The 113,873-nt window shown below is 63.1% G+C and carries 101 protein-coding genes and 1 riboswitch (1 of these 102 cut by a window edge); of the genes, 50 read left to right on the top strand and 51 right to left on the bottom strand.

The window, feature by feature from the left end; genetic code table 11:
- The first annotated feature begins 103 nt into the window (after nucleotides 1-103).
- The 12 genes from NKH73_RS01015 (at nucleotide 104) to NKH73_RS00960 (ending at nucleotide 17,534) form a co-directional block, all read left to right on the top strand.
- Nucleotides 104-1,885, top strand: a complete 1,782-nt coding sequence (locus tag NKH73_RS01015; protein ID WP_352926805.1) for a sensor histidine kinase — start codon at nucleotides 104-106, stop codon at nucleotides 1,883-1,885.
- A gap of 155 nt (nucleotides 1,886-2,040) precedes the next feature.
- On the top strand, nucleotides 2,041-2,502 hold the full coding sequence (locus NKH73_RS01010) for an HPr kinase/phosphorylase (protein WP_352926803.1): 462 nt from the start codon (nucleotides 2,041-2,043) through the stop codon (nucleotides 2,500-2,502).
- 164 nt (nucleotides 2,503-2,666) lie between these two features.
- Nucleotides 2,667-3,068 carry a PTS sugar transporter subunit IIA gene (locus tag NKH73_RS01005; protein ID WP_029347440.1) on the top strand — a complete coding sequence of 134 codons (402 nt, stop codon included), beginning with the start codon at nucleotides 2,667-2,669 and terminating at the stop codon, nucleotides 3,066-3,068.
- On the top strand, nucleotides 3,065-3,361 hold the full coding sequence (locus tag NKH73_RS01000; RefSeq protein ID WP_352926798.1) for an HPr family phosphocarrier protein: 297 nt from the start codon (nucleotides 3,065-3,067) through the stop codon (nucleotides 3,359-3,361). Before NKH73_RS01005 ends, NKH73_RS01000 begins: the two co-directional genes overlap by 4 nt.
- A 197-nt stretch (nucleotides 3,362-3,558) precedes the next feature.
- The gene (gene ahcY / locus NKH73_RS00995; protein WP_352926795.1) at nucleotides 3,559-4,959 is read left to right on the top strand and encodes an adenosylhomocysteinase; all 1,401 of its coding nucleotides are present in this window, start codon (nucleotides 3,559-3,561) and stop codon (nucleotides 4,957-4,959) included.
- Nucleotides 4,960-5,147: 188 nt separating this feature from the next.
- Nucleotides 5,148-7,712, top strand: coding sequence for a sensor histidine kinase (locus tag NKH73_RS00990; RefSeq protein WP_352926793.1), 2,565 nt, complete (start codon nucleotides 5,148-5,150; stop codon nucleotides 7,710-7,712).
- Nucleotides 7,713-7,720: 8 nt separating this feature from the next.
- Nucleotides 7,721-9,232: a tRNA (adenosine(37)-N6)-threonylcarbamoyltransferase complex ATPase subunit type 1 TsaE gene (gene tsaE / locus NKH73_RS00985; RefSeq protein ID WP_352926789.1), complete on the top strand. Its 1,512-nt coding sequence runs from the start codon at nucleotides 7,721-7,723 to the stop codon at nucleotides 9,230-9,232.
- Nucleotides 9,229-9,999, top strand: coding sequence for a nucleotidyltransferase family protein (locus NKH73_RS00980; RefSeq protein ID WP_352926787.1), 771 nt, complete (start codon nucleotides 9,229-9,231; stop codon nucleotides 9,997-9,999). Before tsaE ends, NKH73_RS00980 begins: the two co-directional genes overlap by 4 nt.
- Nucleotides 9,996-13,115 (top strand): double-strand break repair protein AddB, encoded by a 3,120-nt coding sequence (gene addB, locus NKH73_RS00975; RefSeq protein ID WP_352926784.1) that lies wholly within the window; start codon nucleotides 9,996-9,998, stop codon nucleotides 13,113-13,115. Before NKH73_RS00980 ends, addB begins: the two co-directional genes overlap by 4 nt.
- On the top strand, nucleotides 13,112-16,624 hold the full coding sequence (gene addA, locus NKH73_RS00970; RefSeq protein ID WP_352926781.1) for a double-strand break repair helicase AddA: 3,513 nt from the start codon (nucleotides 13,112-13,114) through the stop codon (nucleotides 16,622-16,624). Before addB ends, addA begins: the two co-directional genes overlap by 4 nt.
- Before the next feature lie 74 nt (nucleotides 16,625-16,698).
- On the top strand, nucleotides 16,699-17,022 hold the full coding sequence (gene trxA, locus NKH73_RS00965; RefSeq protein ID WP_027152031.1) for a thioredoxin: 324 nt from the start codon (nucleotides 16,699-16,701) through the stop codon (nucleotides 17,020-17,022).
- A gap of 230 nt (nucleotides 17,023-17,252) precedes the next feature.
- Nucleotides 17,253-17,534: a cupin domain-containing protein gene (locus NKH73_RS00960; RefSeq protein ID WP_352926777.1), complete on the top strand. Its 282-nt coding sequence runs from the start codon at nucleotides 17,253-17,255 to the stop codon at nucleotides 17,532-17,534.
- Nucleotides 17,535-17,576: 42 nt separating this feature from the next.
- Here the strand turns inward: NKH73_RS00960 and NKH73_RS00955 are convergent, their stop codons facing one another.
- From NKH73_RS00955 to NKH73_RS00930, 6 genes are all read right to left on the bottom strand, one after another.
- On the bottom strand, nucleotides 17,577-17,996 hold the full coding sequence (locus tag NKH73_RS00955; RefSeq protein ID WP_352926774.1) for a VOC family protein: 420 nt from the start codon (nucleotides 17,994-17,996) through the stop codon (nucleotides 17,577-17,579).
- A 62-nt stretch (nucleotides 17,997-18,058) separates the two neighbouring features.
- Nucleotides 18,059-19,384 carry a bifunctional folylpolyglutamate synthase/dihydrofolate synthase gene (locus NKH73_RS00950; RefSeq protein ID WP_352926771.1) on the bottom strand — a complete coding sequence of 442 codons (1,326 nt, stop codon included), beginning with the start codon at nucleotides 19,382-19,384 and terminating at the stop codon, nucleotides 18,059-18,061.
- Between the two features lie 62 nt (nucleotides 19,385-19,446).
- Nucleotides 19,447-20,373, bottom strand: a complete 927-nt coding sequence (gene accD, locus NKH73_RS00945; RefSeq protein WP_352926768.1) for an acetyl-CoA carboxylase, carboxyltransferase subunit beta — start codon at nucleotides 20,371-20,373, stop codon at nucleotides 19,447-19,449.
- Nucleotides 20,374-20,470: 97 nt separating this feature from the next.
- Entirely contained in the window at nucleotides 20,471-21,310 is an 840-nt protein-coding gene (gene trpA / locus NKH73_RS00940; protein WP_352926766.1) for a tryptophan synthase subunit alpha, read from the bottom strand.
- A 2-nt stretch (nucleotides 21,311-21,312) separates the two neighbouring features.
- The gene (gene trpB, locus NKH73_RS00935; RefSeq protein WP_352926763.1) at nucleotides 21,313-22,563 is read right to left on the bottom strand and encodes a tryptophan synthase subunit beta; all 1,251 of its coding nucleotides are present in this window, start codon (nucleotides 22,561-22,563) and stop codon (nucleotides 21,313-21,315) included.
- 87 nt (nucleotides 22,564-22,650) lie between these two features.
- A complete protein-coding gene (locus tag NKH73_RS00930) occupies nucleotides 22,651-23,310 on the bottom strand; it encodes a phosphoribosylanthranilate isomerase (RefSeq protein WP_352927643.1) in 660 nt (219 codons plus the stop codon).
- A gap of 108 nt (nucleotides 23,311-23,418) precedes the next feature.
- Between NKH73_RS00930 and NKH73_RS00925 the strand changes: the two genes are divergently transcribed.
- Nucleotides 23,419-23,637, top strand: a complete 219-nt coding sequence (locus tag NKH73_RS00925; RefSeq protein ID WP_352926760.1) for a hypothetical protein — start codon at nucleotides 23,419-23,421, stop codon at nucleotides 23,635-23,637.
- A 39-nt stretch (nucleotides 23,638-23,676) separates the two neighbouring features.
- Here NKH73_RS00925 and NKH73_RS00920 read toward each other — a convergent pair whose 3' ends face one another.
- The 4 genes from NKH73_RS00920 to NKH73_RS00905 form a co-directional block, all read right to left on the bottom strand.
- The gene (locus NKH73_RS00920; RefSeq protein WP_095484457.1) at nucleotides 23,677-24,435 is read right to left on the bottom strand and encodes a M48 family metallopeptidase; all 759 of its coding nucleotides are present in this window, start codon (nucleotides 24,433-24,435) and stop codon (nucleotides 23,677-23,679) included.
- 98 nt (nucleotides 24,436-24,533) lie between these two features.
- Nucleotides 24,534-25,022, bottom strand: a complete 489-nt coding sequence (locus NKH73_RS00915) for a DUF2852 domain-containing protein (protein WP_352926756.1) — start codon at nucleotides 25,020-25,022, stop codon at nucleotides 24,534-24,536.
- A gap of 116 nt (nucleotides 25,023-25,138) precedes the next feature.
- Complete coding sequence (locus tag NKH73_RS00910) at nucleotides 25,139-26,281, bottom strand: benzoate/H(+) symporter BenE family transporter (RefSeq protein ID WP_352926753.1); 1,143 nt, start codon at nucleotides 26,279-26,281, stop codon at nucleotides 25,139-25,141.
- Between the two features lie 4 nt (nucleotides 26,282-26,285).
- A complete protein-coding gene (locus NKH73_RS00905; protein ID WP_352926750.1) occupies nucleotides 26,286-27,050 on the bottom strand; it encodes an alpha/beta hydrolase in 765 nt (254 codons plus the stop codon).
- A gap of 214 nt (nucleotides 27,051-27,264) precedes the next feature.
- On the opposite strand from NKH73_RS00905, the gene infC reads away from it, so the two are divergent.
- The 7 genes from infC to pheT all read left to right on the top strand — a co-directional run bounded on the left by infC (nucleotide 27,265) and on the right by pheT (nucleotide 33,765).
- Nucleotides 27,265-27,801, top strand: a complete 537-nt coding sequence (infC, locus tag NKH73_RS00900) for a translation initiation factor IF-3 (protein ID WP_095484453.1) — start codon at nucleotides 27,265-27,267, stop codon at nucleotides 27,799-27,801.
- A gap of 196 nt (nucleotides 27,802-27,997) precedes the next feature.
- A complete protein-coding gene (locus NKH73_RS00895; protein WP_352926747.1) occupies nucleotides 27,998-28,597 on the top strand; it encodes a methyltransferase family protein in 600 nt (199 codons plus the stop codon).
- A gap of 326 nt (nucleotides 28,598-28,923) precedes the next feature.
- Nucleotides 28,924-29,127 carry a 50S ribosomal protein L35 gene (gene rpmI / locus NKH73_RS00890; RefSeq protein ID WP_006201248.1) on the top strand — a complete coding sequence of 68 codons (204 nt, stop codon included), beginning with the start codon at nucleotides 28,924-28,926 and terminating at the stop codon, nucleotides 29,125-29,127.
- A 149-nt stretch (nucleotides 29,128-29,276) separates the two neighbouring features.
- On the top strand, nucleotides 29,277-29,678 hold the full coding sequence (rplT, locus tag NKH73_RS00885) for a 50S ribosomal protein L20 (RefSeq protein WP_006201247.1): 402 nt from the start codon (nucleotides 29,277-29,279) through the stop codon (nucleotides 29,676-29,678).
- Between the two features lie 141 nt (nucleotides 29,679-29,819).
- Nucleotides 29,820-30,908, top strand: coding sequence for a phenylalanine--tRNA ligase subunit alpha (gene pheS / locus NKH73_RS00880; protein WP_352926744.1), 1,089 nt, complete (start codon nucleotides 29,820-29,822; stop codon nucleotides 30,906-30,908).
- Entirely contained in the window at nucleotides 30,905-31,360 is a 456-nt protein-coding gene (locus tag NKH73_RS00875; protein ID WP_352926742.1) for a GFA family protein, read from the top strand. Before pheS ends, NKH73_RS00875 begins: the two co-directional genes overlap by 4 nt.
- A complete protein-coding gene (gene pheT / locus NKH73_RS00870) occupies nucleotides 31,357-33,765 on the top strand; it encodes a phenylalanine--tRNA ligase subunit beta (protein ID WP_352926739.1) in 2,409 nt (802 codons plus the stop codon). The genes NKH73_RS00875 and pheT overlap by 4 nt, the downstream gene beginning before the upstream one ends.
- 57 nt (nucleotides 33,766-33,822) lie before the next feature.
- Here pheT and NKH73_RS00865 read toward each other — a convergent pair whose 3' ends face one another.
- Complete coding sequence (locus NKH73_RS00865; protein WP_352926736.1) at nucleotides 33,823-34,818, bottom strand: aldo/keto reductase; 996 nt, start codon at nucleotides 34,816-34,818, stop codon at nucleotides 33,823-33,825.
- A gap of 96 nt (nucleotides 34,819-34,914) precedes the next feature.
- On the opposite strand from NKH73_RS00865, the gene NKH73_RS00860 reads away from it, so the two are divergent.
- The 3 genes from NKH73_RS00860 (at nucleotide 34,915) to NKH73_RS00850 (ending at nucleotide 38,631) form a co-directional block, all read left to right on the top strand.
- Nucleotides 34,915-35,805, top strand: a complete 891-nt coding sequence (locus tag NKH73_RS00860; protein ID WP_352926733.1) for a LysR family transcriptional regulator — start codon at nucleotides 34,915-34,917, stop codon at nucleotides 35,803-35,805.
- Between the two features lie 154 nt (nucleotides 35,806-35,959).
- Nucleotides 35,960-36,946 (top strand): Gfo/Idh/MocA family protein, encoded by a 987-nt coding sequence (locus NKH73_RS00855; protein ID WP_352926730.1) that lies wholly within the window; start codon nucleotides 35,960-35,962, stop codon nucleotides 36,944-36,946.
- 26 nt (nucleotides 36,947-36,972) lie between these two features.
- The gene (locus NKH73_RS00850; protein WP_352926727.1) at nucleotides 36,973-38,631 is read left to right on the top strand and encodes an FAD-binding dehydrogenase; all 1,659 of its coding nucleotides are present in this window, start codon (nucleotides 36,973-36,975) and stop codon (nucleotides 38,629-38,631) included.
- Nucleotides 38,632-38,705: 74 nt separating this feature from the next.
- Here NKH73_RS00850 and NKH73_RS00845 read toward each other — a convergent pair whose 3' ends face one another.
- A complete protein-coding gene (locus NKH73_RS00845; RefSeq protein WP_352926724.1) occupies nucleotides 38,706-39,443 on the bottom strand; it encodes a GntR family transcriptional regulator in 738 nt (245 codons plus the stop codon).
- Nucleotides 39,444-39,554: 111 nt separating this feature from the next.
- Between NKH73_RS00845 and NKH73_RS00840 the strand changes: the two genes are divergently transcribed.
- The 3 genes from NKH73_RS00840 to NKH73_RS00830 all read left to right on the top strand — a co-directional run bounded on the left by NKH73_RS00840 (nucleotide 39,555) and on the right by NKH73_RS00830 (nucleotide 41,714).
- Entirely contained in the window at nucleotides 39,555-40,091 is a 537-nt protein-coding gene (locus tag NKH73_RS00840) for an autotransporter (RefSeq protein WP_352926721.1), read from the top strand.
- Nucleotides 40,092-40,550: 459 nt separating this feature from the next.
- Nucleotides 40,551-41,288, top strand: a complete 738-nt coding sequence (locus tag NKH73_RS00835; RefSeq protein ID WP_352926718.1) for a DUF899 domain-containing protein — start codon at nucleotides 40,551-40,553, stop codon at nucleotides 41,286-41,288.
- A 144-nt stretch (nucleotides 41,289-41,432) separates the two neighbouring features.
- Nucleotides 41,433-41,714 (top strand): hypothetical protein, encoded by a 282-nt coding sequence (locus NKH73_RS00830; RefSeq protein WP_352926715.1) that lies wholly within the window; start codon nucleotides 41,433-41,435, stop codon nucleotides 41,712-41,714.
- Nucleotides 41,715-41,806: 92 nt separating this feature from the next.
- Here the strand turns inward: NKH73_RS00830 and NKH73_RS00825 are convergent, their stop codons facing one another.
- From NKH73_RS00825 to bcoG, 7 genes are read right to left on the bottom strand one after another with little or no spacing between them, the layout of a single operon-like run.
- A complete protein-coding gene (locus NKH73_RS00825; RefSeq protein WP_352926712.1) occupies nucleotides 41,807-42,748 on the bottom strand; it encodes an alpha/beta hydrolase in 942 nt (313 codons plus the stop codon).
- A gap of 46 nt (nucleotides 42,749-42,794) precedes the next feature.
- Nucleotides 42,795-43,577 (bottom strand): carnitinyl-CoA dehydratase, encoded by a 783-nt coding sequence (locus NKH73_RS00820; protein ID WP_352926709.1) that lies wholly within the window; start codon nucleotides 43,575-43,577, stop codon nucleotides 42,795-42,797.
- The gene (locus NKH73_RS00815) at nucleotides 43,570-45,648 is read right to left on the bottom strand and encodes an acetate--CoA ligase family protein (RefSeq protein WP_352926707.1); all 2,079 of its coding nucleotides are present in this window, start codon (nucleotides 45,646-45,648) and stop codon (nucleotides 43,570-43,572) included. The genes NKH73_RS00820 and NKH73_RS00815 overlap by 8 nt, the downstream gene beginning before the upstream one ends.
- 3 nt (nucleotides 45,649-45,651) lie before the next feature.
- Nucleotides 45,652-46,815, bottom strand: a complete 1,164-nt coding sequence (locus NKH73_RS00810) for an acyl-CoA dehydrogenase family protein (protein WP_352926704.1) — start codon at nucleotides 46,813-46,815, stop codon at nucleotides 45,652-45,654.
- Between the two features lie 4 nt (nucleotides 46,816-46,819).
- On the bottom strand, nucleotides 46,820-47,917 hold the full coding sequence (locus tag NKH73_RS00805; protein WP_352926701.1) for a carnitine 3-dehydrogenase: 1,098 nt from the start codon (nucleotides 47,915-47,917) through the stop codon (nucleotides 46,820-46,822).
- Entirely contained in the window at nucleotides 47,914-48,543 is a 630-nt protein-coding gene (locus NKH73_RS00800; RefSeq protein WP_352926700.1) for an HD domain-containing protein, read from the bottom strand. The genes NKH73_RS00805 and NKH73_RS00800 overlap by 4 nt, the downstream gene beginning before the upstream one ends.
- 28 nt (nucleotides 48,544-48,571) lie before the next feature.
- Nucleotides 48,572-49,483, bottom strand: coding sequence for a 3-dehydrocarnitine:acetyl-CoA trimethylamine transferase BcoG (gene bcoG, locus NKH73_RS00795; RefSeq protein WP_352926698.1), 912 nt, complete (start codon nucleotides 49,481-49,483; stop codon nucleotides 48,572-48,574).
- Nucleotides 49,484-49,609: 126 nt separating this feature from the next.
- On the opposite strand from bcoG, the gene NKH73_RS00790 reads away from it, so the two are divergent.
- Nucleotides 49,610-50,590, top strand: a complete 981-nt coding sequence (locus tag NKH73_RS00790) for a GlxA family transcriptional regulator (RefSeq protein ID WP_352926695.1) — start codon at nucleotides 49,610-49,612, stop codon at nucleotides 50,588-50,590.
- Between the two features lie 6 nt (nucleotides 50,591-50,596).
- Here NKH73_RS00790 and NKH73_RS00785 read toward each other — a convergent pair whose 3' ends face one another.
- Entirely contained in the window at nucleotides 50,597-50,806 is a 210-nt protein-coding gene (locus NKH73_RS00785; RefSeq protein WP_352926692.1) for a hypothetical protein, read from the bottom strand.
- A gap of 185 nt (nucleotides 50,807-50,991) precedes the next feature.
- Complete coding sequence (gene xylA, locus NKH73_RS00780) at nucleotides 50,992-52,317, bottom strand: xylose isomerase (RefSeq protein WP_352926689.1); 1,326 nt, start codon at nucleotides 52,315-52,317, stop codon at nucleotides 50,992-50,994.
- Between the two features lie 113 nt (nucleotides 52,318-52,430).
- Here xylA and NKH73_RS00775 point away from each other — a divergent pair, with 113 nt between their 5' ends.
- On the top strand, nucleotides 52,431-52,793 hold the full coding sequence (locus NKH73_RS00775) for a nuclear transport factor 2 family protein (protein WP_352926685.1): 363 nt from the start codon (nucleotides 52,431-52,433) through the stop codon (nucleotides 52,791-52,793).
- A 38-nt stretch (nucleotides 52,794-52,831) separates the two neighbouring features.
- Here the strand turns inward: NKH73_RS00775 and xylB are convergent, their stop codons facing one another.
- Both xylB and NKH73_RS00765 read right to left on the bottom strand, forming a co-directional pair.
- A complete protein-coding gene (gene xylB / locus NKH73_RS00770; RefSeq protein ID WP_352926682.1) occupies nucleotides 52,832-54,286 on the bottom strand; it encodes a xylulokinase in 1,455 nt (484 codons plus the stop codon).
- Nucleotides 54,287-54,367: 81 nt separating this feature from the next.
- Nucleotides 54,368-55,690 (bottom strand): tetratricopeptide repeat protein, encoded by a 1,323-nt coding sequence (locus tag NKH73_RS00765; RefSeq protein ID WP_352926679.1) that lies wholly within the window; start codon nucleotides 55,688-55,690, stop codon nucleotides 54,368-54,370.
- Between the two features lie 226 nt (nucleotides 55,691-55,916).
- Between NKH73_RS00765 and NKH73_RS00760 the strand changes: the two genes are divergently transcribed.
- Nucleotides 55,917-58,757, top strand: coding sequence for an autotransporter family protein (locus tag NKH73_RS00760; protein WP_352926676.1), 2,841 nt, complete (start codon nucleotides 55,917-55,919; stop codon nucleotides 58,755-58,757).
- Between the two features lie 87 nt (nucleotides 58,758-58,844).
- Here the strand turns inward: NKH73_RS00760 and NKH73_RS00755 are convergent, their stop codons facing one another.
- Nucleotides 58,845-59,468 carry a LysE family translocator gene (locus tag NKH73_RS00755; protein WP_352926673.1) on the bottom strand — a complete coding sequence of 208 codons (624 nt, stop codon included), beginning with the start codon at nucleotides 59,466-59,468 and terminating at the stop codon, nucleotides 58,845-58,847.
- A 204-nt stretch (nucleotides 59,469-59,672) separates the two neighbouring features.
- On the opposite strand from NKH73_RS00755, the gene NKH73_RS00750 reads away from it, so the two are divergent.
- The 7 genes from NKH73_RS00750 (at nucleotide 59,673) to NKH73_RS00720 (ending at nucleotide 67,099) form a co-directional block, all read left to right on the top strand.
- Nucleotides 59,673-60,446, top strand: a complete 774-nt coding sequence (locus NKH73_RS00750; RefSeq protein WP_352926671.1) for a L,D-transpeptidase — start codon at nucleotides 59,673-59,675, stop codon at nucleotides 60,444-60,446.
- A gap of 98 nt (nucleotides 60,447-60,544) precedes the next feature.
- The gene (locus tag NKH73_RS00745) at nucleotides 60,545-61,711 is read left to right on the top strand and encodes a diphosphate--fructose-6-phosphate 1-phosphotransferase (protein WP_352926668.1); all 1,167 of its coding nucleotides are present in this window, start codon (nucleotides 60,545-60,547) and stop codon (nucleotides 61,709-61,711) included.
- A gap of 16 nt (nucleotides 61,712-61,727) precedes the next feature.
- Nucleotides 61,728-62,453 carry an MBL fold metallo-hydrolase gene (locus NKH73_RS00740; RefSeq protein WP_352926665.1) on the top strand — a complete coding sequence of 242 codons (726 nt, stop codon included), beginning with the start codon at nucleotides 61,728-61,730 and terminating at the stop codon, nucleotides 62,451-62,453.
- 427 nt (nucleotides 62,454-62,880) lie between these two features.
- On the top strand, nucleotides 62,881-64,416 hold the full coding sequence (locus NKH73_RS00735) for a DegQ family serine endoprotease (protein WP_352926663.1): 1,536 nt from the start codon (nucleotides 62,881-62,883) through the stop codon (nucleotides 64,414-64,416).
- Nucleotides 64,417-64,642: 226 nt separating this feature from the next.
- Entirely contained in the window at nucleotides 64,643-65,452 is an 810-nt protein-coding gene (locus tag NKH73_RS00730) for a class I SAM-dependent methyltransferase (RefSeq protein ID WP_352926660.1), read from the top strand.
- Nucleotides 65,453-65,744: 292 nt separating this feature from the next.
- Nucleotides 65,745-66,356 carry a molybdopterin-dependent oxidoreductase gene (locus NKH73_RS00725; protein WP_352926658.1) on the top strand — a complete coding sequence of 204 codons (612 nt, stop codon included), beginning with the start codon at nucleotides 65,745-65,747 and terminating at the stop codon, nucleotides 66,354-66,356.
- Entirely contained in the window at nucleotides 66,353-67,099 is a 747-nt protein-coding gene (locus NKH73_RS00720) for an FAD-binding oxidoreductase (RefSeq protein WP_352926655.1), read from the top strand. Before NKH73_RS00725 ends, NKH73_RS00720 begins: the two co-directional genes overlap by 4 nt.
- A gap of 88 nt (nucleotides 67,100-67,187) precedes the next feature.
- Here NKH73_RS00720 and NKH73_RS00715 read toward each other — a convergent pair whose 3' ends face one another.
- Together NKH73_RS00715 and NKH73_RS00710 are read right to left on the bottom strand one after the other, a co-directional pair.
- On the bottom strand, nucleotides 67,188-68,303 hold the full coding sequence (locus NKH73_RS00715; protein ID WP_352927640.1) for an FAD-binding oxidoreductase: 1,116 nt from the start codon (nucleotides 68,301-68,303) through the stop codon (nucleotides 67,188-67,190).
- 25 nt (nucleotides 68,304-68,328) lie between these two features.
- The gene (locus NKH73_RS00710) at nucleotides 68,329-69,576 is read right to left on the bottom strand and encodes an aromatic ring-hydroxylating oxygenase subunit alpha (RefSeq protein WP_352926652.1); all 1,248 of its coding nucleotides are present in this window, start codon (nucleotides 69,574-69,576) and stop codon (nucleotides 68,329-68,331) included.
- 215 nt (nucleotides 69,577-69,791) lie between these two features.
- Nucleotides 69,792-69,993, bottom strand: a riboswitch (cobalamin riboswitch).
- Nucleotides 69,994-70,500: 507 nt separating this feature from the next.
- On the opposite strand from NKH73_RS00710, the gene NKH73_RS00705 reads away from it, so the two are divergent.
- The 3 genes from NKH73_RS00705 to NKH73_RS00695 all read left to right on the top strand — a co-directional run bounded on the left by NKH73_RS00705 (nucleotide 70,501) and on the right by NKH73_RS00695 (nucleotide 71,331).
- Nucleotides 70,501-70,716, top strand: coding sequence for a DUF680 domain-containing protein (locus tag NKH73_RS00705; protein WP_352926649.1), 216 nt, complete (start codon nucleotides 70,501-70,503; stop codon nucleotides 70,714-70,716).
- Nucleotides 70,717-70,802: 86 nt separating this feature from the next.
- Nucleotides 70,803-71,024: a DUF680 domain-containing protein gene (locus tag NKH73_RS00700; RefSeq protein ID WP_352926646.1), complete on the top strand. Its 222-nt coding sequence runs from the start codon at nucleotides 70,803-70,805 to the stop codon at nucleotides 71,022-71,024.
- Nucleotides 71,025-71,094: 70 nt separating this feature from the next.
- Nucleotides 71,095-71,331 (top strand): DUF680 domain-containing protein, encoded by a 237-nt coding sequence (locus NKH73_RS00695; RefSeq protein ID WP_352926643.1) that lies wholly within the window; start codon nucleotides 71,095-71,097, stop codon nucleotides 71,329-71,331.
- Nucleotides 71,332-71,529: 198 nt separating this feature from the next.
- Here the strand turns inward: NKH73_RS00695 and NKH73_RS00690 are convergent, their stop codons facing one another.
- The 5 genes from NKH73_RS00690 to NKH73_RS00670 all read right to left on the bottom strand — a co-directional run bounded on the left by NKH73_RS00690 (nucleotide 71,530) and on the right by NKH73_RS00670 (nucleotide 78,096).
- Nucleotides 71,530-72,642 (bottom strand): ABC transporter ATP-binding protein, encoded by a 1,113-nt coding sequence (locus NKH73_RS00690; protein ID WP_352926641.1) that lies wholly within the window; start codon nucleotides 72,640-72,642, stop codon nucleotides 71,530-71,532.
- A 24-nt stretch (nucleotides 72,643-72,666) separates the two neighbouring features.
- On the bottom strand, nucleotides 72,667-74,331 hold the full coding sequence (gene bglA, locus NKH73_RS00685; protein ID WP_352926638.1) for a beta-galactosidase BglA: 1,665 nt from the start codon (nucleotides 74,329-74,331) through the stop codon (nucleotides 72,667-72,669).
- Nucleotides 74,332-74,335: 4 nt separating this feature from the next.
- A complete protein-coding gene (locus NKH73_RS00680) occupies nucleotides 74,336-75,490 on the bottom strand; it encodes a carbohydrate ABC transporter permease (RefSeq protein WP_352926635.1) in 1,155 nt (384 codons plus the stop codon).
- Between the two features lies 1 nt (nucleotide 75,491).
- On the bottom strand, nucleotides 75,492-76,505 hold the full coding sequence (locus NKH73_RS00675; protein WP_352926632.1) for a carbohydrate ABC transporter permease: 1,014 nt from the start codon (nucleotides 76,503-76,505) through the stop codon (nucleotides 75,492-75,494).
- 235 nt (nucleotides 76,506-76,740) lie between these two features.
- Nucleotides 76,741-78,096 carry an ABC transporter substrate-binding protein gene (locus NKH73_RS00670; RefSeq protein WP_352926629.1) on the bottom strand — a complete coding sequence of 452 codons (1,356 nt, stop codon included), beginning with the start codon at nucleotides 78,094-78,096 and terminating at the stop codon, nucleotides 76,741-76,743.
- Nucleotides 78,097-78,458: 362 nt separating this feature from the next.
- Here NKH73_RS00670 and NKH73_RS00665 point away from each other — a divergent pair, with 362 nt between their 5' ends.
- Entirely contained in the window at nucleotides 78,459-79,490 is a 1,032-nt protein-coding gene (locus tag NKH73_RS00665; protein ID WP_352926626.1) for a substrate-binding domain-containing protein, read from the top strand.
- A 164-nt stretch (nucleotides 79,491-79,654) separates the two neighbouring features.
- On the opposite strand, the gene NKH73_RS00660 is transcribed toward NKH73_RS00665, so the two are convergent.
- The 11 genes from NKH73_RS00660 to puuE all read right to left on the bottom strand — a co-directional run bounded on the left by NKH73_RS00660 (nucleotide 79,655) and on the right by puuE (nucleotide 91,146).
- Complete coding sequence (locus NKH73_RS00660; RefSeq protein ID WP_352926623.1) at nucleotides 79,655-81,307, bottom strand: ABC transporter ATP-binding protein; 1,653 nt, start codon at nucleotides 81,305-81,307, stop codon at nucleotides 79,655-79,657.
- Nucleotides 81,307-82,131, bottom strand: coding sequence for an ABC transporter permease (locus NKH73_RS00655; RefSeq protein WP_352926621.1), 825 nt, complete (start codon nucleotides 82,129-82,131; stop codon nucleotides 81,307-81,309). Before NKH73_RS00655 ends, NKH73_RS00660 begins: the two co-directional genes overlap by 1 nt.
- A 9-nt stretch (nucleotides 82,132-82,140) precedes the next feature.
- Complete coding sequence (locus NKH73_RS00650; protein WP_352926619.1) at nucleotides 82,141-83,100, bottom strand: ABC transporter permease; 960 nt, start codon at nucleotides 83,098-83,100, stop codon at nucleotides 82,141-82,143.
- Nucleotides 83,101-83,116: 16 nt separating this feature from the next.
- A complete protein-coding gene (locus NKH73_RS00645) occupies nucleotides 83,117-84,706 on the bottom strand; it encodes an ABC transporter substrate-binding protein (protein ID WP_352926616.1) in 1,590 nt (529 codons plus the stop codon).
- Between the two features lie 155 nt (nucleotides 84,707-84,861).
- Complete coding sequence (locus NKH73_RS00640; protein WP_352926613.1) at nucleotides 84,862-86,847, bottom strand: CocE/NonD family hydrolase; 1,986 nt, start codon at nucleotides 86,845-86,847, stop codon at nucleotides 84,862-84,864.
- Nucleotides 86,848-86,934: 87 nt separating this feature from the next.
- Nucleotides 86,935-87,354, bottom strand: a complete 420-nt coding sequence (locus NKH73_RS00635; RefSeq protein ID WP_352926610.1) for a type II toxin-antitoxin system MqsA family antitoxin — start codon at nucleotides 87,352-87,354, stop codon at nucleotides 86,935-86,937.
- Nucleotides 87,355-87,356: 2 nt separating this feature from the next.
- A complete protein-coding gene (locus tag NKH73_RS00630) occupies nucleotides 87,357-87,662 on the bottom strand; it encodes a type II toxin-antitoxin system MqsR family toxin (protein WP_352926608.1) in 306 nt (101 codons plus the stop codon).
- 63 nt (nucleotides 87,663-87,725) lie between these two features.
- Entirely contained in the window at nucleotides 87,726-88,319 is a 594-nt protein-coding gene (locus NKH73_RS00625) for a nucleoside deaminase (protein ID WP_352926605.1), read from the bottom strand.
- Nucleotides 88,319-88,822: an ureidoglycolate lyase gene (locus NKH73_RS00620; RefSeq protein ID WP_352926602.1), complete on the bottom strand. Its 504-nt coding sequence runs from the start codon at nucleotides 88,820-88,822 to the stop codon at nucleotides 88,319-88,321. The genes NKH73_RS00625 and NKH73_RS00620 overlap by 1 nt, the downstream gene beginning before the upstream one ends.
- Complete coding sequence (locus NKH73_RS00615; protein ID WP_352926599.1) at nucleotides 88,819-89,682, bottom strand: bifunctional allantoicase/(S)-ureidoglycine aminohydrolase; 864 nt, start codon at nucleotides 89,680-89,682, stop codon at nucleotides 88,819-88,821. Before NKH73_RS00615 ends, NKH73_RS00620 begins: the two co-directional genes overlap by 4 nt.
- A gap of 30 nt (nucleotides 89,683-89,712) precedes the next feature.
- Nucleotides 89,713-91,146, bottom strand: a complete 1,434-nt coding sequence (gene puuE, locus NKH73_RS00610) for an allantoinase PuuE (protein WP_352926596.1) — start codon at nucleotides 91,144-91,146, stop codon at nucleotides 89,713-89,715.
- 192 nt (nucleotides 91,147-91,338) lie between these two features.
- On the opposite strand from puuE, the gene uraH reads away from it, so the two are divergent.
- The 4 genes from uraH to xdhC all read left to right on the top strand — a co-directional run bounded on the left by uraH (nucleotide 91,339) and on the right by xdhC (nucleotide 96,673).
- A complete protein-coding gene (uraH, locus tag NKH73_RS00605; RefSeq protein ID WP_352926593.1) occupies nucleotides 91,339-91,713 on the top strand; it encodes a hydroxyisourate hydrolase in 375 nt (124 codons plus the stop codon).
- Nucleotides 91,714-91,716: 3 nt separating this feature from the next.
- Nucleotides 91,717-93,198, top strand: coding sequence for a xanthine dehydrogenase small subunit (gene xdhA / locus NKH73_RS00600; RefSeq protein WP_352926590.1), 1,482 nt, complete (start codon nucleotides 91,717-91,719; stop codon nucleotides 93,196-93,198).
- Nucleotides 93,198-95,546, top strand: coding sequence for a xanthine dehydrogenase molybdopterin binding subunit (gene xdhB / locus NKH73_RS00595; protein WP_352926588.1), 2,349 nt, complete (start codon nucleotides 93,198-93,200; stop codon nucleotides 95,544-95,546). Before xdhA ends, xdhB begins: the two co-directional genes overlap by 1 nt.
- A gap of 62 nt (nucleotides 95,547-95,608) precedes the next feature.
- Nucleotides 95,609-96,673 (top strand): xanthine dehydrogenase accessory protein XdhC, encoded by a 1,065-nt coding sequence (gene xdhC / locus NKH73_RS00590; RefSeq protein ID WP_352926585.1) that lies wholly within the window; start codon nucleotides 95,609-95,611, stop codon nucleotides 96,671-96,673.
- Nucleotides 96,674-96,734: 61 nt separating this feature from the next.
- Here xdhC and NKH73_RS00585 read toward each other — a convergent pair whose 3' ends face one another.
- From NKH73_RS00585 to NKH73_RS00575, 3 genes are all read right to left on the bottom strand, one after another.
- The gene (locus NKH73_RS00585; protein WP_352926583.1) at nucleotides 96,735-97,994 is read right to left on the bottom strand and encodes an LLM class flavin-dependent oxidoreductase; all 1,260 of its coding nucleotides are present in this window, start codon (nucleotides 97,992-97,994) and stop codon (nucleotides 96,735-96,737) included.
- On the bottom strand, nucleotides 97,991-99,007 hold the full coding sequence (locus NKH73_RS00580) for an LLM class flavin-dependent oxidoreductase (RefSeq protein WP_352926580.1): 1,017 nt from the start codon (nucleotides 99,005-99,007) through the stop codon (nucleotides 97,991-97,993). The genes NKH73_RS00585 and NKH73_RS00580 overlap by 4 nt, the downstream gene beginning before the upstream one ends.
- Before the next feature lie 76 nt (nucleotides 99,008-99,083).
- Nucleotides 99,084-100,004, bottom strand: coding sequence for a LysR family transcriptional regulator (locus NKH73_RS00575; protein WP_352926577.1), 921 nt, complete (start codon nucleotides 100,002-100,004; stop codon nucleotides 99,084-99,086).
- Nucleotides 100,005-100,144: 140 nt separating this feature from the next.
- Here NKH73_RS00575 and NKH73_RS00570 point away from each other — a divergent pair, with 140 nt between their 5' ends.
- The 5 genes from NKH73_RS00570 (at nucleotide 100,145) to NKH73_RS00550 (ending at nucleotide 105,253) form a co-directional block, all read left to right on the top strand.
- Nucleotides 100,145-101,362, top strand: a complete 1,218-nt coding sequence (locus NKH73_RS00570; protein ID WP_352926575.1) for a urate hydroxylase PuuD — start codon at nucleotides 100,145-100,147, stop codon at nucleotides 101,360-101,362.
- A 2-nt stretch (nucleotides 101,363-101,364) separates the two neighbouring features.
- Nucleotides 101,365-102,675 carry a guanine deaminase gene (gene guaD, locus NKH73_RS00565; RefSeq protein ID WP_352926572.1) on the top strand — a complete coding sequence of 437 codons (1,311 nt, stop codon included), beginning with the start codon at nucleotides 101,365-101,367 and terminating at the stop codon, nucleotides 102,673-102,675.
- Between the two features lie 31 nt (nucleotides 102,676-102,706).
- Entirely contained in the window at nucleotides 102,707-103,426 is a 720-nt protein-coding gene (locus NKH73_RS00560; RefSeq protein ID WP_352926571.1) for an aspartate/glutamate racemase family protein, read from the top strand.
- 67 nt (nucleotides 103,427-103,493) lie between these two features.
- Nucleotides 103,494-103,991 carry a heme-degrading domain-containing protein gene (locus tag NKH73_RS00555; protein ID WP_352926568.1) on the top strand — a complete coding sequence of 166 codons (498 nt, stop codon included), beginning with the start codon at nucleotides 103,494-103,496 and terminating at the stop codon, nucleotides 103,989-103,991.
- A complete protein-coding gene (locus NKH73_RS00550; protein WP_352926565.1) occupies nucleotides 103,988-105,253 on the top strand; it encodes a glycerate kinase type-2 family protein in 1,266 nt (421 codons plus the stop codon). Before NKH73_RS00555 ends, NKH73_RS00550 begins: the two co-directional genes overlap by 4 nt.
- 2 nt (nucleotides 105,254-105,255) lie before the next feature.
- Here the strand turns inward: NKH73_RS00550 and NKH73_RS00545 are convergent, their stop codons facing one another.
- The 6 genes from NKH73_RS00545 to NKH73_RS00520 form a co-directional block, all read right to left on the bottom strand.
- The gene (locus NKH73_RS00545) at nucleotides 105,256-106,719 is read right to left on the bottom strand and encodes a UdgX family uracil-DNA binding protein (protein WP_352926562.1); all 1,464 of its coding nucleotides are present in this window, start codon (nucleotides 106,717-106,719) and stop codon (nucleotides 105,256-105,258) included.
- Between the two features lie 2 nt (nucleotides 106,720-106,721).
- On the bottom strand, nucleotides 106,722-107,957 hold the full coding sequence (locus tag NKH73_RS00540; protein ID WP_352926560.1) for a putative DNA modification/repair radical SAM protein: 1,236 nt from the start codon (nucleotides 107,955-107,957) through the stop codon (nucleotides 106,722-106,724).
- A gap of 95 nt (nucleotides 107,958-108,052) precedes the next feature.
- Entirely contained in the window at nucleotides 108,053-109,474 is a 1,422-nt protein-coding gene (locus NKH73_RS00535; RefSeq protein ID WP_352926557.1) for a glutamine synthetase family protein, read from the bottom strand.
- 13 nt (nucleotides 109,475-109,487) lie between these two features.
- The gene (locus NKH73_RS00530; RefSeq protein WP_352926555.1) at nucleotides 109,488-110,870 is read right to left on the bottom strand and encodes an aspartate aminotransferase family protein; all 1,383 of its coding nucleotides are present in this window, start codon (nucleotides 110,868-110,870) and stop codon (nucleotides 109,488-109,490) included.
- A 102-nt stretch (nucleotides 110,871-110,972) separates the two neighbouring features.
- Nucleotides 110,973-111,947, bottom strand: coding sequence for a WD40 repeat domain-containing protein (locus NKH73_RS00525; RefSeq protein ID WP_352926553.1), 975 nt, complete (start codon nucleotides 111,945-111,947; stop codon nucleotides 110,973-110,975).
- Between the two features lie 226 nt (nucleotides 111,948-112,173).
- Nucleotides 112,174-113,241: a CobW family GTP-binding protein gene (locus tag NKH73_RS00520; RefSeq protein WP_352926550.1), complete on the bottom strand. Its 1,068-nt coding sequence runs from the start codon at nucleotides 113,239-113,241 to the stop codon at nucleotides 112,174-112,176.
- A 192-nt stretch (nucleotides 113,242-113,433) separates the two neighbouring features.
- Here NKH73_RS00520 and NKH73_RS00515 point away from each other — a divergent pair, with 192 nt between their 5' ends.
- Nucleotides 113,434-113,873 carry the 5' portion of an intradiol ring-cleavage dioxygenase gene (locus NKH73_RS00515; protein ID WP_352926548.1) on the top strand. The gene runs 292 nt beyond the window's last position, so only the first 440 of its 732 coding nucleotides appear in the window; it begins with the start codon at nucleotides 113,434-113,436; its stop codon lies off the right edge, out of view.

The following is a 113,873-nucleotide window of genomic DNA, read 5'->3' as shown; positions in this document are numbered from 1 at the left end:
AGTGAATGGTGAATAGTGCGCGGGTCCTTTATGGATCTGGTCTATCTTAGGCCCCCTTTTTCCATTCACCATTTACCATTCACCAGACAGGGGCTGCTATTCGATGGCAGTGGACGTAGAGCGAGTGAGACGGACGGGCGCGCGGCGCCCGTCGCGGATTCTGCCCGCATTCCTGTCCAGGATTACGGTGCCGATGCGCCGCTTCCTCGGCCACCATATCTTTTCCAGCCTGACGCGGCGCATTCTCTTCCTCAACCTCGCCGGCCTGGCCGTCCTGGTCACCGGCATTCTCTATCTCAACACGTTCCGCGACGGGCTGATCGACGCCCGCGTCGAGAGCCTGATGACCCAGGGCGAGATCATTGCCGGCGCGATTGCGGCGTCGGCGACAGTCGAGACCGATTCGATCAGCATCGATCCGGAAAAACTGCTGGAACTGCAGGCCGGCGAAAGCTTGGGACCCGGCTCCGATCAGCTCGACAATCTGGATTTCCCGATCAATCCGGAGCGCGTCGCGCCGGTGCTCAGGCGGTTGATTTCGCCGACGCGGACGCGCGCCCGCATCTATGACCGCGACGCCAATCTGCTGCTCGATTCCCGTCATCTCTATTCGCGCGGCCAGATCCTTCGCTACGACCTGCCGCCAGTCGACGCTGAGGAGCCCGATCTCCTGGAGCGTATCCAGAAGTTCGTCTTCGACTTCTTCCGCAACACCGCTCTGCCGGTCTATCGTGAACAGCCGGGCGGCAATGGCGCTGCATTTCCGGAGGTGGTCAAGGCGCTTACCGGCAGCCCGTCGACCATCGTGCGGATATCAGAACAGGGCGAGCAGATCGTTTCGGTCGCCGTGCCGATCCAGCGCTTCCGCGCCGTCCTCGGCGTGCTGATGCTGTCGACGGAAGGCGGCGACATCGACAAGATCGTCGCGGCCGAGCGCAAGGCCATCCTGCGTGTCTTCGGCATTGCCGCCCTTGTCACCGCAATCCTATCGATGCTGCTCGCCTCGACCATCGCCAACCCGCTGCGCCGGCTGTCGGCGGCGGCGGTCAGGGTGCGGCGCGGCGTCAAGAACCGCGAGGAAATCCCTGATTTCTCGGACCGGCAGGACGAGATCGGCAATCTGTCGATCGCCGTGCGTGACATGACCAATGCGCTCTACGCCCGCATCGAGGCGATCGAAAGTTTCGCAGCCGACGTCTCCCACGAGTTGAAGAACCCGCTGACCTCGCTACGCAGCGCTGTAGAGACCCTGCCGCTGGCCAAGAACGACAATTCGCGCAGCCGGCTGATGGATATCATCCAGCACGACGTCAGGCGGCTGGACCGCCTTATCACCGACATTTCCGATGCTTCCCGTCTTGACGCCGAGCTCGCGCGGGAAGACGCAGGAACGGTAGACCTCAAGAAATTCGTCACTGATCTGGTCGACGTTTCGCGCACGGCCACGCGCAACAAGAAGACGGTCGAGATCGAGTTCAAGGTCGCCAAGCCGCCACAGGGCGTCAAAGGCTACTTCGTCGCCGGCCATGATCTGAGGATCGGCCAGGTCATCACCAATCTGATCGAGAATGCCCGCTCCTTCGTTCCTGAAGAGCGCGGCCACATCACTATCTCGCTGGCGCGCGTCGGCAAGTTCAACATCATCACCGTTGACGACAACGGTCCCGGTATAAGGGCCGACAACATCGACCGGATCTTCGAACGCTTCTACACCGACCGGCCGGCCGGCGAGGCATTCGGCCAGAATTCCGGCCTTGGCCTGTCGATCAGCAGGCAGATCGTCGAAGCCCATGGCGGCACGCTGACCGCCGAGAACATCCCGGGCACCAAACCCGGCGAGATCAAGGGTGCGCGCTTCGTCGTGACACTGCCGGCGGAAGACTAAGCATGGTCCCGAAAACTGGGAACCGGTTTTCCGACAAGATCATACCTCAACCAAAAGGCATGGTCCCGAAAAGTGGGAACCGGTTTTCGGACAAGATCATGCCTCAACCAAAAGGCATAGTCCCGAAAAGTGGGAACCGGTTTTCGGACAAGATCATGCCTCAACCAATTGTGCAGGCTGAGAACATTCACGGCACGGCGATCCTGATCGGCGAGCGTGGCGTCCTCATCACGGGAGCGTCCGGCTCGGGCAAGACGACGCTGGCGCTCGCCCTCATCGATCATTGTCGCCAGCATGGATTGTTTTCACGGCTGATCGGCGACGACAGGCTGCTCGCTGCCGATCACGCGGGGCGGCTTGTCTGCAAGGTGCCCACTACCATCGCCGGCCTCGCCGAGGTGCCTGGATTCGGTCCGCGGCCATTGTCGTTCGAGCCCGGCGGCGTGATCGATCTTCATGTCCGGTTGGTGCCGGCAAGCGAGATGGCCCGCTTCCAGGAAGATGTCAGCGAGCCCGTCGCCGGCGTGCTGGTGCCTCGAATTGATCTCGCCGAACGCAACGTTCCCGTCGCCTTGCTGGCCATGACAGCGCGGCTGTCGATCGCGCCGTTTTTATGATCCGGTTCCGGTTTTTTGCTGCAATGCGTCAAAATGGCCTAGGCCTATGCAATTTTGGACTTGTCAACGCGTCCCGCGTCGACAAGATAGCGCTCCCGCCGCCTGGAATGGCCGGCGAGCACGAAATACGCCTATAATGCGGCGATGACGGGAGCCACCAAAGAATGATCGGACTCGTGCTTGTAACGCACGGTCAACTGGCCGCCGAATTCCGCCATGCCGTGGAACATGTCGTCGGGCCACAAGACAGTTTCGAGACCGTGGCGATCGGTGCCGATGACGATATGGAGCAGCGCCGCAGCGACATCGTCGACGCCGTTGCCCGTGTCGACACCGGGGCGGGCGTCATCGTGTTGACCGACATGTTCGGCGGCACGCCCTCCAATCTCGCCATATCGGTGATGGAATCGGGTCGAACCGAGGTCATTGCCGGCATGAACCTGCCGATGTTGATCAAGCTGTCCAGCATTCGCAAGGGCGACAATATGAGCGCAGCGCTGGACGAGGCGCAGGCAGCCGGCCGTAAGTACATCAATGTCGCCAGCCAGCTTCTGAGCAGCAAATGAACGCGTTGTCGACCAAGAAGGGTGACATCGTCCGGGAGTTTCCAATCGTCAACCAGCGCGGGTTGCATGCCCGCGCCTCGGCGAAGTTCGTTCAGGTCGCCAGCGGCTTCGACGCCTCCGTCGAGGTCGAGAAGGACGGCGTCAAGGTCGGCGGCACCTCGATCATGGGCCTGATGATGCTGGCGGCGAGCCCCGGCTATTCGATCCGCGTCACCGCCAGCGGCCCGGAGGCCGAGCAGGTGATCGACGCGCTCGAGAAACTGGTCGCTTCCCGCTTCGGCGAGGAAGCCTGACAGCTGGAGCTGCCGCGCCCCTTTGGACGCTAGCACTTTCGGGTCGATGCGCCTCTGAAGACATGCACGGATAAAGATTTCTTTATATCCCATTGTCGTCCGAGCGGCGATCTGCTAGTCAGGCCGGCAACTCGCGCCCTTCGACACGCCTTTGGCGCGGGCGCATCCCGAAGACAATTCTTGATCGGAGCACTGCCATGACGGGTAGCAAAGACTATTTGGTCGCCGACATCTCGCTTGCCGACTGGGGCCGCAAGGAGATCGAGATCGCCGAAACCGAAATGCCGGGCCTGATGGCCTGCCGCGAGGAATTCGGCAAGGCACAGCCGCTCAAGGGCGCGCGCATCACCGGCTCGCTGCACATGACCATCCAGACCGCGGTGCTGATTGAAACGCTGAAGGCGCTCGGTGCCGACATCCGCTGGGCCTCCTGCAACATCTTCTCGACCCAGGACCATGCGGCCGCGGCCATCGCCGAGGCCGGCATTCCGGTCTTCGCCGTCAAGGGCGAGACACTCGAGGACTACTGGGTCTACACCGACAAGATCTTCCAGTGGGCCGATGGCGGCACTTCCAACATGATCCTCGACGACGGCGGCGACGCCACCATGTACATCCTGATCGGCGCGCGTGCCGAAGCCGGCGAGGATGTGCTCTCCAATCCGGGCAGCGAGGAGGAAGAAATCCTGTTTGCCCAGATCAAGAAGCGCATGGCGGCTTCACCGGGGTTCTTCATCAAGCAGAAGGAAGCGATCCGCGGCGTCACCGAAGAGACGACGACCGGCGTCAACCGGCTCTATCAGCTGCAGAAGAAGGGCCTGCTGCCGTTCCCGGCGATCAACGTCAACGATAGCGTGACCAAGTCGAAATTCGACAACAAATATGGCTGCAAGGAATCGCTGGTCGACGGCATCCGCCGCGGCACCGACACGATGATGGCCGGCAAGGTCGCGGTCGTTTGCGGCTATGGCGACGTCGGCAAGGGTTCTTCCGCTTCGCTCAAGGGCGCCGGCGCCCGTGTCAAGGTGACCGAGGTCGATCCGATCTGCGCGTTGCAGGCGGCGATGGATGGTTTCGAAGTCGTCACGCTTGAGGATGCAGCACCGACGGCCGACATCATCATCACCACCACCGGCAACAAGGATGTCGTCACCATCGACCACATGCGGGCGATGAAGGACATGGTAATCGTCGGCAATATCGGTCACTTCGACAACGAGATCCAGGTGGCGTCGCTGCGCAATCTGAAGTGGACCAACATCAAGCCTCAGGTCGACATGATCACCTTCCCGGACGGCAAACGGATGATCCTGTTGTCCGAAGGCCGCCTGCTCAATCTCGGCAACGCCACCGGCCATCCGAGCTTCGTCATGTCTGCGTCCTTCACCAATCAGGTGCTGGCGCAGATCGAGCTCTACACCAAGCCCGGCCAGTACGAGAACCAGGTCTATGTCCTGCCCAAGCATCTCGATGAAAAGGTCGCGCGCCTGCATCTCGACAAGCTCGGCGCCCGGCTCACCGAACTGTCCGGCGAGCAGGCCGCCTATATCGGCGTGACCCCGCAGGGACCGTTCAAGCCGGAACACTACCGCTATTAACCACGGCGGAAATTACTACTAGATATTGATGCCGGGCGATTGACTTTTCGCCCGGCTTTATTTTTGCGCTGAATGATTCTTCACGCCGATTCGCGCAAGCGCTATGGTGCTGATTCGCGGGTTCGGGGACGAGGGCCGACGCCCGCATTAGGGCGGTCTTGCATTCAGGCGGCGAAGAGGACCAGGACATGCCGGGGGATTACCCGCCTTGCGCGGGACAGGCCGTTTCCGGCGGCCGCAACGATTCAGGTGCCACCGGTTCCGCTGCCAGAGGCGGGAGCCCTCTATGGCGCGCTGGCACTCGCATCGGGAAATTGCTTGCTTCGTCCGCGCTCGCCGGTCCGCTGTTCGGCTTGGCGGCACATGCTGAAACCGTTGCTGCGCAAAAAGCCGGGTTTTCGGTGAGCACGGTTGAGGTCATGCAACTGGCCATGTTTGTCGGTGTCATGGGCGCGGCACTTGTCTCGGCTATTTTCCTGATCCGCGAAAGAGCGCGCACCGCCGCTCAGAACGTCGAACTCAGAGCCCGTTTGGCCGACGTCAACGCTGCGCTGCGGCGCTCCGAGGCGTTGCTCAATCTGCGTGACCAGCGTGTTATCGTATGGGCCTCGGAAAACAAGAAGCCCGAGCTCGTCGGGACACTGCCGGTCGAGAGCGGCGCCCCGGAAGACCGTGCCGCCTTCCTCGCCTTCGGCCGTTGGCTGATGCCGCGCTCGGCGGCGGCGCTCGAACATGCCGTGACTGGACTGCGGGACAAAGCGAAGTCATTCGATCTCGTCATCGAATCGCAGATTGGTGCGCCGCTCGAAGTGCACGGGCGCAAGAGCGCAGCACACGTGCTTGTACGCTTCGTCTCGCTTTCTGAAACGCAGCGAAGCGAGGCCAGGCTGAGGATCGAGAACCAGCGCCTCGCCGCCGACCACGATACCATGATCGGCCTGCTCGACGCGCTCGGCATGCCGTCATGGCTGCGCACGGCCGACGGGCGGCTGAAATGGGTCAACCGCGCCTATGCCAAGGCAGTCGAAGCGGAAAGCGCCGAGGCGGCAGTCCGCGACGCGAAGGAATTCCTCGGCGGCCAGGCACGCGACGCGATCGCCGCGCAGCACAAGTCGCATCCGGTCTTCGAGCAGGCGCTTTCCACCGTCATTGAAGGCGACCGTCGCATGTTCGCGGTGACCGACTTTGCCGGCGCCGACGGTTCGGCGGGTCTTGCCTGCGACACCAGCGCCATCGAAACGATCCGTAGCGAATATGAGCGGACGGTGCGCAGCCATGCCGACACGCTCGATCAGCTCAACACCGCCGTGGCGATTTTCGATGCTGACGAAAAGCTGCGGTTCTTCAACCAGGCGTTCCAGAAACTATGGGGTCTCGACAGCGGTTTTCTGCACAGCGCTCCGGACAACGCCTTGCTGCTTGACCGGCTGCGCAGCGAAGGCAAGATCGCCGAGCAGCCCGAATGGCGGCGCTGGAAGGAGAGCCTGCTTGGCGCCTATCGCGCGGTCGAATCGCAGGAGCATTGGTGGCATCTGCCGGACGGCAAGACCATCCGTGTCGTCGCCAATCCGCAGCCCAAGGGCGGCGTCACCTGGGTGTTCGAGAACCTGACCGAAAAGATGGACTTGGAAAGCCGCTACCAAACCGCGGTGCGGGTCCAGGGCGAGACGCTCGACAATCTTGCCGAAGGCGTGGCCGTGTTCGGCCCGGACGGAAGGCTCAGATTGTCAAACCCGGCATTCGCCGCACTTTGGGGACTGGACACCGACGCCGCCAAGCCCACCGTCCACGTCTCGACGATCCGCGATCTTTGCGACCGGCGTGCCGCCGACAGTCCCTGGGGCGGGTTCGTTGCCGCCATCACCGGTTTCGACGATGAGCGCCGCGACCGCCACGGCCAGACCGAATTGAACAACGGCACCGTACTGCGCTACGCGATGATCCCGCTGCCCAACGGGCAGGTGATGATGACCTTCGTCGACGTCACCGACAGCGTCAATGTCGAGCGGGCGCTGAAGGACAAGAACGAGGCACTGGAAAAATCCGATCAGCTCAAAAACGAGTTCGTGCAGCACGTCTCCTACGAATTGCGCTCGCCGCTGACCAACATCATCGGCTTCACCGAGCTTCTCTCGCTGCCGTCGACCGGGCCGTTGAGCCAGAAGCAGCGCGAATATGTCGAGCATGTCGGCTCGTCTTCCTCGGTCCTGCTCACCATCGTCAACGACATCCTCGACCTGGCGACGGTGGATGCCGGGATCATGCAGCTCGATATCTCCGAAGTGCATGTCGACCGGACCATCGCCGCCGCCGCCGAACTTGTCGCCGACCGGCTGGAGGAGCATGCGATCAGGCTTAAGATCGACGCGGCCGCCGCGCCGAAGACCTTCCATGGTGACGAGACCCGCATCCGCCAGATTCTCTATAATCTCTTGAGCAACGCCGCCAATTATGCGCCCGAGGCGAGCACCATCACGCTCGCCTGCCGCCAGCTTGCCGAAGGCGTCGAATTCTCCGTTCATGACGATGGTCCCGGCATGCCGCCGGACCTGCTCGATTCGGTGTTCCGTCGTTTCGAACCGCGCACCAATGGCGGCCGCCGGCGCGGCGCCGGCCTCGGCCTGTCGATCGTCAAGAGCTTTGTCGAGCTGCATGGCGGCAGCGTCCGCATCGAGACCGGCAAGGACAAGGGCACCACGGTCATTTGTGCCTTTCCCGATACGCCGTCCGGCATCCGCGCGGCGGCCGAGTAGCGCGTTCGATGGCAGGCGTGGTGCTGGAGCGTTTTCTCGCCGACGAGGCTGCGACCGCAAGGCTGGGCGAGGATCTGGCCATGTCGCTGCGCCCCGGCGACGTGCTGGCGCTCAAAGGCGATCTCGGCGCCGGCAAGTCGAGTTTGGCGCGGGCGCTGATCAGGGCAATGACCGACGATGCCGGTCTCGACGTGCCGAGCCCGACCTTCACGCTCGTCCAGAGCTATGAGGCGCGTGTTCCCGTGCATCATTTCGACCTCTATCGCCTGTCCTCGGCATCCGAACTGGACGAACTGGGTTTCGACGAGGCACTGGCGCAAGGCGCTGCCCTGGTCGAATGGCCGGAACGGGCAGAGGACTATTTGCCAGGGACTTCAGTGCTGATCGAACTGATCCACCAGGGCGACGGGCGCCTGGCGAGATTATCGGGACAAGGCGCTGCCTTCGAGCGCGCGGCGCGATCGCTGGCGATGCGCGATTTCCTGGATGAGGCCGGCTGGGGTGAAGCGCAGAGACGATACTTTATCGGCGACGCCTCGGCCCGCTCCTATGAGATCGTCTCGCTGGCCGGCTTGCCGCCGCGCGTGTTGATGAATTCGCCGCGGCTGGTGCTCGGGCCGCCGGTCCGCGACGGCAAGCCCTATGCGGTGATCGCCCACACGGCGCAATCCGTCTCGGCCTTCGTCGCCATCGACCGCGCGCTGCGGGCCGGCGGCGTGAGCGTCCCGGAGATCCACGCGCAGGACCTGGACCAGGGCTTTCTTCTGCTGGAACATCTCGGCTCGGAGGGATTTCTCGGCCAGCGGGGTCAGCCGGTGGCCGCACGCTATGCGGCGGCGGCCGAACTGCTTGCCATGATGCATGGCAAAACATGGCCCGATCGCATTGAGGCCGCGCCCGGCGTCTTTCACGACGTGCCGCCTTTCGACCGTGACGCCATGATGATCGAAGCCGAATTGCTGCTCGACTGGTATGTGCCGGCAATATCGAGCGGACCGGCAAGCGATGCCTTGCGCGCCGGCTATAACAGCGAATGGAATGCGGTCCTCGACCGGCTGGAAGGGCGCGAATACACGCTCATGCTGCGCGACTTTCATTCGCCCAACATTATCTGGCGCGTCAATCGTACCGGTCACGACCGCCTTGGGATCGTCGATGTCCAGGACGCGCTGGTCGGTCCGTCCGCCTATGACCTCGCCTCGCTTGCCACGGATGCGCGCGTCACGGTTTCGCCTGAGATCGAGAAGCGGACGCTCGAAGCCTATATCGCCGCTCGCCATAAGGCTGGCGCCTTTGACGAAGACGAATTCGTCGAGACCTATGCGATCATGGCCGTGCAGCGCAATTCGAAGATACTCGGCATTTTCGTTCGGCTCGAAAAGCGCGACGGCAAGCCCTATTATCTAAAACACCTGCCGCGCATTCGCGATTATCTTCGGCGGGCGCTGGCGCATCCGGCGTTGGCAAGCCTCCGGGATTTCTACATCGCCCACGGCTTGCTGGAGGAGCGGGCGCTGTGACGGCGCACCCCAAAACCGCGATGGTGCTCGCCGCCGGGCTTGGCAAGCGCATGCGGCCAATCACCGATACGATGCCGAAACCGCTGGTCAAGATATCGGGCAAGACATTGCTCGACTGGGGCCTGGACAGCCTGGCCGAGGCAGGCGTCACCAAGGCTGTCGTCAATGTCCATTATTTCCCCGGGCAGATCGTCTCGCATGTCGCCGGGCGCGATGCGCCGAAGGTGGTCATATCGGACGAAAGCGAAGCACTGCTCGATTCCGCCGGCGGTATTGTCCATGCCTTGCCGGAATTGGGGGAACGACCCTTCTATACCGTCAACGCCGACACGTTCTGGATCGATGCCGGTTCGCCAAACCTTGCTCGTCTCGCCCTTGCATGGGATGCGACGAAAATGGATATTCTGCTGATGCTCGCAGATATCAAGTCAGCAACCGGACACAGCGGCGGTACCGATTTCCTGATGGCGCCGGACGGCGCCTTGCGGCGTTCGAAGGGCGATCCGGCGGGCCTGATTTACGCAGGTGCGGCCATTGTCCATCCGCGCCTTTTTAGGGATGCGCCGGCCGGGCCGCATTCGCTCAACGCCTATTTCGATGCCGCCATTGCCACTGGGCGCCTGTTCGGCATGGCGATGCAGGGCCATTGGATCACCGTCGGCACGCCCGACGCCATTCCGCTTGCGGAAGCCGCCGTCGCCGCCGCCCTTGCTCAGTCGCCCACCGCTCCTGCCGAGTTGACCACCACTCCTACCGAGTTGAAATGAGCGGCTCTCGCCGCGTTTTCTCGATCCCGCCCGGAGCGCCGTTCCTGCCGACGCTGGCCGAGGCCCTGCTGTCGGGGCGGCTCGTTTCGGGCTTCCGGTTCGATGGCGACCCGCTCGCATTGGCCGACGCCACCATCTACGTGCCGACGCGCCGCGCTGCGCGGGCGCTGCGCGGCGTCTTCGTCGACCGTCTCGGTGGCCGCTCGGCGATCCTGCCGGTCATCCGCCCGCTTGGCGAGTTCGACGAGGACGAAGCTGCATTCGAGGCCGACGCATCGGCGGCGATCGATCTCGCGCCGCCGATCGCCGCGATCGAGCGGCTGCTGCTGCTGGCGCCGCTGGTGCGCGCCTGGAAGCGCCGCCTGCCGGCCCATGTCGCAGCACTTTTCGACGAGGAGATCGTTGTGCCGGCCTCCGCCGCCGACGCCATCTGGCTGGCGCGCGACCTGGCCCGGCTGATGGACGAGATCGAGACCGAAGGCACGGACTGGACCAGGCTCGCCGATCTGGTGACCGGCAATCTCGCCGGCTGGTGGCAAGTGACGCTCGACTTCCTGAGCATCGTCACCGAAAACTGGCCAGATATGCTCGAAGAACGTAACCGCTCCAACCCCGCCGCGCATCGCAATGCGCTGATCAGGCTGGAAGCGGCGCGGCTGAAGCGCAACCCGCCCACCGGGCCGGTGATCGCCGCCGGCTCCACCGGATCGATCCCGGCCACGGCGGAATTGCTTGCCGTGATCGCCGGCCTGCCCGGCGGCGCCGTCGTGCTGCCCGGCCTCGACACGACGCTGGACGAGCCGTCCTGCCAGGCAATCGCGGCGCCCGGCGCGCGGCCTGCCTTGCTTGGCCATCCGCAATACGGCCTGGCAAAACTGGTCGGCAAAATCGGCGTGCTGCGCGGCGATGTCGAGGAGATCGCAATTGCCGAAAGGCCGCTCGCGCTACGCGCCGCACTTGTCGGCGAGGCGCTGCGGCCGGCCGAAACCACCGAGTTGTGGACGCGAACGCGGCTCCGCTTTACAGCCCGAGACATCACTGACGCCTTGGCCGACGTGACGCTTCTCGAAGCCGCCGGCGAGCGCGACGAAGCCGTGGCGATCGCCGTCGCGCTCAAACGCGCCGTCGAGCAGCCTGGTCGGCGCGCAGCACTCGTCACCGGCGACCGCGCCCTGGCGCGGCGCGTTTCGGTCGAGCTGTTGCGCTTCGGCGTCGTCGCCGACGATTCTGGCGGCACGCCGCTCATCAACACGCCAGCCGCCAGCCTGCTCAGGTTGGTGCTTCAGGCCGCCTTCCGCCCCGGCGATCCGGTCGCCCTGCTGTCGCTGCTCAAGCATCCCTTGCTTGGCCTCGGCATGGAGCGCGCAAGCGTCCGTCATGCGGCGGAGATCATCGAACTGGTGGCGCTGCGCGGCGGTACCGGCCGCCCCGACATAGCATCGCTGCCGGAGCTCTTCGAGGCCCGCCTCACCGGCCTGGGCAGCACCCGGCCGCCCTTCTGGTTCTCCCGCCTGACCGTGCGAAACATCGAAGGCGCCCGCGAATTGCTCGTCCGCCTTGCCGCGGCACTGGCGCCGCTGATTGCCTTTCGCAGTCAAGCCGAAGCCGATCTTGCCGAATTGACCCGGGCCAGTGTCGTCGTGCTTGAAAGCCTGGGCCGCACTACGGACGGCAGCGTGAGCGAACTCTATGCGGGTGATGCCGGCGAGAAACTTGCCGAGCTCTTGCGTGGGCTGGTCGCCGCCTCGGTGTCGTTCTCCTTCGCGGCTGACGAATGGCCCGATGTGATGGAGGCGCTGATCGCGCCTGAGACGGTCAAGCCGGCACAAGGCACCGACAGGAACATTGCCATTTGGGGCGCGCTGGAAGCCCGGTTGCAGAACGTCGACACGCTGGTCGTCGGCGGGCTCAACGAAGGCGTGTGGCCGCGCAAGCCGGAAAGCGACCGCTTCATGTCGCGGCTGATGAAGACCGGCATCGATCTCGAACCGCCCGAACGGCGCATCGGCCTGGCCGCCCATGATTTCCAGATGGCGATGGGCGCGAAGAAAGTGGTGCTGGCGCGCTCTGCCCGCTCCGGCGACGCGCCCGCTGTGCCGTCGCGCTGGCTGCAGCGCCTCCTGACCTTCATCGGCAAGGATCATGCGGCGGTGCTACGGCTGCGCGGCGATGAAGTCCTGTCCTGGGCACGTGCGCTCGATGCCGGCGAAAGAAGAGATTTTGCGCCCCGGCCGCAGCCGAAGCCGCCGCTGACGGTGCGGCCGCAGCATTTCTCCGTCACTGAAATCGAGACGCTGCGCCGCGATCCTTACGCGATCTACGCCAGGAGGATTCTCGGCCTGATGCCGCTCGATCCGGTCATCCGCGACCCGGGCGCCGCCGAGCGCGGCACGCTGTTCCACGCCATCCTGCATCTTTTTTCGCGCACGGTCGCCGATCCGCTTGTGCCGGAGGCGCTGGACGGTCTCATCGCCGCCGGCCGCGCATGCTTTGCCGAGGCGGCTCTTCCTCCCGATGTCGAGGCAGTATGGTGGCCGCGCTTTGAAAAGCTCGCCGCCGGCATCGTGGAATGGGAGCGCGGCCGCGCCTCCGCCGTGACGATGCGGTATGCCGAGGAGCGCGCCGAGAAAACCGGCGTCGGCGGGTCCGGCGTGACGCTGTCGGGCTACGCCGATCGCGTCGACCTGCTGGCCGGCGGCATGGCCGACATCCTGGACTACAAGACCGGCTCCTCGCCATCCAAGGCGCAGGCCCATACGCTGCTTTCGCCGCAACTGGCGCTCGAAGGGGCGCTGCTCAGGCGCGGCGCCTTCAAGGGGCTTGGCCCGCGCGAGCCGTCGCAACTGGCCTTCATCAGGCTGAAGCCGAATGGCGAAGTGTTCGAGGAATCCATCCTCGAACACAACCGCAAGCCGCGAACCGCCGCCGATCTCGCCGAGGAGGCCTGGGCGCGGCTCGAAAAACTGCTGATCCACTATGCCGACCCGGCGACCTTCTATCTGTCGCGCGCGCTGCCCTTCCGCGAGGGCGAGACCGATGGCGACTACGACCATCTCGCCCGTGTGCTCGAATGGTCCGCCGGCGGCGACGCCGACGACGAGGGAGGGGAGGCATGAAGAAGGCCTATCCCATCCCGACCGACACCGCCGCCAGCCAGGCAAGTGCCTCCGACCCGCAAAACTCCGCCTGGGTGTCGGCCAATGCCGGATCGGGCAAGACCCATGTGCTGGCCCAGCGCGTCATCCGGCTCCTGCTTCGCGGCACCGATCCGTCGAAGATCCTGTGCCTGACCTATACCCGCGCCGCCGCCGCCAATATGTCGAACCGGGTGTTTTCGACTTTGTCGGAATGGACAGCGCTTGACGACGCTGAACTGGCGACAAGGATCGAGGCGCTGGACGGCCGACAGCCCGATCGCGAAACCATGCGCCGCGCGCGCCGGCTGTTTGCCGAGGCGCTGGAAACGCCGGGCGGGCTGAAGATCCAGACCATCCATGCCTTCTGCGAATCGGTGCTGCACCAGTTCCCGCTGGAAGCCAACATACCGGCCCATTTCGAAATGCTCGATCCGCAGATGGAGGCGTCGCTCTTCGCCGCCGCCCGCCGTGAAATGATCTCGGGCACGGCCGCCGGCGATGCCGGGCTGGCCGAGGCCTTCGCCACCATTCTGGAACGCGGCGGCGAACACGGGCTCGACGCATTGCTGGCCGAGATCGTGCGCAAGCGCGACGGTTTGCGCGCCTTCATAAGTGCGGCCGGCGGCGATGGCTTCCGGGCGCTGTTCGACGAGTTCAGGTTTCGCGCTGGCCAGACCGCCGAAGGCCTGGCGGCGTCCGTCTGGCCGCTGCCGGGCTTCCTGCCGGATTATTTCATCACCTTTGCCCGCGCCGCCGAAGCCGCCGATGCCCGCCTCGTGCTGAACAATCTTCTGCCCTATGCGCGTCTTGCCTTCGCCGAGGATGATCCGGTTCGCCGGCTGCAATTGCTGGCAAAAGCCTTTCTGCGGGCGGATGGCGAGCCTTATGAGCCGGCAAAGACCTTCAAGAAGGCACTGCTCGACCGGTTGCCGGATCTTGCCGAGCGCTATCTGGCAGCGGCCGATGCGATCCTCGAAATCTCCGACCGGCTGGCCTTGTTCAGGATGCTGGAGGGCACGCGCGCCGCGCTGACCATCGCCGACTGGCTGATCGCCCGTTACGAGCACCTCAAGCGTGCCCGCGGCTTCCTCGACTTCAACGATCTCATCACCCGAACGGTCAATCTTCTGGCGCGGCCTGATGCCGGCCCATGGGTGCAATACAAGCTCGACCAGGGCATCGACCATATCCTGCTCGATGAGGCGCAGGACACAAGTCCGGACCAATGGGAAGTGGTGAAGCGGCTGGCGGAAGAGTTCTTTGCCGGGCTCGGCGCGCGCGACAATGTTCACCGCACGGTCTTTGCCGTCGGCGACGAAAAGCAGTCGATCTATTCCTTTCAAGGCGCGGCGCCCGATTCCTTCGCCGACTCAAGGCTGCTGTTTTCCGGAAGGGTGCGCGATGCCAACGCCGCTTTCGCCGACCTCAAGCTGACCTGGTCCTTCCGCTCGACCGACGACGTGCTTGCGGCGGTGGACCGTGTCTTTGCCGACCCGATCGTGCGGCGCGGCATCAGCCATGATCCCGACCCGCTGAACCACAGGGCGATCCGCACCGATGCGCCGGGCTATGTCGAGGTCTGGCCGTCGATCGGTGCAGACGTCGTCGATGAACCCGACGACTGGACGCAAGCCGTCGACCACGCTCGTGCGCCGGCGGTGCGCGTTGCCGAAAACGTGGCGGCGACCATTGCCGGCTGGATCGGCGCCGGCGAGATCATCGAAGGCCGCGGCAAGAAGCTTCGACCCGGCGATGTCCTGGTGCTGGTGCGCAAGCGCGATCGTTTCGTCCATGCGCTGACGCGCGCGCTGAAGCGCCGCGACATCCCGGTCGCCGGCGCCGACCGGCTCAGCCTGCCCGGCCATATCGCGGTGAAGGACCTGGTCGCGCTCGGCCACTTTCTCATCCAGCCCGAGGATGATCTGTCGCTGGCCGCCGTGCTGCGCAGCCCGATTTTCGATGTTTCGGAAGAGATGCTTTTTGCGCTCGCGGGCGAGCGGCCGTCCGGTCTCTCGCTGATAGCTTCGCTGCGCAGGCAGGCCGGCGAAAGCGCTGCCTTGGCCGCAATCATTGCCCAACTCGACACATGGTCTGATGAAGTCGCCTTCAAGCCGGTGTTCGAATTCTATGCCGGGGCTCTCGCCCGCGACGGCCTGCGCAAGAAAATGATCGCGCGGCTCGGGCCGGAGGCCGGCGACATCCTCGACGAGTTCCTGAGCTTTTGCCTGGCCGAGGAACGGACCGGCCTGCCGGGACTGGAATCGTTCCTGTCGACGCTGGAAAATGCCGGCCCCGAGATCAAGCGCGAAATGGACCAGACCCGCGACGAGGTTCGGGTCATGACCGTGCATGCCGCCAAGGGCCTGGAGGCGCCTGTCGTGTTCCTGGTAGACGGCGGTTCCGCCCCGTTCAGCGACCAGCATCTGCCGAGACTGATGCCGTTCGATGGCTCGGGCGACCATTGGGACGGCAAGGGCTATCTCTGGCGCTCGTCCAGCGATGTCGCAAATGGATTTTCGCGGGCCGCCTCGGTCCGTGCTCGCGAACTTGCCGATGACGAATATCGTCGGCTGCTCTATGTCGGCATGACCCGCGCCGAGGACCGGCTGATCGTCTGCGGCTATCACGGCAAGCGGGCGCCGAATGCCGGCACCTGGCATTCGATCGTCAGCCGCGCGCTGGTCGGCGCTCCCGAAAGCGCTGCACGGCAGCACCCTGCCACCGGCGAGACGGTGCATCGGTTTCACGTGACAAAATTGCCGCCGGTCGCACATGCGGCTGCCGAGGAGGCGGCGCAGACGCAACAGTTCGAGCCGTTGCCGAAGAGCCTGTTCCAACCCTTGCCGCCGTTCGAGGACCTGCCGCGGCCGCTGTCGCCGTCCGGCGCCTCGGCGTTGATCGACGAGGCCAAGGAAGCCGTGATCGACACCGGCTCGCCGGTGCTGGACACCGAGGCGGAGCCCGGCTTTGCCGTGATGCGCGGATTGGCGCTGCACAAATTGCTGCAGATGCTGCCCGGCATTGCCGAGGCCGAACGCCGGGATGCCGCGGAGCGCTATCTCAGGCGCGCCGGCGCGCAATGGCCTGATGCCGAGCGCGACAAGGCCCTGGCCTCGGTGGCGGCAATCCTTGCCGACAGCCGCTTCGCGCCACTGTTTGCAGCATCGTCGCGCGCCGAAGTTGCGATCATGGGCAGCCTGGAGGTGACCGGCAAATTACGCTCCATCTCCGGCAAGATTGACCGGCTGGCGGTCACATCAGGCAAGGTGTCGATCGTCGACTACAAGACCAACCGGCCGGCGCCTGCAAGCTTGGCAGACGTTCCGCCAGCCTACGTTCTGCAACTCGCGCTCTATCGCGCGCTGCTCAAGCCACTTTACCCCGGCCATGAGGTCTCCGCGGCGCTGCTGTTCACGGAAGCGCCACGGCTGATCGAGCTGCCACCGGCGGCCATGGACGATGCTCTTGCCCGACTCACGGGAGCGTGACACAACAGCTGCTTGAAGAAGGGCACGATCACCACCACATTTGGTGCGACAATAACTCTCGAAAGGATTTTCGCATGGCCACCGTCAAGGTCGACAAGAGCAATTTCCAGACTGATGTGCTTGACGCCAAGGAGCCGGTCGTGGTCGATTTCTGGGCGGAATGGTGCGGCCCGTGCAAGATGATCGCGCCGGCGCTGGAAGACATCGCCATCGAACTCGGCAGCAAGGTGAAGATCGCCAAGCTCAATATCGACGAGAATCCCGAGCTGGCCGCGCAGTTTGGGGTGCGCTCGATCCCGACGCTGATGATCTTCAAGGGCGGCGAAATGGCAGACATGAAGGTCGGCGCAGCCCCCAAGACGGCGCTGTCGCACTGGATCAACGGCAATCTCGCCTGATCCGACCCGAAATTCCGCAGACAAGCCCGGCCATCGCGCCGGGCTTTTCTTTGGCGTTATCGCTCAACGCCTCTGGCCCTCGCGCGCGATGCCTCCATGTCTTCTGCTTAGAGCAATTCTAGGAAAAGTGCGTAGCGGTTTTCCGTTCGGAATTGCGTAAAAACAAACACTTAGAGCGGGTCAGCGTTTCTATCAAAGCTGAACCGCTCTAGGAAAGACAGGAGAACCCCATGACCGGATCCGCCAAGGCCACCGTCTTCATCGACAATGAACGCGTCATCGTCACCGAATACCGTTTCCAGCCGGGCGACAACACCGGCTGGCATCGCCATGGCCATGACTATGTCATCGTGCCGTTGATGGACGGCAGGCTGAAGATCGTGACCAAGGACGGCGAATCCTTCGCCGAGATGAAGCAGGGAGCGCCCTATTTCCGCAAGGAAGGCGTCGAGCACGACGTCATCAGCGCCAATGAAAGCGAATACGCCTTTATCGAGATCGAGCTGAAGTAATCCACCAAGGTCGTCTCAGGCCGCCATAGGCTGGAGGCGCGCTCACCAATCCGCGATACGATCGCCTCCGACGAATTGTGCACTTTTCTCAGTATATTCAAACAGTTCTATCTTCACGTCGTTAGGATCGCGAATCCACGCTTGGTAGGTATCATCGCACGCGTGTTTCTTTGACGTGACAGCAACTCCTTTCGACCTTACGTGGGCGATCGCTGCGTCAATGTCTTCCACTTCAAGGCAGAAGTGGTTGATCTGGTTCAAGTCGCTATAGCTGGCCCCTTCTTTCTGGAACACCTCGACGTGACTGCGGCTGCCGCAATTGAGGTAGAAACCAAAGATCTTCCCGTCGCGCAGGAAATTGAACTGAGTGTCCATGCCGAGGACGTCCCGATAGAAGCTTCGCGTCACTTCGAGGTCATTCGCGAAGATGCAAACGTGAGCGAGCTGCTTTACCTTAATCATGACTGGCTCCTCGCGGTGATCGGACAATGTCCGGCGTCATCGTGGCCTGGTGAACGCACGCCTCAAACCGGCGGCGTGCCGTTTTCGGCCAGGACCGCGCCGGCCAGATAGAGCGAACCGCCGATCAGGATGCGCGGCGGTGGTCCGTCCCATGTGTCGCGCAGCAGCATCAGCGCATTGGCAACGGAGCTCACCGGTTCAGCCGACAGGCCAGCCTCGACGGCGCGGACCGCCAGTTCGTCATTTGGCACGCTAGCCTCGCTGAGGCTCACCGGGACCGTGTAGACATGCCGCACCAGACCTTTGAAGGCGCGGAAATAACCGCTCTGGTCCTTGGTGTTGATCATGCCGGAAATCAGGAACAGCGGCCGTGGGTTCTTTTCCTCCTGTTCGGCCAGCGCCTCGGCGACGACCACGCCGGCGCCCGGATTGTGGCCGCCGTCGAGCCAGATGTCGGCGCCCGCCGGCGCCAGTTCCGTCAGCCTGCCTGGCGGCAATTTTTGCATCCGCCCCGGCCAGGCGACGTTGGCCATCGCCTTGTCGGCGACGCGATGGCTGATCTCGAAGCCCGCCGCCTTGACCGCCGCAATCGCCGCCGCCGCATTGGCGAACTGATGGCGCCCCGGCAGCCGCGGTGGCGACAGGTCCATCAATCCGTCTTCGTCCTGATAGACCATGCGGCCGTTTTCCTCGAAGGCCAAGAAATCCTGGCCATAGACGAAGGCGGGACAGTCGAGCCGTTCGGCGGTTTCGATAAGCACCTGAAGCGCCGTCTCGCTTTCCTGCGCGCCGATGACCACCGGGCAACCGCCTTTGATGATGCCGGCCTTTTCGGCAGCGATCAGTTCGACACGGTCGCCGAGAAAGGATTCGTGGTCGAGCGAGACCGGCATGATCACCGACACCGCGGGCTCGGTGATGACGTTGGTGGCGTCGAAGCGGCCGCCGAGGCCAACCTCGATGATGACGGCATCTGCCGGATGTTCGGAAAACAGCAGGAAGGTGACGGCGGTGAGGATTTCGAAGACGGTGATCGTCTCGCCTTCATTGGCCTTGGCGACGCGGGCGATGGCGTCGGCGAAGACATGATCCTCGACCAGCCTGCCGCCGCCTTCGGCGGCCAGCCGGTAGCGCTCATGCCAGTTCACCAGATGTGGCGATGTGTGGACGTGGACGCGGTGGCCGGCTGCTTCGAGCAGCGCCCTCGAGAAGGCGGCACACGAGCCTTTGCCATTGGTGCCGGCAATGTGGATGACCGGCGGCAAATGGTCCTGCGGATTGCCCAACCGTTCCAGCAGCCGCGAAATGCGGTCGAGCGAAAGATCGAAGCCTTTCGGATGGAGCGCCATCAGGCTTTCGATTTCGCGGTCGGCGGCAAGCGTCGTCATGGGAGAATCCTAGGCGTGCCACAGATGGCGCGCAATCGCGGTTCGCGACGAAGGATGTCGCGTCAGGCTTGCGGACGTGCTTCCGCCGGGATCGCCGCCGGCGGCAGGATTTCCGGTTCCATCGGTTTTTGCTCTTCGGGCAGCTTGAGCAGCATTTTCAGGAGCCGCGCGATCGTCTGGCGCATCTCCAGCCGCGACACCACCATGTCGACCATGCCGTGCTCCATCAGATACTCCGAGCGCTGGAAGCCGTCGGGCAGCTTTTCCCTGATGGTCTGCTCGATGACGCGCGGCCCGGCAAAGCCGATCAGCGCGCCGGGCTCGGCAATGTGCACATCGCCCAGCATGGCATAGGAGGCGGTGACGCCGCCTGTGGTCGGATTGGTCAGGACGACGATATAGGGGAGACCGGCCTCCTTCAGCCGATCGACGCCGATCGTGGTTCTCGGCAATTGCATGAGCGACAGGATACCTTCCTGCATGCGGGCGCCGCCGGAGGCCGCGAACAGGATCAGCGGCCGCTTGCGTTGCAGAGCGACCTCGAAGCCCCGAACGATGGCCTCCCCGGCGGCCATGCCGAGCGAGCCGCCCATGAAGGCGAAGTCCTGCACGGTCACCACCACCGGCAGCCCCTCGACGGTGCCCAGCGCATTGATAATCGCGTCCTCCAGCCCGGTCTTGGCCTTGGCGTCCTTCAGCCGGTCGGTGTAGCGCTTCTCGTCGCGGAATTTCAGCGGATCCTGCACCACCTTGGGGTTTTCGAGCGCTTCGTATTTGCCGTCGTCGAAGAAGAATTTCAGGCGCTCCTTGGCCGAGATCTTCATGTGATGGCCGGAGGACGGGATGACGAACTGGTTCTGCTCCAGATCCTTGTGGAAGACCATCTCGCCGGTCTCGGGATCCTTGATCCAGAGATTCTCAGGCATGTCGGTGCGCCGGCCGAGCATCGAATTGATCTTCGGGCGAACGTAGTTGGTGATCCAGTTCATCGCTTCGGCTCCTGTCCTGACGAGGAATTAGTGCATGTCGCCCAAAAGTGGAAACCGGTTTTGGGATTACGACATGCACAAACCTGGTCTAAGAAAACTATTCGGCGGCAGCAAGGCGGGCCGCGCGCACGCCTTGCGAAAGGCCGCTGACCAGCGTGGCCACCGCCTCGGCCGGGTCGGCGGTCTTCTCGCCCTTCGGCCCCAGCACATTGGCGACCGCATTGACGATCGCGGTGCCGACAACGACGCCATCGGCGTTGGCGCCGATCACGCGCGCCTGCTCGGCGGTCTTGACGCCGAAGCCGACGCAGACCGGCAGGTCGGTATGGCCCTTGATGCGCCCGACCGCCGCCGCGACCTTATCGGTGTCGGCAAGTGCGGAACCGGTGATGCCGGTCATCGACACGTAGTAGACGAAGCCGGAAGTGTTCTGCAGCACCTTGGGCAGGCGCTTGTCGTCGGTGGTCGGCGTCGCCAGCCGGATGAAGTTGATGCCGGCCTTCAGCGCCGGAATGCACAATTCCTCGTCCATCTCCGGCGGCAGGTCGACGACGATCAACCCGTCTATGCCGCTGGCCAGCGCATCCCTGAGGAAGCGGTCGACGCCGTGGATGTAGATCGGATTGTAGTAACCCATCAAAACGATCGGCGTTTCCTGGTCGGTGGCGCGGAATTCCGACGCCATTTTCAGCGTTTTGACCAGCGTCTGGCCGCCTTTCAGCGCGCGCAGGCCGGCGGCCTGGATGGCCGGGCCGTCGGCCATCGGATCGGAGAACGGCATGCCCATTTCGATGATGTCGGCGCCTGCCTTGGGCAGCGCCTTCATGATCGACAAAGCGGTGTCGTAGTCGGGGTCGCCGCTCATGAAATAGGTGACAAGCGCCGGGCGGCCTTCATTCTTGAGCTTGGCCATGCGGCGGTCGATGCGGGTGGTCATGATCAGATCTCCATGCCCAGCATATTGGCCACCGTGTGCACGTCCTTGTCGCCGCGGCCGGACAAATTGACGATGACGATCTGGTCCTTGTCCATGGCGGGCACGATTTTCACCGCATGCGCGATGGCATGGGCGGATTCGAGCGCCGGAATGATGCCTTCGACGCGCGTCGTCAGCTGAAACGCCTCTAGCGCCTCGTCATCGAGAACAGGCACATAGTCGACGCGGCCGGAGTCGCGCAGCCAGGAATGCTCCGGTCCGACGCCCGGATAATCGAGGCCGGCAGAGATCGAGTGGCCGTCCATGATCTGCCCGTCGGCGTTCTGCAGGAGGTAGGTGCGGTTGCCGTGCAGCACGCCGGGAGCGCCGGCACTCATCGAGGCGCAATGCTCTATGCCGTCGAGGCCGCGGCCGCCGGCTTCGATGCCGATGATGCGGACCTCTTTGTCGTCGAGGAAGGGATGGAACAGGCCGATGGCGTTCGAGCCGCCGCCGACGGCGGCGATGATCGTGTCCGGCAGCCGGCCTTCCTGCTCGAGGATCTGGGCGCGCGCCTCGGTGCCGATCACCGACTGGAAGTCGCGCACCAGCTCCGGATAGGGGTGCGGACCGGCAGCGGTGCCGATCAGGTAATAAGTATCCTCGACATTGGTCACCCAATCCCGAAGTGCTTCGTTCATGGCATCCTTCAGTGTGCCGTGGCCCGCGGTCACCGGCCGCACCTCGGCGCCGAGCAGCTTCATGCGGAAGACGTTCGGGCTTTGCCGGGCGACGTCGGTGGCGCCCATATAGACGACGCAAGGAAAGCCGAAACGCGCCGCCACCGTGGCCGACGCCACGCCGTGCTGGCCGGCGCCGGTCTCGGCGATGATGCGCTTCTTGCCCATGCGCTTGGCCAGCAGGATCTGGCCGAGGCAGTTGTTGATCTTGTGCGAGCCGGTGTGGTTCAAATCCTCGCGCTTGAAATAGACTTTCGCGCCGCCCCCAAGGCCCTTCGCCGCGGAAACCTCACGAAGATGCCTGGTCAGGCCTTCGGCGAAATAAAGCTTCGACGGCCGCCCGGCATAATGGGTCGAAAGATCAGTCAGTTCGGCCTTGAAGTCCGGGTCGTTCTTGACCTCGTTCCAGTGCCGTTCCAGGTCGAGGATCAGCGGCATCAGCGTCTCGGCGACGAAGCGGCCGCCAAAGATGCCGAACATGCCCTGTTCGTCGGGTCCGGTGCGGAAGGAATTGGGTGTCGCCGGCTTGCTCATCGCCGATCTCCTACTTCTTGTTTTGGAGCATGTCCTTGTCGGAAAACCGGTTTCCACTTTTTCGGGACATGCTCCGGGTTCTATCCTTCAGGCGGCGCGGTTGTCGCGCGCTGCCCTGACGGCCCGGAAAAACTGTTCGATCAGCGCCGGATCCTTGACGCCCGGCGCGCTTTCCACGCCCGAGGAAACGTCTAATCCGGGCGGGTTGGCAAGCCGAAGGGCATCGCCGATATTGGCGGCGTTGAGCCCACCGGAAAGCATGTAATCGACGCCTGCGTCAAGGCCGGCCAGAATGCGCCAGTCGAAGGCAACGCCGTTGCCGCCCGGCAGTTCCGAACCCTTCGGTGGCTTGGCGTCGAACAGGAAGCGGTCGGCAATGCCGACGAAGGGTTTTAGCCGCTCCAGATCGGCAACCTCGCTGACCGACAGCGCCTTCATCACCGGCAGGCCATAGCGCGCCTTCAACTCGGCCACCCGCTCCGGCGTTTCCGAGCCATGCAGCTGCAGCATGTCGGGCTGCATCTTTTCGACGATTTCGTCCAGGAACGCATCGCCGGCGTCGACCGTCACGGCAACCGCCTTGGCCTTGCCGATTGCCGCTTCACGCAACCGGCCAGCTTCCGTAGGCTCGACATAACGCGGGCTTTTGGCAAAGAAAATGAAGCCGACATGGCTGGCGCCGCCGGCTAATGCCTCGGCCAACGCCTTGTCGGTCTTCAATCCGCATATCTTGATGTCGAGCGCCATGGCGCGGGATTGGCACGAAACGGCAAAAGAGTCGAGAAAAAGCATCCTGTTTGCCGGCGTTGGGAATAGCCCTAGTTTCAATGGATGGATGAAAGGCGGGAGCAAACCATGACGGACAAGACAGTTGCAGAGCTTAGGCAAAAGATCGCGCAGGCCCGCGAGGTCATTGCGCATTTAATGGACAAGGCGGCCTTCAACGGCGCCGAGGCACACCGCGCGCTGGATTATTTCAGCAACGATGAATTCGAGAGGAATTTTTTGCCTTGGCCGCGCCATGGCGATGAGGGGCTGCGGCCGGAAGAACTCAACGCCGCGAACGATGATTAAGCTCCTTGCTCCGCCCTAGGATGCCCTCTGCTCTGCATCCTACTCGAACATGATCGCTTGCAGCGCGCCGCCATTGCGCTTGAGCCAGTCCTTGCAGCGCTCGGTGTCGGGGCAAAGCTGCTCGCATAATTTCCAGAATTTCGGGCCGTGGTTCATCTCCTTGAGATGCGCCACCTCATGCGCGACCAGGTAATTTATAACAGGCGACGGCGCCATCATGATGCGCCAGGAGAAGGACAAATTGCCGTCGGAGGTGCACGATCCCCAGCGGCTCGACGTGTCCTTGAAGCGGATCGCCTTGGCGCGCTTGCCGACCGCCCCTGTGTGCTTGACCACCAGCGCCTCGATCTCGCGCTTGGCTTCGCGCTTGAGAAAATCGGCGATGCGGCGCGGCAGGTGCACGCGGTCGCCATGCACGATCATCAGCGGACCGCGTTCGTCGCGCGACAGCGTGACGGTGCCGCGTTTCGAAGGCTCATGAACGATACGATGCGGCACGCCGCGCACCGGTACCTTGATGCCGGGCCGCACCTGCGGCCGGTTGGGCACCTTGGCCAGGCGCTGCTCCAGCCAGTCCTGATGGCGGTCCAGGAATTTTTCCACCTCACCCCGGCGCAGGCCCGGCGGCACGGTGATGCGCAAGCCGCGGCCGCCGGAATCGATGCGCAGCGTCAGGCGCCGCGCCCGGTCGCTCTCGACGATCTTGAGCGGCAGCGTGCGGCCGGCAACACAATGCTCTCGCTCCACGACGGGAGCGGGCCTGGGTTTGGTCAGGTTGCGGAAGAAGCCGAATGACATGGCCGGACGATACGCGATTCGAGGAAAACGAATAGAACAAAAAAGAAACGGCGCCGCTGACGCGACGCCGTTTTTAATTATTTATCGGGGCAAGGCGCTTACTCGTCCAGCAGGCCTGGCGTGGATTTGCCACCGCGTTTGCCGGTCGCCGTCGAACCGGTAGATCCACCGGTTGTTGTCGACGTCGATTTGTTACGGTTCGCCATGAAGCGGTCGAATTCTTCCTGGTCCTTGGCACGACGCAATTCTCTGGCATATTCGTCGAACTCGCTCAGCATCTCGTCGAGCTTGCGGCGCTCTTCATTGAGCCGCTCGAGTTCCTTTTCGCGCCAGTCGTCGAAAGCGACGTTGCCGGTGCGGGCGGAGCCGTGGCCCCAGCGCGCCGCTTTGTCGGAACCGCGGCGGCAGCCGGCGAAGATGCCGTCGGTGGCGCGGTTGACGTCGCGCTTGAAGCCGTCAAGCCGATCGCCCCAGATGATGTAGGCGAGCATGGCGAGGCCGAGCGGCCAGAACACCATGAAGCCGATCACCATCAGTGCGATGGTCGCCGGCGTCCAGGCCGGACGGATCAATGCAGATGTGTTCATTTCTCCCAATCCTTCAGTTGGAGACAGCCAATCCCGGCTGCGTGGAATCGAAATGGGAAGGGAAAAACGGCGATTCAAGACAGTGTCAGCCAAAACCGGACAAGCAGCTGAAATGATTATCGCTTTTTGAGGGTTTCAAGGGAAAGCATGACCAGGCCCGCAATCAGGCCCCAGAACGCCGGGCCGACGCCGAACAGCGTCAGCCCTGAGGCGGTGACGGCAAAAGTGACGGTGGCGGCCATGCGCTCGCCGTCTTCCTGCAAGGCGATCGACAGCGCGTTGGCGAGCGGCGCCATCAGCGCCAGTCCCGCGACCAGCACGATCAGGCTCTGCGGCAGCACGGCGAAGATCGCCACCAGCGAGGCGCCGAAAATGGCGAACACGAAATAGGCAAGCGCGTAGAAGGGCCCGGTCTTCCAGCGCTCGCCCGGATCGGGATGCACGTCGGGGCCGGTGCAGATCGCCGCCGAGATCGCCGCCAGATTGGTGGTCGAGCCCCCGAACGGCGCCGACAGCAGCGAAAGCAGGCCGGTGACGCCGATCAGCGGGCCGGGGTCTGGGTGATAGCCCGCGGCTCTCAGCACGGCGAGGCCGGACAGGTTCTGCGAGGCCATGGTGACCAGATAAAGCGGCAGCGCCAGGCCGATGATCGCCGTGACGGTGAACTGCGGCGCAATCAGCGTCAATGTCGAAAGTTCCGGCGTCGGCAGGCCGCCGACCCGGCCGGTGAGGAAGGCGGCAGCGCCGCCGCCGATCAGCACCGCCAGCACCGAGAGCGCCGGATTGAACAGGCGGATGACAAAGAAGGCGGCGATCAGCGGCAGGATCAGCCACGGGTCGGCGGGAATGGCCTTCACCGCATTGATGGCGAAAGTGACGACGATGCCGGCCAACATCCCCGACGCGACCGAGGCCGGTATCCTGGCGATCAGCTTGGTCAGAGGCTTGAACAGGCCGGTGGCAATCAGCAAAATCCCGGTGACGATGAAGGCGCCGACGGCCTCGCCGATCGAAAAACCGCTCGATGCCGCGATCAGCGCCACCCCCGGCGTCGACCATGCGGCGATGACCGGCATTCTGGTGCGCCATGACAGCCACAGGCTCTCGATCGCCATGGCGAGGCAGATCGCCGTCACCCAGCTCGCGGTTTCGACCTGCGTCGCGCCGACCGCTTTGGCGGCGGCGATGACGATGGCCAACGTGCCGCCGAAGCCGACAATCGCCGCGACGAAGGCGGATACCGGAATGGAAATGCGCATGTCTCTACCCCGCCTGCCGCACCATGGCGTCGACCGCCCGCACCAGCATGTCGAGATCCTGCGGCCGCGACAGGCGGTGGTCGCCGTCGGGGATCAGCGACAGCGTGACGTCGTCGGCCGGCAGCAGGCCGACCAGTTTCAGCGCATGGCTCGACGGCACGTCCGCATCGGCCAGCCCTTGCAATATATGGACGGGGCAATGGGTGTCGATTGGCCCGTTCATTGTCAGGTTGTTGCGGCCGTCCTCGATCAGCGCACGGGTGTAGATGTAAGGCTCGGCCGAATAGTCCGACGGCTCCTCGAAAAAGCCCTTTTTGGCAAGATCGCGCTTCTGCGCTTTGGTCAGCGCCGGCTCGACCAGCTCCGCCGTGAAATCCGGCGCCGGCGCCAGAAGCACCAGGCCGGCGATGCGGTTCTCGCCCGCCTTTTGTAATTCCTGGACCATGCGCAGTGCGATCCATGCACCCATCGAGGACCCGACCAGGATTTGCCTGCCTTGCGTGAAATGACGGAAGACGGCGAGGCTTTGCGAAAGCCATTTCGAGATGGTGCCGTCGGCAAAGGCGCCACCCGATTCGCCATGGCCGGAATAGTCATGGCGCAGGAAAGCACGGCCTTGCCCGCTCGCCCATTCCGACAGCGTCTCGGCCTTGGTGCCCAGCATGTCGGACTTGTAGCCGCCGAGCCAGACAATGCCAGGTGCCGCACCCGCAGTGCGCCTGGCGGCGATGCTGGTTCCGTCGACATCGAGAAAAACCGATGCGGCCATGGCTAACTCCTTGTGCAGGTCTTTTGACACAGCTGGCGGTTCGACGAAAAGTGCTCGGCAACTTTCTTCGTTTGGTACAGGGGCTGCAGTCAGGGAACAGGTGATTTCCTGTGAACGCTGTGCTATTGACTCCGGCCGCGCGCTCACCACATTGGCGCGTTCACAATCTCGAACTGAAAAACCCTGAACGAAACGGCTCAAGGAGACCACGACCATTCGCAGACCTTTCAAAGCAACGGCGCCCACCAAGGAGGGCCCGCGCTCCAACCGTGACATCCGGGTCCCCCGGGTCCAGCTTATCGACGCCGAAGGCCAGAACCACGGCGATGTCTCCATCAACGACGCATTGCTGCTCGCCGAAGAGGCTGGGCTCGATCTGGTCGAGATATCCCCCAACGCAGTGCCGCCCGTCGTAAAAATCCTCGATCTCGGCAAGCTGAAATACGCCAACCAGAAGAAGGCGGCCGAGGCGCGCAAGAACCAGAAGGTCATCGAGATCAAGGAGATCAAGATGCGCCCGAATATCGACAGCCATGATTACGAGACCAAGATGAAAGCGGTCCGGCGGTTTTTCGAGGAAGGTGACAAGGTCAAGCTGACATTGCGCTTTCGCGGCCGCGAGATGGCGCATATGGAACTCGGCATGCAGCTTCTGAACAAGGTTCGCGAGGAAGTGGCGCCGATCGCCAAGGTCGAAGCCGAACCGAAGCTCGAAGGCCGCCAGATGATGATGGTGCTGGCACCCCGCTAAAAGCGATCCCGTCAAAGCAAAGGCCGCTTCGGCGGCCTTTTGTTTTTGTTTTTGTCTTCGCCATGATTTCTCCGCAAGTTGCCCATGATTTCTCCGCAAGTTGCATCGACAAGGAACCTGGTTGCCGGTCCTCGCGGCAAAGGATTGTTCCATGGCCGCTGCGGCACGTTCTCCGATCGAAAAGTCGTTCGACGAAATGGGCCGCTATCAGCGGCGCCGGCGCCTCCTGCTGGCGCTGCTCGTCGGTGTTTTTTGCGCTTTGCTGATCTTCGGCGGCTCCGCGCACGATGAACTTGGCCACGAACGCATAGAGGGGCAGTACGGGATCGCCCTGATACTGATCGGGATCGGCGGCAGGCTCTGGTCGATCCTCTATATCGGCGACCGCAAGTCGGCCGAAGTGGTTGCTACCGGTCCATATTCGGTGATGCGCAACCCGCTGTATTTTTTCTCTACCATAGCGGCCGCCGGCATCGGCGCCCAGACCGGCAGCGTGATCGTCTCGGTGGCGTCGGCGGTTTTGTGCGGAGCCGCGTTCTACATCGTCACGCTGCGCGAGGAACGGCATTTGACCACCGTGCTCGGGGCGCCGTACAAGGACTACATCGCACGGGTGCCGCGGTTTTTTCCCAATCCCCTGCTTTTTCGCGATCAGGCCGAGGTCACCTTCACACCGCGCGTCTTCAATCACACGCTGCGCGACGGCTTGATGTTCCTGGCTGCCATACCGTTTTTCGAACTTATCGAGTCCGGACAGGAAAGCGGTGTAATTCCCGTCCTCTTCTGGCTGTATTGAGCTGCGATGGGCAGGCAGAGGAGGCGACATGCTATCCGCTTCCCTGCCTCTTTTCCTCGCGCGATTTCGGTTCCCGTGCACCGGCCGAGATAATTACGATAAGATGCTACGCTCGATCCGGTTCGGATAAGATCATGCGATAACTGACTGGACAGAGCGTCGCATCCTTGCAGGTGTTGCGCGCCGGCCCGCTTTGACGTATAGGACCGCCGGTCCCAAAAACCGCCCGGCAGGGCATGCCGTGGCGGTTTCATTTGCTTTTCGGGCTTTGGTCGGCCTGAAGCGAACAAAAAGCGCGATGATGCGCACATAAACGGAGTAGCAAAATGCCCAAGATGAAGACCAAATCGGCCGCCAAGAAGCGGTTCAAGATCACAGGTACGGGTAAAGTCCTGTCGGCTGCGGCCGGCAAGCGTCACGGCATGATCAAGCGTTCCAACAAGTTCATTCGAAATGCCCGCGGCACGATGGTTCTGGCTGAACCGGATGGCAAGAAGGTCATCAAGAATTTTCTGCCGAATGGTCTCTAGGGCATGATGCCAAAAAGTTGCAGACTTTTTGGAAAACATCATGCGCCAAACATAAGAACATTCGGTCCGGACACGCATTTGTTTTACGCAATTCCGAACGGAAAACCGCTAGGCACTTTTCCTGGAATTGCTTTTAAGGAGATCATGACATGGCACGCGTAAAAAGAGGCGTCACCTCGCACGCCAAGCACAAGAAGGTCCTGAAAGCCGCCAAGGGTTTCTACGGCCGCCGCAAGAACACCATCCGCATCGCCAAGCAGGCGGTGGAAAAGTCGCTGCAGTATGCCTACCGCGACCGCAAGAACCGCAAGCGCTCGTTCCGCGCGCTGTGGATCCAGCGCATCAATGCCGCGACCCACGAGCATGGCCTGACCTATGGCCGCTTCATCGACGGCCTCAACAAGGCCGGCATCGAGATCGACCGCAAGATCCTGTCGGACATGGCTATCCATGAGCCGCAGGCATTTGCCGCACTTGTGGCCAAGGCCAAGGTCGCGCTCGAATACCTCAAGAACACCACGCCGAACGCTTTTGAAAGCGCTGTCGCCTAAGCCAGCGCTTCCCAAGCATTCGCAATTCTGATTTTGGGGAACCCGCGCTGGCACGGCTGGCGCGGGTTTTCTTACGCCTGAACTTTCAACTTAAAAGTGACTTTCACTTTAAAGCTGATTTCCAACGTAGCGAGTTTGACCGTGAACGACGCAACCACCGGCCTCGAAGCCTCACTTTTAGCTGAAATTGCTGCCGCCGCCGACGAGCAGGCGATCGAAGCCGTTCGCGTCGCTGCCCTCGGTAAGAAGGGCTCGGTCTCCGAAATTCTGAAGACGCTCGGCTCGATGGGCGCAGAAGAGCGCCAGATAAAGGGCCCGGCCATCAACGGCCTCAAGAACCGCGTCACCGAGGCGCTTACCGCGCGCCGCGCCGAGCTGAAGGATGTAGCGATCGCGTCACGGCTCGCGGCGGAAAAGGTCGACGTGACGCTGCCGGTGCGGCAATCGCCGGCCGAGCGCGGCCGCATCCATCCGATCAGCCAGGTCAGCGACGAGATCGCGGCGATCTTCGGCGACCTCGGTTTCGCCATCGCCGAAGGTCCCGATATCGAGACCGATTACTACAATTTCACCGCGCTGAATTTCCCGGAAGGCCATCCGGCGCGCGAGATGCACGACACCTTCTTCTTCCAGCCGGACGAGAAGGGCGAGCGCAAGCTTTTGCGTACCCACACCTCGCCGGTGCAGATCCGCACGATGGAGATGCAGAAGCCGCCGATCCGCATCGTCATTCCCGGAAAGACCTACCGGCAGGATTCCGATGCCACCCATTCGCCGATGTTCCATCAGGTCGAGGGGCTGGTGATCGACAAGACGGCCAATGTCGCCAACATGAAATGGGTGCTGGAGGAGTTCTGCAAGGCCTTCTTCGAGGTTCCGCAGGTCAAGATGCGCTTCCGGCCGTCCTTCTTCCCGTTCACCGAACCAAGCATGGAGGTCGACATCCAGTGCGACCGTTCGCGGCCGGGCGAGGTGCGCTTCGGCGAAGGCTCCGACTGGATGGAGATCCTCGGCTGCGGCATGGTGCACCCCAATGTGCTCAGATATGGCGGGCTCGATCCCGACGAGTATCAGGGCTTTGCCTGGGGCATGGGCATCGACCGCATCGCCATGCTGAAATACGGCATGCCGGACCTGCGCGCCTTCTTCGACGCAGATGTGCGCTGGCTGTCGCATTACGGTTTCCGGCCGCTCGACATGCCGACGCTGTTCGCAGGCTTGAGCGCATGACAGCGGCCCACACCGGCGGCTGCCGCTGCGGCGCAGTGCGGTTCGAGGCTTCGGCCGAACCGCACCATGTCAGCTATTGCCATTGCGGCGATTGCCGGCGCGCCAGCGGCGCGCCGGTGTCGGCCTTTGTCGGGTTCTTGACTGAGCAGATCACCTTCACGGGCAAGGCGCTGAAGATGTTCGAGAACGGGTCGGTGACGCGCTCTTTTTGCGGGGTCTGCGGCTCGCCGATCGCCTATGTCGACGAGCGGCTGGCCGACCACATTTATTTCATGCTCGGCGCCATGGACATGCCGGCCTATTTCAAGCCGACGCACCACGCCCATGTGCGCGAGCAGCTTCCCTTCGTTCACATGCCGGACGACTTGCCGAGACATCTGAAGACCAGCGTGCCCAGACCTGCCAACTTGCAAAGTCCTGATGGGCAAAGACCAGACGGAACACAGTCATGAAATTCACCCTCTCCTGGCTCAAGGATCACCTCGAGACCGACGCCTCGCTGGCGGAGATCGTCGAGCGGCTGACCTCGATCGGCCTGGAAGTCGAGCATGTCGACGACAAATCGAGCCTGAAGCCCTTCGTCATCGCAAAAGTGCTGACGGCGGTGCAGCATCCCGACGCCGACCGGCTGCGCGTGCTGACCGTCGATACCGGCGACGGCAAGCCACCGGTGCAGGTTGTGTGTGGAGCGCCGAACGCCCGCGCGGGCCTGATCGGCGCGTTTGCAGCACCCGGCACCTATGTTCCCGGCATCGACGTGACGCTGACCGTCGGCAAGATCCGCGGCGTCGAAAGTCACGGCATGATGTGCTCCGAGCGCGAGCTTGAACTTTCCGACGAGCATGACGGCATCATCGACCTGCCGGAAGATGCGCCGGTCGGCACCAGCTACGCCGCCTATGCCCATCTCGACGACCCGCTGATCGAGATCAACCTGACGCCGAACCGGCCGGACGCAACCAGCGTCTACGGCATCGCCCGCGATCTGGCGGCGAGTGGGCTCGGCCGCCTCGTCGGCGGCGCCATCATGCCGCATGCCGGCAGCGGCATGTGCCCGGTGAAGGTGACGATCGAGGCGCCGGAGCTCTGCCCCGGCTTCGCGCTGCGCCTGGTGCGCGGCGTCAAAAATGGCCCGTCGCCGAAATGGCTGCAGCAGCGGCTGATCGCCATTGGTCTCAGGCCGATCAGCGCGCTGGTCGACATCACCAATTACGTCACCTTCGACCGCGGCCGGCCGCTGCATGTGTTCGACGCGAACAAGGTCGCCGGTAACCTTACCGTGCGCCGGGCGCGCGACGGCGAAAAGGTGCTGGCGCTCGATGGCCGCGAATACACGCTGACGCCCGAAATGTGCGTCATCGCCGACGAGGACGGCGTCGAATCCATCGCCGGCATCATGGGCGGCGAGCATTCCGGCTGCGACGAGAACACGTCAGACGTGCTGATTGAATCGGCGCTTTGGGATCCGATCACCACGGCCCGCACCGGCCGGTCTCTCGGCATCATCAGCGATGCGCGCTACCGGTTCGAGCGCGGCGTCGACCCTGAATTCATGGTTCCAGGGGTAGAGCTGGCGACCAAGCTGGTGCTGGATTTCTGCGGCGGCACGCCGAGCGAAACCGAAGTCGTCGGCTATGCCGGCCATGTCGAGAAGATCGTGGCCTTCCCGCTGTCGGAAGTGAGGCGGCTGACCGGCATCGAGGTGCCGAGGGCCGAAACCCTCGACATTCTCGCCCGCCTCGGCTTCAAGCTGCAAGGCGCAGGCGATGTCGTCGATGTCGCTATGCCGTCCTGGCGGCCGGATGTCGACGGCAAGGCCGATCTGGTCGAGGAGGTCATGCGCATCCATGGCGTCGACAACATCGCCCCGCAGCCGCTCGGCGCGCATGATGCCGTCAACGCCAAGATCCTGACTGTGCTGCAGGTCCGCACCCGCGCCGCCAAGCGGGCGCTGGCCGTGCGCGGCATGATGGAGGCCGTCACCTGGTCGTTCATCCCGGCAAAACATGCCGAGTTGTTCGGCGGCGGCCAGACCGCATTGAAGCTCGCCAATCCGATCGCCGCCGACATGTCGGACATGCGGCCCTCGCTGCTGCCCGGCCTGATCGCCGCTGCCCAACGCAATGCCGACAAGGGCGTCGGCGATGTCGCGCTGTTCGAAGTGTCGGGTACCTATGAGGGCGATGCGGCCGACCAGCAGCGGCGCGTCGCCGCCGGGGTGCGGCGCGGCACGGCCAAGCTCGACGGCTCCGGCCGTCATTGGGCCGGCAATGCCGGCGCTGTCAGCGTGTTCGATGCCAAGGCCGATGCGATCGCAGCACTGGAAGCCTGCGGCGCGCCGGTCGAGCGGCTGCAGATCGAGGCCGGCGGCCCGGCCTGGTATCACCCCGGCCGTTCCGGCACGATCAAGCTCGGGCCCAAAGTCATTTTGGGAACATTCGGTGAATTCCATCCGAAGACCCTGGAAGGGCTTGACGTTTCCGGGCCGCTCTGCGGTTTCGAAGTGTTCGTCGACGCCGTGCCCGAGCCGAAGGTCAAGCCGACGCGGACGAAACCGAAGCTGGAGCTGTCCGCGTTCCAGGCGGTCAAGCGCGATTTCGCCTTCGTCGTCGACAAGGCAGTCGAAGCCGCCACGCTGACCCGTGCCGCTCTTGCCGCCGACAAGAAGCTGATCACCAACGTCTCGGTTTTCGATGTTTTCGAAGGGGCGTCGCTGGGTGCTGCCAAGAAATCGGTCGCCATCGAAGTGTCGATCCAGCCGGTCGAAAAAACGCTGACCGACGAAGATTTCGAGGCGCTGGCAAAGCGTATTGTCGAGAATGTACACAAGCAGACCGGCGGCGTGCTCCGGGCATAGATTGGCAACAAGAAGGGGCGCTGGAGCGCCCCTTCGAATTTTCATCCAGTCCGCCGTTTATCCGTTGACCAGCGCCAGCGCCGCTTCGGTGTAGCGCTTGCCAACAACCTTTTCCGGCGATAGCGCTTCGCCGATGGCCGCCACTTCGGCTTGGCTCAACGCAATCTGTGCCGCCGCGGCGTTCTGCTCCAGATGGCGGATTTTTCGCGCGCCGGGGATCGGCACGATGAAATCGCCCTGGTGCAGCACCCAGGCTAGCGCCAGTTGCGCCGGTGTCACGCCCTTCTCAGCAGCCATTGTCTCCAGCGTGGCGATAACAGCCGCATTGGCGGCCATGGCGTCGGCCTGGAAACGCGGCAGGGTGAGGCGCCAATCGCCGGCATCGAGAGCCTCTGGCTTAGCGATCGTGCCGGTCAGCAGCCCCCGGCCGAGCGGGCTGTAGGGAACGAAGCCGATGCCGAGTTCGCGGCAGACGGCAAACACCTCTTCTTCCGGATCGCGGCTCCACAGCGAATATTCGCTCTGCACGGCTGATATCGGATGCACGGCATGTGCCCGGCGGATGGTCGCCGCGCTAGCCTCCGACAAGCCGAGCGCGCGCACCTTGCCTTCGCGCACCAGCTCAGCCATGGCGCCGACCGTATCCTCGATCGGCACATTGGGGTCGACACGATGCTGGTAGTACAGGTCGATCACCTCGGTGCCCAGCCGCTTCAATGAGGCTTCGGCAACGGCCTTGACGTGTTCGGGACGGCTGTCGACGCCGGCCATGCGCTCGACGCCATTGCCTTCTTCCAGGATCTTGAAGCCGAATTTTGTCGCGATCGTCACCTGGTCGCGCACCGGCTTCAACGCCTTGCCGAGCAGGATCTCATTCTCGTAGGGGCCATAGACTTCGGCCGTGTCGAAGAAATTGACACCGAGCTCGACGGCGCGGCGCAGCGTGGCGATCGCGTCGGCCTCTGCCTGGCCGCCATAGCCGAAGCTCATCCCCATGCAGCCGAGGCCGACCGGATAGACGTCGAGTTCATTTCCAAGCTTGCGGGTTTGCATCACGTGTCTCCTTGTTGTGATGCAGCAGAGATAGTGCCTTGCACAGCGTTCGATAATCGGCTCTCATTTGCACGGGCTGTTCTAAAGAATAGATCAATGAACCGAACTCATCTTTCCCAACTTGCGGTGCTGGCAACCGTCGCCCAGTGCGGAAGCTTTCGTGGCGCGGCCAGGGAACTGGCCATTGCGCCTTCCGCAGTCAGCCACGCGGTTTCCAGCCTGGAAGCGCGTCTCGGCGTCCGGCTCCTGGCGCGCAGCACGCGCAGCGTCGCCCCGACCGAGGAAGGCGCACAGTTGCTTGAGCGGCTGAGACCGGCATTGTCCGAAATCGACCTCGCCCTGGAATCGGCGGTCGAAGCGCGCGACCGGCCGGCCGGCAATCTCAGGCTGACCGTGCCGCGCACCGCAGCCCATCTGGCGCTGACGCCGCGGCTCGGCGCCTTTGCATCGGCCTATCCCGACATCGTGCTGGAGATCGTCATCGAAGATCGCTTCACCGATGTGGTTGAAGGCGGCTTCGACGCCGGCGTCCGGCTCGGCGAGAGCCTGCAGCGCGACATGATCGCGGTGCGCATCGGGCCAAACCTTCGCGGCGCCGTCGTCGGCGCGCCATCCTATTTCTCGACCATGCCCAGACCGCGCCATCCGCACGACCTTGCCGGTCACCGCTGCCTTCGCTTCCGCTTCTCCAGCGGCATTCTCTACCGCTGGGAATTCGAGAAGGACGGCGAGGAGATCGAGCTCGCGGTGCAGGGGCCGCTGATCCTCGATGAGGATCATTTGGTCGCCAATGCGGCGGTCGACGGCGCCGGCCTTGCCTTCCTGTTCGAGGATTATGTCCGCGACGAGATTGCCGCCGGCCGGCTCATTCGCGTGCTGGACGACTGGTGCCCGCCCTTCGACGGTTTCTTCGTCTACTATCCGAGCCGCCGCCAGATGCGGCCGGCGCTCAGGGCCTTTGTGGATTTCTTTAGGATAACCGGATGAAGGCCGAGCCCTTGCAGGACCCAAGCTCTGCGGAGGCAGCGCCGGCATCCGGACAAGGCGCAGACGATCGCCTTGCTCGCTGCCACGCTCCGCATTGGCTTTTCTCCTGAATTCAGGCAAATCTCCATTCCTGCAATCGAGAGGGAGAAACCGGATGTTCCGATGGGGTGTTTTGTCGACGGCCAAGATCGGCCGCGAGCATCTTTTGCCAGCAATAGTCGAGGCGGAGAACGGCGTGCTGTCCGCCATCGCCAGCCGCGACCTGTCGAAGGCCCGTGCCCTGGCCGATCGTTTCGGCGCCCCCCATGCCTTCGGTTCCTATGACGAGCTGCTCGCATCCAAGGATATCGACGGCGTCTACATCCCGCTGCCGACCGCGCAGCATGTCGAATGGACCGCCAAGGCGATCGAAGCCGGCAAGCATGTTCTGGTCGAAAAGCCGCTGGCGCTCGATGCCAAGGACATTCCGCCGCTGATCAAGCTGCGCGACGCCAAAAAAGTGCTGGTCTGCGAAGCCTTCATGGTCGTCTACCACCCGCAATGGATCAAGGTGCGCGAGCTGATCGCCAACGGCGCCATCGGCCGGCTGCGCCATGTGCAGGGCGCGTTCTCCTATTACAATGTCGATCCCAAGAACATGCGCAACCAGCTCGACCTCGGCGGCGGCGCGCTGCCCGACATCGGCGTCTACCCGACGGTGTCGACGCGCTTTTCTACGGGCCAGGAGCCGCTGCGCGTCCAGGCGACGATCGAGCGCGACAAGACGTTCGGCACCGACATCTACTCCTCGATCCGCGCCGATTTCGGCGACTTCGAACTGTCGTTCTATCTGTCGACGCAGATGGCGGCGCGGCAGGTGATGGTGTTCCATGGCGAGAAGGGCTTCATCGAGGTGCTTTCGCCGTTCAACGCCGGCATCTACGACCATCATCGCATCGAGCTGCACAACCAGAACCACAGCGAGGCGCAAGTGTTCCGCTTCCCCGGCATGCAGCAATACCGGCTGGAGGTCGAGGCCTTCGCGCGGGCGGCACAGGGCGGTAAGGAGCGTGTCTTCACGCTGGAAGAATCGGTGCTCAACCAGAAGGTCATCGACGCCATCTTCCGCGCCGGCGAGAAGGAAGGCTGGGAGACGGTCTGACAATTCGTCAAGCCGGGGAGGAGAGAATGGCTGACGATGCCGATGTGATCATTGTCGGCGCCGGCCTTGCCGGCCTCGTCGCCGCGGCCGAGCTGGCCGAGGCCGGCAAGAAGACCATCATCGTCGACCAGGAGCCGGAACAGTCGCTCGGCGGCCAGGCATTCTGGTCACTCGGCGGCATCTTCCTTGTCGATTCGCCCGAACAGCGGCGCATGCGCATCCGCGATTCGTATGATCTGGCGCTCGAGGACTGGCTTGGCACCGCCGCTTTCGACCGCCCTGAAGATCTTTGGCCGCGCCGCTGGGCCGAGGCCTATGTCGGCTTCGCCGCCGGCGAAAAGCGCTCCTGGCTCATGCAGCGCGGCATGAAATTCTTTCCCTTGGTCGGATGGGCCGAGCGCGGCGGCGGCAACGCCATCGGCCACGGCAATTCGGTGCCCCGCTTCCACGTCACCTGGGGCACCGGGCCCGGCGTGCTCGATCCGTTCGTTCAGCGCGTGCGCGAGGCCGAGAAGAGCGGGCTAGTCAGCTTCAAATTCCGCCACCGCGTCAACGAACTGATCCGGACGGGCACTACTGTTGACGGCGTGCGCGGCGATATCTTGGTGCCGAGCGACATCGAGCGCGGCCGCAAGAGTTCGCGTGACATGTCAGGCGATTTCGAGCTCAAGGCGCAAGCGGTCATCGTCGCTTCCGGCGGTATCGGCGGCAATCCCGAGCTTGTCCGGAAAAACTGGCCGCAGCGGCTGGGAGCGCCGCCCAGGCGCATGATCTCCGGCGTTCCCGACCATGTCGACGGCCGCATGCTGGCGATCACCGAGGCGGCCGGCGGCAGCATCATCAACCGCGACCGCATGTGGCACTATGTCGAAGGCATCAGGAACTGGGCGCCACTCTGGATCGACCATGCCATCCGCATCCTGCCCGGCCCGTCGTCGCTGTGGCTCGACGCCCGCGGCAAGCGGCTGCCGGTGCCGCTCTATCCCGGCTTCGACACGCTGGGCACGCTCCGCCACATCATGGGCACTGGCTTCGACTATTCCTGGTTCATCCTGACCCAAAAAATCATCCAGAAGGAGTTCGCGCTGTCGGGCTCCGAGCAGAACCCCGATCTCACCGGAAAAAGCTGGCGCCAGGTGCTCGGCCGCGCCACATCAGGCGTTCCCGGTCCGGTGAAGGCGTTCATGGAGAAGGGCGAGGATTTCATCGTCGAGCCTGATTTGCCGGCATTGGTCGCCCGCATGAACGCGCTTGTCGGCGGCCAGCCGCTGCTTGAGCTGGCGCAGGTCGAGCGCGAAATCCGCGCTCGTGACCGGCAACTCGACAATCCGTTCTCCAAGGACATGCAGATCACCGCCTTGCGCGGCGCCCGCGCCTATCTCGGCGACCGGCTGATCCGCACGGCCAAGCCGCACAAGATGCTCGATCCCGCCAATGGCCCACTGATCGCGGTCAGGCTCAACATCCTGACGCGCAAGACGCTGGGCGGCTTGCAGACCGATCTCGACAGCCGCGTGCTGGATGCTGAGGGCCAACCGATCGAAGGGCTCTATGCCGTCGGCGAAGCCGCCGGCTTCGGCGGCGGCGGCATGCATGGCTATGCGGCACTGGAAGGCACGTTTCTTGGCGGCTGTATTTTTTCCGGCCGCAGCGCCGGTCGGGCGGCCGCGCGTGGGGTCGGGTGAAATGGCCCTGGCAGGCGGTCGTTGGCACTCCGGAGGGACTGTTCGCACCGGGCGAGGCTGCTAGATCGCCGGCCTTAGGCGAAGGGCTGAAGGTTGACTTCCTGAAGCTTGGAGCCCGCAAGCAAAGCCTCGAGCACCTGCTTCTTAAGAAACAGGCACTGCGAACGGGCAAGTTTGACGATGCCGGACACTTCGCTGACCTCGCAGGCATGGACCAGTTCCTGTTGCTGACCGATGATCAGCTCCGTGAAGTCGCGCGATTTGAATCCGAGATGGAGAACTCTCTCCGACTGGTCGAGTGTCTGGTCCAGGAGACGCGCCAGTCGTAAATTTCCCGAGAGCTCCGCAAGGGCAAGACGAAAGGCACGATCAGCCGCAAGGAGTGCGACGTGGCTGCGGAGCGTCTCCGGCTTCAGCACTTTTTTCGCTGCCAGCCTGACATCCTCGAGTCCCCGCTCCGTAATGTTTGAGGCAGCCACCCTGAACACTTCCGGCTCGATCAGGCTGCGGACATCGAAGATCTCATTGACGTCCCGCAAGGTCACCGCGGCAATGAGATACCCACGACGCGGCTCGCTTCTGATGAGCCCTTCCTGCATCAATCGGGCAAGTGCCGCACGGATCGTTGCTTTCTTTATCTGGTATCGGTCGCCAATCTGCTTCTCCGTGAGATTTTCACCAGGGCGTAGAACACAAGCGACAATGTCACTCTTCAACTGTTCATACGCCTGCTCGCTGCGGAGCACATCCGAGGTGGACAACGCCGTGGCCGTGCCGCCGGCGGACTGGGCAGATCTCGATCCGGCTGTCACTTTCGCTCGTTTCACTCTTTGGTCTAACTTTCCATTTGACGCTGGCGAAAGCGTTCGCTAGCCTGAGCATCTCAGAAATGTTAATTGAGCATCTCAGATGGGATAACTGATATGCCACTATCCGCCAACTCGCCTCTCTACGCCGTAATCAGGGATATCGTCAACGCCGCGCTGGATCCTGAACCGCTCAATGGAATTGAGGCGGTGCTGCGCGGCTACACCAATCGGTTTCATTCGCTGGGCACCCTCGTTCACGAAGAAGAAGACGACGAGGTGCTTCTGCATGCCAGCCGGAACCTGACGATCTATCACATCACGCTGTCGCCGGGCGTGCAGTACCCGCCTCACAACCACCTGATGGATGCCTTGATCGGCATCTATAACGGCGGCGAGACAAACTTTGTCTATCCGGTTGCAGGCGACGAGATCGATGCTCCGGAAAGGCAGGATTTCGCCGCGCCCGCCCTGGTGCATATGCCTCCGAATACGGTGCATTCAGTCGCCAATACCGGCAGCGCGCGTTCGGGCGCGCTCCATGTCTATCTGGGCGATCTCACACGAACCAACCGGCAGCTCTGGAGCCCGGAAAGTAATCGGGCCGAGCCCTTTGACAACGATCGCTATCTGGCCGGCGCGCGGCCCATTTAACAGTCCGTGTCCGGGCATGAATCGCGAGAGCCGTCGCAGGGTTTGATGCCTTCCGGCACGTAGCGGTCTTGCCTCATTTTCCGTCATTTCGGACAGAAATGCCGGCGCCGGATTGGACGCCAACGGGAGGGAAACAGCATGCCGCTTGAGCGCAGGAACGTGATGGATTCCAGCAGCCGTGCTGCCGCAGGCGCGTCATCGCGCGGGGCGACCCGCTTCAACGCGCCGAGAGGATCATCGGTCGCGAGTGCAAGCCTAGCTGCGGTTGACCGGCGGGTCATTCAGAAACGCGGCACACTTGTCACTCCCGCCAATTCGCCATCCGGCCCTCTCCTACCTCACGACCAGTAAGCAATACGTCGCGCCGGGAATGGTGCGGCGACAGACCGGCAAAGGAGAAGCACGATGACAGCACGTCCTAAAGGGACACGTAAGGAGGGCTCGGCGACGCGGGTGCCAATGAACACACCACCGATTGTTTCGCCGCAGGAATGGGAGGCCGCGCGCGAGGAGTTGCTCGTGAAGGAGAAGGCTCAGACCCGCGCCCGTGACGCGCTGGCCGCCGAGCGCCGGCGGATGCCGTGGATGGCCGTGGAGAAGATTTATGCGTTCGAAGGACCTGACGGAAAGGCCAGCCTGCTCGACCTTTTCGAAGGACGCCGTCAGCTGATCGTCTACCGCGCCTTCTTTGAGCCGGGCGTGTTCGGCTGGCCCGACCACGCCTGCCGCGGCTGTTCGCTTGGGGCCGATCAGGTCAGCAACCTCGCCCATCTGAACGCCCGCGACACCACCCTGGCGTATGTTTCGCGCGCGCCGCAGGCCGACATTGCGCGCCTGAAGGCGCGGATGGGCTGGAAAATGCCCTGGTACACCATCACCGACAGCTTCGATGCCGACTTCGGTGTTGACCAGTGGCACGGCCACAACGTGTTCATCCGCGACGGCGCGCGCGTGTTCCGCACCTACTTCATCAACACCCGCGGCGACGAGGCGATGGGGACCACGTGGAGCTACCTCGACGCGACGCCGCTCGGCCGCCAGGAGGTATGGGAGGACTCGCCCGAAGGCTATCCCCAGACGCCCACCTATAAGTGGTGGAACTGGCACGACAGCTACGTCGCAGACGCCGGCCCCGCCGATAAATGGGCCGAGGTGTCGGACGCCGGAGAGCAGGCGTTCCGGAACCGCAGCGAATAGTGTGTTGGATTTGGAGTTCCAGGGATTTTCGCGGCATTGCTGTTCAGGAACTCCAAATCCGAAACACACTGGCATCGTCACCCCGGCAGGGTGGGGCGCGCCGGAATTCTGCTGTCAACGGAACATTGATGCAGGAAAGAGAACATGAGCGAGATTCATGCAGGCGGATCCGCCGGCGGCGCGATCCGTAACGAAGACGCAAACCCGACCGCCCTTGGCGCAGCCGATTGGCTGCCCTTCGCTGCCGCGCCGACCTTCGCGATCATGGCGCTGCTGACGCTGCTTGGCGGGGCGCCCGATATGATCTGCTCCGCCGCGCAAGATGCGTCACCGCTGAGCGGAATGGTTCCGATGTATTTGCTCATGAGCGCCTTCCATTCGGCGCCCTGGCTGAAGCTGGTCTCGAACCGGCGACGCGGAAGATGAGAACAGGGCGGGCTCTCGTCGCGTTGAGGCCGAGGCGTGCCACGCCTTGATGATCTTCGGCACTCAACGGCATGTTTTTTGCGGTCTTACGCTCACCATATCCATTCGCCGCGTCCCAGAACCGACACCGCGCCGACGATCCGGGTGAAGCTCGAGCGGGCGCGGCCGATCATATGCCTGGCCCTGAGATAGCCATGCACCAGACCCGGCTCCTCCAACCAGTAGGCGTATCCCTCCGCCGCGACGATGCAGTCGCGGTAGGCCTCGCCGTCTGACGACAGCGGGTCGCATTGCGCGGTGATCAGCACGGTCGGCGGCAGATTGGCAAAATCGGCGTCGGCCAGCGGCGACAGAGTGAGATCGCCGGTGCGGTCCTCGCCGCCAGTCCTGATATTCGTGTAGAAATCGAGGTCGCGCACCGTCAGCATCGGCGCTTCGGCATGGGCCACGTAAGAGCCTTGCGAGCGGTCGCCACCGAGACCGGGATAGATCAGCACCTGGCCGATCGGCCTTCGCGCATGGCCGCGTGTTGCGTGGCTGACCGCAGCGGCGAGATTGCCGCCGGCGCTGTCGCCGCAGAGCAGGATCGGGCGCTTGTAGGCCGTCGCCGCCCATTCGAAGGCGCTGATGGCATCGTCGAAAGCGGCCGGGTGAAGATGTTCCGGGGCCAGCCGGTAGTCGACCGAGACCACCTCATAGCCGGTGCGGGCGCAAAGCTCGGCGCAGAGATCGTCATGGCTGTCGAGCCCGCCGAGGATAAAACCGCCGCCATGGAAATAAAGCACCATCGCCGCCGCTTCCGGCGCCGGCGTCCGGTAGACGCGGATCGGGATGGGATGCGAGGGCGTGGCAATGGCGGTGGTTTCAGCCGTGACATTGTCTGGGTAGCCGGCAAAGAACTCGCGGCACATGCGGTCGTAGATGTCGCGCTGCTGGTCGATCGTGGTGTCGATCGTATCAGGCGGATAGTAGGAATTGGTCCGCTCGATGAAGGCCCATGTCTCGGCGTCGATCAGCTTTCGGTAGTCGGTCACAGGAACTCCTTACCTCCCCATCGAGGAGAGCGTAAAAGTGGAGCCACTACTTCCCCTTCCACACCGGGTCGCGCTTTTCGGCAAAGGCGCGAAAACCCTCGAGATTGTCCTCCGAGCCGTACAGTGCGTCAACCGTCGGCAACTGCCGGCGCGTGACCTTGTTCATCGCATCCTGGAAGGTCAGCGCCTCGGCAACCCGCGCCGTCTCCTTGATCGCGGCGAAGACCAGCGGCGGGCCGCCGGCCAGCAGCCGTGCGATCTCCCAGACGCGGTCCTCGAGCCTGTCCTTTGGCAGCACCTCATTGACCAGGCCCCAGCGATGCGCTTCGGCGACATCCATCCAGCGGCCGGTGAGCAACAGATCCATGGCGACATGATAGGGGATGCGCTTCGGCAGCTTGATCGTTGCCGCATCGGCAAGCGTGCCGGCGCGGATTTCGGGCAGCGCGAAGGAGGAATGATCCGACGCGTAGATAAGGTCGCAGGACAGCGCCAGCTCGAAGCCGCCGCCGACCGCCATGCCGTTGACGCAGGCGATAACCGGCTTGTTGAGGTCGCGCAGTTCCTGCAGCCCGGCGAAGCCGCCGACGCCATAGTCACCGTCGACCGCGTCGCCGCCGGCCGCTGCTTTCAGATCCCAGCCGGCGCAGAAGAACTTGTCACCGGCGGTTTTGACGATGGCGACGCGCAGACCCGGATCGTCGCGGAACGCCTTGAACGTCTCGCCCATCAGCCGCGAGGTCTTCAGGTCGATGGCATTGGCCTTGGGCCGGTCGAGCGTGACTTCGAGGATGGTGCCCTCGCGGCGGGTGGTGATGACGTCAGACATTCTTTTTCTCTCCCAGCACCAGCAGCGCGTCGGCGATCCAGGCGCCCTTGCCTTGCGCGCAGACGATCAGCGGGTTGATGTCGAGCTCCTCGATCTCGCCGGCATTCTGCTGCACGAAGGCGGCAATGCCTGCTATCGCATCGATGGCCGCCGCGACATCGGCTTTCGGCCGGCCGCGATAGCCTTCGAGCAGCGGGAACAATCTGAGCCCGCGCAGGGCCGCCTCGATGTCGTCGCGGGTTGCCGGCAGCATCAGCGTGACGCTGTCGCGCAACAACTCGACCAGCACGCCACCGGTGCCCAGCGTCATCACCGCGCCGAACATCGGGTCGCGGGTGAAGCCGACAAGCAGCTCGGCGACGCCGTCGCGCACCATGCGCTCGACATAGAGGCCGGTGCCGAGCGGCTCGAGATCATGGGCGGCGGTGCTGACGGATTCGGCATCTCTGAGGTTGAGCCGCACCGCGCCGAGTTCGGATTTGTGGGTGACGCCCAAAGCCTTCAGCGCCACCGGGAAGCCGAGCGCCATCGACGAGATCACCGCCTCGACGGCATTGCCGGCGCGTTCGCCCCTGGGCACGGGAAGCCCGGCCTCGATCAGCCGCGCCTTCGCCTCGGCCTCGTCGGGTGTGGCATGGTCGCCGGCCGGTGCGCCGGAAGCAGACGTGTCGATCGGTTGCGCCTGCGGTTGGCGCCACGCCCAGCCGATAAAGGCTGCCGCCTGGGCGGCGTCCATGGCTTCGGAAATGCCGAACAGCGGCACCATGCCGCGTGCCATCAGCCCGGCGGTGTATTCCTCGGGCAGGTTCTCCGGCAGCGACGAGACGATCGCACCCTGCGCCTTGTTGGTCTTCAGCGCCGCCTCAAAAGCGCGCAGCGTCCCCCACCAGTCGGTGTCGGAGCAGCGGTCGGGACGGGGAAAATCGAGCACCAGCATGTTGAGGTCGAAGCCACCCGACACCATGGCGGTGAAGGTGGCGGTCATCGCCGGCTCGTTGTTCCAGATGAAAGTGTGGTAGTCGAGCGGGTTGGCCACCGCAACCAGCGGCCCGAGCGTCGATTTGACATGGGCGCGGTGCGTGTCGGTCAGAACAGGGAAGTTGACCCAGCGGCCTTCGGCGCTGTCGGCCATCACAGAGGCTTCGCCGCCCGAACAGCTCATCGACGACAGCCGGTAGCCGGGCAGGGGTCCGGTGACATGCAGCAGCTTCAGCGCCTCGATGAAGGCCGGGATGGAATCGACGCGGGCGATGCCGAGCCGCTTCAGGAAGGCGCCCGAGGCGGCGTCGGAGCCGGCAAGCGAAGCAGTGTGCGACACCGTCGCTTGCCGCGCCTGCTCGGATCGACCGACCTTCATCGCGATGATCGGCTTCCTCAACTCCCGCGCCCGCGCGGCCAGCCTTTCGAAGCCGGCTACTGAATCGAAGGCCTCGATATGCAGGCCGAGCGCAGTGACGCGGTCGTCCTCGATCAGGCCGAGCGCCATCTCGGAAAGCCCGGTCTGCGCCTGGTTGCCGGCAGTCATCAGGAAGGCGATCGGCAGGCCACGCTTCTGCATCGTCATGTTGATGGCGATGTTGGACGACTGGGTGATGATGGCGACGCCCTTGCTATCCTCGGCCAGCCGGATGCCGCCATGCTGGTCGGGCCATAAAAGCGCGCCGTCGGCATAATTGATCAGGCCGTAGCAGTTCGGCCCGATGATCGGCATCCGGCCGGCCGCTGCGACCAGTTCGGCCTGCAGCCGCTCGCCATCCTCGTCATAGGCCTCGGTTTCGAGAAAGCCGGCGGCAAAGCAGACGGCGCCGCCGGCGCCGCGCTCGGCCAGCGCCTTGACCACCTCGATGGTCAAATGCCGGTTGACCCCGATAAAGGCAGCGTCCGGCGCGCCGGGCAGGTCGGCCACCGAGCGATAGGCCTTGCGCCCGGCGACCTCGTCCTTGGTCGGGTGCACTGGCCAGATCTCGCCGGCAAAGCCCATCTTGATCGATTGTGCGACGACGGCAGCCGCCTGCGCGCCGCCGAACACGGCAATGGAGCGTGGACGCAGGAGACGTTCGAGCCTGTGCATTGATCAGGCTCCGAACGGGCGCAGCAGCGCCCGCGAGATAATGTGGCGCTGGATTTCCGACGTGCCTTCCCAGATGCGCTCGACGCGGGCGTCGCGCCAAATGCGTTCAAGCGGCAAATCGTCCATCAGCCCCATGCCGCCATGGATCTGGATCGCCTCATCGGCAACGAAGGCGAGCATTTCGGTGGCCTTCAGCTTGGCCATGGCCATGTCCTGATCGGTGACGGTGCCCTGATCGTACTTCCAGCCGGCTTCGAACACCATCAGGTCGGCGGCCTTCAATTCGGTCGCCATGTCGGCGAGCTTGAACGACACGCCCTGGAACTTGCCGATCTGCTGGCCGAACTGTTGGCGCTGCGCAGCATATTCGATGGCATGGCCAAGCGCCCGCTCGGCGCGGCCAAGGCAGGTCGCGCCGACCTGCAGGCGGGTTGCGCCAAGCCATGAATTGGCGACGTCGAAACCCTTGTGAACCTCGCCGAGAACTTGGGCTCCCGGCAGCCGGCAATCGTCGAATTCGAGGATGGCATTGGTGTAGCCGCGATGCGACACGTTGCGGTAGCCGTCGCGCACGGCAAAGCCCTTGGTACCCTTGTCGACGAAGAAGGCGGTGATCTTCTTGCGTTTTCCACGCGAAGTTTCTTCCTCCCCCGAGGCCATGAAGACGATGGCGAAATCGGCGAGATCGGCATGGCTGATGAAATGCTTGGTGCCGTTCAGCACCCAGTCGTCGCCATCCTGCACGGCGGTCGCCTTCATGCCGCGCAGATCGGAGCCGGCGCCCGGCTCGGTCATCGCCAGGCAGTCCCATTTCTCGCCGCGAATGCAGGGATAAAGGTATTTTTCGCGCTGCTCTGGCGTGCCGGCCAAAAGGATGTTGGAGGGCCGCGCCACGCAGGTCCAATGCAGCGCGTAATTGGCACGGCCAAGCTCCTTTTCGTAGAGCAGCCAGGTCACCGTATCGAGCCCGGCGCCGCCGACATCCGCCGGCATGTTGGCGGCATAGAGCCCGGCTTCGATCGCCTTGGCCTTGATCTCCTCGATGAGCTCGCGACGCAGCACGCCGGTACGTTCGACTTCGCGCTCATGCGGATAGAGTTCGTTCTCGACGAAGGCGCGCGTCGTCTCGACAATCAGTTTCTGTTCTTCCGAAAGACCAAAATCCATGGTCTCAGCCTTTCTTCTTTTTCTTCGGCTTTTCAGCTTTGGCCTTCACCGGCTTGGTCGCCTTGGCCTTCTCGGCCGCCTTGGAGGCGGTAGGCTTCTTCGCCGCAAGCTTGGCGAGCTGCTTGGTATAGTCCTTGTGCAAGGCGCCGGCGCCCCAGCCCTTGCCTTTGTTCTGCTTCGACAACGCATCCATGATCGCGACCAGATTGTCGTCGCGGATCTTTTCCAGCTCGCGGATCGACAGTCCATGCGCCTGGTCGTCCGACTGGGTGGCGATCAGGTCGACCAGTTCGTCGTTGAACTCAGGCACATCCATGAGCTTGGTCCACGGCCATTTCAGGCACGGCCCGAACTGCGCCATGAAATGGCGCATGCCGGCCTCGCCGCCGGCGACGCGATAGACCTGGAACATGCCCATCTGCGCCCAGCGCAGGCCGAAGCCATAGCGCATGATGTCGTCGAGTTCCTCGACCGTGCAGATACCGTCCTTGATCAGCCACAGCGCCTCGCGCCATGCCGCCTCCAGCAGGCGGTCGCCGACGAACGCCTCGATCTCCTTGCGGATCACCACCGGCTTCATGCCGATCGAGGCATACATCTCCTTGGCAACCTCGATCGCCTCGGGGAAGGTCTGTTGGCCGCCGACGATCTCGACCAGCGGCAAGAGGTAGACCGGGTTGAACGGATGGCCGACGACCAGCCGCTCCGGATGCTTCTTCATCGCCACCTGCATGTCGGTCGGCTTGATGCCGGAGGTCGACGAGCCGACGATGGCGTTAGCCGGCGCATAAAGGTCGATCTCGGCCAGCACGCGGTGCTTCAGGTCTAGCCTTTCGGGCACGCTTTCCTGGATGAAATCGGCATCGGCGACGGCGTCGGCGATCGTCTTGGCAAAGGTCAGTTTGCCCTCTTTTGGCAGGCCGCCGGGCAGCATCTGCTTGTAGGCGCGGCGCGCGCCTTTCATCACTTCGCCGACCTTGCGCGCGGCTTCGGGGTCCGGATCGAAAATCGACACGTCGATGCCGTTCAAGAGCAGCCGCGCCACCCAACCGGCGCCGATGACGCCGCCGCCGACGGCGGCCGCCTTGGTGATGATGCTCATGCGGAGGCTCCGGTTCTTGTCCTGGCTGTTTTTTGGTCGATCAGAGGCACGCGCTCGCCGGCGCGGATCACGGACGCGTCATAGGCTTTGCGCGCGAACACTTCGAGCACGAAGGGCCGGAAGATGTCGATCGGCAGCGTGTCATACGTCGGGTCGAAGCTCGACTGGTCCCAACGTTCGCAGAACTGGTCGCAATCGTCGAAATAATGATGGCCGGCGAAACGGTCGCGCGCATGAGGATTGCCGCCGAGATGATGCGCGTAATAGAGGCGCTGGAAGTCGCCGTGCTTTTCCACCACCCATGTGCATTGCTCGCGCACGAACGGCTTTAGGATCGAAGCTGCATATTCGTCGTGATTGTAGGGCGCGTAGATGTCGCCGATGTCGTGCAAAAGCGCGCAGGCAATCCAGTCCGTGTCGGCCCCATTGCGCCAGGCGCGCGTCGCCGCCTGCAGCGAATGGCCGAGCCGGGTGATCTTATAGCCGGACAGGCCTTCGTCGAGCTGGACAAGCGCGTCGAGCAGGCGCTCGCCGGTTTTCGCCGCATAGTCGATCTCATGCTCGGTAAGGAAGGCGTAGTCCTCGCGGTCCCCGTCCTTCATCGCAGTGAATTTCACGGTCTTCATCGGCGGCTCCTCCCTACCGATTCCCTGTTCAAAGCGGCGCGCGCTTCGTCAGATTGAGCTTCTTGCGCACTTCATCCGGGCCGATGACCCTTGCGCCCATGTTGGACACGATGCTGACCGCCCGCTCGACCAGCTGCGCATTGGTCGCCAGCACACCCTTGTCGAGCCAGAGATTGTCCTCGAGCCCGACGCGGACATTGCCGCCGGCCAGCACCGCGGCGGCGGAATAGGCCATCTGGTTGCGGCCGATGGAAAACGCCGACCAGGTCCAGCTCGACGGCACGTTGTTGACCATGGCCATGAAGGTGTTGAGATCATCCGGCGCGCCCCACGGCACGCCCATGCACAATTGCACGAGAGCGTCCGGATCCAGCACCTTTTCCTCGACCAATTGCTTGGCAAACCAGAGGTGGCCGGTGTCGAAGGCCTCGATCTCCGGCCTGACGCCGAGTGCCGTCATCATGCCGCCCATGGCGCGCAGCATGCCGGGCGTATTGGTCATGACATAGTCGGCTTCGGCGAAATTCATGGTGCCGCAGTCGAGCGTGCAGATTTCCGGCAGGCACTGGCGGACATGTTCCACGCGGTTGGTGGCGCCGCCCATGTCGGTGCCTTTTTCGTTCAGCGGCAGCGGGTTTTCCGGCGAACCGAACACCATGTCGCCGCCCATGCCGGCGGTCAGGTTCAGAACCACGTCGACGTCTGCCGCACGGATGCGCTCGGTCACTTCACGGTAGAGATGCACGTCTCGCCTAGGTTTGCCGGTCTCGGGATCGCGCACATGGCAGTGGACGATCGCCGCACCCGCCTTTGCCGCATCGATGGCCGAATCGGCGATCTGCTTGGGCGAACGCGGCACATGCGGGCTGCGGTCCTGCGAGCTGCCGGACCCGGTCACGGCACAGGTAATGAAAACCTCACGGTTCATCGCAAGCGGCATGGACTTTCCTCCCAATCAGCACAGACGGTTCCGATCCAACATGGCCCAATCAAACATGGGCCCAATCGAGCAGATGGCAACAATGCCTGACTTGCCGGAAACTGTTTTGCGTTTTACGAAGGGCGTGTGACGAAAAACGAAAAACCGTCGATCTTTCGCGCCGAGCGCTCGCCGCTCAAGGTGACGCTGCTGGTGTTTTCCGGCTCGTCGATCATGTGCGTGGCATCGGCCGTCGATCCGTTGCGCGCCGCCAACCGTATTGCTGGCGAAACGCTATTCGATTTCAGGCTGGTTTCGGTAACCGGCGAGGCGCCGATCACCACATGTGGCCTGCCGGTTGCGGTCAGCGGTCGCTTCGATGCGGCTGAGACCACCGATATGCTTGTCGTCGTCGCCGGTTTCGGCACGCAGAACTACGCAACCGCTGCCCTGCTTGCTGGCCTGCGCCGTGCGGCCCGCGCGGCGCGCGCCTGCGGCGGCGTCGAGGCCGGCACCTGGCTGGTTGCCCGCGCTGGTCTGTTGGAAGGGCGCAGCGCCACCACCCATTGGGAGGACATGGAGGATTTCTCGTCGGCCTTTCCCGGCACCGATGTGCGCCCCGACCGCTACGTCATCGACGGGCCGGTCTTCACCTCCGGCGGCGCCTCACCGACCTTCGATCTAATGCTGCATCTGGTCCGCACCCGGCTCGGCATGGCAGTGGCGCTCGATGTGGCGAGTGTCTTCATCTACGATCAGGCGCGGGCAGCGACCGATGCGCAGCCGCTGGTCTCGCTCGGCCGCCTCGACGGCTACGATCCGCGGCTGGCGCAAGCCATCCGGCTGATGGAAGCCCATGTCGACCAGCCGCTGACCGTCGCCGCGGTGGCAAAGCGCGCTGGGGTGACCGCGCGAACGCTGGAAAGCATCTTTCGCAAGTCGATCGGCGAGACGCCGGGCGCGTATTATCTCAGGCTGCGGCTGGGCGCCGCGCGCCGGCTGGTGGTCGACACGCGCGTGGCCATGGCCGATATTGCCGGGCGGACAGGATTCTCGTCCGCCGCGGCATTTTCCAGGGCGTTTTCAAGAGCATTCGGCGAAGCACCGGTGAGGCTGCGCCGGAAATAGTCGGGATTAGGCAGCGTCCTGGCGGTCGCTTTTGCCGTCGATTTGCGAGCGCATCTGTCTCGCAAGATGGATCTCGAAGCGGCTGGCGACCGCGCGATCCCATTCGTTTGCGCTCCGCGCACCTTGCTTCGGGTGCGGCAGCGCCATCAGCCGGTCGATGATCGATCCGGCTTCGCCAGATGAGAGCAGGGCGTCGATTTCGCGTTCGTGCTGCATATCGTTTCGCCTCCTTCTTCCTGTTCCCGCCACGAGCCACACTATACGAGGTTCGTGACGGCTGTTTGAAGGCAAGAGCGAGGCGATTGAGGGGCGGTGCGAGGCAAAACCTTGTCGTCGGTTCCGCCCTCGCGCAATGCTGTTTCGGCCGGCGGATCAGTCAGGAAACCCGCCGGTACGACACTTCAGACATAACGATTGACGATATTTTCGAGCAGTTCCTGGCGGCCGGATCTGGGCTGCGGCTCGATCTTTTTCTTGACGACACGCTCGGCGATTTCCTCCAGCGTGCGCTTGCCCGAAAGCATTGCCTTGGCCTCGGCGGAGTTCCAGCCGGCATAGCGTTCGGCCAGTGGTCCCGACAGCGCCTTGTCCTCGACCATGCGCGCGGCGGCCTTGAGGCCGCGTGCGCAGCAATCCATGCCGCCGATATGCGCGATCAAAAGATCCTGCGGATCGAGCGACTGACGCCTGAGCTTGGCGTCGAAATTGGTGCCGCCGGTCTTGAAGCCGCCGGCCTGCAAGACATGATAATAGGCCAGCGCCATCTCCGGCACATTGTTGGGGAACTGGTCGGTGTCCCAGCCCGACTGGTAGTCGTTGCGGTTCATGTCGATCGAGCCGAAGATGCCGAGCGCATTGGCCAGCGCCAGCTCATGCTCGAAGGAATGGCCGGCCAGGATCGCATGGCCCTGCTCGATGTTGAGCTTGACCTCCTTCTCAAGTCCGAAGCGTTTCAGGAAACCGTAGACCGTGGCGACGTCATAGTCGTACTGGTGTTTTGTGGGCTCCTGCGGCTTCGGCTCGATCAGGATGGTGCCCTTGAAGCCAATCCTGTGCTTGTAGTCGACGACCAGGTTGAGGAAGCGGCCAGCCTGTTCCTGCTCGCGGGCAAGGTCGGTGTTGAGCAGCGTCTCATAGCCTTCACGGCCGCCCCACAGCACGTAGTTCTCGCCTTTCAGCCGCTTGGTGACGTCAATGCAGTGTTTCACCGTCGCTGCCGCGTAGGCAAACACATCCGGATCGGGATTGGTGGCAGCCCCCGACATGAAGCGGCGATTGGAGAACAGGTTCGCTGTCCCCCAAAGCAGCTTGACGCCGGTCTGCTTCATCTTCGTTCCAAAGTAATCGGCGATCTCGTCGAGCCGCGCGGCACTTTCGGAAAAGTCTTTTCCTTCCGGCCGCACATCGGCATCGTGGAAGCAGAAGTAAGGCGCACCCAGCAGCGAAAACATCTCGAAGGCGACATCGGCCTTGAGCTTGGCCAGTTCCATCGTGTCGGTGCCGCCGGCCTTGGCAAACCATGGCCGCTCGAACGTCTGTCCGCCGAACGGGTCGCCGCCCGGCCAGGCAAACGAATGCCAATAGGCCACCGCAAAGCGCAGATGATCCTCCAGCCGCTTGCCGGCAACGACTTCATCGGGATTGTAGAACCGGTAGGCCAGCGGATTGGTCGAATCCGGCCCCTCATATTTGATCGTCTTGATGTCACCGAAAAAGCCGCTGGTCATGATTGTCCGTCCTCTCGCATGTTTCTGTCCTGATTACCTCAGGCGTAATTGGTTTCACGTTGGCGTTGGGTGAAAAGGGTCATGTCAAAGCCACTCAACAACGGAGACAGACCATGACCGACCTCAACACGATCGCCCAGAACTACATCACCGCCTGGAATGAGAGCGACGCCGCGCGCAGGACCGCCTTGCTCAAGGCGGCCTTCACCGAGGACGTCAGCTATCGCGATCCGATCATGCAGGGCGACGGCCATGCTGGCGTCGCCGCACTGATCGATGGCGTCCAGCAGCGTTTTGCCGGCTTCCGGTTTTCGCTGAGGGGCAAGCCGGACGGATTTGGCGACACGATCCGCTTCTCGTGGAATCTCGGACCGGAAGGCACTGACTCCGTCATCGAAGGCACCGACATCGGCGTCATCGAGAATGGCCGCCTGAAAAGCGTCACCGGCTTTCTCGACAAGGTTCCGGCACAGTGAGGCCATCTCGGCGGGCCGCGGTGCGGGTGGGAAGCCACTCACGCCGTGGCGCCTTTTATGGCCGGGTAGAGTGCCCGGTAGCGCTGATAGGCATCCGCATAGGCGTCGCTCAGCGCAGCGACCGGTTCGATGGTGGCATCCGTGGCCGGCGCCGTGCACACTCTGAGCGGATCGGCGCCCGTCGCCGCGATCAGCCCGAGCCGGGCCGCCCCGAAGGCAGCGCCGAAATCGCCGTCGGCGGGAATGTCGACGGGCAGGCCGAGCGCGGTGGCTATTGCCTTGAGCCAATAGAGGGAGCGCGAGCCGCCGCCGATCGCCGTCACCCGCGTCAGCGTCGTGCCGGCTTTGGTCAGGGCTTCGAGACTGTCGCGGAAGGCGAAAGCCACGCCTTCCAGCACGGCCTGGGTCAACACGGTGCGGCTGGTTTCATGCGCAAGCCCGGTAAACGCGCCGCGAATGGCCGAGTCGTTGTGGGGCGTGCGCTCGCCGGAGAGATAAGGCAGGAAGGATACGCCCGACGGCGCCTTCAGCGTATCGCCAAGTTCGGCGGTCAGCTCGCCGGGGCCTTTCCCTGATATTTCCGACAGCCAGTTAAGCGAATCGGTTGCCGACAAAATGACGCCCATCTGGTGCCAGGTGTCGGGCAGCGCATGGCAGAACGTATGCACCGCGCTTTCCGGATTTGGCAGATAGGACGCGTTGGCGGCGAACAGCACGCCCGACGTGCCGAGCGAGACGAAGGCCTGGCCCGCTCCGACCGTGCCCATGCCGCAGGCCGAGGCCGCATTGTCGCCGGCGCCGCCGGCGATCGGGATGCCGGCCTGCATCCCCCACTTCGAGGCCAATTCGCTGCGCAAGGCGCCGGCCTTCTCAGTGCCTTCGACCAGCGACGGCATCTGCTTTTCGTCGAGCGACGTCGCGGAAAGCAGGTCGGGCGACCAGCTCCGCTTGCCGACATCGAGCCAGGACGTGCCGGCCGAGTCAGACATTTCCGAAATATGCTCGCCGGAGAGCCAGAGCCGCAGGAAATCTTTTGGCAGCAGGACCTTTGCCACCTTGGCGAAAATATCAGGCTCGTTGTTTTTCACCCAGACCAGCTTCGGCGCGGTGAAACCGGGGAAGACGATGTTGCCGGTGAGCTTGCGAAAGCGCGGATCGGCGTCGAGCTTGGCCGCCTCGGCATGGCTGCGCGTGTCGTTCCACAGGATGCAGGGGCGCAGCACATGATCGCCGGCATCGAGCAATGTAGCACCGTGCATCTGGCCGGACAGGCCGATGCCCTTTACGGCAGCGAGCTGCCCTGGATGGGAGGCCTTGAGCTCGGCGATCGCTTCCTCGCAGGCGCGGATCCAGTCGGCGGGGCGCTGCTCCGACCAGCCGGGGTGCGGCCGCGAGACGTCGAGTGAAGCATGGCCGGAGCCGATGACGGTCTGCCCGCCATCGATCAAAAGCGCCTTGACGCCCGACGTGCCCAGATCGAGGCCGAGATACATGGTGTCCTCCCAATGTCATTAATTTTTTCGGATCTCGAAAAAATCTGACTTGGCAGTTTTTAAGACAAGATCCGCCTCCGGTCAATTCTCCGACAAATCGGCCGCCCGCCGCGAGAGCAGTGCCGACAGCGGACTGTCCGGCCGCGCCAGCGCGCGTTCCGCGGCAAGCGCCCTTGTCAACGCATGGTCGCCGGAACGCAGCGCCGCCTCGATCAGCGTCAGGTCGATGACGTCGCGTTGCGCATGGCTGCCGCCGAAGCGGTGGGCGATCGCCCGGATTGGCCGGATCAGGCGTACCGTCTCGGCATAATTGCCGTCGCCGAACGCTTTGATGGCGAGCGTCAAGGGATGGCCGACGTCCCGGGTGAAGACGGCGTTGTCGTCATTGCCGTGCATGGCCTCGCGCTGCGCCTCAAGCAACGTGCGAAGCGGCGCTTCTTGGCCGGCGCCGACGAAGGCCATCGTCGCGTGGGCATCGTTGAAGGCGTAGTTGCCGCCGCCGGTCTTCGCCCAGTTGGCGGCGAGCGCCGCCCAGCGGTCACCGACGTCGACGCCGCCGAGATGCAGCCGCCACAGGATCGCCGAGGCATCGACCATGTTGAGCGCCAGCGTCGATCGCTCGCCATAGATCGGCCCGTCATAGAGCGCCAGCACCTCGTCCGTCTCGCCAAGATCGTAATGGAACAGCGCCAGATGCCACCAATTATGCACTTGCAGGAGGCTCTCTTGTGTCCACGCTTCCGGGTTGGCGCGCATCCACAAAATGCCGTCCTTCTGGCGGCTCTGCATCTCCATGACATGGGCGACGGCGTGCTGCGCCCAGCCATCGCGGGGCTCGATGTCGACTGCCATGCGGCCAAGCCTTTCGGCGCGTGCATAGTCGCCCATTTCCTCCAGCCCGAAGGCCTGCATGCCGAGTATCGCGTGGTAGCCGGGCATGCCGCTCTGCCAGGATGGCAGCGCGCGGCCGATGCGGTCGCGCAGCATGCGGGCGTTGCCGGTGAAGAAATCGATCTGGTGCCCGGTCTGCAGCGCCAGGGCATCGAGAGGGAATTCGATAGCGAGGTCTTCGAGGATGCGGGCGGCTTCATGCCAGCGCCCGGCGGCAAGATGGCCGAGCGCTGCGACATGCGCCCGCTCGCGCGTCGTCGCGGCAAGCTGCACCGCCGCCTCATGGCATGTCCTGGCCACGGCCGTCGCGTCGCGCTCGGTGGCGAGGCCGAAGAGATAGCCTTTGAACACATGGGCCATGACGAATCCGGGATCTACGGCGATGGCGCGGTCGACCGAGCCGACCGGATCGCAGACGAAGCATTGCAGCTCGCGGACAGCCTGGCTGTAGGACGAGAACCCGGTGTCGGTTGCGCCCGAAAATGTCAGGCCGAATGCGTCCCTGACTGCCATGTCTTACCCGTCGATGACGACACAATTCCGGAGGTTTCAGCCAATCTTAGAGCATCCGCGGCAGGCGCGCCAACGAGAAACCTGGACTAATCGTTCCATGCCTATCCGAGCGCCTTTGCAGTTTATCAACCATGAGCCAAAGATTAGTCTTTGTAAAACCGAGCGGATTATGGCTTCATTGCGACATCGGGCAGGGGCTTGAAATAGCGAATCGGGAGGGGACGCAATGCGGCACCAACAAACCAAGCTGCCGGGCGGCTGTTCAGAGCGCGTCGACACGACGGTTGCTTTGCTGCGGCGAAAGCCATTTTATTCGCGTGCGCGGTTCATTAGTCTTTTTGCAACTACGTCGCTGGCGTTCTTGCCCAATTCTGTGGCCTTCGCCGCCTGCATGCTGGTCCCGTCTGCCGGAAACGACATTTTCACTTGCGACAGCGGTGATTCGGGCGGCAGCCTCACCGATATTGCCGGCAACAACACGCTGACTTTTCCCGCCGCCGGCACCGGGCAGGTGAGCGGGAGCGTCACCTTCGGCGCCGGGACCGACCGTATTGAAATGCAGTCCGGCACCATCACCGGTGGGGTCAACCAAGGCGACGGATCCGATTCCTTCGTCATCGGCGGCGGCACCGTCACCGGCAATGTCCAACAGGGCTCCGGCATCGATGATTTCAACATGAGCGGCGGCCAGATCGGCTCGCTCAACCAGGGCGACGGCCTCGACACGTTCACGATGTCTGAAGGCCGTATCGTCGATTTCTTCGACGATGGTGACCATGCGGTGATGACGGGCGGCCGCATCGGCCGCGTCAACATGAAGCTCGACGACAATGTCTTTGACATGTCCGGCGGCACTATCGACAAGAATCTCGTAACCGGATTCGGCAACGACACGATCATCCTGTCGAACGGCACGATCGGCGGCAATATCAGCGTCAGCGGCGGAACTGACAGCGTGACGGTGACCGGCGGCACGGTCGGTGGTGAAATACGCATGAGCGTCGGCACCGATACTTTCACCTGGGACGGTGGCGGCATCATTTACGGTGCGATCGACTTGGGCGGGGACGCAGATACGGCCTCGCTCAGCAATCTCACTGACGCCAATATCGGTGCAACACCGCAGATCACAGGCGGCGTCGGCATCGACGCTCTCACTTTCGACAACGTAAAGACGGGTGACGTTGCCCGGTTCGACAGTTGGGAAACGATCGATCTCACCAATGACAGCCAGCTCATCTTTGACCAAACGCTGACGCTCGGCGATGCTGGAACGAACACGGGATCGCTCACGGTCGATTCCAGCAGCACCATCTTCGGCGGCGAGGCGAATGGGGGGGTCGCGGCCTTCACCGCCGGGCAGCTCGCCGATGTCGTCAATGCCGGTCGCATCGACCTCACCAATGGTGGCGACAGCGCGACCGACACATTCACCATCGCCGGCAATTATACCGGCCAGGGCGGCCAGCTCTTCCTGAACACGGTGCTTGGCGACGACACCTCGGCCTCCGACAAGTTGGTGATCGACGGCGGAACGGCTTCCGGGACCACTGGTATGAACATCATAAATTCCGGCGGCAGCGGCGACACCACCACGCAGGACGGCATCATGGTCGTCGAAGCGATCAACAACGGCACCACCGGCAGCGGCGCGTTCGCGCTCAACAGCCGCGTCGCCGCCGGAGCCTATGAATATTTCCTGTTCAAGGGTGGCGTCTCGGCAAACACCGAAGACAATTGGTATCTCCGCTCCACCCTCGTCACGCCTCCGGCTGGTCCGCCGCCGGAACCGGCGCCGGCTCCAGATCCGGTAGAACCGCAGGCGCCGCCACCCCAAGCGGAAGAGCCCGAGATCGTTCCTCCTCCGCCGGCGTCCGAATTGCCGGACACTCCGCTGCCGTCCGAGGGAGACGGGACGACGGACCCTACCGATCCGACGCCTCCGGTCGATGTGAGCGATCCCGAACCGGAGCCGCCGCCTGCACCGCCGCCGGCCGAGCCAGCCGAGCCGCCGCCACCGCCTCCCGCGCCGCCCACAACCCCGGCGCCTGTCCCGGGGCCAACGGCCACGCCGCCCACACCCGGCGCGACGCCGGTGATTGCGGATGAGGTTCCGCTCTATCGCATAGAAGTGCCGACCTATGCCGTCGTGCCTCCGGTCGCGCATCATCTCGCGCTGTCGACGCTTGGCACCTTTCACGAGCGTCGTGGCGAGCAGATACTCCTTCACGGCGGCGGTTATCTGCCGGCGACATGGGGCCGGATCTTCGGCCAGAGCACCGAGATGGGGTGGAGCGGCACTGTCGCGCCGAGCTTCGATGGCAACCTCTTCGGTTTCCAGGCCGGACAGGATCTGTTTGGCCGCGAAACCGACAATGGCCATTTCGATCGCTTCGGCTTCTTCATCGGCCATGCCAACATTGATGGCGACGTGAAGGGCCAGGCGCTTGGCTGGAACGATCTCGCCGTCGGCGACATCGATCTCGGCGGCACCAGCTTCGGCGGCTACTGGACCCATATCGGGCCGCAGGGCTGGTATGTCGATGCCGTGTTGATGGGTACCTGGTTCGACGGGGACGCATCATCGAATTCTGGCGAGAGTATCGATATCGACGGCACCGGCGTCACCGCTTCGCTCGAAGGCGGTTATCCGATCGCCTTGACCGATCGATGGACGCTCGAACCACAAGGCCAGATTATCTGGCAGCACCTTTCGCTGGACGATTCCGCGGACAGCTTCTCCTCGGTTTCTTTCGACTCTGACGATGCTGTCACAGGCCGCGTCGGCTTCAGGCTGCAAGGCAGTTATCAGACCAGCGCCAGCCTGATCCAGCCTTACCTGAAGGCCAATCTCTGGCACAATTTCTCTGCCGATCAGACGGTCCATTTCGATGGCGATCCGATCACCACCGAGCTTGGCGGAACCTCGCTCGAATTCGGTGGCGGTATCGTGGCCAACCTCAACGAGAAGCTCAGTCTCTTCGCGACAGCGGACTACACCACAGATATCGATGGCGAGAAGACCGAGATATTCGAGGGCAATCTCGGTCTCAGCATCAAATGGTGAGGCAGGCTAGACCATGATCCCGAAGTGGAAACCGGTTTTCGGACAAGATCATGGTCAACTAAAAGAAAGAGTCTGCCCCATCTTGCTCTAATTACCTGAGCGCATCGCCACCGTGGCGATGCCGGCGCCGACCAGCAGCGTGCCGCCGGTGCGGTTGAAGATGCGGATCGCCCGGGGATTGCGCACGACGTTGCGCGCCCTTGCGGCGATCAGCGCATAGCCGAAAGCGTTGGCGAAGGCGAGCGCCAGGAAAGTCGTCTCGAAGATCAGCATCTGCGTCCAGAAATCGGCATGCCGGTCGAGGAACTGCGGCAGGAAGGCGACGAAGAAGGTGATGCTCTTCGGGTTGAGCGCGGTGACCAGCCAGGCATGCGCCATCATCTTGGCCGACGACACCGCATCGAGGCGCGGCTCCGCCTTGAGCGTGCCACCGGCGCGAAACAGCTTTACGCCGAGATAGATCAGATAGAAGGCGCCGATCACCTTCAGCACCGTGAACACGGTGGCCGACGCCGCCAGCAGCGCGCCGATGCCCAGCATCGACAGTGTCATCGCCGTGAAGTCGCCAAGCGCCACGCCGACCGCCATCGGCAGTGCCGTGCGCCAGCCCTGGCCGAGCGCATAGGACACGACCAGAAGTATGGTCGGGCCGGGAATGACAAGAAGGATCGTCGAGGCCGCGACAAAGGCGGCCCAGTTTTCGAAGGACATGCTCGTCTCCTTGGGCTCAAAGAAGAGGATAAATCCTTGACCCGGCGAAGATGTAAAGGGGCAGCATCGAAAACTACGGCACGACCGTTCGGCCAGGAGTTAAGGCAGGGCAAGACGTCTTCACGCTTTTTCAACCATGATTGGTGAAAATGCTATTCATCCGGCCGGACCGTGTTTCCCGCCGATAGCGTAGGGTTTGGGTACATGCGTGAGTTGCCGCAACGTCTGAAGCCGCCGTGCAATGGCGACGCCGTCGAAATCGAAATTTCCGAAAACCAGCTTTCCCGCCGCGCCGTGTTGTCCGGCGCCGGGGCGCTGGCGCTGCTCGGCGTTGCCGGCTGCAGCCAGACGCTCGATTTGCCATCGCTGCAGCTCGACGGCGTCACCACCGGCGCGATCACCCCTATCCGCCCGAGCATCAGCGTCGACAAGAACATCACCAGCCCTGGTGTGATGTATGCCTCCGTCACCGACGGCGGCTTCACGCTGCCGGAAGTGCCCTACCTCAAGGTCAAGCCGGAGTTCCGACGCCAGATCGTCGTCGACCCGACCGGCGAGCAGCCTGGCACCATCGTCGTTCATTCGCAGGAGCGGCTGCTCTATCTGGTGCAGCCCGGCGGTGACGCGATCCGCTACGGCGTCGGCATCGGTAAGGAAGGCTTCCGCTGGTCCGGTCGCGCCAACATCCAGTACGGCAAGGAATGGCCGACCTGGACGCCGCCGGCCGAGATGATCGCCCGCAAGCCGGAACTGGTGAAATGGCAGGGCGGTCAGCCTGGCGGCCTCGACAACCCGCTCGGCGCGCGCGCCCTTTACATCTACCAGAACGGCCAGGACACCGGCTACCGCATCCACGGCTCGCCCGAATGGTGGAGCATCGGCCAGGCTATGTCGTCGGGCTGCGTTCGCCTGATCAACCAGGACATCATCGACCTCTACAGCCGCGTCTCCAGGAAGAACCCGGTCGTCGTCGTCTGACATCGTAGCGACCGGCGCGGCCCCTCGACTCTCCCGTTGCGTGATCTCGCAAGACAGGCGAATGTGCCTGCAATTTCACTGCTCGGGAGAACTGAACGATGCCAGGAACTTTTGTGATCGCGCAAGGCGGCGGCCCGACCGCCGTCATCAACCAGACAATGGTGGGCGCCGCGCTCGAGATCCGCAAACGGCATCCCGGCGCGAAGGTTCTAGGCTCCATCCATGGCGTGCGCGGCATCCGCGACGGCAACTATGTCGATCTTTCTGCCATTGCCGAGGACCGGTTGCGGCTGATTGCGGCAACGCCGAGCGCAGCCCTTGGCTCGACCCGCGACAAGCCGGATGATGCCTATTGCGAGGTCATCCTCAACGGCCTGAAGAAGGCCGGCGCCGACGCCTTCATCTACATCGGCGGCAACGACACGTCGGGCACGCAGCAGATCCTGACCGACGCCGCCGGCGGCAAGATGGCTTTTGTCCATGCGCCGAAAACCATCGACAACGATCTCGAGGAGAACGATCACACGCCCGGCTTCATTTCGGCGGCCGAATTCGTCGCCGGCGCCTTTCTCTCCGTCGACCTCGATTTTCGCGCTTTGCCCGGTATCTATGTCGGCATCGTCATGGGGCGGCACGCCGGTTTTCTTACCGCGGCCGCTGCAGCATGGCAGCTCGACCCCGACAGCGGCCCGCATCTCGTCTATGTGCCGGAGCGTCCGTTCTCGGCAGCTAGCTTCATCGACGACGTGCGCGCCACGCTCGATCGCCATAAGCGCTGCATCGTTGCCGTCTCCGAAGGCGTCAGCACTGCCGACGGCAAGGCGCTGGTCGAAAGCCTCGTCCCGCCGGACAAACTGGAGCGCGACGCACATGGCAACGTCAAGCTGTCGGGCAGCGACCTGCCGGCCGCCCTCGAGCGTGCGCTGGCCGAAGGGTTGCCCGGCAAGCGGGCGCGCGTCGATGCGCTCGGCTACATGCCGCGCGGCTATGTCGGCGCCATCAATGCCGTCGATGCGCAGGAAGCCTTCGATGCCGGCGTCTTCGCCGTTTCGGTGGCCGAACAAGGCGGCGGCTCGGTGGCGCTGCAATATGACGGCAAGAAAACCGTGCTGAAGAAAGTGCCGCTGAAGAATGTTGCCGGCAAGACGCGCCATATGCCTGATAATTTCATGAAGCCTAATGTCAACCAGCTCTCGGATGCGGGCATGGCCTATCTGAAGCGGCTGGTCCCCGAGAAATACAAGGTCGGGAAGCCGTTCGTCTGATGCCGGGTGTCTTGCGATGACTGACTGGTTCAGCAAGACCGTCGTCGACGCCGATACGACGATGCTGACCGAGCCGTTCGTGCATGATTTCGTGCGCGCCAACATCTGGCATCTGCACGGCCGCGACGTCGACCTGCTTGTCGACACCGGCATGGGCATCCGCCCGCTGGCGCCGGAGATCGACACGCCTGGTGGCAAGCCGCTGCTCGTCGTCGCCACCCACATCCATCTCGACCATGTCGGCTCGCTGCACGAATTCCCCTCGCGGGCGGGTCCGAGGATGAGTGCCGCGCATTTCGACAGCATGGACGAAGCGGTCACCTACGCCCACATGTTCCACGATCTCGACGGCGCCGTCTCGAAGCTGCCGGCACCCGGCTGGAAAGCGGCCGATTATAAAATTCCACCGGCCCCGCTGACGCGAACACTTGACGAGGGCGATTTGGTCGATCTCGGCGATAGGCAGTTCCGCGTGCTTCATCTGCCCGGCCATTCGCCTGATTCGATCGCGTTGTTCGAAGAGGCCGACGGCCTGTTCTTCGCCGGCGACGCCATCTACGACGCCATGCTGATTGACGACCTGCCGGATTCCGACCGACCAGCCTATCGCCGCACCATGCAGCGGCTGCTCGATTTGCCCATCCGCATCGGCCATGGCGGCCACGGCCCGAGCTTCGACGCCAAACGGATGCGCGAGATCGCTACCGCCTATCTCAGGCGAACAGACGGGATCGGCGGATAAGAGGCTGGGCGGGAAGAGATGCGGGCAGGCGCCATATGCGATTGTCCTGCCCGCAAGGGGGATTGGCCGTCATCGCGGCTTTCGCCAACCACCGCCACCCAAGCGATTGGGCTCTGGTTGCCAACAATTTCGCTTGACTTGTGACGGCAGTTATGCTAGGAATTTATTCATGGTGCTGACTGCGCCTACGACCCGCCGCCCAGGCGGGTTTTTTGTTTTCGGGTTTCTGCGGGCGACACCCACCCGTATATTAAATCTTCGTAATATCATCTGGAAACCCCAATCGGCGCCCTAGATGCGGGGGCTGTCAATCCGGTCGGCTGCCGCGCCAGGCGAGACAGGCAAGGCGACCCTCGACACGCCGAATGGGCGGTTCCCCAGCCGGAACGCCACGGTGCCCAACCAATTTCTCGCCCGGACAACGGCCATGTCACCCATCCATATTCTTCGCAGGCATCGCGTCGCCGCCTTGCTGGGCGCCGCACTGATCGTCAGCCCTTTCATCGTGCCCCTCGCCCCCAAGCTGAGTAGCGCTCTGGCAGAAACAGTGACGCCTCCCGTCACCGGCATCACGGTGCCCAATGGATCGTTCGCCCCGATCGTCGCGGTCGACAAACCGGCAGTGGTGACGATCACCACCGTCATGAAGGCACAGTCGGAGACCATGAGCGACGCTGCTCCCTTCGGCGACGGTTCACCCTTCGACGACTATTTCCGTCAGTTCTTCGGCGACCAGGGACTGCCCGGTCCCAGGACGCCACCTCAGCAGGCGCCTCGCGCAGAGGCGCTCGGCTCCGGCTTCATCGTCGCCGCCGACGGCACCATCGTCACCAACAATCACGTCATCGATGGCGCAACCTCGATCAAGGTGACGCTCGACGATGGTACCGAACTTCCTGCCAGACTGGTTGGCCAAGACGCCAAGAACGACCTCGCTGTCCTCAAGATCAAATCTGACAAGGACCTGCAGACCGTCAAATGGGGCAACTCCGACAAGCTCATGCCGGGCGACCAGGTGCTTGCTTTCGGCAACCCGTTCGGTCTCGGCACCACGGTTACATCAGGCATCGTCTCGGCGCGCGGCCGCGATCTGCACAGCGGGCCGTTTGACGATTTCATTCAGATCGACGCACCGATCAATCACGGCAACTCAGGCGGTCCGCTGATGGATGTGAGCGGTAACGTCGTCGGCATCAACACGGCGATCTTTTCGCCGAATGGCGGCAGCGTCGGCGTCGGCTTCGCCATCCCGTCGGACCAGGCGCAAAAGGTCGTCGCCAAGCTGATGAAGGGCGGCTCCATCCAATATGGCTATCTCGGCGTTCAGATCCAGCCGGTGACGCCGGATGTGGCGAGCGCTGTCGGCCTTGATCAGCCCAGCGGTGCATTGGTTTCCGAGGTCACTGACGGCTCGCCGGCAGCAAAAGCCGGGGTCGAGACCGGCGACGTCGTCACCAGCTTCGCCGGCCAACAGATAAAGGATCCCAAGGACCTGTCGCGTGCCGTTGCCGACGTCGCGCCGGGCGCCACGGAAACGCTCGATATCTGGCGCAAAGGGAACACCGTCGAAATTTCCGTCGACGTCGGACGCAATGGCGACGATGTGCAGCCGGCATCGGTCGGCGGCGGACCAGAGGCACCGTCCGCACAGCCGGGCCTTCGTGCGCCGGCGATCGGCCTCGGTCTGATGGACCTCAGCCTGGATGTCCGACAGGCGATGAACCTGGCGCCCAACCAGCGCGGCGCGCTGGTCGAGAGCGTCAATCCTGACAAGGCGGCCTCGGCTTCCGGTATCCAGCCGGGCGACATCATCGTCGCCGTCAACCAGGCGCCGGTGCGTGACGCCAGACAGGCTGACCAGGCGATCGCCCAGGCCGGAAAGACTGGCAAGAAGTCCGTGTTGCTGCTCGTCGAACGCGGCGACGCGCAGATGTTCGTCGCCGTGCCCCTCGCCAAGGGCTGAAGCGGCGCTTTCTCGAGCTTGCCAATCGCTTCGGGTGGTTGGCAAGCTTGCCAGGCTGAGAGCAAGCTAGTGATGAAAGGCTGACGCTTGGTACCCGACGTGTAGGGCAGCTCAGGGTGGATTATCGCCCTACGGGCTTCGGTGCCAGAATGACCAGTATGCTGACGAAACGGGCGTTCGCCCTGTCTCCACATAATGACAGGGAGGCACGTCGTGGAGGATAATCATGACCCTTCCCGATTACGCAATGAACCAAGCAACGTTCCCGGAGATGTACGAGCGGTGGCTCGTGGACGCTCTCTTTCGGCCGTGGGCGGAAATGACTCTCGATGAGCTGGAATTGTCTCCCGGCGATCGTGTCCTCGATATCGCTTGTGGAACAGGGATAGTCGCACGCGTCGCAAAGGAGCGGCTCGGTGGCGCCGGATATATAGTCGGCGTCGATATCAGCCCGGACATGCTTGCCGTGGCGCGCGCCGTAGAACCAGCTATTGGCTGGCGCGAAGGCAACGCTAGTGAACTGCCCCTTCGCGATGGAGAGCAGTTCGACGTCGTCGTCTGCCAGCAGGGATTGCAGTTTTTTCCTGACAAGCCCGCGGCGGCGGCGCAGATGCGGCGGGCGCTGGCGAAGGGTGGCAGGCTGGCGGTGGCCACGTGGCGTTCTGACGATGAAATACAGTTCTTTCGCGAGCTGCGCCGCATCGCGGAGCGCCATCTTGGCGCCATCGCCGATCAGCGGTACAGCTTTGGAGACGCAGCCGCGCTTGAGGTGCTGCTCCGGGACGCCGGCTTCCACGGAATCCGTTCAAGGACGATATCGCGCACCATCCGTTTCAAGGACGGCGCACCCTTCCTGCGATTGAATACGAAGGCGCTGGTCGGCATGAGTGCAGCTGGCAAAGGCATGGGCGATCAGGAACGCAAGCGCGTCGCGGACGAGATCGTGAGCGAGAGTGCGCCCGCGCTGCAGCCATACAGCGATGGATCGGAACTCGCCTTCGAGCTCAGCGCCAATCTGGCGACAGCCAGGGGATAAAGTGCTTCCCTCACCCGGTTATGGAAACGCGAGCCATCCCGGATTCCGTTCTGAGTGGGGCAAATCTGGACAACGGCAGGTGACGGCGGGTTTCTCCATACAAAGCCGCCGTTCCCGAACAGGCCTGTGAGGGACAATAAAGGGTCGGATCGTGCCGGTCATTGCGGGTACCAAGTGTTAGGCCTTCACCACCAGTCGCGAGGTTGCGGCCAAAATTATGGTTGCCCGCCAGGGCATCTTCGAGAAGACTGGTGATGGCCGGTAAACGGCCTCAAGCAAACGGATTGTCTCGATGGTCACCCGCGGCTTCTCTTCAGGACGAAAGCCCCCGACGGATACGGATGCGCGCATTCCGCCGGGGCAGTATCTCGAGCAAGGATTTCCGGTGCTGTCGGCCGGGCCGACGCCGCGTGTGCGCACCGAGGAGTGGTCGTTCACGCTCAAGCACGGGCCGCGGCCGATCAAGAAGTGGAATTGGACGGAGTTCAACGCGCTGCCCTTGACCAAGATGACGCGCGACATCCATTGCGTCACCGCTTGGACCAAGTTCGACACGGCCTGGCAGGGTGTGCTGGTCGACGATATTCTGGCGGATGCCGGCGTCGAGCCGCCGAGCCCCTTCACGCTGGCGCTGTCGTTCGACGGCTACACCACAAACGTGCCGACGAAGGACCTCACCGCCGGCAAGGCGATGGTGGCGCTGCTTTATGAAGGCAAGCCGATCACGCCGGACCATGGCGGCCCGGCGCGGCTGCTGGTTCCGCATCTCTATTTCTGGAAATCGGCCAAATGGCTGAACGGGCTGCAGTTCACCGAGCGCGACGAGCCTGGCTTCTGGGAGTTGCGCGGCTATCACATCTATGGCGACCCGTGGCGCGAGCAGCGCTATACGGGCGATCCATGAGCGACGGGCCGGCAGCGCAGTCGCCCTGGCAGACGGTCACCATCAGGCGCATCGAAAAGCGCACGCCGCGCGTCACCAGCTTTTTCCTCCAGCCTTCGCGGCCCTTCGCCTATCGTGCCGGGCAGCATGTCGATGTCAGGCTGACGGCGCCGGACGGCTATCAGGCGCGCCGCTCCTACTCCATCGCCTCGGCGCCGGAAGCCGGCGAGACGATCGAGCTGGCGATCGAAAGGCTCGACGACGGCGAGGTCTCGCCCTTCTTCCACGAGGTGGCTGCGGTCGGCGACGAGGTCGAGTTGCGCGGCCCGCTCGGCGGCCACTTCGTCTGGTCCGACGGCGACGGCGGCCCGCTTCTGCTGGTCGGCGGCGGGTCGGGCGTGGTGCCGCTGATGGCGATGATCCGCCATCGTGCCGCGCTGAAATCGGCGGTGCCCGCGACGTTGGTGTTTTCCGCGCGGGTCTGGGACGAGGTGATCTTTCGCGACGAGCTGATCGATTTCCACGATCGCCGGGACGGCTTCGATCTGGTGCTGACACTGACGCGCGAGCCGGCCCGGCGTCCGGCGGACTATTCACGGCGGATCGATGTTGCGATGATAGAGCAATCGATGGTGCGGCTGCCCGCGCCGCCAAGGTTCGCCTTTGTCTGCGGCTCGAATGCCTTCGTATCGGCCGCCGCCCAGGCGCTGATCGATGCCGGCGTTCCGGCAGGCCTCATCCGCACCGAGCGCTACGGGGTCTAATGCATGTCGCGCAAAATGTGCAGCGGTTTTGCGATACGACATGTCGCATAATGCCGGTCAGACGCGACGCGCTCTAGGCGCCTGCCTTTCAGGCCTCGATTTCCAACGCCGACAGCGGCTTCGAACAGCAGGCAAGGATGAAGCCATCATCGATCTCGTGATCGAGGATGCCGCCATTGTGGCTCATCTCGACTGTGCCTGAGACCTTTTTCACCTTGCAGGTTCCACACAGGCCGAACTCGCAGGCCGCCGGGATGCGCACGCCCGAAGCGCGCGCCGTCTGCAGCACGGTCTGGCCGGCAACGCAGTCGGCATCGACATCCGAAAGCGAAAAGCGGATCGGCGTTGCGGCCTCGGCAGGGGCTTCGATCCCACCCTCTGCCGGCCCACCCTTTGCCGGCGAACCAAACGGGGCCGGTATTTCCTCCACTGCCGGTGCCGCAAAGCTTTCCTGATGATAGTTGGCCATGTCGAAGCCAGCGGCCTCCAGCATCTGCCGCACGGCGCGCATGAACGGGTCGGGGCCGCAGCAGAAGATTTCCCGCTCGCGAAAATCTGGCGCCAAAAGCGGCAGCCTGATCGCGTCGATCCGGCCCATATGGCCGAACCAGCCCTCGCGGCTGGAGCGCTCTTCGATCATGAAGCCGAGCGTCAGGCCCGGCATGCGGCTGCCGAGCAGTTCGAGTTCCTTGCGGAAGATGATCTCCTCGGGCTTTCGCGCGCAGTTGACGAAGCCGACATCGGTCCATGGCGCGCAGTCGTTCAGCCAGCGCAGCATCGACATCATCGGCGTCACGCCGGAGCCGGCCGAAATGAACAGATACTTGGCCGCGGGATGGCTGTGCAGCGAAAAGTCGCCCGTCGGCCCATAGGCCTTCACGTGAACGCCGGGCTTGAGGTTGTCGAACATCCAGCGCGTGCCGATGCTGCCGGCCTGGGCTTTCACCGTCACCGCGATCGAGAACGGCCGCGACGGCGAGGACGACAGCGTATAGGTCCGCATCAGCGGGCCGTCAGTGGTCGGCAGTTCCAGCGTCACGAACTGCCCCGGTCTGTAGCGGAACCAGGTCTGGTTGTCGGAGCGGAAGGTGAAGGTCTTCACGTCAGGCGCCTCGTCGCTGACGCCGATCACTTCCAGAACCTGGAGCCTGTCGTTCCAGGGCGCCATATCGTCGAGATGGCGGTAGAGCCCGAGATCCGTCATTGCGTTCATCTCTTCACGTTTCTCTTCAGGCGACGCTGCGCAGCGCCGGCCGGCCGCCCTCGGCAAGGCGCGGTTCGATGAACGAGGCGTACCATTCGACGAACTGGATGACGCCGCCCTCATGCAGTTCCGAATAGGGGCCGGGCTCGTAAGCCGGCGACAGGATGCCGAAGGCGTTTTCCTCGACGATGCGGCGGTCCTGGTAGTTGGTCTCGGTCCACACATGGGTGAGTTCGGCAAGGTCGTAATCGACGCCTTCGACCGCATCCTTATGGACCAGCCATTTGGTAGTCACGGCGGTTTCCGTGGCGCTGATCGGCAGCACGCGGAAGGTGACCGCATGATCGCCGAGGATGTGGTTCCAGGTCGTCGGATAGTGATAGAGCAGCAGCGAGCCGATACGGTCCGTGGAAACGCTGTCGGAAAGGTTCTTCTTCACGGCGCGCCTTCCCGTCATCGTATAGCTGACGGCGTCGCGCAGCAGCGGCGCGCGGGTGGCGCGATACTGCCCGGCCGGATCGATGCGGAACTTGCTCGGCAGGCCCGCCGCCTCGCATTTCGCCCAGTGCGCCAGCATTTCCGGATCGCTGTCGGCACCCTGCACGCCGGTCACGGTCGGCGCTTCCGGGAATGTCTTGCACAGTTCCGGATGGTTGCCGGCGCAATGATAGCACTCGCGGTTGTTTTCCCAGACGAGCTTCCAGTTGCCCTTCTCGACGATGGTCGATTCGAAGGCGACCTTGGCCTCGCGCAGCCGGTGCGGCAACAGGTAAGGTTCGATCATGGCGCGCATCGGCGCGAAATCGGCGGGCTCCCTGGCCAGGCAGATGAAGATGTAGCCGCCGACGCTCTCGCAGGCGACCGGCTTCAGGCCGAACTGGCTTTTGTCGAAACCGTCCGCCATCTGGCGGGCGAACAGAAGCCGGCCGTCCAACTCATACGTCCATTGGTGATAGGGGCAGACGAGCTTCGCCGCCGTGCCCTTGTCAGCATTGCAGACGCGGCTGCCGCGATGCCGGCAGGAGTTGTGGAAGGCATTGATCTTGCCTTGCTGGTCGCGGACCAGCACAACCGGATAATCGCCGATCTGGGCGGTGATGTAGCTGCCCGGCTTCGGCAGTTCGCAATCATGGCCGATGAACAGCCAGTCGCGATACCAGATCAGCTCCATGTCGAGTTTGAAGAAGTCGGCATCGGTGTAGAAGGGCTGCTCGAGCGAGTAGCCTTGCCTGCGGCCGTGCAAGAGCCTCAGCATGTCGTTGCGCGCGTCCATGTCCTGTCCTCGCTTTCGTCGCATCGGCCCGAAAATCGGAATCGATTTTCGGAAAGCACGATGCGCAGGTTCAAAGTCTTGGAGCGTACTTTGTGCGTCCAAGTGAACGCACGTCGCTCCAAGGACTGAACTGGTGGTGATGGAGGAAGGATCGGCTGCAGGCCGGTGAAGGACCGGCATGCTCTATCCACCTCTTGACCGCCCACCGCGATCAGTCGAGTTCAACACCTCGGGCTGGTTTCCGGGCTCTGGAGTGTCCTTGCGGGCGGTCGCGACACCTTCCCAGGCTTGTGGCCCAGTGGTCTCCCGTTGCGACTTGAACTCCACCACCGTTGCGGGGGCAGCGCCGGGTTCTGACCGGCTTCCCAATTCTCCGCTTCGTCGTCACCAAGCGGCACCTGAGATGGTGTGATCTAATCATGACGGCCGGCCGACTGTCGGCATGAAAGCGACATCGTATCCATGCGGCGCGACACAGCCGGCGAAGCGTGCAGGTTGGCAATAGCAGGGCTGGAACCCCATTTTTCGGCGGCCATTGCTGGCGGTCGTGGCATCGAATCCGACCCGCGGCGGAGACAAAGAAGGTTAACAGTTTCCAAAAGTGACTATTAGCCACTTCTAAAATCGAACCGAACGGTTCGTTTCTGTTGACAATGCGTGCATGACGCTGTGAACGCGGGTCCGCCAATCCGTCAAATGGGCGAATAGTGTATTTGGCTTAAGTAATTGAAAGAACAACCAAAGTCGATGCAGATAGAAGCACCTGGTACAATTTCAAGGTGCAGATTCTTGGTCCACACGGAACAACTTCGTGATTGGAATCTGCCGGATTGCCTTCCCACATCGGGCCTGTCCGAACGACGCGAATTCCTTTCAAGACACGCCGCTAGACGGACCGAAAACTAAGATACTGGAGTATCAACAATGAAAAAGATTGCTCTTGCTGCCGTCGCCGTTTTGGCCATCACCGGCAGTGCCTTTGCTGGCAGCGACCATTATGGGTCCGACGGCTATGGGTCCGACGGCGCCAACCAGCCGACTGCTGCGGTCGACAGCTCTTACACGGCTTCCATTCAGAAGCCGGCTCACGCTGAAAAGCCCGTTGTCCAGGGCGCCGACCGTGACCGTTTCGGCAATTAACAGCTGATCCCACAATTAACAGCTGATCCCAGACAGGCGGCGGCCAAGTCTGCCGCTCGGGATCTCACAAATCTGGAGTACTAGAAATGAAAAAGATCATTCTTGCCACTGCCGCCATTTTGGCCATCTCCGGCAGCGCTTTTGCCGGTAGCGACAACTTTGGATCTAACGGCGCCAACCAGCCGGCCGTTGGGGTCGACAGCTCGTACACGGCTTCGGTTCAGAATTCGGCATTGGCGCAGAATCCGGTTCCGGCTGACGAGAAGCCCGTCAACAGCAGTGACCGTGACCGCTTCGGCAACAACTAACACTCAGTTCAACAGAGCGGCGGCATCTGCCCGCCGCTCTGGTGGAACATGAAAATCCAGGAACATTAAAATGAAGAAGATTGCTCTCACTGCCGCCGCACTTTTGCTTGTTGCCGGCAGCGCCTATGCCAACAACGACAAGGTTGGCGGGACCGACATCAACGAGCAGGCGACCGTCAACGTCGACAACACGCAGACGTCTTCGGTACGCAACACCGCTTCGCCGGTCTACAAGCTGCTCAATTCGTCGGGCGACTTACACAAGTCCGCCCCGCAGGGCAGCGACCGGAACCTGTTCGGCCGCTAGCGCATCGGCCCGAAAATCGGAATCGATTTTCGAAAAGCACGATGCGTAGGATCAAAGTGTTAGAGCGTACTTTGTGCGTCCACTTGGACGCACGTCGCTCTAACCGCGACCTGAACGCACAAGAGCGGCGGGCTTTGCCCGCCGCTCTTGTTTTTTGGCTTCGCCAAATTGCTTATATCGGCAGTCTTGCTGCCTCTCTCAGGCCGCCTTTGCTTCCGCTTCGTGAAGCGTGAAGGACCGCCCGTCGGCATCGAAGATGTGGAGGTCGCCAGCGTCCGCACTCAGCCGCAGCTTTGCCCCGCGCTTGACCTCGACATTGCCCGGCAGCTTGGTCACCAGCGGCAGGTCGGCGCGGCCGATGTCGACATAGACAAGCTGGACCTCGCCGAGCTGCTCGACATAGTCGACCGTTCCCTCGAAAAGATAATCCGCACCGCTAGCGATCGTCAGATCCTCCGGCCGCACGCCGAAGCTCACTGAAGCACCTTTCACTGAGGCCGGCGTGGCGATCGGCACCGTCGCCTTGCGCCCGCCGACATGGCTGACGATGGTCGGGTTGCCTGATTTGTCGATCGTCGCCGGCAGGATGTTCATGGCCGGCGAGCCGATGAACTGGGCGACGAACAGATTGCCGGGTTTCTTGTAGAGCTCCATCGGCGTGCCGACCTGCTCAATATGACCGTCCTTGAGCACCACGATGCGGTCGGCCAGCGTCATTGCCTCGACCTGGTCGTGGGTGACGTAGATCATCGTTGTGGCAGGCATCGACTCCTTGAGCTTGGCGATCTCGATGCGGGTTGCGACGCGCAGTGCCGCGTCGAGGTTCGACAGCGGCTCGTCGAACAGGAAGACTTTAGGGTTGCGCACGATGGCGCGGCCGATGGCGACGCGCTGGCGCTGGCCGCCCGACATCGCCTTGGGCAAACGGTCGAGATATTTGGTCAGCTGCAGGATTTCCGCCGCCTGGCGCACCCGCTTGTCGATCTCGGCCTTGCTCTCCTTACCGATCTTCATCGAGAACGCCATGTTGTCGTAGACGGTCATGTGCGGATAAAGCGCATAGGACTGGAACACCATGGCGATGCCCCGTTTCGACGGCGGCACGTCGTTGACCACCTCGCCGTCGATCCTGAGCTCTCCGGAGGTGATTTCCTCAAGCCCGGCGATGGACCGCAGCAAGGTCGACTTGCCGCAGCCCGAGGGCCCGACGAAGACGATGAACTCGCCCGACCTTATGTCGAGGTCGATGCCGTGCAGAATGTTGAGATTGCCGTAAGATTTCTTCACTTGCCTTAGCGTGACATCGGCCATGGTTCCCTCCGGTGAATTGCAAACTTAGTCGATGCGCCCAAACCAGGCGCCGTAGCCGCCGAGGCGGATAGAACCGGCGCCAGTCTGTCCCGAAAACCCGTGCCCCGGCAAGGGCTGCAGCGAGCGTCCGCCGAGATTGACCTCCGTCGGCCGACTGCCGAGATTGAAGACGCAGACGATCTGCTCGTTGCCCTCGCGACGCGTGAAGGCGACAGTGTCTCCCTCGCTTTCGACGAAGTCGATATCGCCCTTGGCCAGCGCCGGATGCAAACGGCGGAAGGCGAGAAAGCGCCGGTAGTGTTCGAGCAGCGAGCTGTCGTCGCCCTGCTGCACATCGACCGCTTGCGAAAGGTGCTTGGCCGGCACCGGCAGCCATGGCTTTGCCTTGGAGAAGCCGCCATTGCCGTCGGCGGCATTCCAGACCATCGGCGTGCGGCAACCGTCGCGACCCTTGAATTCCGGCCAGAAGCGGATGCCGTAGGGGTCCTGGAGATCCTCGAACTGCAATTCCGCTTCGCCTAGACCAAGCTCCTCGCCCTGATAGATGCAGACCGAGCCGCGCAGCGACATCAGCAGTGCCGAGATCACCTTGAGATAGGCGGTCTGGTCGGCTTCACCGGCCGCCCAGCGCGAGGCAGTACGCATCACGTCGTGGTTGGAGAAGGCCCAGCACGACCAGCCGTCGCTGGCGACCTTGCCGAACGCCTCCAGCACCGAACGCACCTTGGCCGCGCTGATCTTTTCGGGCGCCAGGAAGTCGAACGAATAGCACATGTGCACGCGTTTGCCGCCGGCGGTATAGGCCGCCACCACCTCCAGCCCGCGTTGCGAATCGCCGACTTCGCCGACCGCCGCCGTCGCCGGATATTCGTCGAGCAGGGCGCGGAAGCGTTCGAGGAAAGCGAGGTTTTCGGGGCGGCTCTTGTCGTAGAGGTGATCCTGATAGTTGTACGGGTTGACGGAAGGCGCCGTCTGGTCGTTGCGCTCTTCGGGCGGCAGCGGCGGATTGTCCTCCAGACCCTGGCTGTGGAAATAGAAGTTGATGGTGTCGAGACGGAAGCCGTCGACGCCGCGCTCCAGCCAGAAACGGGTGACATCGAGCAGCGCATCCTGGACCGCGCGGCTGTGGAAGTTGAGATCAGGCTGCTCGGCCAGGAAATTATGCAAATAATATTGCTGGCGGCTGGTATCCCACTGCCAGGCCGAGCCGCCGAAGATCGACAGCCAGTTGTTGGGTGGCGTGCCGTCGGGCTTGGCGTCGGCCCAGACGAACCAGTCCGCCTTAGGATTGGTGCGGCTCGAGCGGCTTTCCCTGAACCACGGATGGATGTCGGCGGTATGCGACAGCACCTCGTCGATCATCACTTTGAGCCCGAGCCTGTGCGCCTCGGCGGTCAGGGCATCGAAATCGGCCAGCGTGCCGAACATCGGATCGACGTCGCAATAGTCTGAAACGTCGTAGCCGAAATCCTTCATCGGCGACTTGAAGAACGGCGAGATCCAGATGGCATCGACGCCGAGCGCCGCGATATAGGGAAGCCTGCCGATGATGCCTTTGAGGTCGCCAATGCCGTCGCCGTTCGAGTCCTGATAGCTGCGCGGATAGATCTGGTAGATCACGGCGCCTCGCCACCAGTCGCGGTCGACGGCGAGGTCGGGGCTCAACGTCGCTTTCACAGCGGATTGCATGAGCTCAACCTCCCTTTACCGAGCCCGCGAGCAGCCCGCGGACGAAATAGCGCTGCAGCGAGAAGAACACGATCAGCGGCACGATAATCGTGATGAAGGCCGATGTCGTCAGGATCTCCCAGTCGCCGCCGCGCGACCCGAGCAACGCGTTGAGCTTGGCGGTCAGCACGATCTGGTCGCCCTCTGTGCCGAGGAAAACCATCGCAACCAGCAGATCGTTCCATACCCAGAGAAACTGGAAGATGGCGAAGGAGGCCAATACTGGGAACGACAGCGGCAGCACGATCTTGACGAAGATCTCGAAATCGCTGGCGCCGTCGATGCGCGCCGATTCCATGATTTCGCGCGGCAGGCCGGCAATGTAGCTTCTCAGGAGATAAATGGCGAAGGGCAGGCCGAAGCCGGTATGTGCCAGCCAGATGCCGAGATAGGTTTTCGACGGTACGCCAAAGAAGCTGCCGACGCCGTTATAGAGCTTCAGCAGCGGGATCAGCGACATCTGCAGCGGCACCACCAGGAGCCCGATGATCACCGCGATCAGCAACGCCCGGCCGGGAAAGCGCATCCAGGCCAGCGCATAGGCCGCGAACGCCGCGATCAGGATCGGGATGACGGTGGCCGGAATGGTGACGGTCAGCGAATTCATGAAGGAGCGGCCGATGCCTTCTGAAAACAACACGGTCCTATAATTGTCGGTGGTGAATTTCGGTGGCGCCGACGAGGCGTAGTAGACGCGCTGGCCGCGCTCGCCCTCGAAGGGCTTCGTTGAGGTCATGACGAAACTGCCGTCGGCGTTGAGCAGCAATGTCTCGCCGTCGCCGAGATCGGCCGTCGTGCCCGCGGCATATTGCGTCGGCGCCGACGACTTGACGCCGAAGGCGCTGATGTTGCGGGCCGCATCGTCGCCGAAAATGTTGCCCTCGAGGACGAACTTGCCGTCCCTCTCGATTTGCGCCGAGGCGGGTGGCAGCCGGCCTGCTTCCGTCTGGCTGGAACTGGCGAACGAGTTCCACCAGCCCGAGGCGATGATCTGGTCCTTGTCGCGCAGCGACGAGACAAGAATGCCAAGTGTCGGGATGGTCCAGATCGCGACGAAGATGAAGACCGCGATATGGACGCCGAAACGGCTGGCAAAGGACTTTCCGGTCGCGGCGGCCATCTCAATGTCCTCCCGTCTCTTTGTTGGCCTGGCGGATGTTCCAGACCATGATCGGAATGACCGCGATCATGATGATGATGGCGATGGTCGCACCGCGCCCGAAATCGCCGCCGCCGCGGAACATCCAGTCGAACATCAGATTGGCCAGCACCTGGCTGTTCCACTGGCCGTTGGTCATCGTCAGCACGATGTCGAAAACCTTCAGCACCAGGATGGTGATGGTGGTCCAGACGACGGCGATCGTGCCCCAGATCTGCGGCACCATGATCTTCCAGAAAATCTGGAACGGATTGGCGCCGTCGATGACGGCCGCTTCGAGTGTCTCCTCGGGAATGCCGCGCAAGGCAGAGGACAGGATGACCATGGCAAAGCCGGTCTGGATCCAGATCAGGATGACCATCAGGAAGAAATTGTTCCAGAACGGCAGCGATATCCAGACCTGCGGCTGGCCGCCGAAATACTGGATGATGGCGTTGAGCAGTCCGATCTGCGTCTGACCGGCGCCTCTATACTCATAGATGAATTTCCAGATGACGCTGGCGCCGACGAAGGAGATGGCCAGCGGCAGGAAGATGAGACTCTTGGCGATGGTGCCCCACCAGATCTTGTCGGTGAGGACGGCGATGATCAGTCCGAGGAAGGTGCAGGCGGCGGGCACGACCGCCAGCCAGATGATGTTGTTGAGGATGGAGGTGCGGAACTCGCGGTCGCCGAACGCCCATTCATAATTGGCGAAGCCGACGAAATTGGCGCCGCCGCGATCGAGGAACGACAGCCTGAGCGTCTCCACCACCGGGTAGATCAGGTAGATGGTGAGGATGATCATGGCCGGACCGACGAACAGCCACGGACGGATCAGTCCTTGCCGGCGCAGATTGTCGATGGCTGCCGCACCCTTGACGCCGCGCGACGGGAAGATGACGTCCACAAGTTTGTTGGCGCCCCAGAAATAGGCGACGCAGCCGCCGACGCCGATGATGATGACTGTTATGGCCGAGAAAATCTGAGCCGCCACGGGTCCCTCCCTCTGCGCATGATCCGCCAGCCGAGAATGGCTTTGGCAACGGGATCATGGGCCGATTCAGTTGTTGAGAGCGATCGACCCCAAACCGGTTTCCACCATTGCTGATCGCACTCCAAGCTGGAATGTCTTTGTACGTGACAATCGGTGCGGCGCGGGCCGCCGGTCGGATCCGGGCCCTTGAGGTCCGGATCCATTCAGGATCGGTAGTCCGAATGTTCAGCGGGGCCTACTTGATCGCGTCCCAGCTCTTCTGGATGTCGGTGGCGACATCCTGGGTGGACTTGCCGCCGACGAGATCGATCATGCCGGTCCAGAAGGCGCCGGCGCCGATCTTGCCCGGCATCAGGTCGGACCCGTCGAAGCGGAAGGTCGAGGCTTCGGCAAGGATTTCCCCCTGCTTCTTCAGCGCGTCGCTGGCATAGGCGTCCTTGTTGACTGATTTGAACGGCGTCACGAAGCCGCCCTGAGCCATCCAGATCTCATGGGCGAGCGGCATCTTCAGGAATTCGATGAACGCGCGGGCACTCTTGCTGTCTTTGGTGATCATGGCCAGCGTGCCGGCGCCGAGCACCGGGGTGCCGAGGTCGGGTTTGGACGCGTAAGGTGGGTAATAGAAGAAGTCGACGTCCTGGCCGACCTCAGTGCCTTCCGGGAAGAAGGTCGGGATGAACGAAGCCTGATGGTGCAAATAGCATTTCGGCGGCACCGAGAAGAGGCCTTTCGGGCTGTCGCGGAAGTCGGTCGCCGCAACTGCCTTGGCGCCGCCTTCGACCATTTTGTCGTCGGTCGCGATCTTGCCGAAAATATCGATGGCGTTGACCACTGCGGGGTCGTTGAACGGGATCTCGTTCTTCACCCACTTGTCGTAGGTCTCGGGCGTCTGGGTGCGCAGCATGATGTCCTCGACCCAGTCGGTCGCCGGCCAGCCGGTGGCGCCGCCCGAACCGAGCCCGATGCACCATGGCGTGCCGCCGTCGGCGATGATCTGCTTTTCGAGCTCGGCGAGCTCTTCCTGCGTCTTCGGCACCTCGTAGTCGGCTTCCTCGAAATTGTCCGGCGAGTACCAGACCAGCGATTTCACGTCGGCCTTGTAGGGGAAGGCGAAGAAGCCCGGCTTGCCGTCCTTGTCGTTGAAGGTGCCGAGATCGACCCATGACTGGCCGGCGCCGTAATTGTCCTTGATCCAATTGGCGGTGTCGTCGCCGAGCGGCGTCAGCAGGCCCTTGGACGCCAGGTCCTGGATCAGGCCCGGCTGCGGCAGCACGGCAATGTTGGGCGGGCTGCCGGCCTGCGTGTCGATGACGATCTGCTGTTCGTAATTTTCCGACGAGGAGTATTTGATCTCGGCGCCTGTGGCCTCCGAGAAATAGTCGAGAACGGTGCGGATGAGGCCTTCGTCCTCGCCGCGCCAGGGGCCGAAGATCGACAGCGTCTCGCCCTTGAGGTCGACCTTCTTGAGCTCTTCGTAATTCGCCCAGTTGAAGCGGGGATCCTCGCCCGGCTTGAACTTCAGTTCGGCTTGCGCCGGCGCGCCTAGGGCGAGCGTGACAAAAGCGGCGCCCAGCAGAAGCATTTTCGTCATCGGTATTCCCTCCCAGTGGTGACAAACACCGGACGGAACCTCCATTCCGTCCGCCGACGCTGCGGGACTGTGACTCAGTCGGAAAGGAACCGCAACCTTTCGAAGAGTCTTCCAAAGCGCTTTGGTCTTTTCGATGACGCCACTGAATCGATCAGAAGTCAAGAGGGAGGTAGCCTAACCGATTTAGTTTCCGCGATGTAGGAGCAAATAAAGTGCGCTGCAGCATGGTTTTTGGCGGTGCAGCAGTAAATTTTGCTTCAAACCAGGCGGAAACGGTGCTTATGGTCTTTGCATCGGTCAGCGCTGCTCGTCGCGGCTGGGTCGATCCATAGTTAAAGCGCTTTGAGGCTTGGAGGCCTCCAGTGAACCTCAAACAGCTCTCGCACATGCTGGCGCTTTCGCAGACAACGGTAAGCCGCGCGCTGAACGGCTATCCGGAAGTCAACGAGGAAACGCGCCGGCGGGTGATCGACGCCGCCAAGCGCCATGGCTACCGCCCCAACCCGAGCGCGCGCCGGCTGGCCACCGGCAAGACCGGAATGATAGGCTATGTCTTGCCGACCGGAAACAGCGTCGACATCGACCCGCATTTCGTCGAATTCCTGTCCGGTCTCGGCGACTACGCCCGTTCGCACGAACTCGACCTGGTGCTGTCCCCGGCCGATGCCGACGACCAGGAGACCACCTACCGGCGTATCGTCGCCAACCGCCAGGTCGACGCCGTCTACATCTCCTCGCCGAGGCCGACCGACCGGCGAGTGGCGCTGGTCAACACGCTCGGCATTCCCTTCATCGTCCATGGCCGCAGCGAGGGGCTCGATTTCGACTACCCCTTCACCGACATCGACAATGAGGGCGCCTTCCACGAGGCGGCACGGCTGCTCGTCCAGCTCGGCCACCGGCGGCTGGCGCTGATCAACGGCGACGATCGCGAGACTTTCGCCATTCACCGTGAGCGTGGCGTGCGCCGGGCGCTGGCGGCGAGTGGTCTGGTGCTTGGCGAAGGCCATGTCTGTTCCCTCGCCATGACCGAGGAGAACGGCTACCGCGCGGCCAGGCGGTTGCTCGAGCAAAGCGACGCTCCGACCGCGATCGCCTGCTCCAGCCTGATCATGGCGCTCGGCGTCGTGCGCGCGGTGCGCGATCTCGGCCTGACCATTCCGGGCGACCTGTCGCTGATCGCCCATGACGACGTTTTCCCCTGGCTGAAGCCGGAGAATTTTTCGGTGCCATTGTCGACGACGCGTTCGTCGATCCGTTTGGCCGGCGCGCGCGTCGCCGAGCGTTTGGCGGCGCGGATTTCCGGATTGGAGGAGGGCACCCGCGGCGAAGTCTGGCCGGTCGATCTGGTGGTCAGGGCATCGGTCGCCGGTGCGCCGGTTAGAGGTTATTGAACGGCCGAGGTCGACTCTTGCCGGTGACCACATCCGAGCCGGCGCCGCTCGGCGCAACCATCTCGACGGCGGGCGCGGAGATGAAGAGGTAGGCGCCTCACAAGGGGAGAAGGAAGGGCGCGCGTGTGCCAGCGTCGCACCGGGCATAGACGGATCGTTGCGCGCTAATTCCCCGCGCTGGCCATACGCCGTCCCTTGATCGCCTTTTCCAGCCAGCCGATCTCCATTTCGGGGACCGAGGACAAGAGAAGGTCGGTATAGGCATCGAAGGGTGGCGCCAGCACCTGGCTTTTCGCGCCGTAGCGCACCACCTCGCCGCGATACATCACCGCGATCGAATCGGCGATCGACTTCACCGTCGCGAGATCGTGGGTGATGAACAGATAGGCGACGTTTTCCTCCTTCTGCAGCTCAAGCAGCAGCTTCAGGATGCCGTGAGCAACCAGCGGGTCGAGCGCCGAGGTGACCTCGTCGCAGATGATCAGCTTCGGCTTGGCGGCGAGCGAGCGGGCGATGCAGACGCGCTGCTTCTGGCCGCCGGAAAGCTCGGCCGGATAGCGATCGACAAAGCCCTTGCCCATTTCGATCTTGTCGAGCAGTTCGGCGACGCGCCTGTCGCGCTCGCGACCGCGCATACCAAAGTAGAATTCGAGCGGCCGGCCGATGATGGTGCCGACGGTCTGGCGCGGATTCATCGCCACGTCAGCCATCTGGTAGATCATCTGCAACTGGCGCAGATCCTCTTTCGGCCGGTCGGCAAGCCGGTTGGCGAGCGGACGTCCGTCGAAGGTGACGGTGCCCTGTTCGGGCGGCAGAAGGCCGGTGATGGCGCGCGCCAGCGTCGACTTGCCCGAGCCGGACTCGCCGACCACGGCAAGCGTCTGGCCCGGATAGATGTCGACTGAGACGTTCTTCAGCACCTTGATGTGGCTGCGGCCATAGGCGGCGGTGATGTTCTTGACCGACAGGAACGGCGTCGTGCCGGGCTTCTGTTCCTGGTGCTCTATCTCATGCACCGAGACCAGCGCGTTGGTGTATTCCTGGCGGGGTTCCTTGATGATCTGGCGGGTGCCGCCCCATTCGACCAGCCGGCCGTGGCGCAGCACCATGATCTCGTCCGACACCTGGGCGACGACGGCAAGGTCGTGGGTGATGTAGAGCGCCGCCACATGCGTGTCGCGGATGGCGTCCTTGATCGCCGCCAGCACGTCGATCTGCGTCGTCACGTCGAGCGCCGTGGTCGGCTCGTCGAAGACGATCAGGTCGGGCTCGGAACACAGCGCCATCGCCGTCATCACACGCTGCAGCTGACCGCCCGACACCTGGTGCGGAAAGCGCTCGCCGATGCTTTCGGGGTTCGGCAGGCTGAGCTTCTTGAACAGCGCGACGGCGCGTTTTTCGGCTGCAGCCCGCGTCGCCGTGCCGTGCAGCAGCGTCGCCTCGACCACCTGGTCCATCAGTCTGTGCGCCGGGTTGAACGCGGCGGCAGCCGATTGCGCGACATAGCAGACCTCGCGGCCACGCAGCTTGCGAAAACCCTCTTTGCCGCCCTTGAGGATGTCTCGGCCATTCAGTATGACCTCGCCGCCGGTGATGCGAACGCCGCCGCGGCCATAGCCCATCGAGGACAGGCCGATGGTCGACTTGCCGGCGCCGGACTCGCCGATCAGACCGAGCACCTTGCCCTTCTCGAGCGTCAGCGAGACGTCGTGGACGAGCACAATGTTCTTGGGCGCTTCGCCCGGCGGGAACACGGTGGCCTCGATGCGCAGATTGCGGATGTCGAGCAGCACGGACTTCGCTCGCTGATCAGCCATCACCCGCGTCCTCCCTTCAGGCTTGTCGTGCGGTTGAGCACCCAGTCGGCGACAAGATTGACGGAAATCGCCAGCATGGCGATCGCCGCCGCAGGGATGAGCGCGGCCGCGATGCCGAAGACGATGCCGTCCTTGTTTTCCTTGACCATGCCGCCCCAGTCGGCGCTAGGCGGCTGCACGCCGAGCCCGAGGAAGGACAGCGTCGACAGGAACAGAACGGCATAGATGAAACGCAGGCCGAGTTCCGAAACCAGCGGCGACAACGCGTTGGGCAGGATTTCGCGGAAAATGATCCACACGCTGCCTTCGCCGCGCAGCTTGGCCGCCTCGACGAAATCCATGACGTTGATGTCGACGGCGACCGCCCGCGACAGGCGATAGACGCGGGTCGAGTCAAGAATGCCCATGACCAGGATCAGCGTCACCAGATTGGTTGGCAGCACCGAGAGCACGACGAGGCCCATGATCAGCGTCGGGATCGACATCAAGAGATCGACGAGGCGCGAAAGCAGCGTGTCGAACCAGCCGCCGAAAACCGCCGCCGAGAAGCCAAGGATGGCGCCAAGCGAGAAGGACAGCGCGGTGGCCAGCACCGCGATGAACAACGTGATGCGGGCGCCGTAGATCATGCGCGACAGCAGATCTCGGCCGAGATTGTCGGTACCCAGCCAATGCGTCGCCGACATCGGCGCCCAGACGTCGCCGACGATCTCGCCATTGCCATACGGCGCAATCCACGGCGCGAAGATCGCCGCCAGCACGAACAATGCCGTCAGCGCCAGGCCGATCAGCGCCGGGATGGGGATGCGTTTTATGTCGAGCATGCCCGCTCCCTATTTCGGATGTCTGAGACGCGGATTGGCGACGATCGCCGCTATGTCCGCAATGATGTTCAGGCTGATATAGACGGCGGCGAAGATCAGGCCGACCGCCTGCACCACCGGCACATCGCGTTTGGTGACGTGGTCGACGAGATACTGGCCCATGCCCGGGTAGACGAAGATCACCTCGACCACGACGACGCCGACGATAAGGTAGGCGAGGTTGAGCATGACGACGTTGATGATCGGCGCAATTGCGTTGGGGAAGGCATGTCTGCGGATGACGGCGAATGCCGATAGCCCCTTGAGTTCGGCGGTTTCCACATAAGCCGACTGCATGACGTTGAGGATCGCGGCGCGCGTCATGCGCATCATATGGGCGAGCACCACCAGCGTCAGTGCCGCCGCCGGCAGCATGATCGCCTGCATGCGCTCGCCGAAAGGCATTCCGTCATAGACGGTCGAGATGCCAGGGAAGATTTGGTATTTCACGGCAAAGAAATAGACGAGCACGTAGCCGATAAAGAACTCGGGAAACGACGTCGAGGCGAGTGCCAGCCCGGAGATCAGCTTGTCGACCCAGCCATTGCGGTAGCGCACCGCAATCAGGCCAAGGATGATCGCCAGCGGCACAGCCACCGCGGCCGCCCAGAAGGCAAGGAACAGCGTGTTCCACAACCGCCCTTTGATCGATGTCGCAATATCCTGGCCGCTCGACATGGCAGTGCCGAGATCGCCGGTCACGACGCCGCCGAGCCAGCGGAAATAGCGGATGAAGGCCGGATCGTTGAGGCCGAGCTGCTCGCGCAGATTGGCGAGCGATTCCGGTGTGGCCGATTGTCCGAGGATGGCTTGCGCAACGTCGCCGGGCAGGATTTGCGTGCCGGCGAAGATCAGGACCGAAACGGCCAACAGCAGGAGGATGCCCAGCGCAATGCGCTGGGCCACCAGTTTCACGATGGGTGAGGACATATCCGCAAGGCCGGGCTCAGGCTTCGAGCCAGCACTTTGCCAGAGCGTAGCCGTTCATCAGCTCCTGATGCGGATCGTCGACCCAGCCGGCGACCTTGGCGCCCGTCGCGTCGATGAACTGGTTGAACATCGGCAAGATCAGGCCGCCTTCGTCGCGGACGACCACCGCCATGTCGCGATACATCGCCTTGCGCTTGGTGTTGTCGAGCTCGGCGCGTGCCGCCAGCACCATCTTGTCAAAATCCGGACGCAGGAAACGCGTGTCGTTCCAGTCGGCCGTCGACAGGTAGGCGGTCGAATACATCTGGTCCTGCGTCGAACGTCCGCCCCAGTAAGAGGCGCAGAAGGGCTGCTTGTTCCAGACTTCCGACCAATAGCCGTCGCCCGGCTCGCGCTTGATCTCCAGCGTGATACCGGCCTTGGCCGCGCTTTGCTGGAACAGCTGCGAGGCATCGACGGCGCCGGGGAAGGCAACGTCCGACGTCCTGAGCAGGACGGCGCCGTCATGGCCAGACTTCTTGAAGTGGAACTTGGCTTTGTCGGGATCATATTTGCGCTGCTCGATGTCATCGGAAAACAGCGGATAGGCCGAGTTGATCGGGAAGTCGTTGCCGAGCGAGCCGTAGCCTCTGAGGATCTTGTCGAGCATTTCCTCGCGGTCGATCGCCAGTTTCAGCGCGGTGCGCAGGTCGTTGTTGTCGAACGGCGCCGTGTTGCAATGCATGATGAAGACGTAATGGCCGGGGCCGGCATGGTTGCGGATGGTCACGCCGGGCAGGCGCTTGATCAGGTCGACGATCTTCGGCTCGACGCGGTTGATCATGTTGACCTGGCCGCCCTGCAGCGCGGACGTGCGCGCGGTGGCGTCGTTGATGACGATGATCTCGATCTGGTCGGCATGGCCCATCTTGTCGGCCTGCCAGTAATTGGCGAAACGCTCACCACCGTGGCGCACGCCAGGCTCGTTGGTGGTGATCTTGTAGGGGCCGGCCGAGATGCCGGCATCGGCTCCGTCCTTGCCGCCATTGGGCTGGACGATCAGGTGGTAATCGCTGAGCAGATAGGGCAGGTCGGCATTGGGTTCCTTCAGCGTCAGGATCACCTCCTTGCCGCTGGCCTTGATGCTTTCAATGCCTTTCATGTAGCCGAGCGCGCCCGACTTCGACTTCTCGTCCGAATGACGTTCAAGCGTGGCAGCCACGTCCTCGGCGGTCACCGTCTTGCCATTATGGAATTCGACGCCGTCGCGGATCTTCAACGTCCAGACCTTGGCGTCGTCGGACGAGCCGATCTCCTCGGCGATACGGTTCTCGAGATCGCCTTCCGGGGAAAGCTCGACGATCAGCTCGCCCCACATCTTGCCGAAGGCGAACGGCACCTGCGTCATGAACAGGGCCGGATCGAGGCTGTTGGTGGACTCGCCGCCGACCAGGCCGGCCTTCAGCGTGCCGCCCTTGACCGGGCCCGCGGCGCGCGCCGCGCTAGAAAGCAGCGAGTTGGCGAAGGTCGCGGTGACGCCGAGCGCTGCCGCCCGGCCGAGAAAATCACGACGGCTCAGTTTGCCGGACGCGACGCGCCAGCTGAGAAATTCCAGTTCGTTCGACATGTTGAGTTCCTCACTCTGTTGGTTCGACCTTGTGGTCGTTTTTATCATTTCTTGTGAGGAGAATAATGACCGCAAGGGAAGGTCGTAAGCAAGACCGAATGCGACATGCTGTGGCGTAAATCGTACGTCGCAATTGGACCAATCCGCATAAGCGCTCAAAGCAGCGTGCGCGGGATTTTCTCCTCGAAATTGCGCTCGAAAACCAGTTTCTCGCTTTCATAGGCTTCGATTCTGGCGCTAACCATGAAGCTTTGCGCGTCGGACCGTATTTCGGCTGACGTTTCGGTGCGCACCGACCATCCATTTCGCGACAGCGTCTGCGTCCAGTGCGTCTTGCCCGACGCTGACAGCGGGTTGTCCGGATGGATCGCCCATGTCTCACGAGCGATGCTGCCATTGGCAAGGCCATGCTCCAGATCGCGCACCTCGCCGAAATCGTCGACGATGGAAAGTGTGACGATTCCGGTCTTCTCGTCGCGATCGACACGACGCTCGGAATTGGCGGCGCGGACCGTTTCGGTGGCCCACGGCGCGGCGGCCTCGGGCGTGGGAAACGTGACTTCGTCGCCTTGCGCCAGCGGGCGTAACGGCAGCTTCAGCGTCGCCGCCGACAGATCGAGCCGGGCCGGTTCCGGCGACGGCCAGATCATCGGCCAATAGGCGTTCGAAACGGCAATACGCAGGCGGTGGCCGGATGGCACGCGGTAGGCGCATTGGTCGAGCACCACCCGGGCGCCGACGGTTTCGCCCGGCACCAGCGCTTGCGGGAATTCGTGCGAGTTGCGATGCGTCAGGTTGAGCACGCCGTAGGAGATCAGCTCCGAAGCGCCGTCGGGATGCACGTCGCACAGCCGGATGGCGATGTTCGCCTGCGGTCGATCCGAGGCGACCCGGATCAACACCTCCGGCGCGCCGACAATGTCAATCGCCTCGCCGAGCGGCGGCTGGTCGAAACACACCGACAGCGCATCGTCGGGGCGCTGGTCACCGGGCAATTCCGGACCGAAGGTGAAGGGAAAGTATTCGCCGCCGGCAAGCCCGCAGCTTTGCGGCGAAGCCACGATTGCAGGCTTGGCCCCTTCCGGGATCAGTTCGACCGCCTCAGCCTGGATGTTGGGCGATGGCCAGTCTGCTTCCGCAACCCAGCGGCCCGGCCGCTCCGGATGCCAGCGCGCGGGGCGCACACTGTCCATCACATAGGCGCGGTAGGCGGGGTCGGCTTCGACGCCGGTGTCGATGTCCTTCAGCCAGCGGTCCCACCAGCGCAAGGCCTCCTGCAGGAAGCCGATCGCTGGTTGCGGTGCTGCGTAGTGCGGGTATTTGTGGATCCACGGGCCGACGATGCCCTTGACCGGCGCCTCGATGTTGGCGGCGAGATGCGAAATCGTATTGCGATACCCATCATGCCAACCACCGATCGACAGTACGGCGGCTTTAATGGCGGAATAGTCTTCGCAGATCGAACCGCGCTTCCAATAGGCGTCGCGGTGCTGGTGCTTCAGCCACAGCGGCGCCAGGAAGGACTGGTTCTCCAGCCGGGTCAGCCACAGGTCGCGCCATCTGTTGTCGCCGGCCAGCAGCGGATCCGGCGGCCGCGACGAATAGGATAGCATGGTCGAGGCCCAGCCGAAATTCTCGATCAGCAGGCAGCCGCCCTTGTAGTGGATGTCGTCGGCATAGCGGTCGACCGTCGAGCACATGCTGATGACGGCCTTCAGCGCCGGCGGCTGCCTGGCCGCCGTCTGCAGGCAGTTGAAGCCGCCCCAGGAGATACCCATCATGCCGACATTGCCGTTGCACCAGGGCTGGGATGCCGCCCAGGCGATTACGTCGTAGGCGTCCTGCAATTCCTGCTCGGAATATTCGTCGTCCATCAGCCCTTCGGAATCGCCATTGCCGCGCATGTCGACGCGGATCGAGGCATAGCCGTGGCCGGCGAAATAGGGATGCGTCAGCTGATCGCGAAAGATCGTGCCGTCGCGCTTGCGGTAGGGCAGGTGCTCGAGAATCGCAGGCACCGGATCCGCATCGGCGTCGACCGGCATCCACACCCGCGCCGACAGCCGGCAGCCATCAGGCATGACGATGGCCATGTCAGGAAATTCGACGACCTTGCGGGGAAACTCAGTGACGGTTTTCATGCGGTACATAACGCCCGGCAGAGAGGCGACTTTCAATCGCTATTCGCGACTGGAGCAGCAAAATATGCGACCTGTCAGGGAGTGGAGCTATCGCAACTCGTCCAGCAGTTCGGGATGCTTCTCCAACAGCGTCATCAGTTGGATGGTTGGGCCACTCGGCTCAATCAGACCTCGTTCGTACTTGTCGAAAGCGTTCTCGCCGACCTTGAACAGGGATCCCGCCTCGCGCTGTGACAGTTTGAGTTTTGTGCGCACGCGACGGATGGTGGCCGGTGCTGGAACGCCGTCGATCTTTTCTTTGAGGATGCGGAGCGCTGCGTCGACGGCAGTCATGTCGTCTCCAACATGCACGCCCTCATCTCCCGACGGGGGATAATAGCCCGGCAGATCGACGATCATGCTCTCACCCTTGTAAGTCACAGTGAACGGACGCACTCCACGCGTCAGCGTTTCTCCTGTTTCAGGGGAGATCATGGTATTCGCTTCATTGTTTTCTTTTGCCGCCATAGTCACTTTTCCTTGAACGATATCACTATGAATTCCATCACCACGTCCGCCTGAAATTTCACGTAGAGGATCAAGTCGCGCGCCGGGACGTGATAGACATCTTGCCAGACACGATGGTCGGCGAATGTCGTCATTGACTTTACAAACATTTTTCGCGTGATGCTGCCGATCACCTCGACTATACCGGCGCGATCGAAGCCGAGGCCAACCGCATCCCGGAGCGCCGACGTCGTGATTGCCAGTGTGTCGACAGAACCCAATTCGGCCTTGATCGCATCAAGATCGTAAGTGGGTCTACGTTTCTCCATAACGCAATATGCCACCATAAAGGGGGCAATTCAAGCGGCTCTAACCAATCGAGTCCGTAAGGTTCAACTCAACGGAATGTCGTTCTCGGCCTTGCTCGCCTGGTAGGCGCCGGACAGTTCGTCATAGCGCGCGGAGATTGTGCCGATCCGCGTTTCCAGCCGCTTGCGCTCGGCCTCGGGCAGCGATCGCACCAGTCTGCGGATCGAAAAGCTCTTCCAGTAGGCATTCTCGGCATTGTAGCCGCCGGGATCGAGGGTGAAGACCTCCTTCAGGATCTTCAAATCATGCGGGATGGCGAAGCTGTCGCGCGAATCCTCGTGGCTGAACAGATAGTAGAAATTGTCGAAACCGGTCCAGGTGATCGCCGACAGGCAGAGCGAGCAAGGTTCGTGCGTGGCGAGGAAGATCGCGTCCTTGGTGTCGACGCGCTGGGCCTTAGGCATTTCATAGAACCGCTTCAGGCAGTGCACCTCGCCATGCCAGAGCGGATTTTCGATCTCGTTGTTGGTTTCGGCGAGCACCAGCGAGCGGTCTTCCTTTCTCAGGATCGCCGCTCCGAACAGCTTGTTGCCATGCGCAACGCCTCCCGCCGTTTTCGGTACGATGTCATTTTCGATCACGTCGAGCAGGCGGTCGATCAGCGAGACGTCGGTCATCATGCGGTCCTGTCGGGAAGATCGATCTCGTAAGCATGCGAGAAATGGCACTCCTCCAGATTGGAGCCGTCGCCGCCGCGGTCGACGACAAGAAAATCCTGGGCCTCGCCGATCGGCGTCAGCACGCCGTGCCAGAGGTTGCGCGGATAGTTGACGCCTTGCCCGGGCGCGGTGATGAAGGCGTGCGGCTCGCCGGGGCCTTCGTCGCTATCATGGCAGACGATGACCAGGAACGGCCGCGGCGACAGCGGGATGAAAGCCTGGCTGCCGAACGGGTGGCGCTCGACCATGGTGAGCTTCAGCGGAAAATCGTAAGGCGTGCCACGCACCAGGGAGATCAGCACGCGCGCATTCGGCCCCAGCGCTTGGGCCGTGGCGAGGTCGTGATAACGCTCGGCCTTGCCGCCATTGATCGGATAGTGGTTGTCGCCGCCCATGTCGATGACGTCGCCGAATTCGGCGAAGCTCTCGCGGGTCAGCGGGCGCGCGACGATACGGCTCATGGCACGCGCTTCGCGATGCCGGCACCGCCAAGCTTGGCGTGCCGGTTGACGTCCTTGTAGAGAAGATAGCGGAATTTGCCGGGCCCGCCGGCATAGCAGGCCTGCGGGCAGAAAGCGCGCAGCCACATATAGTCGCCGGCCTCGACCTCGACCCAGTCCTGGTTGAGGCGATAGACCGCCTTGCCTTCCAGCACATAGAGGCCGTGCTCCATGACATGCGTCTCGGCGAAGGGGATAACTGCGCCGGGCTCGAGCGTGACGACGGTGACATGCATGTCGTGGCGCATGTCTTCAGGATCGACGAAGCGCGTCGTCGCCCATCTTCCTTCGGTGCCGGGCATGGGCGTTGGCGCGATGCCCCGTTCGTTGGCGAAGAAAGCTTGCGGCGTATCGATGCCCTCGACGGCGTCGTAAGCCTTGCGGATCCAGTGGAAGCGGACAGCAGCACCACTCTCGTTGCGAACGGTCCATCCGCTGGCCGGCGGCAGGAAAGCAAAGCCACCCGGCTGCAGGACATGTTTCTCGCCAGCCAGAAAAACGGTCAGCTCGCCTTCGACCACGAACAAGACGCCCTCGGCGCCGGCATCCGGCTCCGGCCGGTCGCTGCCGCCGCCAGGCGCCACCTCGACGATGTATTGCGAGAAGGTCTCGGCAAAGCCGGACAGCGGGCGCGACAACACCCAGACCCGGGTCTTGTCCCAGAACGGCAAGGCGCTGGTGACGATGTCCTGCATCACCCCCCTGGGAATGACGGCATAGGCCTCGGTGAAGACGGCGCGGCCGGTCAACAGCTCGCTCTGGCCGGGATGGCCGCCATGCGGCGCGTAATAGGTTCCGTCGGCCATCTTGATCGTATCCATGAGTTCAAAGCCTGTTGCGGGAGCCAAAGCCTATTGCGGAAGTAAGTCCTTAAGGCGGAACAGTGCGATTCGCTCGACCTGTCTGCAGGCGGTGTCGAATTCAACCTCGTGGCTGTTGCCGCTGCGCGCCTCGAACTCCGCCAGGATTTCCGCCTTGGTCTTGCCTTTCACCGCGATAATGAAGGGAAAGCCAAAGGACGTGACATAGGCGGCATTGAGCTTGGAGAACAGCTCGCGCTCCTTGTCGGTCAGCGCGTCGAGCCCGGCGGAAGCCTGTTCCCTCGTCGATTCCGTCGTCAGCCGCTTGGCCTGCGCCAGTTTGCCGGCAAGATCGGGATGGGCGTTGAGTACGGAGAGCCGCTCGGCCTCGCTGGCCGCCCGAAAGACACGGCACAACGCATTATGGAGGCCGCCGGCGCTGTCATGTGCTGGGCCGAGCTCCAGCTCGTAGGCGCGCTCGGCGATCCACGGCGAATGCTCGAACACCCCACCGAATGCATGAACGAAGGCCTCGAACTCCATTTTCGACGGGCGCAGCGCCGGCCGCCGGAACGGATGGGTCTCTTGCCAATGCCTGGCAATGTCGATGCGCCGCGCCAGCCAAACCCTGTCGTGCGATCTGACATAGTCGACAAAGCGCTTGAGTGCCGCGACCCGGCCCGGCCGGCCGACGAGGCGGCAGTGCAGGCCGATATTCATCATGCGCGGCCGCCCTGCCTTGCCCTCGGCATAGAGCGTGTCGAAACTGTCCCTGAGATAGGTGAAGAACTGGTCGCCCGAGTTGAAGCCCTGCGGCGTGACGAAGCGCATGTCGTTGGCGTCGAGCGTATAGGGGATGATGAGCTGCGGTTTCGCCGGCCCGTCCGGCCCGTCATGCTCGAACCAGTAGGGCAATTCGTCGTCATAAGTGTCCGACACGTAGTCGAAGCAGCCTTCTTCCGCCGCCAGCCGCACAGTGTTGATCGACGTGCGGCCGGTGTACCAGCCGGTCGGCCGTGCCCCTGTTACCTCGTAGTGCAGCTGAATCGCCGCTTCCATGTCGCGGCGCTCGTCCTCCGGCGCATGGTCGCGGTAGTCGATCCATCTCAGCCCGTGCGAGGCGATCTCCCAGCCGGCCTCCTGCATCGCCGCGACCTGATCGGGCGAACGCGCCAGCGCTGTGGCGACGCCGTAGCAGGTCACCGGCACCTCAGCCTCGGTGAACAGGCGCAGCAATCGCCAGAAGCCGGCGCGGGCGCCGTATTCGTAGATCGATTCCATGTTCCAGTGGCGCTGGCCAAGCCACGGTGCGGCGCCAACGATCTCGGACAGGAAGGCCTCCGAAGCCTTGTCGCCATGCAGAACGCAGTTCTCGCCGCCTTCCTCGTAATTGACGACGAACTGCACCGCGACATGCGCGCCGCCAGGCCATTTCGGATCCGGTGGATTGGCGCCGTAGCCGCGCATGTCTCGTTCGTAACGCATCGTCACTCCTGCCGGATGGTGTGATCAGGATAGTCGAAAGGGCGGCTTGCGCATTCCCCCGAAAATTTTGAAAGTGTTTTTGCAGCACTCCGCTCGACCGGGACTTATGCATCGCCTTTAATTGGCGCACAATTCGTCAAGCATGTTCGACTGTACCGGGCATGTTCGACCATACCGGGATGGGAGCAGCCAGTGGCGGAAACGTCGAAAGCCGAAGGCGGACGTCTGACGACCCATGTCCTCGATACCGCGACCGGCAGGCCGGCGGCGGGCCTGTCCATTGAGCTCTACCGCATCGACGGCGACATGCGGACGCATTTGAAGACGGCGATCACCAATGCCGACGGCCGCTGTGACGCGCCGCTGCTTGCCGACGCACAATTCCGCACCGGGGAATACGAGCTGGTCTTCGCTGCCGGCGACTATCTGCGCCGGCAGGGGTTGAGGCTGCCGGAACCGGCCTTTCTTGACAGCGTGCCGATCCGCTTCGGCATGGCCGAGCCGGTGCACTATCATGTGCCACTGCTTGTCTCCCCCTACGGCTATTCGACTTACCGGGGGAGCTGAGACATGGCCAAGATCACGGAACGCAATGAGATACGCTTCATCCTCAATGGCGAGAACGTTGCGCTAACCACCGTGGCGCCCGACGAGACCTTGCTCGACTGGTTGCGGCTCGAGCGCTCGTTGCGCGGCACCAAGGAAGGCTGCGCCGAGGGTGATTGCGGCGCCTGCACCGTGCTGGTCGGAAGGCTCTCGGCCGGTCGGCTGGTTTACGAAAGCGTCAATGCCTGCATCCGCTTCCTCGGCTCGCTCGACGGTACGCATGTCGTGACCGTCGAGCATCTGCGCGGCGAGGGCGACAGGCTGCATCCGGTGCAGCAAGCCATGGTCGACTTCCACGGCTCGCAATGCGGCTTCTGCACGCCGGGCTTCGTCATGTCGCTCTATGCCCTGTGGATGCGGTCGCCGGAGCCGTCGGATGCGGCCATTGAAAAGGCACTGCAGGGCAATCTTTGCCGCTGCACCGGCTATGAAGCGATCATGCGGGCGGCGCGTGCCATCTCCAGCTACGGCAAGGCGGCGAAGGACCCGCTGGCGGCGGAGCGCGAGGCCATCACGGCCAAGCTTGCGGCTATGAAAGACGGTGCGCGCATCGAGATCGGCGCCGGCAAGCAGCGGCTGGTCGTGCCGGCCGATGCCGACGATCTCGCCACCGTGCTCGACAAGGAGCCGGGCGCCACCGTTATTGCCGGTTCGACCGATGTCGGCCTGTGGGTGACCAAGCATATGCGCGAGATATCGCCGGCGATTTTCATCGGCAATCTCGACGGGCTTTGCGCGATCTCCGAAGACAAGGGCGTCATCTCGATTGGAGCCGGCATCACCTATAGCGAAGCCTTTTCGACACTGGCCAAGCGCATCCCGCCACTTGGGCCGTTGTTCGACCGCATCGGCGGCGACCAAGTGCGCAATATGGGTACGATCGGCGGCAACATCGCCAACGGTTCCCCGATCGGCGACACGCCGCCGCCGCTGATCGCTTTGGGCGCGCGGCTGACGCTGCGCCGGGGCAACAAGCGGCGGACGATCCCGCTCGAAGACTTCTTCATCGCCTATGGCAAGCAGGACCGGCAGCCGGGCGAGTTCGTCGAGGCCGTGCATGTCCCGGTGCCGGCGAAAGGCACAAAGTTTGCCGTCTACAAGATCACCAAGCGCCGTGACGAGGACATCACCGCAGCACTTGGCGCGTTCCTGCTGACCCTGGCCAGGGACGGCACGGTCGCGGATATCCGCATCGCCTATGGCGGCATGGCAGCAACGCCCAAGCGGGCTTTCGGCGTGGAGAAGGCGTTGCTTGGCAGGCCTTGGACGGAGGCGACGGTCGAGGCGGTGATGGCCGAGTACGCCAGGGATTTCACCCCGCTGACCGACATGCGCGCTTCGGCCGAATATCGGGCGCTAGCGGCGCGCAACCTGCTGCTGCGCTTCGTTGCCGAGACCAGCGGCACCAAGACGCCGATCCAGGTGTCGCGGTACGAGGCGGCGTGATGACCAAGCACGCTCCAAACCTCAAGGCACAGAAGATCGCTGGTGGCGTTGCCACTGACCAGCGCCATGATTCTGCGCACAAGCATGTCCGCGGCACCGCCGTCTATATCGACGACATGCCGGAATCATTAGGCACGCTGCATGGCTGCCTTGGGCTTTCGACGGCTACGCACGCCACCATCACCAGCATGGACCTGTCGGCGGTGCGCGCAGCGCCCGGCGTCGTCGACGTGCTGACGGCCAGCGACGTGCCGGGCGAAAACGACATTTCGCCGACCGGCCGTCACGACGAACCGGTGCTGGCCGACGGCAAGGTGCAATTCTTCGGCCAGCCGATCTTCTGCGTCATCGCCGAAACGCGCGAGCAGGCGCGCCGCGCCACAAGGCTGGCCAAGGTCGAATACAAGGAATTGCCCTTCGTCACCGACATCGGCGTGCTCGATCCCAGGAAGGACAAGCTTGTTACGCCGCCGCTGACCTTGAAGCGTGGCGATGCAGCGGTTGCAATCAAAGCGGCGCCGCGCCGGCTGAAGGGAAAAATGCGCATCGGCGGCCAGGACCATTTCTATCTCGAAGGCCAGATCGCCATGGCCATTCCCGGCGAGGATCAGGATGTGACCATCTATTCCTCGACCCAGCATCCGAGCGAAGTCCAGCACATGGTCAGCCATGCGCTCGGCGTGCCGAGCCATGCCGTCACGGTCGAGATCCGCCGCATGGGCGGCGGCTTCGGCGGCAAGGAAACGCAAGGCAACCAGTTTGCCGCGCTCGCGGCGATTGCTGCGAAAAAACACCATCGCGCGGTGAAAATCCGGCCCGACCGTGACGACGACATGATCGCCACCGGCAAGCGCCATGACTTTCTGGTCGATTATGAGGTCGGCTTCGATGACGACGGCAACATCCTCGGCGTCGATTTCATGTTCGCGGCGCGCTGTGGCTTCTCGGCGGACCTATCAGGACCAGTAACCGATCGCGCGCTGTTTCACTGCGACAACACCTATTTCTGGCCGGCGGTGCACGCGCAGTCGGCGCCGCTCTATACCAACACCGTGTCGAACACCGCCTTTCGCGGCTTCGGCGGTCCGCAAGGCATGGTCGGCGCCGAGCGTGTCATCGACGAGGTCGCCTTTGCCGTCGGCAAGGACCCGCTCGAAATCCGCAAGAAGAACTTTTATGGCACCTCAGACCGCAACGTCACGCCCTACCACCAGACGGTCGAGGACAACATCATCCACCGCATCGTCGCCGAGCTGGAGGCGAGTAGCGACTATGCGAGGCGCCGCCGCACCATTGAGGCCTTCAACGCCAACAGTCGCTTCATCAAGCGTGGATTGGCGCTGACGCCGGTCAAGTTCGGCATCTCGTTCACCGCAACGCATTACAACCAGGCCGGTGCGCTGGTGCATGTCTACACCGACGGGTCGGTGCATCTGAACCATGGCGGCACCGAGATGGGGCAGGGCCTCTACGTCAAGGTGGCGCAGGTGGTGGCGGAAGAGTTCCAGATCGATCTCGACCAGGTCAAGATCACTGCAACGACAACCGGCAAGGTGCCGAACACCTCAGCGACCGCCGCATCGTCCGGCTCCGATCTCAACGGCATGGCGGCGCAGAACGCAGCCCGGCAGATCAAGGAGCGGCTGACCAACTTCGCCGCTGAGAAATACCAGGTGCCGCGCGACCAGGTACTGTTCCTGCCCAACCGGGTGCGCATCGGCAATCAGGAGATCGCTTTCGCCGATCTCGTCAGGCAGGCCTACATGGCGCGCATCCAACTTTCGGCGGCAGGTTTCTACAAGACGCCGAAAATCCACTGGGACCGCGACAAGGGTGAGGGCCGTCCGTTCTACTATTTCGCCTACGGCGCCTCGTGCTCGGAAGTCTCGGTCGACACGCTGACCGGCGAATATATAGTCGAGCGCACCGACATCCTGCACGAGACCGGCCGCTCGCTGAATCGCGCCATCGATCTCGGCCAGGTCGAGGGCGGCTTCATCCAGGGCATGGGCTGGCTGACGACGGAGGAATTGTGGTGGGACGACAAAGGCCGGCTGCGCACCCACGCGCCGTCGACTTATAAGATCCCGCTCGCTTCGGACCGGCCAAAGATCTTCAACGTGACTCTGGCCGACTGGCCAGAGGCGAGCGAGCCGACGGTCCACCGCTCCAAGGCGGTCGGCGAGCCGCCGTTCCCGCTCGGCATGTCGGTGCTGCATGCGCTGTCGGATGCGGTGGCGAGCGTTGCCGGCCACCGGATTTGCCCGCGCCTCGACCCACCGGCGACGCCAGAGCGGGTGCTGATGGCGATCGAACGGCTGAAGGGTGAGGCCAAGACGGGCACGTGAATCGGGCCAAACGTGCAAATCTGGCCGAAGAAACCTATATTTCCCCTTCGGGAACGTGAGCCATGAACTCGAAAGTGCAAAGCCTGAGAGACTTCCTTGCCGGCCACGGCCGCATTGCGCTGGTCGAGGTCGCCGGAACAAAAGGCTCGACGCCGCGCGAGACGGGCGCCTTCATGCTGGTCTCGGCATCGGCGATATCGGGCACGATCGGCGGCGGCCAACTTGAATATATGGCGATCGACAAGGCGCGGCAGCTGCTCTTCTCCCCCCTTGAGGGGGGTGAGGAGCGGTCGGCCAACGGCCGAGAAAAAGCCAACCATTTGGCTTTTTCAGCGACGAACGCCCGGAGCCATAGCGAAGGGCAGGCCGCAAAGCGGCCAGAGGGGGTCGTCTCAGAAGGCACCGCCGGAATGTCGAGCCCAGTCGATCCGACCCCACCCGGCGGCTTCTCCGCCACCCTCCCCTCAAGGGGGAGGGATGTCAGCGTTACCCTCGACATCGCGCTCGGGCCGGAAATCGGCCAGTGCTGCGGCGGCAGGGTCGAGGTGTCGATCCGGTTGGTCGATGAGGCGTTGGCGCAAGAGCTGGTTGCGTCGGCGGAAACCGAGGAGGCGCATCTGCCTTACGTCTACATCTTCGGTGGTGGTCACGTCGGCCAGGCGTTGGCATCGGCGGTGGCCTTGCTGCCGGTGCGTGTCGTCGTTGTCGAGACGCGGGCCGAGGCGCTGGACGGCATGCCGGACACTGTCGAAACCTGTCTGACGCCGATGCCAGAGGCGATTGCGCGCAAAGCCCCCGGCGGCGCCGCGTTCGTCATCCTTACCCACGACCACGCGCTGGATTTCCTGATAGCGACCGAGGCGCTGAAACGCCGGGATGCCGCGTATATCGGCATGATCGGTTCCAACACCAAGAAGGCGACGTTCAGGAGCTGGTTCCTGAAGTCGGCGGACGGAAGCGAGGCGGAATTTGCCCGCCTCGTCTCACCGATCGGCGGCGATGCGGTCAAGGACAAGCGCCCGCAGGTCATCGCAGCACTTGCCGCCGCCGAGATCATGACGGCGCTGGCTCCCCATTCGACATCAACGCCAAGCCCAGCTTTCCATGGGAAAGCGATGGCCGAGTAACCTACTTAGCCGGCTTTTGCACGGGCGAACGGCAAGAACGTCGGTGCGTCCGGTGCTTGCCCTATGCGGGCCCTTTCAGACCGAGATGCTCGCGCAATGTGCGGCCTTCGTATTCGGTGCGGAACAGTCCGCGCCGCTGCAATTCCGGCACGACGAGCGCGGCGAAGGCGTCGAGTTCACCCGGAAACCAGGACGGCATGACGTTGAAGCCGTCGGCGCCGCCGCCCTCGAAGCGAGCCTGGAGCTCGTCGGCGATCTGCGCCGGAGTGCCGACAATGCGCCAGTGGCCACGCGCCCCGGCAAAATGACGTGCAAGCTGGCGGATGGAGAGGTTATCGCGGCGCGACTGCTCGATGACCAGCGCCTGCCGGCTTTTCATCCCCTCGCTCGCAGGCAGCTCGGGCAACGGTCCGTTGATCGGATAGCGTCCGAGATCGGAGATGCTGAGATAGCTGGACAGCAGCGCGACGCCGACATCGTCGGGGATCAGCTCCTGCAACTCCTCATGTTTTGCCCGGGCTTCCGCCTCGGTTGCCGCCACGATCGGTGCGACGCCCGGCATGATCTTGATGTCGTCGGGCTCACGCCCATAGGTCGCCAGACGCCCCTTGAGATCGGTGTAGAAGGCCTTCGCCTCCTCAAATGTCTGCGCCGCCGTGAAGACCACATCGGCGGTGCGGGCGGCAAGGTCCCTGCCAACGTCCGAGGCGCCGGCCTGGACCATCACAGGCGCGCCTTGCGGAGAGCGTGGCAGATCGATCGGGTCGCGAACCGAAAAGCTCTGGCCGTCGTGGCCAGGTCCGGAAACCCCATTGCCGTGCCAAAGTCCGGTGACCACTTCGGCGAATTCACGCGCGCGCTCATAACGGTCGGCATGCGGGCGCAGGCCGGTCGCGCCGAAATTGGCGGCTTCGATGTGGCTGGCGGAGGTGACCAGGTTCCAGCCGGCACGGCCGCCGCTCAGATGGTCGAGCGACAAGAAGGTCCGCGCCAGCCCGTAAGGCTCGTTGTAGCTCGTCGATGCGGTGGAGACGAGACCGATGTGGCTGGTCTGGACCGCGAGAGCCGCAAGCAGGCTGATCGGTTCGAAGCCGATCGAACGCGACGTCTGGCTGGCGATATTGACATTGGCCTCGCGCACGCCTGCGGCGTCCTCGCAGAAGATCATATCGAACTTCGCCGCCTCAGCCGTCCGCGCCAGCTGGATGTAATGCTCGATGTCGACCCCCGCGGTCACATGCGCCTTTGGGTGGCGCCAGGCGGCGATGTGATGGCCTGTCGCCCACAGGAAGGCGCCGAGCTTCATCTGACGAGCGGTCATTGTCCCTCCTCCCTGGCCAGTCCGAGATGGGAGCGCAGCGTCGCGCCGGTATAATCCGACCGAAGAAGGCCGCGGCGACGAAGCTCCGGCAGGACGTGATCGACGAAAACGTCGAACACAGCCTCGACCGGCGGCATGACTATGTTGAAGCCGTCGCAGTTTTTCGATCGGAAGGGCTCTTCGAGCCTGTCCGCGATAACCTCCGGGCCAGAGGCCATTTCAGCACCCGGCGCGACGTTCATCAGCGCCTTTATCGCGCCAGGGCCACGCCCGAACGCAAGCGCGCGGCGCTTCAGATCGTCAGCGTTCGCGCCCGCTGGCTCGTCAAGCAGGATGACATCGGCGAAGCGGGCGGCGATGTCCATATCAGCCTCCGACAGGCCCGACATGACGAGCACCGGCATATCCTGCGGCGAGCGAGCTACATTGAGCGGCCCACGCACGGAGAAAAACTCGCCCTTGTGGTCGAGTAGGTGCATCTTTTCGGGATCGAAGAAGCGGCCATCGCTTTTGTCGAACAGCAAGGCATCCGCATCCCAACCGAGCCACAAGCCCTGCACGATCCCGATGAATTCCTCCGCACGTCGGCGGAAATCGTCGCCGGAAAACCCTTCCGGCCGGCTGAAATTGGCTGCCTCGCGTGGATTGGGGACCATGCTCGCGTTCCAGCCGGCGCGGCCGTGGCTGATGATGTCGAGCGAGGCAAAACGGCGCGCCAGATTGTAGGGTTGATGGGCGACCGTCGACGCCGCGGCGACGAGGCCGATCCTGCTGGTCACCGTCGCCAGCGCCGCCAGCAGGGTCGTCGCTTCGAAAGGGAGTTGCCGGTTCGGTGCGTCGCCGGCTGCAGCCGGCGCAGTATCGGCAAGGATCACCATATCCAAGCCGGCGGCTTCGGCCTTTTGCACGAGCCGCGCCAGAAGATCGAAATCCGGACCGGCGTCGGACGGATGGGAAGGGGCGGTTTCCGGAAGCAGTGAGACGGCGAGATGCATTGTGGCGCCGTTGGCCATAGGTCTTCCCTGGTGAGTGAGATTCCGCAGGAATTATCTTCGCCAGCTGGACGGAAAGCAACCGGTAAGCCGGCGATCATTTGCCGGCCAGAATATCCTTGATCAGCCGTTGGCAACGCTCGGCCATGAAGTCGAGCAGCAGCCGCACCTTCGGGTCCTGCAGCTTCTTGTGCGGGTAGACGGCCGCAAACTGCACCGGCGTCGGCGGCGTGTCGGCCAGGATCACCTTCAGCCGCCGGTCGCGAATGAACGGCTCGACTTCGAATCGCGGCTTGTTGATGATGCCGCGGCCCGACAGCGCCCAGCCGGTCAGCACATCGCCGTCGTCCGTGTCATAGGGCCCGTGCACTTCGAACTTTCGCGGGCCGTCGGCGGTCTGCAGCATCCACACATATTCGCGTGCGCCGGAATAGCGCAGCATCAGGCAGTCGTGCTTCTTGCCGATCAGTTCTTGCGGCTCGATCGGCTCGCCGCGCGCCTCCAGATATTTGGGCGCCGCTACCAGTACCCGTTCGCATTCCATGATGCCGCGCATCCTGAGGCTGGAATCCTCGATGATGCCCAGCCGGAAGGCAACGTCGATGCCTTCCTTCATAATGTCGACATTGTGGTCTGAAAGCCTGAGCCGCACCTCAATATCAGGATATTTGTCGTGGAAATCGGGGATGCCCGAGGCCACCAACCGCCGGCCTAGGCCGAGCGGCGCCGTCACTTTTATGGTGCCGCGCGGCTGGCCGGATAAGGCGCTGACCGCGGCTTCCGCCTCGGTGACCGCCTCAAGCACCTGCTTGGCGCCGGAGTAGAACACGGTGCCGTGCTCGGTCGGCATAAGCTGCCGGGTCGTGCGGTTGAACAGCCTGACACCGAGATGCTTCTCGAGCTCCTTGATGCGGTTGGAGGCGACTGCCGGAGAAATGCGCATGTCTCGGCCCGCCGCCGACAAATTGCCGAGTTCGACGACGCGGACGAAAACGGCGATATTGTCGAGGTAGGCCATGCGACTTTAGGACTCTCATACGGCGGCGTAGGGATAATCCTAGTATTTTCCATTTTTTTTTGAAAGTCATCGTACAGCTCGGCCCTTTCCGTTTGCGCTCCAGCCCGTAAAGTCACCCGATCGGCAGGGACGATCTTTCAATGATGGATTTCGCGATTTTCTGGGACTGGCTGAGTTTCGCCGTGCGCTGGCTGCATGTCGTCACCGGCATCGCCTGGATCGGCTCATCCTTCTATTTCGTCGCAGTCGATCTCGGGCTGCGCCAGCGTCCGGGCATGCCCGCCGGCGCCTTCGGCGAGGAATGGCAGGTGCATGGCGGCGGCTTCTACCACATCCAGAAATATCTGGTGGCGCCGGCCGAAATGCCCGAGCACCTGACCTGGTTCAAATGGGAATCCTACGCCACCTGGCTATCGGGCTTTGCCATGCTGTGCGTCGTCTACTATGCCGGGGCGGACCTGTTTCTGATCGATCCCAATGTCCTCGCCATGTCGGTGCCTACAGGCATCTTGCTGTCGCTGGCGACGATCGGCGTTGGCTGGGTGGTCTACGACCTCCTATGCCGCTCGCCGCTCGGCAGGAGCGACACCGGCCTGATGCTGGTGCTCTATGGCGTGCTGGTGTTTATCGCCTGGGGTCTTACCCATCTGTTTACCGGCCGCGCCGCCTTCCTGCATCTTGGCGCCATTACCGCGACGATCATGTCGGCCAATGTCTTCATGGTCATCATCCCGAACCAGAAGATCGTCGTCGCCGACCTGATCGCCGGCCGCAAGCCCGACCCGAAATACGGCAAGATCGCCAAGCAGCGCTCGCTGCACAACAATTACCTGACCCTGCCTGTTTTGTTCCTGATGCTGTCGAACCACTACCCGCTGGCGTTCGGGACCGAGTTCAACTGGGTGATCGCCTCGCTGGTATTCATCATCGGCGTGCTGATCCGGCATTATTTCAACACCATGCATGGGCGCAAGGGCAACCCGACCTGGACCTGGCTGGCTGCGGCCGTCCTGTTCGTCGTCATCATCTGGCTGTCGACGGTGCCGAAGGTGCTGACCGGCGAAGTCAAGGCGTCCTCGGCAGCACAAATCTATGTCGCCTCGGCGCATTTTCCCGCCGTGCGCGACACCGTGCTTGGCCGTTGCTCGATGTGCCATGCGCAGGAGCCGTCCTACGAGGGCATCTATCACGCGCCGAAGGGGGTGATGCTCGACACGGACGCCGGTATCGCCGAGCAAGCCCGCGAGATCTACCTGCAGGCCGGTCGCAGCCACGCGATGCCGCCCGCCAACGTTACCCATATCACCGATAAGGAGCGGGCGCTGCTGGTGGCATGGTTCGAGGAGGCAGGGAAATAAGCATGACCAGCACGCTCCTGCGCGGCCGCACGCTGTCCTTCCTGCGTTGGCCTGAGACCGTCGACGACCATTCCGCCTGGCGCTATGAGGAGGACGGCTGCCTGCTGCTCCGCGACGGCAGGATCGTTGCCGCGGGCGCCTATGCCGACATCGAGAAAAAGGCTGGTGAAGGCGCAAAGAAGATCGATCACCGCCCACATCTGCTGCTGCCGGGTTTCATCGACGCGCATGCGCATTTTCCGCAGATGCAGGTCATCGCCTCCCATGGCGCAGAACTGCTCGACTGGCTGAACACCTACACTTTCCCCGAGGAAACCAAATTCCGGAACGCCCAGCATGGCCGTCGCATTGCCAGGCTGTTTCTCGATGAGGTGGTGCGTCACGGCACGACGACAGTGGCCGCCTATTGCTCGGTCCACAAGGAGTCTGCCGAAGCGTTCTTCGCCGAGTCGCATGACCGCAACATGCTCAACATCGCCGGCAAGGTGATGATGGACCGTAACGCGCCGGAGGGCGTGCTCGATACAGCTCAGTCGGCTTATGACGATAGCAAGGCGCTGATCGCCGATTGGCACGGCAAGGGACGCCAGCACTATGCCATCACGCCGCGCTTCGCCATCACCTCGTCGCCTGAGCAGTTGGAAATGGCGGACGCGCTCTGCCGTGAACATCCTGATCTGCACATGCAGACGCATCTGTCGGAAAACCACGCCGAGATCGCCTTCACCCTGCAACTCCATCCAAAGGCGCGCGACTATACCGATGTCTACGAGCATTACGGGCTGCTCGGGCGCAAAAGCCTGTTCGGCCACTGCATCCATCTGTCGGAACGCGAGGCGGATGCGCTTTCGGATTCAGGCTCGGTGGCGGTATTCTGCCCGACCTCGAACCTGTTCCTCGGCTCGGGCTTGTTCGACTATCAACGCTACCGCCGCCGCGAAAAACCACTCCGTATCGCCGCCGCCACCGATGTCGGCGGCGGCACTAATTATTCGATGCTGCGCACCATGGACGAGGGCTACAAGGTGATCGCGCTGAACGGCGAGAAGCTCAATCCATTCCAGTCGTTCTGGCAACTCACCCGCGGCAATGCCGAGGCGCTGTCGGTTGTAGAAAGAATCGGCACCCTTGACCCAGGCAGCGATGCCGACATCGTCGTGCTCGACGCGCGCGCCACGCCGGCGATGCGGCTGCGGATTGAGACGGTGGAGACGCTGGCGGAGGAGTTGTTTCTGCTGCAAACATTGGGCGATGACCGCGCCGTGCGCGAGGTCTATGTCGCGGGGTGGCCGGCCAAGAGCGATCTGTTATAGTATAAACGGCAGGTGCGAGGGGATCCCACCAATGACCGTCCGTCAGGCGAAACTCATCGGCATGATAGGCGGGATGAGCTGCGAATCGAGCGCGCTTTACTATCGGCTGCTCAATCAAACCGCGCGTCGGCTCCTCGGCGGACATCACAATGCCAGGTCGGTCCTGTACACGCTGGATTTCGACGAATTGAACGAAATGGCAGCACTCGGACGCTGGGACGTCATCGCTGAAAGAGTAGCCGAAGCGGCGCGACACCTGGAAAGGGCCGGCGCCGATCTGGTGATGATCACCTCCGTCACCGCACACCGTGTGGCCGACCAGGTGGAGCCCCTGCTTTCCGTCCCGCTGCTGCATATCGCGGATGTCTCAGCGCAGGCTATTCGCTTGCGGGGCTTTGCGCGTGTCGGGCTGCTGGGAACGCGCTACACGATGGAGCAGGATTTCTTCTCGGGACGTTTGCGCCGGCACCACGGCCTCGAAGTTCTGACACCGCAGCAGCAACAGCGCGAGGCTTTGCACAGCATCATCATCGATGAGTTGACGCTGGGTATAGTGGAGCAGGCCTCCAAGGCTGCATTGCTGGACATGGTGGTAGACCTCCAGGCGCGCGGCGCGCAGGCGGTGATCTTGGGCTGCACCGAGCTTCCGCTTCTGGCCGCTTTGGACGAGTATCCATTGCCGGCTTTCGATGTCATCCAACTTCATGTCGAGGCGGCGCTGGATGTGGTTCTGGTAGATGGGCGCGCCTGACGGTCGATGTCTTGACCGCGCCGCGATAGTCGGCCAAAGCCGGCTACGACATTGGGAGCGAAGACAAATGGCCGACGACATCGAGGCGATCAAGCGACAGGAAGCCACACTCGTCTTCCCGACCTTCGACGAAGCAGTCGCCTTCAAGATCGGTTCAGCGATCCGCGAGCGGGCATTGGCCGAGAACATGCCGATCATTGTCGATATCAGGACTTTCGACCGGCCGCTGTTCTATGCCGCGATGCCTGGCTCCAACGCTTCCAATCCGGACTGGGCGCGGCGCAAGATCAATGTGGTGCGACGCTATCTCAAAAGCACCTATCGCATGGTTCTGGAGCAGCAGCGCCCCGAGCGCAGCTTCAAGGTCGGCGAAGGGCTGGATATTGCCGACTATGTGCTGGCCGGCGGCGGGTTTCCGATAACGGTCAAGGGCGCCGGCGTAATCGGCGTTATCGCCGTCTCGGGCCTGCCCGAGCGCGAAGACCATTGCGTCGTCATCGACGCACTGTGCGAGCATCTCGGCATTGACGGGCGCGAGTTGGCACTGCCGCCGGAAGCAAAATGACAGAGATCGATCCCAAGACCTTCCTCACCGCCATCTTCAATGCCGCCGTTGCCGCAGCCGATCCCCAGAGGACCATCAGGGATCATTTGCCGGCAAAGCCGAAGGGCCGCACTATCGTCATTGGCGCCGGAAAAGGCTCGGCGCAGATGGCGGCGGCTTTCGAGAAGGTGTGGGACGGGCCGATCGAAGGGCTGGTCGTCACCCGTTACGGCTATGGCGCGATCTGCCAGCGCGTCGAGATCATCGAGGCGGCGCATCCGGTGCCGGACGCCGCCGGTCTCGAAGCCTCGCGCCGGTTGCTCGAAAAGGTCCAGGGCCTGACGGCGGACGATCTGGTCGTGGCCCTGATTTCCGGTGGCGGCTCGGCGTTGTTGCCTTCGCCCGCCGGCAGCCTGACGCTGGCCGACGAGATCGCCGTCAACGAGGCGCTGCTTGCCTCCGGCGCGCCGATTTCGGCGATGAACACCATCCGCAAGCATGTTTCCACGATCAAGGGCGGCAGGCTGGCGGCTGCTGCCTATCCCGCCAAGGTGGTCTCGCTGGTCGTCTCCGACATTCCGGGCGACAATCCGGCGCTGGTCGCTTCCGGCCCGACCGTTCCCGATGCCGGCAGCCGTCAAGAGGCGCTTGCATCGATCGCCGCCTATGGCATGAAATTGCCGGCCTCTGTCATGGCGCATATCAATTCGCCGGCCGCCGACGCACCGCGCGCTGACGATCCGCGTTTTTCGCGCAACGAAGTGCATCTGATAGCCTCGGCCGGCGTATCGCTGGAAGCGGCTGCGGCCGAAGCCAGGCGCCGAGGCATCGAAGCGGCTATCCTTTCCGACTCCATCGAGGGCGAAGCGCGCGAGGTCGGCGGCGTCCATGCGGCGATCGCGCGCGAGGTGGCTATGCGCAACCGGCCTTTCCAGAAGCCGGTGCTGATCCTGTCAGGCGGCGAGACGACCGTGACGCTTCGAGCCAAGGGCAGGGGCGGCCGCAACTCGGAATTTCTGCTTGCCTTCGCCATCGGCATCAGCGGCATGGCGGGTGTCCATGCGCTGGCCGCCGACACCGACGGCATCGACGGTTCGGAGGACAATGCCGGCGCCTTCGCCGACGGTTCGACGGTGTCGCGGATGCGGGCAGCGGGCGTCGATGCCAAGGTGATGCTTGCCGGCAACAACGCCTGGACGGCATTCGACGCCGTCGGCGATCTTTTCGTGCCAGGCCCGACCGGAACGAATGTCAATGATTTGAGGGCGATCCTGATCAGATAGGGTCAGGCCGCCATCAGCTTTTTTACCGCCTTCATGTCCTGCAGGAACCGCTCGCGTTCGGCCTGTTTGTCCGCCGGCTCGCGGATGCGCAGGATGAAGGACGGATGGATAGTGACGAACACACGCAAGCCATCCTCGCGCTCCACGACCGTGCCGCGCATCTTCATGATCGGCACGACCTTGCCGAGCAGAGACTGCGCCGCGGTTGCGCCGAGCGCCACCACAAGATTGGGCTTGATCAAATCGAGCTCCTTGTCGAGCCACCAGCGGCAGGCCTGCACTTCGCCGGCATTTGGCTTGGAATGGATGCGCCGCTTGCCGCGCGGCTCGAATTTGAAATGCTTGACCGCGTTGGTAACATAAACTTTCAGCCGATCGACGCCGGCATCGTCGAGGATGGCGTCGAAGACCTTGCCCGCCGGCCCGACGAAAGGTTTGCCGGCCAGATCCTCCTGGTCGCCGGGCTGTTCCCCGACGAAGATCACTTTGGCCCTGTCAGGCCCTTCGCCGAACACGGTCTGCGTCGCATTGCGCCACAGCGGGCAGCGACGGCAGGCTTTCGCCACTTCGCGGAGTTCGGGAATGGTGCTTGCGCCATCGTCGTCCTCCAACTCTCCCGGCCGGTGCTTCGGCCAGTGTTTTGCCTGCACCTTGGCGTGGTGCGGCGCGGGTGTTGTCGGCATTCTCGCAATCATGTCCTTGGCGGCCTTGCCGGCTCCTGCGATCAGACTTGGAATGAGCGAAGCCTCCGGAAGGTTCCGCCAATATTTCTTCGGCATCTCCTTCTGCATCGCCTTCACCTTGAGCCGGGCCGGATTGAAGATGTTTTCGAAATAGGTCAGCCAGAGCTCTTCGGTGGCATCTTCCGCCGGCGCATCGCCCTTGGTTGCCCCCGGCCCGATCGCCAGCCTGTCGCCATTCCAATCGGCGGAGGCATAGGGCGTTAGCAGCGTCCAGCGCATGCCGGTGAACCGGCGGACGAAAAAGGGCGCATTGCGCTCGACGATGAAGTGATCCGGCTCGAACCAGGCAATGTAACGCTCCTCGTCGCCGATCTTCCGGAAACGGACGAAGGCGCGCATTTTGTGGATGTCGCGGCGCACTGCCTTTTCCATCGCTTCGAGGGCTCGGATATCGGGATCCGAGGCGATCGACAGCAGGTTCAGCTCCGAGCGGAGTCGCCATAGCAGCCGGTAAAGAAGACTGAAACGACTCGGGTCGGAATGACAGAGCGCCGTCTCGGCGCGCTCGATGAAATCGCGTGGCACGGTGAGTTTGGCACCGGCAGGAATGGCGGGCAATCGATGCAAGTGCGGAGCCCGATGCGGTTCAACTTGCCAAATGACGTCTTCGGGCCGGATGTTGTTGAGCACAAAATGTCGCGCGGCGTCGCGCCAGCCGGTCATGTCCGTTTCGGCTTCGAGCCAGACCGTGTGTGCGGCGAGGTCCAGTTGTGCAGGCTTCATGATCAAAACAGCGAAAATTGCTCGCAGGAGCGCACAATCCTGTCGCGCAGACCTGCTGTGTCGGTGAGCGTGCCCGGTGACCAGCCTTCGGCAATGATGAATGGCCTAAGCTTCGCGATCGAGTGGCACAGCCGGCCGATATCTTCCAGCCGCAGGCGCCGGTGCCGGCGTGTCTGCAGGATTTTTGCAACCAACTTGGTGCCGAGGCCCGGCACGCGGAGCAAGACTTCGCGATCGGCACGGTTGATATCGACCGGAAACTGTCCCCTGTTGCGCAGCGCCCAGGCGAGCTTCGGATCGATGGCGAGATCGAGCATGCCGTCGCTGCTGCCAGCCAGAATCTCCGGTTGCGAAAAGCCATAAAACCGCATCAGCCAGTCGGCCTGGTAAAGCCGGTGCTCGCGCATCAGCGGCGGCTTTACCAGCGGCAGCGCTGACGATGAATCCGGGATCGGGCTGAAGGCGGAATAGTAGACGCGCCGCAGATGATAACTGCTATAAAGCCGCGCGCTCGTGTGCAGGATACCGTCGTCGGAGGTCTTGTCCGCTCCGATGATCATCTGTGTTGACTGGCCACCTGGCGCAAAGCTCTCCCGTTTCCTGGTCCTCAGCGTCGGTTCCGAATTTTCTTCGATCTTCTGGCGCAGCCTCGCCATCGACAGCCGGATGGTTTCCGGCTGTTTTTCCGGAGCCAGCTTCCTGACACCTTCATCGGTCGGCAGCTCGACGTTGATCGACAGTCGATCGGCATAGAGCCCCGCTTTCTCGACCAGCTCCGCCGAGCTTTCGGGAATGGTCTTCAAATGGATATAGCCGGAAAACTTCTCCTCCAGCCGCAGCCGGCGCGCCACCTCAACCATTTCTCCCATTGTTTCCTCGGGCGAACGGATCACGCCCGAGGACAGGAACAGGCCTTCTATGTAGTTGCGTCGGTAGAACTCCATGGTCAGCTGCACCACCTCGTCGATGGTGAAGCGGGCGCGGCGTACATTCGAGGACGAGCGGTTGATGCAATAGCTGCAATCATAGATGCAGAAATTGGTCAGTAGAATTTTCAGCAGGGAAATGCAGCGGCCATCCGGCGCGTAGGAATGGCATATGCCCATGCCTTCCGTGGAGCCGATGGCGCCGGATTGCAGCGAATCCCTTTTGGTCGCGCCGGACGAGGCGCACGAGGCGTCGTATTTGGCGGCGTCCGACAGGACGGCAAGCTTTTCACGGATCGAGGGCGCTGTCATATGTTCATGATATGTTCTTAGGCGCCGAAGCGCTATAACATTTGACATGCGCAGCAGAAAAGTGATGGCAACCCCGTCGATCCGGCCTGGAAGGATCAGACTTCGTGCAGATAGAGGTGATAATCCAGTTCGCTGACCGTGCGCGCTACGCGCAGATATTCGGATTGCTTGATCGCCACGAACGTTCGGTGCAGGTCTTCGCCCAGTGCGCCTTTGAGGAATGTCGAAGCCCTCGCCGCCTCGATCGCGGCGCGCCAGTCCACCGGCATCGTCGTGCGCGTGATTGCCGACTCGTAGCCATTGCCGATGGTTTCGGGGCCGGGATCGAGGCCCTCGTCGAGACCCCTGGTGATGCCGGCCAGCACCGTTGCCGCGACCAGATAGGGATTGGCGTCGACGCCCGACGGCCGGTGCTCGATGCGCCGGTTTTTGGCATCACCCGCAGGCACGCGCAGCGCCACCGAGCGGTTGTTGACACCCCAGCTCGGCGCTACCGGCGCATAGGATTGCGAGACGAAGCGACGCCACGAATTGGCGTGCGGTGCAAACACCAGCATCGATTCCGCCATGGTCTGGATGAGGCCGCCCAGTCCGCGCAGCAGCGGCAAGGACCAGGTCTCGCCGCTGGCTTCAGCGAAGACGTTCTTGCCGGCCTTGTCCTGCAGCGAAACATGGAAATGCATGCCCGAGCCGGCATATTTCTCGATCGGCTTGGCCATGAAGCAAGCGGTGACGCCGTGGCGGCGCGCCTGGGCCCGCACCAGCCGCTTCAGCATGACGAGATCGTCGGCCGCCCGCATCACGTCCTGGCGGTAGTTCAGCGTCAGCTCGTATTGGCCGGGCGCATATTCGGAAATGACCGTCTCGGCCGGAATGCCTTGCACCTTGGCCGCGGCGTAGATGTCGGAAAACAGCGGTTCCATGCCGTGCAGATGGTCGACGGAATAGACCTCGGTCTTGGCTGAACGGCGGCCGTCGAGCACCGCGTTCGCCGGCTGCACCTTGCCGTCGGCGTCGCGCTCATTGGCGAGCAGGAAGAATTCGAGCTCGAAGGCGCCGGCCGGATGCAGACCCTTGGCCGCAAGTATCTCCACCTGCCGGGCAAGCGCCAGCCGCGGGTCGGAGGACATCGGCTGACCATCGAGATGATACATCGCCATCAGCACCTGGCCGCGTGGCGGCTGTGTGCCGAACAGCGGCACCAGCGTGCCGGGGATCGGCCATGCCCGCAGGTCGCCGTCGCCGGTCGTCCAGATCAGCCCGGTCTCGTGAACGTCCTCGCCGGTGATGTCGAGGCCGAGGATCGAGATCGGCATGTGCCGGCCACCCTCGAAGATGCTCATCAACTCATGCCGGCGCACGATCTTGCCACGCCCGACGCCATTGGCGTCGGTCAGCACGATGTCGAACGCTTCGATCTCGGGGTGGGCGTCGAGAAAGGTTTGCGCCTCGGCGGGCGTCGAGCCAGAAGGGGAGGCGATGATGGCGTTCAAAGTTTGCTTGTGCGCGTCTCTCATGTGCAAGCTTGTCTCATGCCGCGAGCCTTGCCGCAACCGCACCGAAGGCGCTGATCAGGCGGTTGACCTGGGTGGCGCTGGTCGCCGGCGAGATCAGCATCATATTGTGGAACGGCGCGATCAGCACGCCGCGGTTGACCAGCGCGACATGGATCGCCGCTTCGAGCTCCGGCGCATGCGCTGTTTCCGCCTCGCCGCCATTCCTCAGCGGACCCGGGGCGCAGATGAATTCGATGCGCGCGCCGACCCGGGCAACATGCCAGGGCAGGCGGTAGCGGTCGATGACGGCGGTCAGCCCGGCGTCGAGCCGCCGCGCCAGATGGTCCATATGATCATAGTTCTCCTCGGTCATCACTTCTTCGAGCGTGGCGCGCATCGCCGCGAATTGCAGCGGATTGGCCGAGAGCGTCGTGCCCATGCCGGAATAGCCCGGTTCCCTGGTCCTGATATAGTCGGCATAGCGCGTGGCGACTTCGTCGCTCATGCCCCATACGCTGGCCGGCACACCGCCGGCGATCGGCTTGCCGAGCACGAACAGGTCTGGTTCCAACCCATATTGCCTGGTGTAACCGCCGGGACCGGTCGAGATCGTGTGCGTCTCGTCGATCAGAAGCAAGGTGCCGGCCGCGTGGGTGAGACGCCGTAGCGCGTCGTGGAAGCCGGAATCGGGCAGCACCATGCAGGAATTGGTCAACACCGGCTCGGTGATAAGGCAGGCCACCTCCTTGTCTTTGAGTGCGGCCTCAAGTGCCGGCACATCGTTGAACTCGATGACGTCGGTTGCCCGCGTCAGGTCACGGAATTCGCCGGCCAATCCAGGCCGGTTGACCGGTTTGCCATCGACCAGCCGCACCATCGTCTCGTCGACCGAGCCGTGATAGCAGCCGTTGAAGACCATGATCTTTTCCCGGCCGGTAATGGCGCGGGCGACGCGCAGCGCAAAGCGGTTGGCGTCGGTCGCCGTCGTCGCGATCTGCCAGAACGGTAGGCCGAAACGCTGTTGCAGCAGCGGGCCGATGGCAATTGCATCTTCGGAAGGCAGCATGTAGGTGAGGCCGCGTCCAGCCTGCCTACGGATGGCGCGCGCGACCGGCGGCGGCGAGTGGCCGAACATCGAGCCGGTGTCGCCAAGGCAGAAATCGTCGAGCCGGTTACCGTCGATATCGGTGATGGTGGCGCCTCTGGCGCTGTCGACCAGGATCGGGAACGGCGTCGGCCAGTCGTTCATCCAGTGCATCGGTACGCCGCCGAAGAAGCCCTGCAGGCCATTGCCGACCTTCGCTGCCGATTTCGGCCGTGCCTTGCGGAAGGCTTCGGCCTCGGTCTCGCGCAGATCGGCGATGCGGGCAGTGCTGATGCCACCGATGGACGTTTTTAAAGGATCGATTGTATGCATGGCGGCCCCTCTCGTTCGCCACTCTAGCCAATCGGCGGCCGGAACCGCAATTGGTCACGGGGAATAGGGGAATGGGGTATGTATTCTCTACTGGCCTACTCGCTAGGCCGAAATGTCGATGACGCCGCAGTCGCCGGCAGCACTGCCGAAGGCGACGCGGCGCTCTTCCTTGTCCCACATCATCGAGGTGATGGCGCCCTTGCCCGGCCGCCGCAACAGCACCTCCTTTGCGTCGGCGAAACGCACCGCCATCACCATGCCGTCATCATAGCCGACGGCGACGACATCCTGGCTCGGATGGCAAGCGACCGAGGTCACCATGGCGTTGCCGCGCGTGCCGAGCTCCAGTGGCGCTTTGCCCATCGGCCCGTCCTTGCCCGAAAACGGCCAGACGATCGCCGCCGGCGCACCGGAACTCGCCAGCCATTTTCCCTTGGACGCCCACGACAGGCTTTTGACCTTGCCTGGATAGCCGCTCATGCGCATGTGCTTGCCGTCGGCCAGCTTCCAGCCATGCAGCGCGTTTTCCTGCATGGTGGTGACGAGGAAGGCGCCGTCCGGCGAGAAGGTGATGCCGGTGTGGGCGCCGGCCCATTCGAGCTCGACCGGCTTGCCGTCGGTCGCCGGGAAATGCAGCGTCGCGCCATTGTAGCGGGCGACGCCGAAGCGCATGCCCTTGGGCGAGAACGCCAGCCCCTCGACCGAGCGCGGATGCAGGAATTCCTTGGTCTTGCCATCCGCAAAGCGCACATACGCGGTCTTGCCCGAGGCGTAGGCGATGGCGCCTTGTGGTCCAGCGGCGACGCTGGTGATCCATTTTTTTCCGGCGCTCGCCAGTTCTGCCGTGTTGCCGCCTGCGGTAACCGAAAAGATCTTCCCATCCTCGCCCCCGGTGATTAGCCGGTCATTGGCCGCGTCGTGGAAGGCGGCCAGCAGCCCGTCATTGGCCTGCACAGTCTTGTGGCCATGATCAAGCCGATGGACCGCGCCGTCGGCCAGCGCAAAGTGCGGCACGTCGCCAAGGAAGACGGCGGTGATGCAATGTCCCTGGAGATCAAGTGGGGCGACTGTCGGCATGAGAGACTATTCCAAATCGTTGGCGCGGCTAGGTGCGACGCGACCTTCTTCCCTTGCGGGAGAAGGTGGATTGGCGCACAGCGCCAAGACGGTTGAGGGGTGCTGGAAGGATCGCCGTTGGTGCCAAGCTGGAACACCCCTCATCCGACCGAGCTTCGCTCGGCCACCTTCTCCCACAAGGGGAGAAGGAAAGAAGGTGCAGCGCTAGCGTTATAAGGTTTGGAAATCAAGCGGCCTGGCAGGCCTCAAAGCTCTTCTTCAGCCGCTCGGCGTCGAGTTCGCGGCCGATGAACACCAGCCGGCTCTCGTGCTTCTCGCCGTCTTTCCAGGCGCGCTGGTGGTCGCCCTCGATAATCATGTGCACGCCCTGGATGACATAGCGCTCGTCATCGCCCTTGAGCGCGATGATGCCTTTCAGCCGCAGGATGTTCGGGCCTTCCATCTGGGTGATCTTCTCGATCCACGGGAAGAATTTCTTCGGGTCCATCTCGCCGCCGCGCAGCGACACCGACTGCACCGTCACGTCATGGATATCGGAAGCGTGCGCGTGATGGTGGTGGTCGTGCCCGTCATGATCATGGTGGTGATGGCCGTCGTGATCATGATGGTCGTGGTCATGATGATCATGGTCGTCATGCGCCTCAAGGAAGTGCGGGTCGTTTTCCAGCGCACGGGAAAGGTCGAAGGCGCCGCGGTCGAGCACTTCGGACAACGCCACGCCGGCGCGCGTGGTGCGGTGGATCCTTGCCGCCGGGTTGATCGCGCGGATCGTCGCCTCGACCTTGCTCAGTTCCTCCGGCGTGACGAGATCGGTCTTGTTGAGCACGACGACGTCGGCAAATGCGATCTGATCCTCGGCTTCGCGGGAATCCTTCAGCCGCAACGGCAGGTGCTTGGCGTCGACCAGCGCCACCACCGCGTCGAGCCGGGTCTTGGAGCGCACGTCGTCGTCCATGAAGAAGGTCTGCGCCACCGGCACTGGATCGGCCAGGCCGGTGGTCTCGACCACGATGGCGTCGAAGCGGCCTGGCCGGCGCATCAAGCCTTCGACGACGCGGATCAGGTCGCCGCGCACCGTGCAGCAGACGCAGCCATTGTTCATTTCGTAGATTTCCTCGTCGGATTCCACGATCAACTCGTTGTCGATGCCGATCTCGCCGAACTCATTGACGATGACGGCGTAGCGCTTGCCGTGGTTTTCCGAAAGGATGCGATTAAGCAGCGTGGTCTTGCCGGCGCCGAGATAGCCGGTGAGAACGGTTACGGGGATCTGCGTCGTCTGTGCATCGCTCATGTTGGGCCTCGAAAAGGATTGTTGGCTCCATATAGGGTGCCGCCGGCCGTTTTGCACGCGGCAAACCGATGGGCCAAACAGGCGCCAACATTGCTGAATTTTCCCAACATTGCTGGACTTTCATTGGCGCGGGCTGGCCTCACTGCCTAGATAAAAACAATGCAGCTTGCTCCAGGATCAAAGAGGCGCCGGATGTCCGACAAACCATTGTCCTTGCCGTTGAGCCGACGCCAGGCCCTCGGCCTGATTGCCGTTAGCGCCGGCGGCGGCGTCTTTCTGCCGGGCATCGCGCTGGCTCAGCGGGCCTCGCGCTATGCCGGACTTGCTTTGTTCGATAGCGGTGCCGGCGTCTGCGCCATCACGCCGGAAGCGACCGAGGGGCCGTTCTATTTCGACCCGAAGCTCGAACGGTCCGATATCACCGAAGGCAAAGCGGGCATTGCCCTCAATGTGCGGCTGCAGGTGGTCGACGCGAGCTGCCGGCCGCTTGCCGGCGCGCGCGTCGACATCTGGCATTGCGACGCGCAAGGACATTATTCGGGCTATCCCGGGCAAGGCGACGGCCAGGATGCCGACACCTCAGGCCAGAGTTTTCTGCGCGGTTGGCAAAAGACCGATGGCACCGGCATCGT

The sequence above is a fragment of the Mesorhizobium sp. M0938 genome (assembly GCF_040319125.1).
Classification (GTDB): domain Bacteria; phylum Pseudomonadota; class Alphaproteobacteria; order Rhizobiales; family Rhizobiaceae; genus Mesorhizobium; species Mesorhizobium robiniae.
Note: the sequence above shows the minus strand (reverse complement) of the source record. Positions and strands in the feature narration are given on the sequence as shown.

Excerpts from the sequence above, each read along its gene's own strand:
- NKH73_RS01015 (WP_352926805.1), top strand. The coding sequence starts at position 104 with ATGGCAGTGGACGTAGAGCGAGTGAGACGGACGGGCGCGCGGCGCCCG.
- NKH73_RS01010 (WP_352926803.1), top strand. The coding sequence starts at position 2,041 with ATGCCTCAACCAATTGTGCAGGCTGAGAACATTCACGGCACGGCGATC.
- NKH73_RS01005 (WP_029347440.1), top strand. The coding sequence starts at position 2,667 with ATGATCGGACTCGTGCTTGTAACGCACGGTCAACTGGCCGCCGAATTC.
- NKH73_RS01000 (WP_352926798.1), top strand. The coding sequence starts at position 3,065 with ATGAACGCGTTGTCGACCAAGAAGGGTGACATCGTCCGGGAGTTTCCA.
- ahcY (WP_352926795.1), top strand. The coding sequence starts at position 3,559 with ATGACGGGTAGCAAAGACTATTTGGTCGCCGACATCTCGCTTGCCGAC.
- NKH73_RS00990 (WP_352926793.1), top strand. The coding sequence starts at position 5,148 with ATGCCGGGGGATTACCCGCCTTGCGCGGGACAGGCCGTTTCCGGCGGC.
- tsaE (WP_352926789.1), top strand. The coding sequence starts at position 7,721 with ATGGCAGGCGTGGTGCTGGAGCGTTTTCTCGCCGACGAGGCTGCGACC.
- addB (WP_352926784.1), top strand. The coding sequence starts at position 9,996 with ATGAGCGGCTCTCGCCGCGTTTTCTCGATCCCGCCCGGAGCGCCGTTC.
- addA (WP_352926781.1), top strand. The coding sequence starts at position 13,112 with ATGAAGAAGGCCTATCCCATCCCGACCGACACCGCCGCCAGCCAGGCA.
- trxA (WP_027152031.1), top strand. The coding sequence starts at position 16,699 with ATGGCCACCGTCAAGGTCGACAAGAGCAATTTCCAGACTGATGTGCTT.
- NKH73_RS00960 (WP_352926777.1), top strand. The coding sequence starts at position 17,253 with ATGACCGGATCCGCCAAGGCCACCGTCTTCATCGACAATGAACGCGTC.
- NKH73_RS00955 (WP_352926774.1), bottom strand. The coding sequence starts at position 17,996 with ATGATTAAGGTAAAGCAGCTCGCTCACGTTTGCATCTTCGCGAATGAC.
- NKH73_RS00950 (WP_352926771.1), bottom strand. The coding sequence starts at position 19,384 with ATGACGACGCTTGCCGCCGACCGCGAAATCGAAAGCCTGATGGCGCTC.
- accD (WP_352926768.1), bottom strand. The coding sequence starts at position 20,373 with ATGAACTGGATCACCAACTACGTTCGCCCGAAGATCAATTCGATGCTC.
- trpA (WP_352926766.1), bottom strand. The coding sequence starts at position 21,310 with ATGACCACCCGCATCGACCGCCGCATGGCCAAGCTCAAGAATGAAGGC.
- trpB (WP_352926763.1), bottom strand. The coding sequence starts at position 22,563 with ATGAGCAAGCCGGCGACACCCAATTCCTTCCGCACCGGACCCGACGAA.
- NKH73_RS00930 (WP_352927643.1), bottom strand. The coding sequence starts at position 23,310 with ATGGCGCTCGACATCAAGATATGCGGATTGAAGACCGACAAGGCGTTG.
- NKH73_RS00925 (WP_352926760.1), top strand. The coding sequence starts at position 23,419 with ATGACGGACAAGACAGTTGCAGAGCTTAGGCAAAAGATCGCGCAGGCC.
- NKH73_RS00920 (WP_095484457.1), bottom strand. The coding sequence starts at position 24,435 with ATGTCATTCGGCTTCTTCCGCAACCTGACCAAACCCAGGCCCGCTCCC.
- NKH73_RS00915 (WP_352926756.1), bottom strand. The coding sequence starts at position 25,022 with ATGAACACATCTGCATTGATCCGTCCGGCCTGGACGCCGGCGACCATC.
- NKH73_RS00910 (WP_352926753.1), bottom strand. The coding sequence starts at position 26,281 with ATGCGCATTTCCATTCCGGTATCCGCCTTCGTCGCGGCGATTGTCGGC.
- NKH73_RS00905 (WP_352926750.1), bottom strand. The coding sequence starts at position 27,050 with ATGGCCGCATCGGTTTTTCTCGATGTCGACGGAACCAGCATCGCCGCC.
- NKH73_RS00895 (WP_352926747.1), top strand. The coding sequence starts at position 27,998 with ATGGGCCGCTATCAGCGGCGCCGGCGCCTCCTGCTGGCGCTGCTCGTC.
- rpmI (WP_006201248.1), top strand. The coding sequence starts at position 28,924 with ATGCCCAAGATGAAGACCAAATCGGCCGCCAAGAAGCGGTTCAAGATC.
- rplT (WP_006201247.1), top strand. The coding sequence starts at position 29,277 with ATGGCACGCGTAAAAAGAGGCGTCACCTCGCACGCCAAGCACAAGAAG.
- NKH73_RS00875 (WP_352926742.1), top strand. The coding sequence starts at position 30,905 with ATGACAGCGGCCCACACCGGCGGCTGCCGCTGCGGCGCAGTGCGGTTC.
- pheT (WP_352926739.1), top strand. The coding sequence starts at position 31,357 with ATGAAATTCACCCTCTCCTGGCTCAAGGATCACCTCGAGACCGACGCC.
- NKH73_RS00865 (WP_352926736.1), bottom strand. The coding sequence starts at position 34,818 with ATGCAAACCCGCAAGCTTGGAAATGAACTCGACGTCTATCCGGTCGGC.
- NKH73_RS00860 (WP_352926733.1), top strand. The coding sequence starts at position 34,915 with ATGAACCGAACTCATCTTTCCCAACTTGCGGTGCTGGCAACCGTCGCC.
- NKH73_RS00855 (WP_352926730.1), top strand. The coding sequence starts at position 35,960 with ATGTTCCGATGGGGTGTTTTGTCGACGGCCAAGATCGGCCGCGAGCAT.
- NKH73_RS00850 (WP_352926727.1), top strand. The coding sequence starts at position 36,973 with ATGGCTGACGATGCCGATGTGATCATTGTCGGCGCCGGCCTTGCCGGC.
- NKH73_RS00840 (WP_352926721.1), top strand. The coding sequence starts at position 39,555 with ATGCCACTATCCGCCAACTCGCCTCTCTACGCCGTAATCAGGGATATC.
- NKH73_RS00835 (WP_352926718.1), top strand. The coding sequence starts at position 40,551 with ATGAACACACCACCGATTGTTTCGCCGCAGGAATGGGAGGCCGCGCGC.
- NKH73_RS00830 (WP_352926715.1), top strand. The coding sequence starts at position 41,433 with ATGAGCGAGATTCATGCAGGCGGATCCGCCGGCGGCGCGATCCGTAAC.
- NKH73_RS00820 (WP_352926709.1), bottom strand. The coding sequence starts at position 43,577 with ATGTCTGACGTCATCACCACCCGCCGCGAGGGCACCATCCTCGAAGTC.
- NKH73_RS00815 (WP_352926707.1), bottom strand. The coding sequence starts at position 45,648 with ATGCACAGGCTCGAACGTCTCCTGCGTCCACGCTCCATTGCCGTGTTC.
- NKH73_RS00810 (WP_352926704.1), bottom strand. The coding sequence starts at position 46,815 with ATGGATTTTGGTCTTTCGGAAGAACAGAAACTGATTGTCGAGACGACG.
- NKH73_RS00805 (WP_352926701.1), bottom strand. The coding sequence starts at position 47,917 with ATGAGCATCATCACCAAGGCGGCCGCCGTCGGCGGCGGCGTCATCGGC.
- NKH73_RS00800 (WP_352926700.1), bottom strand. The coding sequence starts at position 48,543 with ATGAAGACCGTGAAATTCACTGCGATGAAGGACGGGGACCGCGAGGAC.
- bcoG (WP_352926698.1), bottom strand. The coding sequence starts at position 49,483 with ATGCCGCTTGCGATGAACCGTGAGGTTTTCATTACCTGTGCCGTGACC.
- NKH73_RS00785 (WP_352926692.1), bottom strand. The coding sequence starts at position 50,806 with ATGCAGCACGAACGCGAAATCGACGCCCTGCTCTCATCTGGCGAAGCC.
- xylA (WP_352926689.1), bottom strand. The coding sequence starts at position 52,317 with ATGACCAGCGGCTTTTTCGGTGACATCAAGACGATCAAATATGAGGGG.
- NKH73_RS00775 (WP_352926685.1), top strand. The coding sequence starts at position 52,431 with ATGACCGACCTCAACACGATCGCCCAGAACTACATCACCGCCTGGAAT.
- xylB (WP_352926682.1), bottom strand. The coding sequence starts at position 54,286 with ATGTATCTCGGCCTCGATCTGGGCACGTCGGGCGTCAAGGCGCTTTTG.
- NKH73_RS00765 (WP_352926679.1), bottom strand. The coding sequence starts at position 55,690 with ATGGCAGTCAGGGACGCATTCGGCCTGACATTTTCGGGCGCAACCGAC.
- NKH73_RS00760 (WP_352926676.1), top strand. The coding sequence starts at position 55,917 with ATGCGGCACCAACAAACCAAGCTGCCGGGCGGCTGTTCAGAGCGCGTC.
- NKH73_RS00755 (WP_352926673.1), bottom strand. The coding sequence starts at position 59,468 with ATGTCCTTCGAAAACTGGGCCGCCTTTGTCGCGGCCTCGACGATCCTT.
- NKH73_RS00750 (WP_352926671.1), top strand. The coding sequence starts at position 59,673 with ATGCGTGAGTTGCCGCAACGTCTGAAGCCGCCGTGCAATGGCGACGCC.
- NKH73_RS00745 (WP_352926668.1), top strand. The coding sequence starts at position 60,545 with ATGCCAGGAACTTTTGTGATCGCGCAAGGCGGCGGCCCGACCGCCGTC.
- NKH73_RS00740 (WP_352926665.1), top strand. The coding sequence starts at position 61,728 with ATGACTGACTGGTTCAGCAAGACCGTCGTCGACGCCGATACGACGATG.
- NKH73_RS00735 (WP_352926663.1), top strand. The coding sequence starts at position 62,881 with ATGTCACCCATCCATATTCTTCGCAGGCATCGCGTCGCCGCCTTGCTG.
- NKH73_RS00730 (WP_352926660.1), top strand. The coding sequence starts at position 64,643 with ATGACCCTTCCCGATTACGCAATGAACCAAGCAACGTTCCCGGAGATG.
- NKH73_RS00725 (WP_352926658.1), top strand. The coding sequence starts at position 65,745 with ATGGTCACCCGCGGCTTCTCTTCAGGACGAAAGCCCCCGACGGATACG.
- NKH73_RS00720 (WP_352926655.1), top strand. The coding sequence starts at position 66,353 with ATGAGCGACGGGCCGGCAGCGCAGTCGCCCTGGCAGACGGTCACCATC.
- NKH73_RS00715 (WP_352927640.1), bottom strand. The coding sequence starts at position 68,303 with ATGACGGATCTCGGGCTCTACCGCCATCTCGACGATATGGCGCCCTGG.
- NKH73_RS00710 (WP_352926652.1), bottom strand. The coding sequence starts at position 69,576 with ATGGACGCGCGCAACGACATGCTGAGGCTCTTGCACGGCCGCAGGCAA.
- NKH73_RS00705 (WP_352926649.1), top strand. The coding sequence starts at position 70,501 with ATGAAAAAGATTGCTCTTGCTGCCGTCGCCGTTTTGGCCATCACCGGC.
- NKH73_RS00700 (WP_352926646.1), top strand. The coding sequence starts at position 70,803 with ATGAAAAAGATCATTCTTGCCACTGCCGCCATTTTGGCCATCTCCGGC.
- NKH73_RS00695 (WP_352926643.1), top strand. The coding sequence starts at position 71,095 with ATGAAGAAGATTGCTCTCACTGCCGCCGCACTTTTGCTTGTTGCCGGC.
- NKH73_RS00690 (WP_352926641.1), bottom strand. The coding sequence starts at position 72,642 with ATGGCCGATGTCACGCTAAGGCAAGTGAAGAAATCTTACGGCAATCTC.
- bglA (WP_352926638.1), bottom strand. The coding sequence starts at position 74,331 with ATGCAATCCGCTGTGAAAGCGACGTTGAGCCCCGACCTCGCCGTCGAC.
- NKH73_RS00680 (WP_352926635.1), bottom strand. The coding sequence starts at position 75,490 with ATGGCCGCCGCGACCGGAAAGTCCTTTGCCAGCCGTTTCGGCGTCCAT.
- NKH73_RS00670 (WP_352926629.1), bottom strand. The coding sequence starts at position 78,096 with ATGACGAAAATGCTTCTGCTGGGCGCCGCTTTTGTCACGCTCGCCCTA.
- NKH73_RS00660 (WP_352926623.1), bottom strand. The coding sequence starts at position 81,307 with ATGGCTGATCAGCGAGCGAAGTCCGTGCTGCTCGACATCCGCAATCTG.
- NKH73_RS00655 (WP_352926621.1), bottom strand. The coding sequence starts at position 82,131 with ATGCTCGACATAAAACGCATCCCCATCCCGGCGCTGATCGGCCTGGCG.
- NKH73_RS00650 (WP_352926619.1), bottom strand. The coding sequence starts at position 83,100 with ATGTCCTCACCCATCGTGAAACTGGTGGCCCAGCGCATTGCGCTGGGC.
- NKH73_RS00645 (WP_352926616.1), bottom strand. The coding sequence starts at position 84,706 with ATGTCGAACGAACTGGAATTTCTCAGCTGGCGCGTCGCGTCCGGCAAA.
- NKH73_RS00640 (WP_352926613.1), bottom strand. The coding sequence starts at position 86,847 with ATGAAAACCGTCACTGAGTTTCCCCGCAAGGTCGTCGAATTTCCTGAC.
- NKH73_RS00635 (WP_352926610.1), bottom strand. The coding sequence starts at position 87,354 with ATGGCGGCAAAAGAAAACAATGAAGCGAATACCATGATCTCCCCTGAA.
- NKH73_RS00630 (WP_352926608.1), bottom strand. The coding sequence starts at position 87,662 with ATGGAGAAACGTAGACCCACTTACGATCTTGATGCGATCAAGGCCGAA.
- NKH73_RS00625 (WP_352926605.1), bottom strand. The coding sequence starts at position 88,319 with ATGACCGACGTCTCGCTGATCGACCGCCTGCTCGACGTGATCGAAAAT.
- NKH73_RS00620 (WP_352926602.1), bottom strand. The coding sequence starts at position 88,822 with ATGAGCCGTATCGTCGCGCGCCCGCTGACCCGCGAGAGCTTCGCCGAA.
- NKH73_RS00615 (WP_352926599.1), bottom strand. The coding sequence starts at position 89,682 with ATGGATACGATCAAGATGGCCGACGGAACCTATTACGCGCCGCATGGC.
- puuE (WP_352926596.1), bottom strand. The coding sequence starts at position 91,146 with ATGCGTTACGAACGAGACATGCGCGGCTACGGCGCCAATCCACCGGAT.
- xdhA (WP_352926590.1), top strand. The coding sequence starts at position 91,717 with ATGGCCAAGATCACGGAACGCAATGAGATACGCTTCATCCTCAATGGC.
- xdhB (WP_352926588.1), top strand. The coding sequence starts at position 93,198 with ATGACCAAGCACGCTCCAAACCTCAAGGCACAGAAGATCGCTGGTGGC.
- xdhC (WP_352926585.1), top strand. The coding sequence starts at position 95,609 with ATGAACTCGAAAGTGCAAAGCCTGAGAGACTTCCTTGCCGGCCACGGC.
- NKH73_RS00585 (WP_352926583.1), bottom strand. The coding sequence starts at position 97,994 with ATGACCGCTCGTCAGATGAAGCTCGGCGCCTTCCTGTGGGCGACAGGC.
- NKH73_RS00580 (WP_352926580.1), bottom strand. The coding sequence starts at position 99,007 with ATGGCCAACGGCGCCACAATGCATCTCGCCGTCTCACTGCTTCCGGAA.
- NKH73_RS00575 (WP_352926577.1), bottom strand. The coding sequence starts at position 100,004 with ATGGCCTACCTCGACAATATCGCCGTTTTCGTCCGCGTCGTCGAACTC.
- NKH73_RS00570 (WP_352926575.1), top strand. The coding sequence starts at position 100,145 with ATGATGGATTTCGCGATTTTCTGGGACTGGCTGAGTTTCGCCGTGCGC.
- guaD (WP_352926572.1), top strand. The coding sequence starts at position 101,365 with ATGACCAGCACGCTCCTGCGCGGCCGCACGCTGTCCTTCCTGCGTTGG.
- NKH73_RS00560 (WP_352926571.1), top strand. The coding sequence starts at position 102,707 with ATGACCGTCCGTCAGGCGAAACTCATCGGCATGATAGGCGGGATGAGC.
- NKH73_RS00555 (WP_352926568.1), top strand. The coding sequence starts at position 103,494 with ATGGCCGACGACATCGAGGCGATCAAGCGACAGGAAGCCACACTCGTC.
- NKH73_RS00550 (WP_352926565.1), top strand. The coding sequence starts at position 103,988 with ATGACAGAGATCGATCCCAAGACCTTCCTCACCGCCATCTTCAATGCC.
- NKH73_RS00545 (WP_352926562.1), bottom strand. The coding sequence starts at position 106,719 with ATGAAGCCTGCACAACTGGACCTCGCCGCACACACGGTCTGGCTCGAA.
- NKH73_RS00540 (WP_352926560.1), bottom strand. The coding sequence starts at position 107,957 with ATGACAGCGCCCTCGATCCGTGAAAAGCTTGCCGTCCTGTCGGACGCC.
- NKH73_RS00535 (WP_352926557.1), bottom strand. The coding sequence starts at position 109,474 with ATGAGAGACGCGCACAAGCAAACTTTGAACGCCATCATCGCCTCCCCT.
- NKH73_RS00530 (WP_352926555.1), bottom strand. The coding sequence starts at position 110,870 with ATGCATACAATCGATCCTTTAAAAACGTCCATCGGTGGCATCAGCACT.
- NKH73_RS00525 (WP_352926553.1), bottom strand. The coding sequence starts at position 111,947 with ATGCCGACAGTCGCCCCACTTGATCTCCAGGGACATTGCATCACCGCC.
- NKH73_RS00520 (WP_352926550.1), bottom strand. The coding sequence starts at position 113,241 with ATGAGCGATGCACAGACGACGCAGATCCCCGTAACCGTTCTCACCGGC.